This window comes from Nocardia sichangensis (assembly GCF_047200615.1).
Classification (GTDB): Bacteria; Actinomycetota; Actinomycetes; order Mycobacteriales; family Mycobacteriaceae; genus Nocardia; species Nocardia sichangensis.
On record NZ_JBJZOK010000011.1, the window covers coordinates 56300 to 169087 of the forward strand.

At 69.2% G+C, this 112788-nt stretch carries 108 protein-coding genes, 1 tRNA gene and 3 pseudogenes (2 of these 112 only partly in view); 38 read left to right on the plus strand and 74 right to left on the minus strand.

Translation table 11 applies throughout. The features are described from left to right. Positions 1 to 737 carry the 3' portion of a helix-turn-helix transcriptional regulator gene (locus tag ACL03I_RS17295; protein ID WP_355080669.1) on the plus strand. The gene continues 220 nt to the left of window position 1, outside the view, so only the last 737 of its 957 coding nucleotides appear in the window; the start codon falls outside the window, past its left edge; the stop codon is at positions 735 to 737. Positions 738 to 741: 4 nt separating this feature from the next. Here ACL03I_RS17295 and ACL03I_RS17300 read toward each other — a convergent pair whose 3' ends face one another. After that, positions 742 to 1842 (minus strand): FAD-dependent monooxygenase, encoded by a 1101-nt coding sequence (locus tag ACL03I_RS17300; RefSeq protein WP_397279358.1) that lies wholly within the window; start codon positions 1840 to 1842, stop codon positions 742 to 744. A 105-nt stretch (positions 1843 to 1947) separates the two neighbouring features. On the opposite strand from ACL03I_RS17300, the gene ACL03I_RS17305 reads away from it, so the two are divergent. After that, a complete protein-coding gene (locus ACL03I_RS17305) occupies positions 1948 to 2505 on the plus strand; it encodes a TetR/AcrR family transcriptional regulator (protein WP_412806479.1) in 558 nt (185 codons plus the stop codon). A 36-nt stretch (positions 2506 to 2541) separates the two neighbouring features. Here the strand turns inward: ACL03I_RS17305 and ACL03I_RS17310 are convergent, their stop codons facing one another. From ACL03I_RS17310 to ACL03I_RS17340, 7 genes are all read right to left on the minus strand, one after another. Next, positions 2542 to 3840: a type III PLP-dependent enzyme domain-containing protein gene (locus ACL03I_RS17310; RefSeq protein ID WP_459561384.1), complete on the minus strand. Its 1299-nt coding sequence runs from the start codon at positions 3838 to 3840 to the stop codon at positions 2542 to 2544. Between the two features lie 41 nt (positions 3841 to 3881). Next, complete coding sequence (gene ppc / locus ACL03I_RS17315) at positions 3882 to 6653, minus strand: phosphoenolpyruvate carboxylase (RefSeq protein WP_412806481.1); 2772 nt, start codon at positions 6651 to 6653, stop codon at positions 3882 to 3884. A 66-nt stretch (positions 6654 to 6719) separates the two neighbouring features. Then, positions 6720 to 7139: a VOC family protein gene (locus ACL03I_RS17320; protein WP_364430307.1), complete on the minus strand. Its 420-nt coding sequence runs from the start codon at positions 7137 to 7139 to the stop codon at positions 6720 to 6722. A 94-nt stretch (positions 7140 to 7233) separates the two neighbouring features. Next, entirely contained in the window at positions 7234 to 7803 is a 570-nt protein-coding gene (locus tag ACL03I_RS17325; protein WP_452495231.1) for a GTP-binding protein, read from the minus strand. 16 nt (positions 7804 to 7819) lie between these two features. Then, positions 7820 to 8164: a DUF742 domain-containing protein gene (locus tag ACL03I_RS17330; RefSeq protein WP_355080657.1), complete on the minus strand. Its 345-nt coding sequence runs from the start codon at positions 8162 to 8164 to the stop codon at positions 7820 to 7822. Continuing rightward, complete coding sequence (locus ACL03I_RS17335) at positions 8161 to 8589, minus strand: roadblock/LC7 domain-containing protein (protein WP_452495219.1); 429 nt, start codon at positions 8587 to 8589, stop codon at positions 8161 to 8163. The genes ACL03I_RS17330 and ACL03I_RS17335 overlap by 4 nt, the downstream gene beginning before the upstream one ends. After that, positions 8586 to 11003 (minus strand): sensor histidine kinase, encoded by a 2418-nt coding sequence (locus ACL03I_RS17340; protein WP_355080655.1) that lies wholly within the window; start codon positions 11001 to 11003, stop codon positions 8586 to 8588. The genes ACL03I_RS17335 and ACL03I_RS17340 overlap by 4 nt, the downstream gene beginning before the upstream one ends. Positions 11004 to 11397: 394 nt before the next feature. Between ACL03I_RS17340 and ACL03I_RS17345 the strand changes: the two genes are divergently transcribed. Then, positions 11398 to 11907 carry a DUF3558 domain-containing protein gene (locus ACL03I_RS17345; protein ID WP_355080653.1) on the plus strand — a complete coding sequence of 170 codons (510 nt, stop codon included), beginning with the start codon at positions 11398 to 11400 and terminating at the stop codon, positions 11905 to 11907. 304 nt (positions 11908 to 12211) lie between these two features. Here the strand turns inward: ACL03I_RS17345 and ACL03I_RS17350 are convergent, their stop codons facing one another. The 6 genes from ACL03I_RS17350 to ACL03I_RS17375 form a co-directional block, all read right to left on the minus strand. Further along, positions 12212 to 13231 (minus strand): hypothetical protein, encoded by a 1020-nt coding sequence (locus tag ACL03I_RS17350; protein ID WP_355080651.1) that lies wholly within the window; start codon positions 13229 to 13231, stop codon positions 12212 to 12214. 43 nt (positions 13232 to 13274) lie between these two features. After that, positions 13275 to 13793 (minus strand): PspA/IM30 family protein, encoded by a 519-nt coding sequence (locus ACL03I_RS17355; RefSeq protein WP_355080649.1) that lies wholly within the window; start codon positions 13791 to 13793, stop codon positions 13275 to 13277. 39 nt (positions 13794 to 13832) lie between these two features. Next, entirely contained in the window at positions 13833 to 14606 is a 774-nt protein-coding gene (locus ACL03I_RS17360) for an alpha/beta hydrolase (protein ID WP_355080647.1), read from the minus strand. A 161-nt stretch (positions 14607 to 14767) separates the two neighbouring features. Then, positions 14768 to 17275 (minus strand): phenylalanine--tRNA ligase subunit beta, encoded by a 2508-nt coding sequence (pheT, locus tag ACL03I_RS17365; protein ID WP_397279371.1) that lies wholly within the window; start codon positions 17273 to 17275, stop codon positions 14768 to 14770. Positions 17276 to 17308: 33 nt separating this feature from the next. Continuing rightward, a complete protein-coding gene (pheS, locus tag ACL03I_RS17370; RefSeq protein WP_355080644.1) occupies positions 17309 to 18370 on the minus strand; it encodes a phenylalanine--tRNA ligase subunit alpha in 1062 nt (353 codons plus the stop codon). Positions 18371 to 18698: 328 nt separating this feature from the next. Continuing rightward, positions 18699 to 20126, minus strand: a complete 1428-nt coding sequence (locus tag ACL03I_RS17375) for an MFS transporter (protein WP_355080642.1) — start codon at positions 20124 to 20126, stop codon at positions 18699 to 18701. Between the two features lie 103 nt (positions 20127 to 20229). Between ACL03I_RS17375 and ACL03I_RS17380 the strand changes: the two genes are divergently transcribed. Beyond that, complete coding sequence (locus tag ACL03I_RS17380) at positions 20230 to 20802, plus strand: TetR/AcrR family transcriptional regulator (protein ID WP_355080640.1); 573 nt, start codon at positions 20230 to 20232, stop codon at positions 20800 to 20802. Positions 20803 to 21084: 282 nt separating this feature from the next. On the opposite strand, the gene ACL03I_RS17385 is transcribed toward ACL03I_RS17380, so the two are convergent. From ACL03I_RS17385 to infC, 4 genes are all read right to left on the minus strand, one after another. After that, positions 21085 to 21876: a TrmH family RNA methyltransferase gene (locus ACL03I_RS17385; protein WP_356967886.1), complete on the minus strand. Its 792-nt coding sequence runs from the start codon at positions 21874 to 21876 to the stop codon at positions 21085 to 21087. Positions 21877 to 21916: 40 nt separating this feature from the next. Continuing rightward, entirely contained in the window at positions 21917 to 22297 is a 381-nt protein-coding gene (gene rplT, locus ACL03I_RS17390; protein WP_039797323.1) for a 50S ribosomal protein L20, read from the minus strand. Between the two features lie 110 nt (positions 22298 to 22407). Further along, entirely contained in the window at positions 22408 to 22602 is a 195-nt protein-coding gene (rpmI, locus tag ACL03I_RS17395) for a 50S ribosomal protein L35 (protein ID WP_355078204.1), read from the minus strand. 58 nt (positions 22603 to 22660) lie between these two features. Beyond that, on the minus strand, positions 22661 to 23326 hold the full coding sequence (infC, locus tag ACL03I_RS17400) for a translation initiation factor IF-3 (protein WP_379255697.1): 666 nt from the start codon (positions 23324 to 23326) through the stop codon (positions 22661 to 22663). A 336-nt stretch (positions 23327 to 23662) separates the two neighbouring features. On the opposite strand from infC, the gene ACL03I_RS17405 reads away from it, so the two are divergent. The 3 genes from ACL03I_RS17405 (at position 23663) to ACL03I_RS17415 (ending at position 25057) form a co-directional block, all read left to right on the plus strand. Next, positions 23663 to 23791, plus strand: coding sequence for a hypothetical protein (locus tag ACL03I_RS17405; RefSeq protein WP_355078205.1), 129 nt, complete (start codon positions 23663 to 23665; stop codon positions 23789 to 23791). A gap of 4 nt (positions 23792 to 23795) precedes the next feature. Then, positions 23796 to 24137, plus strand: coding sequence for a DUF1844 domain-containing protein (locus tag ACL03I_RS17410; protein ID WP_355078206.1), 342 nt, complete (start codon positions 23796 to 23798; stop codon positions 24135 to 24137). A 209-nt stretch (positions 24138 to 24346) separates the two neighbouring features. Beyond that, positions 24347 to 25057: an alpha/beta fold hydrolase gene (locus tag ACL03I_RS17415; RefSeq protein ID WP_355078207.1), complete on the plus strand. Its 711-nt coding sequence runs from the start codon at positions 24347 to 24349 to the stop codon at positions 25055 to 25057. 52 nt (positions 25058 to 25109) lie between these two features. On the opposite strand, the gene uvrA is transcribed toward ACL03I_RS17415, so the two are convergent. After that, entirely contained in the window at positions 25110 to 28061 is a 2952-nt protein-coding gene (gene uvrA / locus ACL03I_RS17420; RefSeq protein ID WP_412806482.1) for an excinuclease ABC subunit UvrA, read from the minus strand. Positions 28062 to 28568: 507 nt separating this feature from the next. Between uvrA and ACL03I_RS17425 the strand changes: the two genes are divergently transcribed. Beyond that, entirely contained in the window at positions 28569 to 30125 is a 1557-nt protein-coding gene (locus tag ACL03I_RS17425; RefSeq protein ID WP_364430349.1) for a sensor histidine kinase, read from the plus strand. A 3-nt stretch (positions 30126 to 30128) separates the two neighbouring features. On the opposite strand, the gene ACL03I_RS17430 is transcribed toward ACL03I_RS17425, so the two are convergent. Further along, positions 30129 to 30911, minus strand: coding sequence for a sigma 54 modulation/S30EA ribosomal C-terminal domain-containing protein (locus ACL03I_RS17430; RefSeq protein WP_397279384.1), 783 nt, complete (start codon positions 30909 to 30911; stop codon positions 30129 to 30131). A gap of 162 nt (positions 30912 to 31073) precedes the next feature. Then, positions 31074 to 32216, minus strand: coding sequence for a beta-ketoacyl synthase N-terminal-like domain-containing protein (locus tag ACL03I_RS17435; RefSeq protein WP_355078341.1), 1143 nt, complete (start codon positions 32214 to 32216; stop codon positions 31074 to 31076). A gap of 279 nt (positions 32217 to 32495) precedes the next feature. Between ACL03I_RS17435 and ACL03I_RS17440 the strand changes: the two genes are divergently transcribed. The 3 genes and pseudogenes from ACL03I_RS17440 (at position 32496) to ACL03I_RS17450 (ending at position 36609) form a co-directional block, all read left to right on the plus strand. Continuing rightward, entirely contained in the window at positions 32496 to 33845 is a 1350-nt protein-coding gene (locus tag ACL03I_RS17440) for a diguanylate cyclase domain-containing protein (protein WP_355078211.1), read from the plus strand. A gap of 10 nt (positions 33846 to 33855) precedes the next feature. After that, a pseudogene (locus tag ACL03I_RS17445) lies at positions 33856 to 34140 on the plus strand (antibiotic biosynthesis monooxygenase family protein); the annotation flags it as partial. 171 nt (positions 34141 to 34311) lie between these two features. Next, the gene (locus tag ACL03I_RS17450; RefSeq protein WP_412806483.1) at positions 34312 to 36609 is read left to right on the plus strand and encodes a HelD family protein; all 2298 of its coding nucleotides are present in this window, start codon (positions 34312 to 34314) and stop codon (positions 36607 to 36609) included. Positions 36610 to 36691: 82 nt separating this feature from the next. Here ACL03I_RS17450 and ACL03I_RS17455 read toward each other — a convergent pair whose 3' ends face one another. The 3 genes from ACL03I_RS17455 to ACL03I_RS17465 form a co-directional block, all read right to left on the minus strand. Continuing rightward, the gene (locus ACL03I_RS17455; protein ID WP_355078212.1) at positions 36692 to 37144 is read right to left on the minus strand and encodes a universal stress protein; all 453 of its coding nucleotides are present in this window, start codon (positions 37142 to 37144) and stop codon (positions 36692 to 36694) included. Positions 37145 to 37630: 486 nt separating this feature from the next. Beyond that, positions 37631 to 38044: a DoxX family protein gene (locus tag ACL03I_RS17460; RefSeq protein WP_355078213.1), complete on the minus strand. Its 414-nt coding sequence runs from the start codon at positions 38042 to 38044 to the stop codon at positions 37631 to 37633. A 28-nt stretch (positions 38045 to 38072) separates the two neighbouring features. Continuing rightward, positions 38073 to 38975 (minus strand): helix-turn-helix domain-containing protein, encoded by a 903-nt coding sequence (locus tag ACL03I_RS17465; RefSeq protein ID WP_355078214.1) that lies wholly within the window; start codon positions 38973 to 38975, stop codon positions 38073 to 38075. A gap of 52 nt (positions 38976 to 39027) precedes the next feature. On the opposite strand from ACL03I_RS17465, the gene ACL03I_RS17470 reads away from it, so the two are divergent. Further along, the gene (locus ACL03I_RS17470; RefSeq protein WP_355078215.1) at positions 39028 to 39498 is read left to right on the plus strand and encodes a VOC family protein; all 471 of its coding nucleotides are present in this window, start codon (positions 39028 to 39030) and stop codon (positions 39496 to 39498) included. A gap of 65 nt (positions 39499 to 39563) precedes the next feature. Here ACL03I_RS17470 and uvrB read toward each other — a convergent pair whose 3' ends face one another. After that, positions 39564 to 41753 carry an excinuclease ABC subunit UvrB gene (gene uvrB / locus ACL03I_RS17475; protein WP_356967868.1) on the minus strand — a complete coding sequence of 730 codons (2190 nt, stop codon included), beginning with the start codon at positions 41751 to 41753 and terminating at the stop codon, positions 39564 to 39566. A 500-nt stretch (positions 41754 to 42253) separates the two neighbouring features. On the opposite strand from uvrB, the gene ACL03I_RS17480 reads away from it, so the two are divergent. Together ACL03I_RS17480 and ACL03I_RS17485 are read left to right on the plus strand one after the other, a co-directional pair. After that, positions 42254 to 42904 carry a ribonuclease FAU-1 family protein gene (locus ACL03I_RS17480; RefSeq protein WP_412806484.1) on the plus strand — a complete coding sequence of 217 codons (651 nt, stop codon included), beginning with the start codon at positions 42254 to 42256 and terminating at the stop codon, positions 42902 to 42904. A 57-nt stretch (positions 42905 to 42961) separates the two neighbouring features. Beyond that, positions 42962 to 43486, plus strand: coding sequence for a ribonuclease FAU-1 family protein (locus ACL03I_RS17485; protein ID WP_355078218.1), 525 nt, complete (start codon positions 42962 to 42964; stop codon positions 43484 to 43486). A 58-nt stretch (positions 43487 to 43544) separates the two neighbouring features. Here ACL03I_RS17485 and coaE read toward each other — a convergent pair whose 3' ends face one another. Together coaE and ACL03I_RS17495 are read right to left on the minus strand one after the other, a co-directional pair. Beyond that, positions 43545 to 44756: a dephospho-CoA kinase gene (gene coaE / locus ACL03I_RS17490; RefSeq protein WP_364430365.1), complete on the minus strand. Its 1212-nt coding sequence runs from the start codon at positions 44754 to 44756 to the stop codon at positions 43545 to 43547. A gap of 1090 nt (positions 44757 to 45846) precedes the next feature. Beyond that, complete coding sequence (locus ACL03I_RS17495) at positions 45847 to 46269, minus strand: MarR family winged helix-turn-helix transcriptional regulator (RefSeq protein WP_356967860.1); 423 nt, start codon at positions 46267 to 46269, stop codon at positions 45847 to 45849. A gap of 100 nt (positions 46270 to 46369) precedes the next feature. Between ACL03I_RS17495 and ACL03I_RS17500 the strand changes: the two genes are divergently transcribed. Continuing rightward, positions 46370 to 47806: an MFS transporter gene (locus ACL03I_RS17500; RefSeq protein ID WP_364430369.1), complete on the plus strand. Its 1437-nt coding sequence runs from the start codon at positions 46370 to 46372 to the stop codon at positions 47804 to 47806. Between the two features lie 72 nt (positions 47807 to 47878). Here ACL03I_RS17500 and ACL03I_RS17505 read toward each other — a convergent pair whose 3' ends face one another. Continuing rightward, positions 47879 to 48214 carry a hypothetical protein gene (locus tag ACL03I_RS17505; protein ID WP_412806485.1) on the minus strand — a complete coding sequence of 112 codons (336 nt, stop codon included), beginning with the start codon at positions 48212 to 48214 and terminating at the stop codon, positions 47879 to 47881. A gap of 91 nt (positions 48215 to 48305) precedes the next feature. Between ACL03I_RS17505 and ACL03I_RS17510 the strand changes: the two genes are divergently transcribed. Then, a complete protein-coding gene (locus ACL03I_RS17510) occupies positions 48306 to 48902 on the plus strand; it encodes a TetR/AcrR family transcriptional regulator (protein ID WP_364430374.1) in 597 nt (198 codons plus the stop codon). Positions 48903 to 48953: 51 nt separating this feature from the next. Here ACL03I_RS17510 and ACL03I_RS17515 read toward each other — a convergent pair whose 3' ends face one another. Further along, positions 48954 to 49655, minus strand: coding sequence for a TetR/AcrR family transcriptional regulator (locus ACL03I_RS17515; protein WP_356967854.1), 702 nt, complete (start codon positions 49653 to 49655; stop codon positions 48954 to 48956). An 81-nt stretch (positions 49656 to 49736) separates the two neighbouring features. Between ACL03I_RS17515 and ACL03I_RS17520 the strand changes: the two genes are divergently transcribed. After that, positions 49737 to 50417: an NAD(P)-dependent oxidoreductase gene (locus tag ACL03I_RS17520; RefSeq protein ID WP_379255563.1), complete on the plus strand. Its 681-nt coding sequence runs from the start codon at positions 49737 to 49739 to the stop codon at positions 50415 to 50417. Between the two features lie 155 nt (positions 50418 to 50572). Then, the gene (locus ACL03I_RS17525) at positions 50573 to 51112 is read left to right on the plus strand and encodes a hypothetical protein (protein ID WP_355078226.1); all 540 of its coding nucleotides are present in this window, start codon (positions 50573 to 50575) and stop codon (positions 51110 to 51112) included. A gap of 71 nt (positions 51113 to 51183) precedes the next feature. On the opposite strand, the gene rpsA is transcribed toward ACL03I_RS17525, so the two are convergent. After that, positions 51184 to 52650, minus strand: coding sequence for a 30S ribosomal protein S1 (gene rpsA, locus ACL03I_RS17530; protein ID WP_039797295.1), 1467 nt, complete (start codon positions 52648 to 52650; stop codon positions 51184 to 51186). A gap of 240 nt (positions 52651 to 52890) precedes the next feature. Here rpsA and ACL03I_RS17535 point away from each other — a divergent pair, with 240 nt between their 5' ends. After that, the gene (locus ACL03I_RS17535) at positions 52891 to 53742 is read left to right on the plus strand and encodes a class I SAM-dependent methyltransferase (protein WP_355078227.1); all 852 of its coding nucleotides are present in this window, start codon (positions 52891 to 52893) and stop codon (positions 53740 to 53742) included. Here the strand turns inward: ACL03I_RS17535 and ACL03I_RS17540 are convergent. The 4 genes from ACL03I_RS17540 to ACL03I_RS17555 all read right to left on the minus strand — a co-directional run bounded on the left by ACL03I_RS17540 (position 53720) and on the right by ACL03I_RS17555 (position 56627). Next, positions 53720 to 54028, minus strand: a complete 309-nt coding sequence (locus tag ACL03I_RS17540; protein ID WP_355078228.1) for a hypothetical protein — start codon at positions 54026 to 54028, stop codon at positions 53720 to 53722. The two genes, ACL03I_RS17535 and ACL03I_RS17540, sit on opposite strands and share 23 nt — an antisense overlap. A gap of 101 nt (positions 54029 to 54129) precedes the next feature. Continuing rightward, positions 54130 to 54288, minus strand: a complete 159-nt coding sequence (locus ACL03I_RS17545; protein WP_168434213.1) for a type II toxin-antitoxin system antitoxin — start codon at positions 54286 to 54288, stop codon at positions 54130 to 54132. Positions 54289 to 54300: 12 nt separating this feature from the next. Further along, positions 54301 to 55185, minus strand: coding sequence for an SPFH domain-containing protein (locus tag ACL03I_RS17550; protein WP_355078229.1), 885 nt, complete (start codon positions 55183 to 55185; stop codon positions 54301 to 54303). A gap of 80 nt (positions 55186 to 55265) precedes the next feature. Further along, positions 55266 to 56627, minus strand: coding sequence for an FAD-binding oxidoreductase (locus tag ACL03I_RS17555; protein WP_412806486.1), 1362 nt, complete (start codon positions 56625 to 56627; stop codon positions 55266 to 55268). A 71-nt stretch (positions 56628 to 56698) separates the two neighbouring features. On the opposite strand from ACL03I_RS17555, the gene ACL03I_RS17560 reads away from it, so the two are divergent. Then, positions 56699 to 57598 carry a LysR family transcriptional regulator gene (locus tag ACL03I_RS17560; protein ID WP_412806487.1) on the plus strand — a complete coding sequence of 300 codons (900 nt, stop codon included), beginning with the start codon at positions 56699 to 56701 and terminating at the stop codon, positions 57596 to 57598. Positions 57599 to 57603: 5 nt separating this feature from the next. On the opposite strand, the gene ACL03I_RS17565 is transcribed toward ACL03I_RS17560, so the two are convergent. Genes ACL03I_RS17565 through ACL03I_RS17575 form a run of 3 tightly spaced genes read right to left on the minus strand, consistent with a single transcriptional unit; the run spans position 57604 to position 60275 of the window. After that, a complete protein-coding gene (locus tag ACL03I_RS17565; RefSeq protein ID WP_355078343.1) occupies positions 57604 to 58356 on the minus strand; it encodes an amino acid ABC transporter ATP-binding protein in 753 nt (250 codons plus the stop codon). A 32-nt stretch (positions 58357 to 58388) separates the two neighbouring features. Further along, positions 58389 to 59348 carry an amino acid ABC transporter permease gene (locus ACL03I_RS17570; RefSeq protein WP_355078232.1) on the minus strand — a complete coding sequence of 320 codons (960 nt, stop codon included), beginning with the start codon at positions 59346 to 59348 and terminating at the stop codon, positions 58389 to 58391. Between the two features lie 3 nt (positions 59349 to 59351). After that, on the minus strand, positions 59352 to 60275 hold the full coding sequence (locus ACL03I_RS17575) for an ABC transporter substrate-binding protein (RefSeq protein ID WP_364430393.1): 924 nt from the start codon (positions 60273 to 60275) through the stop codon (positions 59352 to 59354). 714 nt (positions 60276 to 60989) lie between these two features. On the opposite strand from ACL03I_RS17575, the gene ACL03I_RS17580 reads away from it, so the two are divergent. After that, positions 60990 to 61451 (plus strand): SHOCT domain-containing protein, encoded by a 462-nt coding sequence (locus ACL03I_RS17580; RefSeq protein WP_355078234.1) that lies wholly within the window; start codon positions 60990 to 60992, stop codon positions 61449 to 61451. 18 nt (positions 61452 to 61469) lie between these two features. On the opposite strand, the gene ACL03I_RS17585 is transcribed toward ACL03I_RS17580, so the two are convergent. Further along, positions 61470 to 61796, minus strand: coding sequence for an SHOCT domain-containing protein (locus tag ACL03I_RS17585; RefSeq protein WP_355078235.1), 327 nt, complete (start codon positions 61794 to 61796; stop codon positions 61470 to 61472). 9 nt (positions 61797 to 61805) lie between these two features. Beyond that, entirely contained in the window at positions 61806 to 62258 is a 453-nt protein-coding gene (locus ACL03I_RS17590) for a DUF6325 family protein (RefSeq protein ID WP_364430402.1), read from the minus strand. Between the two features lie 295 nt (positions 62259 to 62553). On the opposite strand from ACL03I_RS17590, the gene ACL03I_RS17595 reads away from it, so the two are divergent. The 3 genes and pseudogenes from ACL03I_RS17595 to ACL03I_RS17605 all read left to right on the plus strand — a co-directional run bounded on the left by ACL03I_RS17595 (position 62554) and on the right by ACL03I_RS17605 (position 65834). After that, positions 62554 to 63033 (plus strand): DUF7144 family membrane protein, encoded by a 480-nt coding sequence (locus tag ACL03I_RS17595; RefSeq protein ID WP_356967835.1) that lies wholly within the window; start codon positions 62554 to 62556, stop codon positions 63031 to 63033. A gap of 58 nt (positions 63034 to 63091) precedes the next feature. Further along, a complete protein-coding gene (locus ACL03I_RS17600) occupies positions 63092 to 64504 on the plus strand; it encodes a hypothetical protein (protein WP_412806488.1) in 1413 nt (470 codons plus the stop codon). Further along, positions 64504 to 65834 (plus strand): annotated as a pseudogene (locus ACL03I_RS17605) (diacylglycerol/lipid kinase family protein). Before ACL03I_RS17600 ends, ACL03I_RS17605 begins: the two are co-directional and overlap by 1 nt. 3 nt (positions 65835 to 65837) lie before the next feature. Here ACL03I_RS17605 and ACL03I_RS17610 read toward each other — a convergent pair. Next, positions 65838 to 66932, minus strand: coding sequence for an isocitrate/isopropylmalate dehydrogenase family protein (locus ACL03I_RS17610; protein WP_412806489.1), 1095 nt, complete (start codon positions 66930 to 66932; stop codon positions 65838 to 65840). 79 nt (positions 66933 to 67011) lie between these two features. Here ACL03I_RS17610 and ACL03I_RS17615 point away from each other — a divergent pair, with 79 nt between their 5' ends. Together ACL03I_RS17615 and trxA are read left to right on the plus strand one after the other, a co-directional pair. After that, entirely contained in the window at positions 67012 to 67542 is a 531-nt protein-coding gene (locus ACL03I_RS17615; protein WP_355078240.1) for a 2'-5' RNA ligase family protein, read from the plus strand. A gap of 47 nt (positions 67543 to 67589) precedes the next feature. Beyond that, the gene (gene trxA, locus ACL03I_RS17620) at positions 67590 to 67961 is read left to right on the plus strand and encodes a thioredoxin (RefSeq protein WP_355078241.1); all 372 of its coding nucleotides are present in this window, start codon (positions 67590 to 67592) and stop codon (positions 67959 to 67961) included. Between the two features lie 160 nt (positions 67962 to 68121). On the opposite strand, the gene ACL03I_RS17625 is transcribed toward trxA, so the two are convergent. Beyond that, positions 68122 to 68559, minus strand: coding sequence for a 2-isopropylmalate synthase (locus tag ACL03I_RS17625; RefSeq protein ID WP_355078242.1), 438 nt, complete (start codon positions 68557 to 68559; stop codon positions 68122 to 68124). 426 nt (positions 68560 to 68985) lie between these two features. Between ACL03I_RS17625 and ACL03I_RS17630 the strand changes: the two genes are divergently transcribed. Continuing rightward, the gene (locus tag ACL03I_RS17630) at positions 68986 to 69300 is read left to right on the plus strand and encodes a DUF6191 domain-containing protein (protein WP_412806490.1); all 315 of its coding nucleotides are present in this window, start codon (positions 68986 to 68988) and stop codon (positions 69298 to 69300) included. A 70-nt stretch (positions 69301 to 69370) separates the two neighbouring features. Here the strand turns inward: ACL03I_RS17630 and ACL03I_RS17635 are convergent, their stop codons facing one another. The 9 genes and pseudogenes from ACL03I_RS17635 to ACL03I_RS17675 all read right to left on the minus strand — a co-directional run bounded on the left by ACL03I_RS17635 (position 69371) and on the right by ACL03I_RS17675 (position 81229). Beyond that, positions 69371 to 69865: a beta-class carbonic anhydrase gene (locus ACL03I_RS17635; protein WP_355078244.1), complete on the minus strand. Its 495-nt coding sequence runs from the start codon at positions 69863 to 69865 to the stop codon at positions 69371 to 69373. A gap of 200 nt (positions 69866 to 70065) precedes the next feature. Further along, a complete protein-coding gene (gene polA / locus ACL03I_RS17640) occupies positions 70066 to 72810 on the minus strand; it encodes a DNA polymerase I (protein WP_364430418.1) in 2745 nt (914 codons plus the stop codon). A gap of 115 nt (positions 72811 to 72925) precedes the next feature. Further along, complete coding sequence (locus tag ACL03I_RS17645) at positions 72926 to 74602, minus strand: DUF885 domain-containing protein (RefSeq protein ID WP_356967823.1); 1677 nt, start codon at positions 74600 to 74602, stop codon at positions 72926 to 72928. A 224-nt stretch (positions 74603 to 74826) separates the two neighbouring features. Next, complete coding sequence (locus tag ACL03I_RS17650) at positions 74827 to 75522, minus strand: ABC transporter ATP-binding protein (RefSeq protein ID WP_245562527.1); 696 nt, start codon at positions 75520 to 75522, stop codon at positions 74827 to 74829. A gap of 162 nt (positions 75523 to 75684) precedes the next feature. After that, positions 75685 to 76641 (minus strand): annotated as a pseudogene (locus ACL03I_RS17655) (ABC transporter ATP-binding protein); the annotation flags it as partial. Further along, positions 76638 to 78056, minus strand: a complete 1419-nt coding sequence (locus ACL03I_RS17660) for a branched-chain amino acid ABC transporter permease (protein WP_412806491.1) — start codon at positions 78054 to 78056, stop codon at positions 76638 to 76640. The pseudogene ACL03I_RS17655 and the gene ACL03I_RS17660, both read right to left, overlap by 4 nt. After that, complete coding sequence (locus ACL03I_RS17665; RefSeq protein ID WP_355078248.1) at positions 78053 to 79090, minus strand: branched-chain amino acid ABC transporter permease; 1038 nt, start codon at positions 79088 to 79090, stop codon at positions 78053 to 78055. Before ACL03I_RS17665 ends, ACL03I_RS17660 begins: the two co-directional genes overlap by 4 nt. A 93-nt stretch (positions 79091 to 79183) precedes the next feature. Then, a complete protein-coding gene (locus ACL03I_RS17670; RefSeq protein ID WP_379255589.1) occupies positions 79184 to 80425 on the minus strand; it encodes a branched-chain amino acid ABC transporter substrate-binding protein in 1242 nt (413 codons plus the stop codon). A gap of 186 nt (positions 80426 to 80611) precedes the next feature. Further along, positions 80612 to 81229, minus strand: a complete 618-nt coding sequence (locus tag ACL03I_RS17675) for an ANTAR domain-containing response regulator (RefSeq protein WP_039797267.1) — start codon at positions 81227 to 81229, stop codon at positions 80612 to 80614. Between the two features lie 224 nt (positions 81230 to 81453). Between ACL03I_RS17675 and ACL03I_RS17680 the strand changes: the two genes are divergently transcribed. Further along, positions 81454 to 81540: transfer RNA gene (locus ACL03I_RS17680), tRNA-Leu, on the plus strand. 106 nt (positions 81541 to 81646) lie between these two features. Here ACL03I_RS17680 and ACL03I_RS17685 read toward each other — a convergent pair. After that, positions 81647 to 82048: a MerR family transcriptional regulator gene (locus ACL03I_RS17685; RefSeq protein WP_355078249.1), complete on the minus strand. Its 402-nt coding sequence runs from the start codon at positions 82046 to 82048 to the stop codon at positions 81647 to 81649. Positions 82049 to 82141: 93 nt separating this feature from the next. Here ACL03I_RS17685 and ACL03I_RS17690 point away from each other — a divergent pair, with 93 nt between their 5' ends. From ACL03I_RS17690 to ACL03I_RS17705, 4 genes are all read left to right on the plus strand, one after another. Further along, entirely contained in the window at positions 82142 to 82927 is a 786-nt protein-coding gene (locus ACL03I_RS17690) for an amidohydrolase family protein (RefSeq protein WP_412806492.1), read from the plus strand. A 224-nt stretch (positions 82928 to 83151) separates the two neighbouring features. After that, positions 83152 to 83664, plus strand: a complete 513-nt coding sequence (locus ACL03I_RS17695; RefSeq protein WP_364430433.1) for a monooxygenase family protein — start codon at positions 83152 to 83154, stop codon at positions 83662 to 83664. A gap of 245 nt (positions 83665 to 83909) precedes the next feature. Further along, entirely contained in the window at positions 83910 to 84530 is a 621-nt protein-coding gene (locus ACL03I_RS17700; RefSeq protein WP_355078252.1) for an arsenate reductase/protein-tyrosine-phosphatase family protein, read from the plus strand. A 153-nt stretch (positions 84531 to 84683) separates the two neighbouring features. Next, positions 84684 to 85109 (plus strand): hypothetical protein, encoded by a 426-nt coding sequence (locus ACL03I_RS17705; RefSeq protein ID WP_412806493.1) that lies wholly within the window; start codon positions 84684 to 84686, stop codon positions 85107 to 85109. A gap of 9 nt (positions 85110 to 85118) precedes the next feature. Here the strand turns inward: ACL03I_RS17705 and ACL03I_RS17710 are convergent, their stop codons facing one another. From ACL03I_RS17710 to ACL03I_RS17760, 11 genes are all read right to left on the minus strand, one after another. Further along, positions 85119 to 85931 carry an acyl-CoA thioesterase gene (locus tag ACL03I_RS17710; RefSeq protein WP_412806527.1) on the minus strand — a complete coding sequence of 271 codons (813 nt, stop codon included), beginning with the start codon at positions 85929 to 85931 and terminating at the stop codon, positions 85119 to 85121. A gap of 92 nt (positions 85932 to 86023) precedes the next feature. Next, positions 86024 to 87442: a pyruvate kinase gene (gene pyk, locus ACL03I_RS17715; protein WP_355078254.1), complete on the minus strand. Its 1419-nt coding sequence runs from the start codon at positions 87440 to 87442 to the stop codon at positions 86024 to 86026. 103 nt (positions 87443 to 87545) lie between these two features. Continuing rightward, positions 87546 to 88214, minus strand: coding sequence for an amino acid ABC transporter permease (locus ACL03I_RS17720; RefSeq protein WP_355078255.1), 669 nt, complete (start codon positions 88212 to 88214; stop codon positions 87546 to 87548). Between the two features lie 12 nt (positions 88215 to 88226). Beyond that, positions 88227 to 88952, minus strand: a complete 726-nt coding sequence (locus ACL03I_RS17725) for an amino acid ABC transporter substrate-binding protein (RefSeq protein ID WP_356967892.1) — start codon at positions 88950 to 88952, stop codon at positions 88227 to 88229. A 207-nt stretch (positions 88953 to 89159) separates the two neighbouring features. Beyond that, a complete protein-coding gene (locus ACL03I_RS17730) occupies positions 89160 to 89660 on the minus strand; it encodes a TM2 domain-containing protein (protein ID WP_412806494.1) in 501 nt (166 codons plus the stop codon). A 231-nt stretch (positions 89661 to 89891) separates the two neighbouring features. Further along, on the minus strand, positions 89892 to 91016 hold the full coding sequence (lgt, locus tag ACL03I_RS17735) for a prolipoprotein diacylglyceryl transferase (RefSeq protein ID WP_412806495.1): 1125 nt from the start codon (positions 91014 to 91016) through the stop codon (positions 89892 to 89894). A 203-nt stretch (positions 91017 to 91219) separates the two neighbouring features. Further along, a complete protein-coding gene (trpA, locus tag ACL03I_RS17740) occupies positions 91220 to 92020 on the minus strand; it encodes a tryptophan synthase subunit alpha (protein ID WP_355078258.1) in 801 nt (266 codons plus the stop codon). Beyond that, complete coding sequence (gene trpB, locus ACL03I_RS17745) at positions 92017 to 93282, minus strand: tryptophan synthase subunit beta (protein ID WP_356967806.1); 1266 nt, start codon at positions 93280 to 93282, stop codon at positions 92017 to 92019. Before trpB ends, trpA begins: the two co-directional genes overlap by 4 nt. Further along, on the minus strand, positions 93279 to 94097 hold the full coding sequence (gene trpC / locus ACL03I_RS17750) for an indole-3-glycerol phosphate synthase TrpC (RefSeq protein WP_039797261.1): 819 nt from the start codon (positions 94095 to 94097) through the stop codon (positions 93279 to 93281). The genes trpB and trpC overlap by 4 nt, the downstream gene beginning before the upstream one ends. 183 nt (positions 94098 to 94280) lie before the next feature. After that, a complete protein-coding gene (locus tag ACL03I_RS17755) occupies positions 94281 to 95096 on the minus strand; it encodes a TIGR02234 family membrane protein (RefSeq protein WP_355078260.1) in 816 nt (271 codons plus the stop codon). After that, the gene (locus tag ACL03I_RS17760) at positions 95093 to 96652 is read right to left on the minus strand and encodes an anthranilate synthase component I (RefSeq protein WP_355078261.1); all 1560 of its coding nucleotides are present in this window, start codon (positions 96650 to 96652) and stop codon (positions 95093 to 95095) included. The genes ACL03I_RS17755 and ACL03I_RS17760 overlap by 4 nt, the downstream gene beginning before the upstream one ends. A 189-nt stretch (positions 96653 to 96841) precedes the next feature. Between ACL03I_RS17760 and ACL03I_RS17765 the strand changes: the two genes are divergently transcribed. The 4 genes from ACL03I_RS17765 (at position 96842) to ACL03I_RS17780 (ending at position 99246) form a co-directional block, all read left to right on the plus strand. Continuing rightward, positions 96842 to 97153 (plus strand): hypothetical protein, encoded by a 312-nt coding sequence (locus tag ACL03I_RS17765; RefSeq protein WP_355078262.1) that lies wholly within the window; start codon positions 96842 to 96844, stop codon positions 97151 to 97153. A 135-nt stretch (positions 97154 to 97288) separates the two neighbouring features. Next, a complete protein-coding gene (locus ACL03I_RS17770) occupies positions 97289 to 97744 on the plus strand; it encodes a peroxiredoxin (protein WP_412806496.1) in 456 nt (151 codons plus the stop codon). A 293-nt stretch (positions 97745 to 98037) separates the two neighbouring features. Beyond that, entirely contained in the window at positions 98038 to 98592 is a 555-nt protein-coding gene (locus ACL03I_RS17775; protein ID WP_355078264.1) for a permease, read from the plus strand. A 201-nt stretch (positions 98593 to 98793) separates the two neighbouring features. Next, entirely contained in the window at positions 98794 to 99246 is a 453-nt protein-coding gene (locus ACL03I_RS17780; protein ID WP_355078348.1) for a MarR family winged helix-turn-helix transcriptional regulator, read from the plus strand. A 65-nt stretch (positions 99247 to 99311) separates the two neighbouring features. Here ACL03I_RS17780 and hisI read toward each other — a convergent pair whose 3' ends face one another. From hisI to priA, 5 genes are read right to left on the minus strand one after another with little or no spacing between them, the layout of a single operon-like run. Continuing rightward, entirely contained in the window at positions 99312 to 99659 is a 348-nt protein-coding gene (gene hisI, locus ACL03I_RS17785) for a phosphoribosyl-AMP cyclohydrolase (RefSeq protein WP_195082714.1), read from the minus strand. Positions 99660 to 99710: 51 nt separating this feature from the next. Beyond that, positions 99711 to 100664: a TIGR03564 family F420-dependent LLM class oxidoreductase gene (locus ACL03I_RS17790; RefSeq protein ID WP_412806497.1), complete on the minus strand. Its 954-nt coding sequence runs from the start codon at positions 100662 to 100664 to the stop codon at positions 99711 to 99713. A 59-nt stretch (positions 100665 to 100723) separates the two neighbouring features. Next, the gene (gene hisF, locus ACL03I_RS17795) at positions 100724 to 101497 is read right to left on the minus strand and encodes an imidazole glycerol phosphate synthase subunit HisF (RefSeq protein ID WP_355078267.1); all 774 of its coding nucleotides are present in this window, start codon (positions 101495 to 101497) and stop codon (positions 100724 to 100726) included. Positions 101498 to 101501: 4 nt separating this feature from the next. Further along, positions 101502 to 102317 carry an inositol monophosphatase family protein gene (locus tag ACL03I_RS17800; protein ID WP_412806498.1) on the minus strand — a complete coding sequence of 272 codons (816 nt, stop codon included), beginning with the start codon at positions 102315 to 102317 and terminating at the stop codon, positions 101502 to 101504. Then, positions 102314 to 103045 (minus strand): bifunctional 1-(5-phosphoribosyl)-5-((5-phosphoribosylamino)methylideneamino)imidazole-4-carboxamide isomerase/phosphoribosylanthranilate isomerase PriA, encoded by a 732-nt coding sequence (gene priA, locus ACL03I_RS17805; protein WP_355078269.1) that lies wholly within the window; start codon positions 103043 to 103045, stop codon positions 102314 to 102316. The genes ACL03I_RS17800 and priA overlap by 4 nt, the downstream gene beginning before the upstream one ends. A 256-nt stretch (positions 103046 to 103301) precedes the next feature. Between priA and ACL03I_RS17810 the strand changes: the two genes are divergently transcribed. Together ACL03I_RS17810 and ACL03I_RS17815 are read left to right on the plus strand one after the other, a co-directional pair. Then, complete coding sequence (locus tag ACL03I_RS17810; RefSeq protein WP_412806499.1) at positions 103302 to 103820, plus strand: nuclear transport factor 2 family protein; 519 nt, start codon at positions 103302 to 103304, stop codon at positions 103818 to 103820. A gap of 432 nt (positions 103821 to 104252) precedes the next feature. Then, entirely contained in the window at positions 104253 to 104714 is a 462-nt protein-coding gene (locus ACL03I_RS17815; RefSeq protein WP_355078271.1) for a hypothetical protein, read from the plus strand. A 40-nt stretch (positions 104715 to 104754) separates the two neighbouring features. Here ACL03I_RS17815 and hisH read toward each other — a convergent pair whose 3' ends face one another. From hisH to ACL03I_RS17850, 7 genes are all read right to left on the minus strand, one after another. Continuing rightward, the gene (gene hisH / locus ACL03I_RS17820) at positions 104755 to 105390 is read right to left on the minus strand and encodes an imidazole glycerol phosphate synthase subunit HisH (RefSeq protein WP_355078272.1); all 636 of its coding nucleotides are present in this window, start codon (positions 105388 to 105390) and stop codon (positions 104755 to 104757) included. Continuing rightward, a complete protein-coding gene (hisB, locus tag ACL03I_RS17825) occupies positions 105387 to 106001 on the minus strand; it encodes an imidazoleglycerol-phosphate dehydratase HisB (RefSeq protein WP_412806500.1) in 615 nt (204 codons plus the stop codon). The genes hisH and hisB overlap by 4 nt, the downstream gene beginning before the upstream one ends. A 45-nt stretch (positions 106002 to 106046) precedes the next feature. Next, on the minus strand, positions 106047 to 107180 hold the full coding sequence (locus tag ACL03I_RS17830; RefSeq protein ID WP_355078273.1) for a histidinol-phosphate transaminase: 1134 nt from the start codon (positions 107178 to 107180) through the stop codon (positions 106047 to 106049). Then, the gene (gene hisD / locus ACL03I_RS17835; protein ID WP_355078274.1) at positions 107177 to 108514 is read right to left on the minus strand and encodes a histidinol dehydrogenase; all 1338 of its coding nucleotides are present in this window, start codon (positions 108512 to 108514) and stop codon (positions 107177 to 107179) included. Before hisD ends, ACL03I_RS17830 begins: the two co-directional genes overlap by 4 nt. A 211-nt stretch (positions 108515 to 108725) precedes the next feature. Further along, a complete protein-coding gene (locus ACL03I_RS17840) occupies positions 108726 to 110357 on the minus strand; it encodes a serine/threonine-protein kinase (RefSeq protein ID WP_412806501.1) in 1632 nt (543 codons plus the stop codon). 99 nt (positions 110358 to 110456) lie between these two features. Then, positions 110457 to 112238, minus strand: coding sequence for a penicillin-binding transpeptidase domain-containing protein (locus ACL03I_RS17845; RefSeq protein ID WP_412806502.1), 1782 nt, complete (start codon positions 112236 to 112238; stop codon positions 110457 to 110459). A 26-nt stretch (positions 112239 to 112264) separates the two neighbouring features. Continuing rightward, on the minus strand, positions 112265 to 112788 hold the 3' portion of the coding sequence (locus tag ACL03I_RS17850) for an arylamine N-acetyltransferase family protein (RefSeq protein WP_412806503.1). The gene runs 337 nt beyond the window's last position; 524 of the gene's 861 nt are visible here — the last part of the coding sequence; its start codon lies beyond the right edge, outside the window; it ends in the stop codon at positions 112265 to 112267.

Below are 112788 nucleotides of genomic sequence, written 5' to 3' on the forward strand. Positions count from 1 at the left end.
ACGACGACGAAGCGGTCGCGGTGGCGGTCGGGCTGCGCGGCGGTACCGTGACCGGGCTCGAAGAGGCATCGCTGCGCGCGCTGACCAAACTGGAGCAGGTGCTCCCGCCGCGCTTGCGGCACCGGATCCGCACCCTGCGCGGCGCCACCTTGCGCGTCGGCGCACCGGCGCCGCAGGTCGATCCGGACACGCTCATGGCCATCGCCGAAACGTGCCAGCGCCACGAACGGCTCCGGTTCGACTACCGCGCGCACAACGGCGCGCTCGGCCCGCGCACCGTCGAGCCGCACACCCTCGTGCACTTCAGCAGGCATTGGTACCTGGTCGCCTGGGATGTCGACCGCACCGACTGGCGCACCTTCCGGGTGGACCGGATGACCCCGCGGATTCCGACCGGGCCGCGCTTCACGCCCCGGGAGCCGCCGGAAGGCGATGTCGTGGCATATCTTTCGATGCGGCTGTCGGCCCACTCGTGGCCGTATCAGGCGACGGTGCTGCTGCACCGATCGGCCGACGACGCCGCCGGACGCGTCTGGCCCGGTGCGGGCGTCGTGGAAGCCGTCGACGAGCACAGCTGCCGCCTGCATGTCGGCAGCGAGACGCCCGAACAGCTGGTCTGGATGATCACCTCGGTCGATCTCGACTTCACCGTGCTCACCGGCCCACCGGAACTCCTCGACGCGCTCCGCGCCCAGGCCGCCCGCTGCGAGCGCGCGGTACGCGACTTCGCGCCGTAGCGAGCTAGCAGCGCCAATCCAGGACCGGCGCGAACGACCTGAGTTGCACCGAGCCGGGGATCGCCCGCAGCAAGGCGTCCCGCAGCGCGACGCCGGGCGGGAACGACAGTTGCGCCACCGCGCCGATCCGGCGCGAGCGAGCCGCGATCATCCGGGTACGCGGCCCGCGTTCCCGGTCGTAGGCGGTCAGGTCACCGTCGCGGGTCACGACCCGGGCCAGCACCACGGCGTCCTCCAGCGCCTGGCAGGCGCCTTGTCCGAGGTTGGGCATCATCGCGTGCGCGGCGTCGCCGACGAGTGCGATCCGCCCTGCCACAAAAGTTTTCAGCGCGGGCAGGTCGTAGAGATCGTGCCGCAGTACCTCGGCGTTCCCGGCCGCGGCGAGCAGGGCGGGAATCGGCTCGTGCCAGCCGCCGAACCGGGCGCGCAACTCGGCGAGCCCGCCGCTCGCCGTGCCCGCGGGCATGTTCGCGGTGGCGAAGCAGTAGACCCGGCCGTCCGCGAGCGGCGCGTACCCGAAACGCTCACCGCGCCCCCAGCTTTCGCCCATATCGGTGACCGGCTGGTGCGGCGTGACGACCAGACGCCATGCGGTGTATCCGCCGTAGCGGGGCCGAATCTCGCCGCAGACGGCGCGGCGCACCACACTGCGGATGCCGTCGGCGCCGACGACGAAGTCTCCGCTGGACGTCCCGGCCGAGTGCACCACCGTGCCGTCCACCCTCGCCTCGGCCACGGTGACACCGGTGCGCAGCGCCTCCGCCGGGATGGCCGACCGCAGAATGTCCACCAGATCGGCGCGGTGCAGCATGATCGGGCTGCCGTACGCCGCCCGGAGCTTCTCGGCGTCGATCCTGGTCAGCCACCGCCCGGTGCGGTCGCGAATACCCGCAGCGCCCTCCTCGACGGCCCGTGCCCGCACCGCGTCGCCCAGGCCGAGTACATCGAGAGCACGCAGGGCGTTGGGCCACAAGGACAACCCCGCTCCGACCTCGGTGATCTCGGCACTCCGCTCGAGCACTTCGACGCGCAGGCCCTGCCGGAGGAAGGCGACCGCGGTCGCCAGACCACCGATGCCACCGCCCACGATGACCACCTCGGGCATCGTTGCCCCTTTCTCCGGACCACTCGGGTTCCCCGAACGTTACAACGTATGTAGTGCCGCCGCGCCGGACTGTAACCGGTATCACTACCGCTGTAGTATCGAGGTATGTCGGGTAAGCGCGAACTCGTCTTGGACGCGGCGATCGAGCTGCTCGGGTCCCGCGGGATCCGAGCCCTCACCCACCGCGCGGTGGACGAGGTCGCGGGCATGCCCGCCGGATCGGCGTCCAACTACTTCCGCACCCGCGCTGCGCTGCTGACCGGCATCGCCGAGCGACTCGAAGCTCGCGACTACGCGGATTGGGAGGCGCTCAACCGGCGACCCGCCCCCGCCACCATCGAGGACCTCGTCGACGGCACGGCCGCCCTCGTCGTCCACGCGGTGCGAACCGACCCCACACGGACATTGGCGCGCTACGCGCTGTTCCAAGAAGCGCGGACCTCGCCCGTGCTGCGTGAGACCGTGCGGAGCGGCCACCGCAGGCTGACCGAATGGGCCGCGAGCCTGCTGGCGAACGTCGGCGGGGACCGGGCGACGACGCAGATCCTGGTCGGCCAGCTCGAGGGCATCATCCTGCACCAATTGGTCGATCCGACACCGGATTTCGATCCGCGTCCGGTGCTGGACCGGTTGGTGCGCGCGCTGATCGCTTCGAACGACTAGTGCCGGGCGTCGCGGCCGAGAGCCCGGCGCCACCCGTCAGAAGAACGTGTGCAGGAGATCCACCACTCGCGGCGAGGGCGCGTCGGCGTCATCGATCACCGGGATCAGCCGCCATTTGTCGAAAGCCGTGCACGGGTGTGACAGACCGAGCCGAACGACCGCCCCGATGGGCAACTCGGTGGCGGCGCCGCCCGGTAACCGGAGGAAGGCGTGCTGGTCGTTGAGCGCGGAGACCGTCGCGTCCGAGTCGAGCGCACTGCCCCGCGGTCCCGCGACGCGCTGCGGAACCGGCATCCCCTCGTCGAAAGGCAGATCACGTTTGCCCGCGTCGAGCAACGCGAGGCCGGGCTCCGGGCGCGAGAGTGCGCGTGCCCAGCCGTGCATCGCCGAGCGCAGCGGCCGCGCGCACTCGGGAGCCGCCAGTGGCGACATGCTCGCGTAGAAGCCGTCATCGTGGATGACATACGCGCCCGAGCGCAGCACGACCGTCGTCGCGACACCTTGCCTGCCCTGCTCGTCGGACAGCGGGGCGAGGTACTCGAGCGCCAGCTCGGGATAGGCGCTCCCACCGGCGGTGACGACGGCCGGACCGCGATATCGCCCCGCCGCGTCGAGTTCCCGGTGCAGCCGGGCGAGTTCCCCGAGGTAGTCGCGCACCGCGCGGATGCCGGTCGCGGTGCGGTCGTGTGCGAGCGCGCCCTCGTAACCGCCCACCCCGGCGAGCGTCAGCCGGGACGCGCCGGCGATCGCCCGAGCTACGGCGTGCGCCTGTTCCACCGTGCGTGCGCCGGTTCTGCCGTGCGGGCCGCCGAGTTCCACCAGCACCCGGATCCGCGCCGACTCGGGGGCGGTGCGCAGGTGCGCGTCCATCAAAGCGACCGTTTCGGCGCTGTCGGCCCAGCAGTAGAACTCGAAAGACGGATCGCGCACCGATTCCGCCGCGACCCACCGCAATCCGACCGGGTCAACCAGCGCGTTGGCCAGCAGCACCCGCGCGACGCCGAAGGACCGCGCCACCTGCGTCTGCCAGATGGTGGCAAGGGTGATGCCCCATGAGCCCGCGGCCAGCTGATCGGCCCACACCTGCGGCGCCATCGTCGTCTTGCCGTGCGGCGCCAGCCGAACGCCTGCCGCCCGCACCCACTCGGCCATGACCGCGATGTTCTCCGCGAGGGCCGCGCGATCGACCGTGAGCACCGGCGTCTCCAGCTGATCGAGCGCCGGTGCGGCAGCGCGGAGTTCGCGCACGGTCCGCCCCCAGAACGCGGGTGGCATGCCCTTGTGCTCGGGACCGATCCGGCGGTCCGCCAGCGCCGCCACGGCTGCTTCGTCGATCGACACGACGTCCTTCCTACCGGACGCGGGCCCTTCGGCGGCTAACCCGAGTTGCGCAGGGCGGTGGCCAGGCCGTTCATCGTCAGCAGGATGCCGCGTTTCACCAGTTCGGAGTCGTCCCCGGCCCGGAGGCGGCGCAGCAGCTGCACCTGCATCTGGTTCAGTGGTTCCAGGTAGGGGAAGCGGTTGTGGATCGACTCGGCCAGCGACGGGTTGTCGGCCAGCAGGTGATCGTTGCCGGTGATCGCGGCGTGCATGCGGACGGTCCGGGCGTGTTCGTCGCGGATCATGCCGAAGATCTGCTCCCGCAACGCCACGTCGTCCACGAGTTCCGCGTAGCGGGCGGCGATGTCCAGATCGCTCTTGGCCATCACCTGCGCCAGATTGGACAGCACCGTGCGGAAGAACGGCCAGCGGCGATACAGATCCGCCAAGGTCGCCAGACGTTCCGGGTCGCCGCCGATCCATTCCTCCAGCGCGGCACCGGTGCCGTACCACCCTGGCAGCATCACCCGCGCCTGACTCCACGACATCACCCACGGGATGGCGCGCAGGTCCGCGACCGAATTCGTCGGCTTGCGCGAGGCAGGCCTGCTGCCGATGTTCAGATCGCCCACCTCGGCGACCGGCGTGGACTGCCGGAAGTACTCGACGAATCCGGGTGTCTCGTGCACGAGCCGCGCGTACGCGGCTCGGGCGCGGGCCGCCAGGTCGTCCATGATGCCGTAGGACGGCTCGGCGTCGGCGCCGAGACCCTCCACGTCCAGCAGCGTCGACTCCAGGGTGCCCGCGATCAGCGACTCCAGATTGCGATGCGCCGCACCGGGTTCGGCGTATTTCGCGGCGATCACCTCGCCCTGCTCGGTGAGCCGCAGCGAGCCGCGCACCGCTCCGGCCGGCTGGGCGAGGATCGCGTCGTAGCTGCGGCCGCCGCCGCGACCGACCGTGCCGCCGCGGCCGTGGAACAGCCGCAACCGGATGCCGGTCTTGCGGGCGACCTCGACCAGATCCAGCTCCGCCCGGTACAGCGCCCAGTTGGCGGCCAGATACCCGCCGTCCTTGTTGGAGTCGGAGTAGCCGAGCATCACTTCTTGACGCATGCCCTGCGCGGCCACCAGCTCGCGATAGACCGGCACCTCCAGCGCCGCCGACAGCGTGGCCGCACCCGCGCCGAGGTCCTCGATGGTCTCGAACAGCGGGACGATGCCCACCGGGCAACTCGGCGGCCCGTCCGGCTCCCCCGGGTCGAGCAGACCGCCCTCCTTCAGCAGCAGGGCGGCTTCGAGCAGATCACTGACCGACGTGCACATGCTGATGATGTAGTTCGGCACCGCCGCCGCGCCGAGCGTGTCCACCACGTCCCGGGCGGCGCGGACGATGCCGAGTTCCTTGACGGCCAGTTCGCTCAGCCGGGCGTGCGGACCGAGCAGCGGGCGGCGAGTGCGCAGCTCGGCGGCGAGCAGTTCCACCCGGCGCGACTCCGGCAGGCTCGCGTAGTCGGAGTGCACCCCGGCCCAGGCCAGCAGTTCGGCGACGACCTGCTCGTGCACCTCCGAGTTCTGGCGCATGTCCAGGCTCTGCAAATGGAAGCCGAACGTCTCCAGGGCGTGGCGCAACGTGGCGAGGCGATCGTCGGCGAGCAGGCCGTCGCCACTGCGCCGCAGCGAGGCGTCGATCGCGTCCAAGTCGTCCAGGACGGCCTGCGGAGTCGGGTAGGGCCGCGCCCCGGCATCGAGGCCGTTCGGCGGCACCTGCTCGAGCGCCGCCAGCGCGGTGGCGGTCAGCCGGGCCCGGACGTGGTGCAGCGCACGGCGATACGGCTCGTCGGCGTGCGTCGCCGGATCGGGGTACCCGGTCTCGGCGAGCGCGGCGACCTCGGGCGTCACGGCGACCAACCGGGCCGACAACGACAGCGTCTTCTCCAGTTCCACCAGATCGCGCAGGTAGCGCTCGAACGCGACGCCCGCGGCGCGGGAGGCGGCCTGCCGCACCACCTCGGCGGTGACGTACGGGTTGCCGTCGCGGTCGCCGCCGATCCACGAACCCGGACGCAGCATCGGGCGCGGCAGCAGCTCGACGCCGGGCCAGCGCGAGCGCAGCGCGGCGCGTACCTCCGCGTTGATCGCCGGGATCACGTCGAACAGGGTCAGGTCGTAGTAGCGCAGACCCACCGAGATCTCGTCCTGGATGCGCAAGCGCGCCAAGCGGATCAGCGCGGTGCGCCACAGGCTCAGCACCTGGCGGCGGATTCGCCGCTCGAGGTCGGCGCGCTCGCGCTCGTTCTCGGCGTAGCGCTGGCGCAGGCGCATCAGCTCGGTGATCCGGGCCTGCGCGTCGAAGACGGTGCGGCGGCGCGTCTCGGTCGGGTGCGCGGTGATCACCGGCGACACCAGCGCGTCGGCCAGCAGATCCGCGACCCGGGTTCCGTCCAGCGCCGCCGCGTCCAGCTTGCGGTAGGTGGCCGCCAGTGACGAGTCCTGCGGCGGTTCGCCCGCCGTCTCGTGCGCGGCGCGGCGGCGGTCGCGCTGGATGTCCTCGGCCAGATTGGCCAGCAGCACGAAGTAGCTGAACGCGCGGATGAGCGGAAGGGCCACCGTGATGTCCACTCCGTCGAGCATCTCCGCGACGGCGCTGCGCCCGACCTCCTCGCGGCGCACCCGGAACGCTTCGATGCGCACGCGCTCTATGAGGTCGAAGACCTCCGGCCCCTCGTGGTCGCGAATGGTGTCGCCGAGCACGCCACCGAGGAACCGGATGTCGTCGCGCAGCGGCCGGATGGCGTCCTGTTGGGTCTCGCTCGTCGTTTCACCCATGATCAGACAGTATTGTCCTCCGGCCCGCCGGGAAATGCGACGCGGCCCACACCGGCCGCGCCCGGCTCAGCCGAGGAGTTCGGAGAAGCGCAGGTGGTTGCCCCACGGGTCACGGAACCCGCAGTCGCGGACGCCGTACGGCTGCGAGATCGGCTCCTGCGTCACCTCCACCCCGGCGTCGCGCAGCCGGGCGAACGTGGCGTCCACGGCGTCGGTGGTGAAGATCAACGTGCCCTGCGCCCCGTTGGCCAGCCGGGCCCGCGCCGCCGCGGCGGCCGCCTCGTCCGGCACCATCTCGGGCGTCTCCAGAATGAACTCGATGCCCGGCTGCTTCGCCGGCCCGACGGTCAGCCAGCGCCCACCGGCGAACGGCAGGTCCGCACGCACTTCCAGACCGATCACGTCGCGATAGAACTCCAAGGCCTTGTCCTGGTCACCGACCAGCACGCCGATGTGGGTGAGGCCGAGGTCCGCGCCGTTGCTCATGATGATGCTCCTTCTGTTCGTCAGGGCCGGGCAACAGTACGGACGACGCACGCGCGGCGAATTCATCGGTCGCGGCGCAATCTCGCGGCGATTCTCAGCCCGCGTCCCTTGCGGTCAGGTGATCCGTCCGGTGCAACAGGACCTGTTCGAGTAGCGAGACCAGCACCTCCTTGACCGAATCGCGCTGCCTGGCATCGCATTCCAGCACCGGGATCCAATCCTCCAGTTCGAGCGCCTCGCGGACCTCGTCGAGGTCGAAACGCGTGCTGCCGTCGAAGCGGTTGACCGCGATGACGAACGGCGTGCCGCGTGCCTCGAAATAGTCCAGTACCGGATAGCAGTCGTCGACGCGGCCGGTGTCCACCACGATCACCGCGCCGAGCGCACCGTCGACCAGGTCGTCCCACAGGAAGACGAAACGGTCCTGGCCCGGCGTGCCGAACAGGTACAGCAGCAGTGAGCTGTCCAGGGTGATGCGCCCGAAGTCGAGGGCGACCGTGGTCTGCGTCTTGTCGGCACGATGCCCCGCGTCGTCCACGCCGACGGCCATCTCGGTCATCGCCGCCTCGGTCACCAGCGGCTCGATTTCGGAGATGGCTCCGATGAATGTCGTCTTCCCGACGCCGAAACCACCGCTGACCACGATTTTCACCGAAGACGGCATGGTTGGCGTTCGCATGTCAGAGTGCCCGGACAAGGTCCCTGATCCTCTCGATGGCGGCGGCGGTGAGCTGGTCGGCCGAGCGCACGGTCACGTGTCCGGTGGCGGCCAGGTCGCTGACCACGACCTTGGCGACCCCGACCGGCACGCCAAGCGCGGCGCCGATCTCGGCGATGGAGTGCGGCCGCTGGCACAGCCGCACGAGGGTGCGCTGCTCGAAACGCAGCGGCGCGGACAGCGCTGCGGGCTCGGCCCGCACCAACGTCTCGATGCGCAGTCCGTCCAGCAGCGGCCTGGTGCGTCCCGCGGTGACCACGAAGGGCCGCACGAATCGGTCCTCGCCGGAGGCGAATTCGTGTCTCATCGCCGCAGCGACTCACGCAGTTCGGCGATGAGCGCGGGATCGAGCAGCGCACCAGCGCGGTCGGCGAGCACCGCCATCTCGTAGCCGACCAGACCGACGTCGCAACCGCTGTCGGCGATCACGCCGAGACAGCTGCCGTCGCCCATGGCGGAGACGAGCAGGAACCCGCGCCTCATCTCGATCATGATCAGTTTCAGGCCGTCGAAGGAGTAGCTGCGCGAGGCGCTGCGGGCCAGCCCGACCAGCCCGGACACCATGGCGGCGAGCCGGTCGGCGGAGGCGCGGTCCAATCCTTCGGACATGGCGATGAGCAGGCCGTCCGAGGACACCGCGACCGCCTCGCGCACACCGTCGGTCTCGCGAACGAAGTTGGCCAGCATCCAATTGAACGTGTGCGGGTCGGCGCTCGATATGTGGGTGGTCACCGGATCTCCTCTGCCATGGTCGCGGCGGGCTGGAATTCGGGCGCCGCGTCGGCGGCGCGGACGCGGTCGTCCCGCGCGGCGGCGTGCCGTGCGGGCGCGCCACGCTGATGTCCCGTCCGGAAGGAGGACAGCATGCTGCGGATCTCCTCGGGTGAGCGCTCGACCGCGGGGGCGGGCTCCATGCGGGGCGGCGCGTCGGGCCGCGCGCCGGTGGCGGCAGCGCGGGCCTTCTTGTTTCGTTTCACCAAGCCGTTCTTGGTGTGCCGCGCCCCGGGGTCGCTCGGCGCCGGGCCGAACGGCTCTTCTGAGCGGCGGGATTCGGTGCGGCCGACGTTCGCTGTCGGCTCGGTCGGCGCGGAAACGAACTGCGTGTAGGGCGACGACCCGGCGTTCACCGCGTGCGCCGGTGGGCGGTCGGCGGTCGTAGCGGTAGCGGTACCGCGCGATTGTGGCCTCGAACCGGTGGCAGACCCAGCGGTATCGCCCACCGTGGCGGTGTGGGAGGTGGCGGGATCGTCGCGCCGATCCGGCTCGGTCTCGACCATGCCGGGCGGCAGCGTCAGGCGCGCGACGATGCCGCTCACCGGCGAGACGCTCAGTTCGACCGTGATGCCGAGCCGTTCGGCGAGCCTGCCGACCACGTAGTGGCCGAGGTGGCGGGTCGGTGCGACGACGAAGTCCTGTTCGCCGCGCAATCGTGCGTTGGCCTGGGCCAATTGGTCGGCGGGCATGCCCACGCCGTGGTCGACCACCGCGAGCAGGTACCCGTTGGGCCCGGCGCGCCCGTAGATCTCCACCTCGACATCCGGTGGGGAGAACGCCAGCCCGTTCTCGATCAGCTCCGCGAGTATGTGCGCGAGTTCGCTGGCCGCCGCGCCGGCGATGAGCACGTCGTCCATCCGGCGCAGCACCACCCTGCGGTAGTCGTCGACCTCGGACAGGCCCGCGCGGATCACGTCGCTGAGCGGGATCGGTTCGGCCCAGCGGCGCGGGCTCGCCTCGCCGACCAGCACGAGCAGGCTTTCGGCGTTGCGGCGCATGCGGGTGGCGAGATGGTCGAGCTCGAACAGATTCGACAGCGCCTTGGGATCGAGCTCCTCGCGTTCGAATTCGCTGATCAGGCCGAGCTGGCGGCGCACGAGGTTCTGGTTGCGGCGGGCCAGGCTGACCATCGACTCGGTGGTGTTGCGGCGCACCAGCGCCTGTTCCGACGCGAGGTCGAAGGCGGTGGACTGCACCCGATCCAGCGCTCGGGCCACGGCGACGATCTCGACGCCCGCCCCCGGCGGCGGTCGCACCGGGGCGGGCGGGTCCGGCGGCCGGGTGTCGTCGCCGGTGCGCCAGGCCGAGATCACGTCGGGCAGCCGCCGACCGGATACGTCGTCGGCGTCCGCGGCCAGCGTGGCCAGCGGCCGGACGATCGCGCGCACCGCCGCGACGACCAGCGCCACCTCCAGCGCGATCGCCGCCAGCGCGGCGAGCACGAACGCGCCGAGGGCCAGCGCGGCGTCGCCGCGCAACACCTCTGCCCGCTGCCGCACGTCGGCGCCGACCGTCTGCTGCACGGTGCGCTGCGCGTCGATGACCGCGGTCATCCTGGCCCACCAGGCGATCGGATCGACCGGGCGCGCCAGCGGTCCGCCGCCCGCGGCGATCGCGACGTTCTCCGACTCCGCGGCCGCGGCCGCGTCCGCGCCGTCCAGCACGGCGTCCAAGCGCGCCTGCTGCGCGCCGGTCGCGTCGCGGGCGAACGCGGCCAGTCCGGCCAGTTTGGCCGCGCGGATGTCGAGGAATTGCACGTACTCGCCCGGCCCGAAGGCATCCGCGGCGAAGACGCCGTTGAGGAAGCCGCGCTCGCGAGCCGTCTGCTCCTTCGCCTCACCCAGCGCGTACAGCGCTTGCAGCCCGTGCCGGACCACCGGGTCGGCAGCCTGATCCAGACCGAGGGACAGGTGGTTCAGGGCGTCGATCGCGTCGGTGTAGTACTGGAACGCCGCCTGCCGGGGTTCTCGCCGCTGGTCGATCGTGGATCGGGTCGCGTCCAAATCGGCCAGCGGCCGGGCGGCCTCCCGCACGCGCTCCGCGCCGGGCGGGCCGTCCGCCGCCGCCTGCCGCAGGGCACGCAAGGCGCGGTCGACCGCACCGCGCTGGTCGTCGACCGGCTGGCGCAAGCGCTGGTCGCCGCCGAGCAGGCCATTGGTCAGGCCGCGCTCGCGCTGCGTCTCGTGCACCAGGTCCTGCACCGCCAGCGCGAGCGTCACCGCGGCGACTGTGTCCCGGCTCTTCCGGTACGCGTCCACTTCGCGCGCCACCAGCGTGCCCAACAGCGCGAGCACCAGCACGAGCGACACCACGAGGATGCGGGCCAGCTGCCCGCGGATGGTTCGCGGGCGCACAATTCCGCTGCCGGACACCTGGCGTTCACCATCGGAAATGCGGAGGGGGACAACCGGTGTGCCGCCGGAATTCTCCGGTCGTCCAGGTGACCGCACCACCCTCTGCTCCTCCGATCAGCCGCCGCGCCTGCTCCACAGCGAGCACGCGGAAATCAAGGGGAAACTGTCACACGGCCTACCCGTCGTCAACGCGAGAATCGGGCAAAACGGACACTGTGCGGACTTCTAAACACACTGGCAACGAAGAGTTACGAGCGCGACAAAACCGGCATCCGCGAACGAATGCCGAGACTCGTTGTGTCCTACCCACCTTCGCCCGCCGCGAAACCTCGCGGCCCGACTCTGATACAGTCCGGCGCGACAAACCGGATGGCAAGAGGGCTGGATGGCGCACCGAATTACGTTGGTTCCCTTGGCGATCGCACTCGCGTTAGGACTGGCCGCCTGCGGCGACGAGTCCGGCGGGTCCCCCGCGACGACCAGCACGCAGACCGCGAGCGCCGCGGGCACGGCCACCCAGCTGTTCGATCCCTGCACCGGCATCCCCGACGCCGCGCTGACGAGCGCCGGACTCGACCCGGCGAGCAAGCAGGTCGGCGTCGGCGGGGTGAAGCAGCCCGGTTGGGAGATCTGCGGATGGAAGGGCGCCGACTTCACCCTCGGCGTGTTCTCCAACAACATGTCCGTTGCCGAGTTCGAGCGGAAGCCGGGCAATGTCGACTTCCAGGACGTCACCATCGCCGGACGCACCGGACGCCAGTTCCGCGTGGACGACGCCGCCAAAGACCAAATGTGCGACGTGCTCTTCCCTGCCCGGCAGGGCCTGCTGCAACTGACCCTGGTCAACAAGACCGCGGACCAGAACCCCTGCGATCGCCTCGCGACCATCGGCGAAGCGATCGTCCCGGCGCTGCCGAAATAGCACCGCCCCCAGCCGGCGCAGGACCGGATAAGGATTCCGGCGGACCCGACAACCACGACCATCGCGGCGGCATCGGCGGAGTTCAGCCGCCGGTTACCTCGCACGCAACCACACCAAGCTCAACCACCGGTTTCGAGCGAAGCGAGACCGAGCATGCGCCGTTCGCGGCCCGGCTCGCGTCCGAGTGGCCGTCGCGTCCGCGACGAAGGAGCAAGCGGCGGTCGCTCGGACGCGAGCCATAAGGGGGCCGCGAACACCCAGCGCCGCAGGCGCTGGAAGAACGAACACAGCCCGGCGCTGGAAATCAGACAGAGAGGATGGCGAGTACCTCGTCGGAGGTATAGAAGGGGGCGAGGCGCTCGCGGATCAACCCGGCGAGAACCCCTTCGCGCTTCGCGCCCTCGATGACCGCCGGTCCGTACCGGAGGATCTCCTGGACGATGTCGTCACCGGTCAGACCGAGTTCGGGCAGCATGGCCGCCAAGGTGTAGTCGCCGTACTTGGTGAAGAACACCTCCACGCACTCGTCCAGGAGCAGGCCGAAGTACTCCTTCTCGCGGGTGGTGACGGCGATCTCGTAGCACAGCAGTACCAGCTCGTTGAGATCCTTCCGGCTGAGGTATTCGCGCAGACCGCTGACCGGCTCGTCGGCATGCAGATCCCAGAACTCCATCGCGGCGGCGTGCACCGGGGCATCGCGCAGCATCTCGCGGATGGCGTTGTTGGTCCGCTTGAGGGCGAACAGCGCGCCCTTGCCCGCGAGGTCGCCGACGAAGGTGCCGTCGGCGGCCTTCTTGGCGCGATTGGCCGCGGACTGGCCCAGCGACATCAGCGAGGACACACCCGGGATCTTCTCCGCGCGTTCCCGGTTGGCCTGCATGAAGTCGTTGATCAGCTTGTCCACGAACTTCGACGCGACCGTGGCCACCAGCGGGCTCTCGGTGAGCCGGTCCAGGATGCGCTCCTGCGCCTGGTGCATGCCGAAGATCTTTTCCAGCAGCGCCTCCACCGGCTCGCGCTCGACCACCTCGCCGAGCGTGTAGTCGTGGTTGGCGGCGATGTGGTCGTAGATGGAGTCGGCGAACACCCCGACCATATCGGCGAGAACCGGACTGCCGCCGATCAGCTCGACGACCGTGCGGACGGTCTGCTTGGCCTGGTCGATCTCCACCACGTCCCGGAAGACGAGCGTGTCGGCGACTCCGAGCACCGCCTCGGTGTCGCGCGCGACCACCTCCGCGAAACGCTCGCCGGTCACCTCGGCGAGCAGGAATGCCACCTGGGCCTCCAGTAGCCGTTCGGCGATCTCACGCGGCTCGCTCATCGAATTCCACCCATCACACCTCGTGCGGCGCGCCCGGCACGGTTCACGGCTGGTGCGGGTCGGCGTCGTTGCCGTGCAACGATTTCCGGATCCGGTCCAGGCGCTCACGCGCGGCCTGCTCACGTGCCTGCCATTGTTCGTCCACGCCGCGGCCCGCTGGAGTCTGCCGGTCGAGTTCACCCATCCCCTGCGCGGTGCCGTAGCGATGCTCGACCTTATCGCGAACTGACTCGAAAGTAGGAACACCGGAGGCCGAATATCCGCCACTCGCGGCGGACTCCGGCATACCCGGCGGCGGTACCGGTACCGCCGGTACCGCGGAACCGCCGCCGACCTGGCCCGACACATCGGGCGTGTGCTGCGGGAACCCAGGCCCGCCGGCCGGGGTGGCAGGAGTCACATCTCCGGCCGCAGCCGCATCACCGGTTTCCAACAGCCCGACCAGCGCGGCGTGGACCGCCGCGAACCCGGGACGCGCCGCCGTTGCGGCCAGCAGTACACCTGCCAGCTCCGCGTCCGGCAGCCCGGCCAACCGGCTCGCGATTTCGCTGTTGTCACTCATACCGCCAGGCTACGCACGCGCGACCGCACCGAAGGCCGTTCACGACCGCACGCGCGCACCCGCCCAGTCGCGCACCAGGTCGTACCAGGCCGAGCCGCCCACGACGATCAGATCGTTGTGCCCGGCTCCGGGGAAGACCACCAGCCGTTTCGGCTCCGGCGCCGCGGCGTAGAGCCGTTGCGCGTGCCGCAGCGGCAGCAGTTCGTCCTGGTCGCCGTGCATGATCAGCACCGGGGCGCGCAGCGCGCGGATGCGGCGTTCGTTCGGATAGGCGTTCGGCACCAAGGCCGCGGGCAGGAACGGATACACCGAGCGAGCCGCGTCGCGCAGGCCGCTGAAGGTGGACATCAGCATCACTCCGGCCGGGGGATGGTGCTGTGCCAGCTCGAGCACGACACCGCCCCCGAGGGACTTGCCCAGGTACAACACGCGATTCGGATCGACGCCGGGTTGTTCCAGCAGCGCCCTGCGCGCGGCGCGCGCGTCCAGGTAGGTGCCGTGCTCGGTCGGTTTCCCGGTGCTGCGCCCGTAGCCGCGGTAGTCGAAAGCCAGCACGTCGAAACCGGCCTCGGTGAGCAACGCGAAGATCGGCACCCGGTCGCCGAGATTGCCCGCGTTCCCGTGCGCGAACAGGATGTGCCCGATCGAATCGCGGGCAGGCATCCACCACGCGTGCACGGTCTGCCCGTCCGCCGTGGGCAGGGACAGGTCCGTGTACTCCATGCCGAGCAGCGCCGGAGTTTGCAGCACCGTCCGCTCCGGCAGATAAGTCAGCGCGTTGAGGATCGGACGGGCCGGGTGTCGCATGCCCATGTTCTTACTCCTGAACAGGCAAGGCCGGGTCGGGCGGGTGCCGCGACACGAGCGCTCGAAACCGCGGCCCACCGCCGCAGGGCCGGTGCGGACGCCGGTCGCCGCCCGACCCGCGGAGACGATCGAACTCGGCCGGTAGCCGGTTGCGGTGACCGCGTGCGTCAGCCGCGCAGCACCGCGCCCACGGCGTCGGCCGCCGCCGCGACGGCCGCGTCGCGTGCCGCACTTGCCTCGTCCTCGGTGAGGGTGCGGTCGGTGGCACGGAAACGCAGGGCGTAGGTGAGCGACTTACGTCCCTCACCCGCCTGAGCGCCCTCGTACACGTCGAACAGCGCGATGTCCTCCAGCAGCTCGCCGCCGCCGGTGCGCAGTGCGGACTCGACGGACGCCGCCGGGACGGTCTTCTCGACGCTCACCGAGACGTCCTGGAGCACCGCGGGGAACGGCGACACCGTCGGGACCGGCCGGGACTCGCGCAGCGGCAGCGCGTCCAAGTCGAGTTCGACGGCGCAGGTGCGCGGCGGCAGGCCGGAACGTTCCAGCACGGCGGGATGCAGCTCACCCGCGTAGCCGACAACCGTTCCGTCGACCACCAGCTCGGCGCAGCGCCCGGGATGCCAGGGCAGCTGAGCCGCCGCACGGCGCTCGATGGTCACACCGGCCGCGTCGCCGACGGCGTCGGCGAGGGCGAACGCGTCGGCGGCTTCGACCGGACGGCCCGGCCCCCACGGCCCGCGCGGCTCCCTGCGGCCGGTCAGGACAGCGGCCACGTGCACCGGCTGTTCCGGCAGCGAGTCCAGCAACTCGGCGATCTCTTCGTCGGTGGGGCGCCGGTCCACCGGCAGCGGATCGACCGCTCTGGTGTTCGCGCCCGGCAGCACGACTTGCGCGATGCCGTAGATCGCCAGGTCACGCGCGCCCCGCGAGATATTGCGGACCGCCACCTCGAGCAAACCGGGGAGCAGGGTGGTGGCCAGCTCGGCGCGCTCCACGTCGAGCGGATTCAGCACCCTGGTGGTGGCGCGGCGCGGGTCGTCGGCGTCCAGGCCCCAGGTGTCGAACACTCCGGCGGGCAGGAACACCGGCGGCGGCACCTCCACGGCGCCCGCGAACGCCAGCGCGCGGCTGACGGCGCGCCTGCGGCGCTGGGTCGGCGTGAGCCCACGCCCGGCCGGTGCGGCCGGCAGCACGGACGGGATCCGCTCCAGGCCCTCCAGCCGCAGCACCTCCTCCACCAGGTCGGCGGGCTGAGCCAGGTCGGGCCGCCAGCTCGGCGGGGTCACCACCAGCTGACCGTGCCCGGCCTCGCTGACGCCGACCTCGACCGTGCAGCCGATCTGGGCCAGGCGGCGCGCCGAGGTGCCGGTCGCGTACGTGACGCCCGCGACGCGGTCGGCCAGGTCGATGTCCATCCGGATCGGCTCGGGCGCCGGGACGGGGGTCCGGACGTCGGTCAGCACGGGTTCGATGGTGCCGCCGGCGATTTCGGCCAGCAGCGTGGCCGCTCGATCGAGCGCGGCCACGTTGATCTCCGGGTCGACGACCCGTTCGTACCGCTTGCCCGCCTCGGACACCAGCTTGTGCCTGCGCGCGGTCCGGTAGATCAGCAGCGGGTTCCAGGTGGCCGCCTCGAGCAGGATGTCGGTGCTCTCCGCGCCGACCTCGGTGCTCGCGCCGCCCATCACACCGGCCAAGGAGATGACGCCGGAATCGTCGGCGATCACCACGTCCTCGACGTCGAGGGCGCGCTCGACGTCGTCCAAGGTGCGCAACTTCTCGCCCTTGTGCGCGGAACGGACCACCAATCCGCCCGACACCTTGTTCGCGTCGAAGGCGTGCAGCGGCTGCCCCAACTCCAGCATCACGTAATTGGTGACGTCCACGGCGGGCGAGATCGGGCGTACGCCCGACAACAGCAGCCTGCGCTGCAACCACCACGGGCTCACCGCCTCCGGGTCGACGCCGGTGACCCGGCGGGCCGCGAAGCGCGTGCACCGGGAGTCCGGCTCGACCCGGATCGGCCAGGCTTCCTGCTCATGGTCGGGCAGGGTGCGCACCGCCGGATCGGCGTACTCGAGATCGAAACCGCAGGCCAGCTCGCGCGCCAGGCCCCGAACGGAGAAGCAGTAACCGCGGTCGGGAGTGATGTTCAGCTCGATGACGGTGTCGTCCAGACCGAGCAGCGCGTTGGCGTCGGCGCCGGGCTCGGCGGTGCCCGGTTCCAGCACCAGGATGCCGGAATGGTCCTTGCCGATCCCCAGTTCGGCGACCGAGCAGATCATCCCGTTGGACACGTGACCGTAGGTCTTGCGCGAGGTGATCTCGAACCCGCCGGGCAGCACGCCGCCGGGCAGCACCACGACCACCAGATCACCGACCTGGAAATTCCGTGCGCCGCAGATGATCTCCTGCAACTCGGGCTTACCGATGTCCACCTTGCAGAAGCGGATCGGCTTCTTGAACTCGGTCAGTTCGGTGATCTCGGCGACGCGGCCGACCACCAGCGGCTCGCCGCCCTCCTCCGAACCCGCGATTCGCTCGAGCTGGTCGAGCTCTTCGACTTCCAGCCCGACCCGGACGAATCCCGCGTCGAGCTCCTCCGGCGTCACCGACCACTCCGGGTTGGTGCGCTGGATGATGTCGGTCAGCCAGGACTGCGCTACTCGCACTTGACGTTTCGCTCTCTCGATCGAAGGGTGGGGTCAGGACCGGATACCGAAGGGCAGCGTGAAACGCACGTCGCCCTCGACGATGTCGCGCATGTCCGGGATGCCGTTGCGGAACTGCAGCGTGCGCTCCAGGCCCATGCCGAAGGCGAACCCGCTGTACACCTCGGGGTCGATCCCGCTGGCGATCAGCACCTTCGGGTTCACCATGCCGCAGCCGCCCCATTCGACCCAGCCCGCACCGCCCTTCTTGTCCGGGAACCACACGTCGACCTCGGCGGAGGGCTCGGTGAACGGAAAGTAGTTGGGCCGCATGCGCGTGCGGGTCTGTGGTCCGAACAGCGCGCGAGCGAACGCGTCCAGCGTGCCGCGCAGATGCGCCATGGTCAGGCCCTTGTCCACCGCCAGGCCTTCGACCTGGGAGAACACCGGTGTGTGCGTGGCGTCCAGTTCGTCGGTGCGGAAGGTGCGGCCCGGGCAGACCACGTAGATCGGCAGCTCGCGTTCCAGCATCGAACGCACCTGCACCGGCGAGGTGTGCGTGCGCAGCACTTGGCGCGAGCCCTCCGGCGCGATGTGGAAGGTGTCCTGCATGGTGCGGGCCGGATGGTCGGGCAGGAAGTTCAACGCGTCGAAGTTGAAGTGCTCGGTCTCCACCTCGGGACCTTCGGCGACCTCCCAGCCCATCGCGACGAACACGTCGGCGATCTGCTCGGAGATGACGGTGATCGGATGCCGCGCGCCGACGGCCGCCCGGCGTGCGGGCAGCGTCACGTCGATGGTCTCGGCGACCAGCACGGCGGCGTCGCGCTCGGCCAGCAACGCGGCGCGGCGGGACTCGAATGCCTCCGACACCCTGGACCTGGCGACGTTGACCCGTTTGCCCGCGTCCGCCTTCTCCGTCTTGGGCAGGCCGCCCAGCGCGCGTTGGGCCAGCGCCAGCGGCGCCTTACCGCCGAGGTGCTCGGTTTTCGCGACCGCGAGCGCATCCAGGTCGGCGGCAGCGGCGAACGCCTTCTCGGCGGCCGCCGCGGCCGCGGCCAGTGCCTCCTCGGTCAGCGCCGCGTTCTGCTCGCCTGCGTCGATGTCGTCGGCCACGATGCTCCGTCTCTCCCCTGGGGATCAATTCGCGGGCACCGCTGCACGCCTGCCCGCATTGCTGCTGGTCGCAATCGTATTCGATGGGCCTCGGCGGATTCACGCGGATTACCCGCCACGCCGCGCGAGCCGTGTGGTACCCGCGAGCCGGACGGGCGCGCGCCGGCCCCGCTCCACTACCCGTCCGGAACGGCGCGACTCATCACAGGCTCGCAGGCGGTGACCGGTCAGGGCAGCGAAAGACCAGCTCCGACAGCCGCCGCGAAACGCCCGGCCCTGGCCGATACCCAGTGACCGGGCGCTCCGCGATCAGCGCGCGACAGTGCGGTCAGCGCGCGGCGGTGATGTGGCGGGGCAGCAACCGCGACCCCAGCGCGCCGACCGCCACGATCGCGGCACCCACCCACACCGCGGGCACCAGTCCGTCGACGTAGCTCTGCGGATCCAGGTACGAGCCCCGCGCCGCGAACACCGACGCCAGCACCGCGACGCCCATGGCGACACCGACTTCCCGCAGGGTGTTGTTGGTTCCAGACGCCATCGCGCGATCCTCCTCCGCCGCGGCGGCCATCACCACGGTCGCGCCGGGCGCGAAAGTCAGGCCCATGCCGATCCCGCCGAGCAGGAACGGACCGACGAACGACAGGTAACTCGCGTCGACGGAAGTGACCAACGCCATCCAGCCCAGCGCGACGGCGAGCAATGTCTGCCCGGTGGTGAGCAGCGCACGGGCGCCGACCTTGTCGACGATCAAACCCGCCAGCGGAGCGACCACCATCGGCGCCATCGTCCACGGCATGGTGCGGATGCCGGATTGCAGCGGTCCGTAGCCCTGCACGACCTGGAAGTACTGGGCCAGCAGGAAGATCGAGCCGAAGACGCCCATCGAGAAGGTGAAGCCGGTCATGTTGCTCACCCGGAACGCGCGGGAGCGGAACAGACGCAGCGGCAGCATCGGCTCCCGCGTGCGCAGCTCCCAGGCGATCAGGCAACCGAGCAGCAACACGCCACCGACCAGCGCGGACAGCACGCCACGAGACGTCCAGCCATCATCGGCGCCGTGGATGACGCCCCACACCACCGCCAGCACGCCGCCCGCCGACAGCAGCAGTCCCAGCAGGTCGACTCGTCGGCTGCCGCCGTGCGACTCCGCCAGCACCCGCAGCGCGAACGGCAGCACGACCAGGCCGATCGGCACGTTCACCCAGAAGATCCACTGCCAGCTCAGCCCTTCGACGACCGCGCCGCCGATGAGCGGCCCCAGCGCGACGCCGAGGCCGGCGATCCCGCCCCAGATGCCGATGGCGGCGCTGCGCATCTTCTCCGGCACCGCCGCCGACAACAGTGTCAGCGACAGTGGCATCACCCCCGCCGCGCCGAATCCCTGTACCGCCCGCGCCGCGATGAGCATGCCCGGTCCGGTCGCCAGCGCGCAGACCGCGGACGCCAGTGTGAACAGCGCGATGCCGAGCAGGAAGATCCGCCGCCTGCCCAGTCGGTCACCGACCGCGGACGCGGTGAGCAACAGCGAGGCGAACGACAGCGTGTAGGCGTTGACGAACCATTGCAGGTCGGCCAGCGAGGCGCCCAGCTCGGTGCGGATCACCGGCAGCGCGTTCGTCACGACCAGGTTGTCCAGCGTGACCATGAACATCGGGATACCGACCGCGGCGAGGACGGCGGCGAGCCTGCGACCGCCGATCGTCGCCTCGGGCGCGGCGACGGTCGCCGTGGCGGATGGAAGGGTCTCGGTCATGTCCAGTCCTTGTTGTAATCGACTGATAACTAATGCTCGAAACGGTATGCATCGACTGATAACATGTCAAGAGCAAGGCCGGTACCAGCGAAAACGGAGAACGATGGCGACCAGAACCAGGATGACGGCGTCCGAACGGGGCGAGCAGGTGCTGCGCGCGGCGGTCTCCGCGTTCGCCGAATGCGGTTACGCCGCTACCAGGACCGACGAGATCGCCCGGCGAGCGGGCGTGTCACAGCCCTACGTGATCCGGCTGTTCGGCACCAAGCAGAACCTGTTCCGCGCCGCCCAGCACCGCGTCTGCGACCGGATCGAGGAGATCTTCCGCGCCGCGCGCGCCGAGGCATCGCCCGAGGCGGCCCCCGACGAAGCCCTCGCCGCCCTCGCCACCGGCTATTCGGTCTTCCTCGCCGAACGCGAACTGCTCCAACTTCTGCTGCACGGCTTCGCGGCCAGCGCGGACCCGGAGATCGGCGACCAGGTCCGGGCCAGGTTCGGCGGTATCTACCACCTGATCCGCGAACTGACCGGAGCACCGGAAACCGAGGCGCGCCGCTTCCTCTCCACCGGAATGCTGCTCACCGTCATGAGCGCCATGCGAGTAGCGGGGCCGGACGCGGTACCCGCGACGTGGGCGACGGAGATCTTGGAGAACTTGAGCACCGAAGGCGACTGAATTCCATTCGCGGCCCGGCTCGCGCTCGGGCCTGCGCGCCCCGGGACACCCTCAGCACCGGTCAGGCACCCGAGCTACATGCGAATGTCCCGAGCTCGAACGCCAACGCGGCCGGCGCACCGTCACTCCAGGTTTCGAGCGAAGCGAGACCGAGCCTGTTCCGTTGGCAGTCTGGCTCGCGTTTGCGCGGCCGCCGCGCACGCGACGAAGGAGCAAGCGGCGGCCGCGCAAACGCGAGCCACAAGGGGGCCGCGAACACCCAGCGCCGCAGGCGCTGGAGATCTAATACCGCACGCGCGAGTTCGCGTACAGGCAGATCGCGGCGGCCGTCGCCAGATTCAGGCTCTCGGCGCGGCCGCGAATGGGAATGCGGACGCGGTGGTCGGCGCGGCGCGCGACGGCTGGGTCGAGGCCGTGCGCCTCGTTGCCGAACAGCCAGGCCACCGGTTCGGTGAACAATTCGTCGGCGTCGTCGAGGTCGACCTCGCCGTTCGCCGCCGTAGCGAGGATCGTGATGCCCGCCGCGGCGATCGCATCCAGCGTCTCGGCGACATCGCGGTGCCGGGCGATCGGCACATGGAAGATGCTGCCCGCGCTGGCTCGCACGCATTTGCCGTTGTGCGGGTCGACCGTGTCGCCCGCCAGCACCACGCCGTCGGCGCCGACCGCATCGGCGACTCGGATGACCGTGCCGGCGTTTCCCGGCTCGGCCATCTCGACCGGGACGGCGAGCATCCGGGGTCCGGCGTCGAGGATCGTGGCCAAGGGCACGTCGAGCAGATCGCAGACCGCCACCAAGCCCGGCGCCGTGACCGTTTCCGCGAGATGCTCCGCCGCGCGGTCGCTGACCAGCGTGGTGCGGACGCCCGCCGCGGACGCCCCCGCGATAAGCGCGTGGTCGCGTTCGGCGGCCGCCTGCGAATAGAACAGCTCGTGGACGCGCGCGGTCTCCAAGGCCGCGGCGACGGCATTGGCTCCTTCGGCGAGGAATCGGCCCGCTTTGCGGCGCTGCGCTCCGCGTTGCAGCTTGACAGCGGAAACGACCCGCGGATTGCGCTCACTGAGCGCTTCCACGGGTCGTTCCGAAAGTCGTCCGGGTGTCAACGAACGCGACTCAGGCGGCCGGCGCGTTGACATCCTGCGGCAGGGCGGCCTTGGCGACCGCGACGAGGCCGGCGAACGCCTCGGCGTCCGACACCGCGAGCTCGGCGAGGATCTTGCGGTCCACCTCCACACCGGCGGCCTTCAGGCCCTGGATGAAGCGGTTGTAGGTGATGTCGTTGATCCGCGCGGCGGCGTTGATGCGCGCGATCCACAGCTTGCGGAAGTCACCCTTGCGCGCCCGGCGGTCCCGGTAGGCGTAGGTGAGCGAGTGCAGCTGCTGCTCCTTGGCCTTGCGGTACAGCCGCGAGCGCTGGCCGCGGTAGCCCTTGGAGGCCTCGAGGATGGAACGGCGCTTCTTCTGAGCGTTGACGGCCCTTTTGACGCGTGCCACTGGTCAGTCCTGTTCGATCTGGGGGCGCGGGGCGGCGCCCGGAAATGGGTCGGGGTGGCGACGGAGGTAACTCCGGTCGCGAGTGCGTGCCGGTCTGCGCGCGGGCGCGATCAGAGACCGAGCAGCTTCTTCACGCGACGGACGTCGGCGGAGGCGACGACTTCCACACCGTCCAGACGACGAGTCCGGCGGCTGGGCTTGTGCTCGAACAGGTGGCGACGGTTCGCCTGCTGGCGCAGCAGCTTGCCTTTGCCGGTCACCTTGAATCGCTTCGAGGCGCCGCTGTGCGTCTTCATCTTCGGCATGGATTCCTCTATCTGTCGTCCCGGCGGTCGGGGCGGACCGCCGGTGTTCTGATCGGTGTTACTGCGGGCCGGCCGTCTCGGCCTGCTCCGGGGCGGGCTGACCGGCCGGGGCGGCGCTGGGCGCCGGGCGCGAAGCCGACTCCTGCTGCGCCTTCACCCGGGTCTTCGCGCCCTTGTGGGGGGCGAGGACCATGGTCATGTTGCGACCGTCCTGCTTGGCCGAGGTTTCCACGAAACCGAGATCGGCGACGTCGGACGCCAGCCGCTGCAGCAGCCGGAAACCGAGTTCGGGGCGGGACTGCTCGCGTCCCCGGAACATGATCGTCACCTTGACCTTGGACCCGGCCTCGAGGAAGCGCACGACGTTGCGCTTCTTGGTCTCGTAGTCGTGGTCGTCGATCTTCGGGCGGAGCTTCTGCTCCTTGATCACCGTCTGCTGCTGGTTCTTCCGAGACTCGCGCGCCTTCTGCGCCGTCTCGTACTTGAACTTGCCGTAGTCCATGATCTTGCAGACCGGCGGACGGGCATCCGGTGCCACCTCGACCAGATCGAGGTCGGCTTCGAGGGCGACGCGTAGTGCATCTTCAACACGCACGATCCCAACCTGCTCGCCGCCCGGTCCGATGAGCCGGACCTCGGGAACACGGATGCGATCGTTGATGCGGGTCTCAGTGCTGATGGGGCCTCCTAGGTCAAGCGGTGTCGTCAGACGACCGCGCGCAATAACTGCAACCCCTGTTCAACACGAAGGCCCCGGTGCGGTATTCCGCGCACGGGGCCCGATGTCGACCGATCACCGACCACGAGCGAACTCGGGTCGACTCTCGCGCGGCAGGGTTCTCCATGAGAACCCCGGCACGAGAAACCCACCCTCGCGGGTGAGTGACCGGACCGCTGGACCGTACGATGACTCGTCGGCAACGGTGGGAGTCGGGCTCCACTTATCAGCCCCGGGGCAGCCCGGGGCGGTCGTCAGCGGAAAGTCTAACATTCCGTTCGGCTATCGCCGAATCGGCCGCGAATCATTGCCCGGCCGCGTCCGGCATGCCACGCTCCCCCGGTGCCCACACCACCCCGCGACCTGCTGCGATGGCAGTTCGACCTGACCTGGTCACTCGCCGGGATCCACCTCGCCGACATCACCGAGATCGGCCACCTCCGGATGCTCCGGGCGGCGTCGCTAGCCTGAAGGCATGACTGACGAGCTCGACGCCTCCGTACGCGAACTGGCCGACATCCCCGCGGTCGAGGTGATCAGCCGCGCCGCCGTGATGCTGATGAGTTCGGCGGCCGAGAAGCTCGGGCTGGCGGACGAGGACCCCGAGACCAGCCCGCGCCGCGACCTGGACGAGGCACGCCGCGTGATCACCGCGCTGGCCGGACTCGTGACGGCGTCGGTGGAGTACCTGGGGCCCCACGCCGGACCCATGCGCGAGGGATTGCAGTCGCTGCAACGTGCGTTCCGTGAGTCCTCCGCGCATCCCGATGAGCCGGGCAAAGGCCCGGGCGAGAAGTACACCGGCCCGGTCTACTGACCTCGTTCGGTTCCGAGCCGATGGGAGTAGACACCGCGCCGCGCCGACCATCGACCGGCCGCAGCGGGTCAGGCACCCGCCCCGATCGATCCTCCGCGTTCCGCCCGGTCGAGAAGAGAATTCCGAAGTAAGGGCGGCATTATGAGCGAAATACCGGTGGGTACAACGATGTTTAGGAAATATCCCAACGGGTAGGGCACAGTGAGCCCATGGCTACTCGGATTCTTCTCGCTCCCGGATTCTGGCTCGGTGCATGGGCGTGGGACGAGGTGGCACCCGACCTGCGGCGGCGTGGCAACGAGGTGGTGGCGCTCACGCTGCCCGGCCTGGACGAAGCCGACCCCGACCGGTTGTCGGCCACCCTGGAATGCCAGGCGCAGGCCGTCATCGACGCGGTGCCCGCGGGCGAGACCGTCGTGCTCGTCGCGCACTCCGGCGGCGCTGCGCCCGCCTACCTGGCCATCGACCGCGCGCCCGAGCTGTTCCGCCGGGCGATCTACGTCGACAGCGCGCCGCTACCGAACGGCTTCGTCATCAACTCGGCGCTGGATGTCGCCGCGCGAGAATGGGTCCTGCCGGAATGGCCGGAGCTGGAGTCCGCGGGCAACAGCTTGGCGGGCCTGGACGAGGCCGTCTTGGCGCGCTTTCGCGAGCGCGCCGTGCCGGAGCCCGCTTCCGTCGCGGCCGCGCCGCTGCGGCTGAGCGATTCCACCGCCCGGTTGACGATCCCGACCACCGTGATCTGCAGCAGCATGACCGCCGACGTGGTCAAGAAGCTGCGCGACAACGGTGACGCCGCCCTCTTCGCCGAGCTGGCGCGCATCGACGCCGAATACGTCGACCTGCCCACCGGGCACTGGCCGATGTGGTCCAAGCCTAAGGAACTCGCCGAACTGATCCACACCATCGCCAACCGCTGAGCCGAAGCGGGCGCGGTCCGAGTCCCCGACCGCGCCCGCTTCGGACGAGAGGTCAGCCGACCGCCGCGGCCTTCTTCGCCGGACGCTTGGTGGGCTTGGCCGCGGTCTTCTTCGCCGGAGCCTTCTTCGCGACGCTCTGCGGCGCGGGTGGCTGGTCCAGCACTTCCTTCAGGAACTGACCGGTGTAGCTGTCCGCGACGCCCGCGACCTCCTCCGGCGTGCCCTCCGCCACCACGGCGCCGCCGCCGGAGCCGCCCTCGGGACCCATGTCGATCACCCAGTCGGAGGTCTTGATGACGTCCAGGTTGTGCTCGATGACGATCACCGTGTTGCCCTTGTCCACCAGGCCGTTGATGACGTTCAGCAGCTTGCGGATGTCCTCGAAGTGCAGGCCCGTGGTCGGCTCGTCGAGGATGTACACCGTGCGGCCGGTGGACCGCTTCTGCAACTCGGCGGCGAGTTTCACTCGCTGGGCCTCACCACCGGAGAGGGTGGGAGCGCTCTGGCCGAGACGTACGTAGCCGAGCCCGACGTCCACCAGGGTCTTGAGGTAGCGGTGGATCGAGGTGACCGGTTCGAAGAACTCGGCGGCTTCCTCGATGGACATGTCCAGCACCTCGGCGATGGTCTTGCCCTTGTAGTGCACCTCGAGGGTTTCCCGGTTGTAGCGGGCGCCGTGGCACACCTCGCAGGGGACGTAGACGTCCGGCAGGAAGTTCATCTCGATCTTCAGCGTGCCGTCGCCGGAGCAGGCCTCGCAGCGACCGCCCTTGACGTTGAAGGAGAACCGGCCCGGCTGGTATCCGCGCACCTTCGCCTCGGTGGTGGCCGCGAACAGCGTGCGGATCTTGTCGAAGACGCCGGTGTAGGTGGCCGGGTTGGACCGTGGCGTCCGGCCGATCGGCGACTGGTCCACCTGCACCAGCTTGTCCAGGTGGTCGAGCCCGTTGACCCGGGTGTGCCTGCCCGGCACCTGCCGGGCGCCGTTGAGCCGGTTCGCCAGCACTGTGGCCAGGATGTCGTTCACCAAGGTCGACTTGCCCGACCCGGAGACGCCCGTCACCGAGGTGAGCACACCGAGCGGGAAGGCGACGTCGATGCCCTTCAGGTTGTGCTCGCTCGCCCCGACCACGGTGAGCTGCCGCTTCTTGGTGACCGGGCGGCGCACCAGCGGCACGTCGATGCGTTCCCGGCCCGACAGATATGCCCCGGTGAGCGAGTTCGGATCGGTGAGCAACTCTTCGTAGGGCCCGCTGTGCACCACCGTGCCGCCGTGCTCGCCGGCGAACGGGCCGATGTCGACCACCCAGTCCGACGCGCGGATGGTGTCCTCGTCGTGCTCGACCACGATCAACGTGTTGCCCAGATTGCGCAGCCGCGTGAGGGTTTCGATGAGCCTGCGGTTGTCCCGCTGGTGCAGGCCGATGGACGGCTCGTCGAGCACGTACAGCACACCGACCAAGCCGGAGCCGATCTGGGTGGCGAGCCGGATCCGCTGCGCCTCGCCGCCGGAGAGGGTGGCCGCCGCGCGGGACAGCGTGAGGTACTCCAGGCCGACATCGAGCAGGAAGCCCAGCCGCGCCTGCACCTCCTTGAGCACCTGCCCCGCGATCGCCGCCTCGCGCTCGCCCAGGGTGAGCGAGTTCAGGAACGCCGAGCACTCGCCGATGGACAGATCGCTGACGTCGGCGATGGACTTCTTGTCGCCGTTCGCGGCGATGGTGACGGCGAGGATCTCCGGGCGCAGCCTGGCGCCGTTGCACACCGGGCACGGGATGTCGCGCATGTACCCGTCGTAGTGCTCTTTCATCTGCTCGGACTCGGTGTTCTCCATGCGCCGCTGCAGGAACGGCATCACGCCCTCGAAGTCCGCGTAGTACGAGCGCTTGCGGCCGTAGCGGTTGGTGTAGGAGACGTGCACCTGGTCGGCGCTGCCCTCCAGCACGGCCTTGCGCGCCTTGGGCGGCAGATCCTGCCACGGGGTGTCCATGGAGAAGCCGATGGAATCGGCGAGGCCCGAGAGCAGCCGGGTGAAGTACTCGGCGGTCTGGCCGCGCGACCACGGCGCGATGGCGCCGTCGTTCAGGCTCAGCGCCGGGTCGGGCACCACCAGTTCCGGGTCGACCTCCTTGCGGATGCCGAGGCCGGTGCAGTCCGGGCAGGCGCCGTAGGGCGAGTTGAACGAGAAAGAGCGGGGCTCCAGGTCCTCGATGTCGAGCGGGTGGCCGTTCGGGCAGGCGAGGCGCTCGGAGAAGCGGCGCTCCCGGTCGTGCGCGTGCTCGTCGCGATCGACGAAGTCGAGCACCACGATGCCGTCGGCCAGGCGCAGCGCGGTCTCGATGGAATCCGTCAGGCGCTGCTTGGAACTCGGCTTCACCGCCAGGCGGTCGACGACGACCTCGACGTCGTGCTTCTCCTGCTTCTTCAGCTTCGGCGGATCGGTGAGCGGATACACCACGCCGTCCACCCGCACGCGGGAGTAGCCCTGGGTGTTGAGCTGGTCGAACAGGTCGACGAACTCGCCCTTGCGGGTGCGCACCACCGGCGCGAGCACCTGGAATCGGATGCCCTCCTCCATGGCCAGCACCTGGTCGACGATCTGTTGCGGCGTCTGCTTTGCGATCAGCTCGCCGCAGACGGGGCAGTGCGGCGTACCTGCTCGCGCGTAGAGCAGCCGCAGATAGTCGTAGACCTCGGTGATGGTGCCCACGGTCGAGCGCGGGTTGCGGTTGGTCGACTTCTGGTCGATGGACACCGCGGGCGAGAGGCCTTCGATGAAGTCGACATCGGGCTTGTCCATCTGACCGAGGAACTGCCGCGCGTACGCCGACAGCGACTCGACGTAGCGCCGCTGCCCCTCCGCGAAGATCGTGTCGAAGGCCAGGCTCGACTTGCCGGAGCCGGACAGACCGGTGAACACGATGAGGCTGTCGCGGGGCAGGTCGAGATCGACACCCTTGAGGTTGTGCTCCCGAGCTCCGCGCACAGTGAGGCGTTCCGCCACGGCCGTCCCTTCTCCTTCGTGTTCGGCGTCCAGACATACCCCCGGCCGCCATGCTAGGCATGGGCACCGACAAGTTTCGCGGACCGGCCGTCACCTGGGCGAATGACGGGACCCCTGTGGCCGGACGTTGCGGATGAGCCGGGAAACGGGCCAGGACGCCTCCGTAGCATCGCCCTCCCGGCACCACTGGTCAACAGCGCGACGTCATTCGGCATTCCCCTGGTCGACACAGTTACGGCAGGCAGCCCGACGCAGGGCGGCCGGCGACGCCCCCAACGGATGCGCGGTGCGCGAGATCACTCCGCGGTGGTGGGATGGAAAACCTCGAGCACGCGCGGCGAACGAACTGGTCAGCACGGTGCGAGCACCCACAGACACCCACAGAAGCGCGGCGCGGATGTCTCCGGCGAGACCGGTCACCACTCCGCACAACTGCGCCCCGCGCGCACCGGTCCCCGACTAAACTGAGCCCGCTGTGCGCCCCCCACCGGCCTCCCCCACTCATCCATGACGATCCTGACCCAGCATCTCCCGTCAACGGTGCTCGACACCCTGCGCGCCCTGCTGCGAACCGCCACCCGCTCGGTCGCGGCCCGCTACGGCGCGCTCGGCATCCGCGGCCACGACGACCGGCTGGTCGAGTTCATCTTCCACGGCGTCGACGACGCGACGGCCGCCCACATCGGCCGCTCCCCCGAGGGACACGGCGTACTGGGCTTGCTGCCGGCGCACCCGCACCCGATCCGGCTGGACGATCTGTCGGAACATCCGGCCGCTGTGGGCTTTCCGCCCGGCCATCCGCCGATGGGCAGTTTCCTCGGCGTCCCGGTGCGGGTCGGCGAGGAGATCTTCGGCAATCTCTACCTCACCGAAAAGGCCGGGGGACAGTCGTTCACCGAGGACGACGAGGCCATCGTGCTCGCCATGGCCGCCGCGTCGGGTATCGCCATCGAGAACGCGAAGCTGTACGAATCCGCGCGGACCAGGCAGGCGTGGATCGAGGCGACGCGCGACATCGCGACCGAGTTCCTCGCGGGCACGGCGCCGGATCTCGTGCTCGCGCAGGTGGTGGCGCGCGCCCGCGCGCTGACCGGTTCGCAGCAGGCGCTGCTGGCCGTGGTGGCGCCGGGGACGCCGCCCGATGAAGCCACCGAACTCGTTGTGGCGCAATGGTTCGGCCCCGGAGGGGGCCCGGAGCGGGTGCGCATCGCGGATACCGCCACCGGCACGGCGTTCACTCGTCGCGCGCCGGTGCGGTTAGCCGACGCCGAATCGGTCGATCTCGGGGCCGAGGTCGGCGCGGCGGGGCCCGCGCTGGTGCTGCCACTGCAGACCGCGGACCTCGCGCTCGGTGTGCTGATCGTGGTGCGGCCACCCGGGTGTCCCCCGTACCCCGGCGAACTGGTGGACCTGACCGCCGCGTTCACCGATCAGGCGGCGCTGGCCATGCAACTGGCCCAGACCCAGCGCAGAATGCGCGAACTCGACGTGCTCGCCGACCGCGACCGCATCGCACGCGACCTGCACGACCATGTGGTCCAGCGACTGTTCGCGGTCGGGCTCGGGTTGCGGGCCACCGCGGCCCGCACCGAGGATCCCGTGGTGCGGCAACGGCTTTCGGTGGAGATGGACGGTCTGCAGGAGGTCGTGCAGGAGATCCGCACGTCGATCTTCGACCTGCACGGCGGCGACCCACTGCGCCGTCGGCTCGAGGACGCCATCCGCCAGCAGACCGCCGACGGCGCGTTCCGGACCAGTGTGCGGTTCTCCGGGCCGCTGTCGGTGGTCGGCGACGAGCTCGCCGACCACGCGGAAGCCGTGGTGCGCGAATCGGTCAGCAACGCGGTGCGCCATTCCGGCGGGAACCGGCTCGCCGTCGAGATCACCGTCGGCGACGAACTGACCGTGCTCGTCGAGGACAACGGCGCGGGGATGCCCGCGCAGGTGACACCGAGCGGTCTGGCCAACCTCGCGCAGCGTGCGAGCATGTCCGACGGTCACTGCACGGTGCAGCGGACCGACAGCGGCGGCACCAGGGTGCACTGGTCCGCGCCGCTGGCCTGAGAGTCAGGCGGGCAGCACGATCGCCAGGTCGCCGTCGTGGCGCCGGTACAGCAACCCGCCACGCCCGCTACCAGGATCGGTACAGAACAGGAACGGCAATCCCTTGTGGCACAGGATGTTCGCTGCCTCGGCCGGGTCCAGGCAGGCGGCGGGAGCCGCGTCGGCCAGGATCGGCGGGGTGCCGCGCACCGGCTCCGTCGACCGGATCGGCGGATACGTCGCCCACTGGCGGACGAGTCGCACGCCCGCCTCCGCCCAGTGCACCACCGCGTCCGCACCGGTCTCGGCGTCGATGAACAGGTGGGCGTCGTAGTCCATGGCGTCCAGCACCGCGACCGCCTCGGCGGGCGTGCAGACGGACAGGACGCACCGCTTGCGGCGCACGATCGGACGCGGCGCACCCGCGCGGGCCAGCGGAGGGCGGGCCGGATCGGGCCAGGTCCGCGTCTCACCCGCGGCCGAGCGGGCCAGTCGGCGGTCGAGCCGCTCGGCGGCGAAGGTCACCGCGAACCCGCGCGGCCCGGTGACCTGCACCCGGGTGACCACATCCCGGTGGTGGACGTCGACTTGGACCACCGTCGGCGCCTCCGGATCGGGCGGCGCGCCGAGACGCACCCGGGCGGGCCCGTCGAGATGATGCCTGCGCAGAACCCGGGTGATGGCGCGCACCGCCCGCGTCACGTCCATGGCCGAGACCTCTCCACGCGTGTTCACCGCCACTTCCGGCCCCGCGGCCGTCGTCCACTGGTCCGACGCGAATCGCAGCCCCGATGAGACCATCTGCATTGCCCCGCCTTCCGGATCGATTCGTCCCACCCCATGCCAGCACCGCGGGGGATGCCGCGAACAGGGCCGAAAGTCCCCATCGAGCGAAAAAGACTGGCGCAGGCGGAATTCAGGCTCGGCCCGGGGCGAGTGCCCGCGTCGCGCCGCGCGTGGCGGCCACGATCACGCGGCGCCGAGCACCACGACGGAGTTGTTGCCGCCCATACCGAGGGAGAGCTTCACGGTGATGCCGCCCTCGAACGGTGTGGGGCCGTCCAGCAGCCGTGGATGCGCGGGCGCGACGATCGGGGCCGCGGGCACGATGCCCCGGTCGTAGCCGAGCGCGGCGGCCGCGACCTCGACGGCGGCCGCGGCGCCCTGGCAGTGGCCCGCAAGCGGTTTCACCGCGTAGATGTGCGGGCGGTCGGCGAACACGTCCGCTAGCAGATGGTGCTCGGCCACGTCACACTGCCGGGTCCCGGTGCCGTGCGCGTTGAAATAGCGCACGTCGGCGGCGGTGACGTGCGCGGCGGCGAGCGCGCCGCGAGCGCAGTCGAGGATCTGCTCGTGTGTCGGGTCGACCGAGACCACGTGATAGGCGTCGTTGGACATGGCGCCACCGAGCACCGCCGCATAGGGCCGATCCACCGAACGGGTCAGCACGAACGCCACCGAGGCCTCGCCCATGCTGAACCCGCGACTGCCCTCCTGGAAGGGACGGCAGGCGTCCAGCGGTTCGGCGTCGGCGACCGCGGCGCCGAGCCGCACGAAACTGTCCAGCATGTCCGGGGTTGCGGACAGGTCGGTCGCCACGAAGATCACGTCGTCGGCCATGCCCGCGTCCAGCCAGAGCTTCGCGGTGATGAGCGCGACGTTGGCGGAACTGCACGCGGCGGAGATGTTCATCGCCGGGCCGTGGAAGCCGAATTCCTGCATCAGCATCGAGACCGGCGTGGACGGCAACAGCCGCAGGTAGTCCCTCGACCGGCGGCGGCCGCCGTCGACGAGGTAGAAGTCGCGCCAGTTCACCACGTCGCCGAGCACGATGGCGTGCAGCAGGCCGACGGTGCGGCCTGGCCGCCAGCCCCGGTCGCGTGCGTCGGCGACGGCCTCCCGCGCCGCCTCGTGCACGGCCCGCCCGTACCGGCTCGTGCTCACCTCGGGGTCCCCGCCGTCGGGGACGAGCGCGACCCACGCGTCGTCGTCGCGGCCGGGCCCGTAGCCCGGTTGCAGAGCCGCCGCCGACTTGCCGCTGAGCAAGCCGTCCCACAGCTGTTCACGTCCCCATCCGTACCCGGTGATCGCGCCGATCCCGGCGATGGTCATGTTGTCTCGAGGCCCCCGCGGATCGGTGCGGAACCGCGTAGCGGCGTTCGGGTCGGCACCCGGCATGTATCGCTCCTTCACCGGCTCCCAGGGCGGGCCCAACCGTCTGCCCCGCCTCGACGCAGAAACCGGTTTCTGCCATGATCGCCGGATCCGGCCCGAGAACGTGCCAGTACTGTGATCGAAGCAATAGCGTGGAGGATGTGATCTTGTCCACGTCGATACCAGAATAATCCCGTGTTCCAATGGCCATAATGGGGTCGATGATCGGGGGTTCGAGTGGGTGACGACAAGCTGGCCGCGGCGGTCGACGCCGCCGAACAGCTGGCTGCGCGCTACCGCTCCCTGGTCGAGCACACCCCGGACGGGATCTGTGTGCACGAGCGTGGCCGGGTCGTCTACGTCAACCCGGCCACCGTCCGGTTGCTCGCCGCGGAGGACGCCGAGGAGATCATCGGCCGCCCGCTGACCGACTTCGTCCACCCCGCCTCCGTCCCCTCGATGCTCGACCGCATCAGCACACTCACCACCGCGGGCGCGGCCTCGATTCCCACCGAGATGACCTTGATGCGGGTGGACGGCGGCACCGTGCCCGTGGAGACGGTGTCCGTGCTGACCGCGTGGCACGATCACCTCGCCTATCAGGTGGTCATCCACGACCTCACCGCCCAGCGCCATGCCGAGGCCGCGCAGCGCAGGGCCGAGCACTACTTCACCACGGTCGTGTCCCAGTTGGAGGAGGGCGTCGTGGTGATCGATCCGGAGGGCCGGATCGAGTCGATGAACCCGGCGGCCAAGCGCATCTTCGGTACCGAGGGGCCCGACGGCATGGTCATCGGGCGCACCATCCAGTCGTTGCCGCTGGTGCTGCTGGACGCGAACGCCCAGCCGCTGCCGCCGAGCCGCCATCCGGTGGCGCGCACGCTGGCCACGGGCGAGACGATCACCGGCTATGTCTTCGGCGTCGACCGGGTGGACGGCCAGCGGCGCTGGCTGTCGGGCAGCAGCCGCCTGCTCAATCCAGGCGATCCGCGCTCGTCGGCGGTGTCCTCCTTCGCCGACATCACCGAATTCCGCGCCAGCAGAAGGCAATTGGAGTATCAGGCCACGCACGACTCGCTGACCGGGCTGGCCAATCGCTCGCTGATCCTGTCCCAGCTGGCCGCCGCGCTGGCCAGCACCGAGGAACTGCTGCCGGTGTCCACCGTGCTGTTCATCGATCTTGACGGGTTCAAGGCGATCAACGACACGCTCGGGCACGCCATCGGCGACACCGTGCTGCAGATCGTCGCCCAGCGCCTGCAGCGCGCACTGCGCGGCGACGACATCGTCGGCAGGCTCGGCGGCGACGAATTCCTGGTCCTGCTGTCCGGCCGCACCCGCCGCGTCGACATCGACGCGCTGGTGAGCAGGCTGCGCTCCACCATGGCCGAGCCGATCATCGCGCGCGGGCACCGGATCGAGGTGAACGCCTCGATCGGCGTCACCGAACTGGGGGTGGGCGACCGGCGCAGCCCGGAGGCGGTGCTGCACGACGCGGACTTGGCGATGTACCGCGCGAAGCCGCCTGGACGGCGGGAAGGCACCGTCACCAAAGGCCGCAGACCCAACAGCACCCACGCGTCCTGACGAGCTCGCCATGATCATCGAACACGCACTTCTGCCGGTTCGCCCCGAACTCGCCGCCGATTTCGAAGCCGCCTTCGCCGCGGCACGGCCGATCATCGCGAGCATGCCCGGCTTCCGGGCGCTGTCGCTGTCGCGCGGTGTCGAGTCGCCGGGCAGCTACCTGCTCCGGGTGGAATGGGACCGGCTCGACGATCACGTCGTCGGATTCCGCGGCTCGCCGGAATATCAGCGCTGGAAGGACCTGCTACACCACTTCTACGACCCGTTCCCGGTGGTCGAGCATTTCACGCCGGTGCAGCTCACACCGCCCGCCGACCTCGCCCCCGCCCCGGCGCCGGGGGCCTCACCTGCGGTTACGGCGAGCCCGCCGCAACCCCAGTAGACTCGACAACTCTGTTTTCCGTGCGTGCACCTGCCCGATCCCGGCGGCGTGCTCGCGCCTGTTCGCGGTGACAAGGAGTTCAGTTTGCCCGACCTCACTCAGGACCGTGCCGCAGGCGGCGGCGCGCCCGAGCGGACCCGCGAAACCGATCAGGAGCAGGCCTACCTGTCGGTGCTGTACGAGCGGCTCGACGAGATGCGCGACTACGCGCGCAATCGCCTGCGCACCGTGCTGCTGGAGACCGGCGGCACGCCGCAGGCCCGCAGCGAACGGGAGTCCTTCAGTCAGCTCTACACCGAGGACCTGGCGAAATACGACGCCGCCGAACACGGCCTGTGTTTCGGCCGCATCGACCTCGACGGTGAACAGGAGGAGTACCGCTACATCGGCAGGCTCGGCATTCTCGACGAGAAGGACGACTACGAGAGCCTGCTGCTGGACTGGCGCGCCCCGCTGGCGCGGCCGTTCTACCTGGCCACCACCGCGGCGCCGGACGGGGTGACCCGGCGCAGGCACATCCGCTCGCGCAACCGCAAGGTCACCGCGATCAACGACGAGTACCTCGATCTGACCGCCGCGCGCCGGGCCGGTGTCACGGCCGCGGACGGCGGTGTCGGCAGCGAGAGCGCGCTGCTGTCCGCGCTCAACGCCGCGCGCACCGGCCACATGAACGACATCGTCGAGACCATCCAGCACGAGCAGGACGCGATCATCCGCTCCGAGCACAAGAGCGTGCTCGTGGTGCAGGGCGGGCCCGGCACCGGCAAGACCGCAGTCGCGCTGCACCGGGCGGCGTATCTGCTCTACACCTATCGGCAGCAGCTGGCCAAGAGCGGCGTGCTGATCATCGGGCCGAACGCCACCTTCCTGGACTACATCGGGCAGGTGCTGCCGTCGCTCGGCGAAACCGGCGTGCTGCTGTCCACCATCGGCGATCTGTACCCCGGCGTCCGGGCCGCGCGCGAGGACTCGTTGCGCGCGGGCGAGATCAAGGGGTCGCTGACGATACTCGAGGTGCTCAAGCAGGCCGTGCGCGACCGTCAGGAGGTGCCCGCCGAACCGATCCGGTTGGGCTTCGACGGCTATCCGGTCACGCTGGATCGCAAGATCGCCACGAAGGCCCGTGGCCGCGCCCGTTCCTCGCGCCGCCCGCACAACCTGGCGCGGCCGATCTTCGCCGCCTCGGTGGTCGATGCGCTGACCGATCAGCTCGCCGCGACCATGGGCGCCGACCTCTCCGGTGGGCCCAGTCTGCTCAGCTCGGCCGATCTCACCGAGATCCGCGACGAGATGCGCGCCGACCCGCAGATCCAGGCGGCGATCGCGAAATTGTGGCCGATCCTGTCCCCGCAGGATGTCCTGGCCGACCTGCTCGCCGACCCGAAGCGACTGGACCGGGCCGCCAGCTCGCTGGACCCGGCCGACCGCGCCGAACTGCTCCGGCCGGACGACGGGCGGTTCAGTCCGGCGGACGCACCGCTGCTGGACGAGCTGGCCGAACTGCTCGGCGTGGACGACACCGAGGAACGCGAACGCGCCCGCCGCCGCTGGCGCGCCCAGCTCGCCGAGGCGCAGGACGCCCTCGACATCCTCACCGGCTCCGCGCCCCAGGATCTGGAGGACGACCTCGATCCCGAGATTCTGATGGCCTACGACCTGATCGATGCCGGCCAGCTGGCCGAACGTCAGGACTTCCGCACCCGGCAGACGACCGCGGAGCGCGCTGCGGGCGACCGCACCTGGACCTACGGCCACGTGATCGTGGACGAGGCGCAGGAGCTGTCGGAGATGGCCTGGCGCATGGTGATGCGGCGCATCCCGAACCGGTGGGTGACGGTGGTCGGCGACGTCGCGCAGACCGGCGACCCGGCGGGCACGTCGTCGTGGCAGCGGATGCTGGAGCCCTACGTCGCGGCCCGGTGGAAGCTGACCGAACTCACCGTCAACTACCGCACCCCCGCGGAGATCATGGACGTAGCCGCCGACGTCCTCGCCGCCATCGATCCGACGGCGACCGCGCCGCGCTCGGTCCGCGAGACCGGCGTCGCGCCGCGCGCGTACCGGGTCGAGCCCGGCGACGTGCACGCGGAGGTCGCCCGGCTGGTCGCCACCGAGACGGGGCCGGGGACCACGGCGGTGATCGCGCCGCAGGCGCTGGTGGCACCGCTGGCCGACCTCGCGGGCGAATCGGTGCGCGTGCTGACCGTGCACGAGGTGAAGGGTTTGGAGTTCGACGCGGTCTATCTGGTGGAACCGCGGGACATCCTCGACGAATCGCCGCGTGGCCTCAACGATCTGTACGTCGCGCTGACCCGCGCCACCCAGCGGCTCGGCGTGGTGCACAGCGCGGACCTGCCCGCCGTGCTCGACCGGCTGCGCTGATCACCGACGCACCGGAAGACGAAAGGCTCCGTGCCACAACGCTGTTCGCGGTGGGCACGGAGCCTTTCGGCCGAGGCGGGACTCAGCGCACGGTGTGCACGATCAGGACGTCGGAGCGCGATTTGCGCGCCACATCGGAGGGCACCGAGCCGAGCAGCCGTCCGGCCAGGGTGTTCAGGCCCCGGTTACCGACGACCAGCAGATCGGCGTCGACCTCCTTGACCAGCGCCAGCAGCGATTCCACCGGCTCGCCGACGATGGCGCGCTCGACGATGTCGGCCGCACCCGCCGCGATCGCCTTGTCCCTGGCGACGCGCAGGATCTCATTGGTCGGCGCGGAACCGCGTACCTGGTAAGCCTCCTCCTTGAGCACGTCGGCCGCGGCGGCGACATCGCGGTCGTCGGTCGGGTAGTACGCGCAGGCCACGACCAGGGTCGCGCCGGACACACCGGCCAGCGCCCCTGCCTTCTCGACGGCGACATACGACGAGTCCGAGCCATCGGTACCGACGACAATGGTCCGGTAGGCGGTCATTTCTCCTCCAACTATGCGGTGTGTCGGGTGCTGCGCACGGGTTCGCCTCTGGTTCGACGGCGCGCCGGCGCGGCGACTGGGGTCGACCATAGCGGCAATCGGTGCGGAAATTTCAGAAATCGCAAGACATCACACCGGGGCCGTCCGGCCATTCCCGCCGCGTATTCGCCAGGGAATACCGGAAGGGCCGGACCAACCAGGGCAGACGCAATTTCGGAGAACTAAACTTGTGATGTGCCACAACGGCCTTCAACGCCGTTGCGGGCCTGGGATATTCATCACAGAGCCAGGTCCGTCACACGAAGATCGGTCCGCCCCGCACGTTGATCACGTGCCGGGAACGGACCGATCGGGCCCGGACTACCGTGCGGCTACGGCCACTGCCGATAGTTTGCCCAGAATATGCCGAGAATCGCTCCGATGATGTCCATGGCTTCTTCTTCCTGCGGTGAAAAGGACGCGCAATATTAGCGCGCGGAGCGCGGACTAGAGGTCGAAAAGCGGACCGGTGATGGTCAATCCGAGTTCGTCGACGTGCGCGAAGAACGCGAACAGCATCAGGGCGGCGCCCGCCAGGGCGACGTCCTTGTTGAAATGGATCATCTCGCCCTGTCTGGTCTGCGGATCGGACTCCTGCCAGAACCGGTGCATCACGGCCGCCGTCGGCAGCAGCGCGACTACCAACAGCAGCGAACCGAGGTCGGCCCAGATGCCCAACAGCACGCTGAGGCCGCCCAGCAGGAACAGCGCCCCCGAGCCGAACACTGCGGCCTTCGCCATCGGGACGCCCTTACTCCGCGCGTACCCCGCCATCGCCTCGGTCTGAGTGAAATGCCCGAGGGCGGAGGCCAGGAACAGCAGCGCGAACAACACTCGTCCGATCAACACCACGACATCCATGTCCAGCTCCTCGTCGGCTGTCCGGCAACTAAGCCCTCGCCGGGATGACCTTGGCGGTGACCTCGTTCCGGAGACGTAGGGAATTCTTGGCGTATTCCAGGGGTGCCATACCCACTTCCGCGGTGAACTCACGCGAGAAATGGGCCTGGTCGAAATAGCCCAGTTCCGCGGCCAACGCGGCGAGATCCTCGGTACGGCCTTTCGCGAGCAGATCGGCGCCGTCCTGCAATCGATAGCGCCGCAGCACCCATTTCGGCCCCGCGCCGACGTAGCGGCGGAACATGCGCTGCAGCGTGCGGGCGGGCACATCGAACCGCTCGGCGATCTGATCGACCCTGGTGAGCTCCTGGTCGGTGGCCATGGCGTCGATGATGCGCAGCACCGACCGATAGGTCGGGTCCTCGACCGCGGGGTGGTCGGCGAGGTATTCCTCGACGATGTGGCGACGCCGCTCGACAGTCGGCGCGTCCAGCACGCGTTCGGTCAAGTTCGCGGCGTCGGGCAGCACGTCGGCGAGTGGCACGGCGCGATCGCGGAACGAGCCGACATCCAGGCCGGTGAACGCGCCGAATCCGCCCGCACGGAAGCGGATGCCGAACGTCTCCCCGAGCCCGCTGAGTTCGCGGATGAATTTCGTGGTGGTCACGCCGTTGACGAATCCGCCGGTGCGCGTTTCGGATCGCTCGAAGGTGACGTTCACGCTCGGATAGGACAGGACCTCCGCCCGGTACGGCGGCCTGCCCCGCAGATCCCAGCTCACCGCCCAGTACCACTCGATGTAGCGGTCGACCGCGGGACCCGGCGGCAAGCGAACCAGAGAGCGATGCTTCGCCTGCTCGTCCGGATGCAGAATGCCCTTCGTGTCCTCGGGCGCGAAGGGATTGCGGGGCTGCGGCGGCTCGGCGGCGGATGATTCGGCGCTACGCGGCACGGTGTCGCTTTCTTACAAGACCCGGGGGCCCGGACCGGCGAAAGTAGTGGTCATGACGAACACAGTGAATCCCATTGCCGATGGCTACCACTCGATCACCTGTTTCCTCGCGGTCGGCGACGGCAACAAAGCGATCGATTTCTACACCGCCGTCTTCGAGGCCGAGGTCGTCACTCGCAACGACATGCCCGACGGGCAGCCCGCGCACGCCGAACTGAAGATCGGCGACTCGACCCTGCAGATGGGGCTGCCCATCCCGGACAACGGCGTGCTGGCGCCGAACGGCGAGTGGGTGCACACCTCGATCGTGCACTACTGCCCCGATGTCGACGCCGTAGTGCGGCGCGCCGTCGAACACGGCGCCCGCAAGGTCGAGGAGCCGCAGACCTTCGTGACCGGCGACCGGTTCGGCGTGGTGATCGATCCCTTCGGGCACCGCTGGGTGGTGCTCACCAAGGTCGAGGACGTCTCGCGCGAAGAGGCCGAGCGCCGGGTGAACGAATGGATGGCCACCCAGGCCTGACGGCTCGGCTGCCTCCGCGGTCGTTCCGGGAACGGACCGCGGAGGCAGCGCCGCTGCGCCCCGGATCAACTCAACCCGGCGGCGTCCATGCCGCGCAATTCCTTCTTCAGATCCGCGATCTCGTCGCGTAACCGCCCGGCGAGTTCGAACTGCAACTCCCGAGCCGCGTTCATCATCTGTGCGGTGAGTTCCTTCACGAGATCGGCCAGTTCGGCGCGCGGCATCGACTTGACGTCGCGGCCCTCGTACACGCCCGCGCTCACCGCCCGCCCCGGCTCGCCTTGCGCGCGTCTGCCCCGGCTGGCGTTGCGTCCGGAGCCGCCGACCTCCACCTCGGTCTCGTCGGCCTCGCGGTACACCTGATCGAGGATGTCGGCGATCTTCTTGCGCAGCGGCTTCGGATCGATGCCCATTTCCTCGTTGTAGGCGATCTGTTTCGCGCGGCGGCGTTCGGTCTCGTCGATGGCGAACTGCATCGAGTCGGTGATCTTGTCCGCGTACATGTGCACTTCGCCGGAGACGTTGCGCGCCGCGCGCCCGATCGTCTGGATCAGCGCGGTCGTGCTGCGGAGAAATCCTTCCTTGTCCGCGTCGAGGATCGCCACCAGCGACACCTCGGGCAGGTCGAGGCCCTCGCGCAGCAGGTTGATGCCCACCAGCACGTCGTATTCGCCGAGCCGCAGCTGCCGCAGCAGCTCGACGCGGCGCAAGGTGTCGATCTCGGAGTGCAGATAGCGCACCCGGACCCCCAGCCCGAGCAGGTAGTCGGTGAGGTCCTCGGCCATCTTCTTCGTGAGTGTGGTGACCAGGACCCGTTCGTCACGCTCGGTGCGCTGCCTGATCTCGTGGATCAGATCGTCGATCTGCCCCTTCGTCGGCTTCACCACGACCTGCGGATCGACCAGGCCGGTCGGCCGGATGACCTGCTCGACCACCTCGCCACCGGTCTGCCCGAGTTCGTACGGACCGGGAGTCGCCGACAGATACACCGTCTGCCCGATCCGATCGGCGAATTCCTCCCAGGTCAGCGGCCGGTTGTCCACCGCGGACGGCAACCGGAAGCCGTACTCCACCAGGTTGCGCTTGCGGGACATGTCGCCCTCGTACATACCGCCGATCTGCGGGACGGTGTTGTGCGACTCGTCGATGACGAGCAGGAAGTCCTCCGGGAAGTAATCCAGCAGCGTCGCGGGCGCCGAACCGGCCGGGCGGCCGTCGATGTGGCGGGAGTAGTTCTCGATGCCGGAGCAGAAGCCGACCTGCCGGATCATCTCCAGGTCGTATTGAGTGCGCATGCGCAGCCGTTGCGCCTCGAGCAGCTTGCCCTGACGTTCCAGCTCGGCGAGCCGGTCCTCCAGCTCGGCCTCGATGTCGTGCACCGCGCGCTCCATCCGCTCCGGGCCCGCCACGTAGTGGGTGGCGGGGAAGATCCGCAGCATGTCGACCTGACGGACGACGTCGCCGGTGAGCGGGTGCAGGTAGTACAGCGCCTCGATCTCGTCGCCGAAGAACTCGATGCGAACGGCGAGTTCCTCGTAGGACGGGATGATCTCCACGGTGTCGCCGCGCACCCGGAACGAGCCGCGGGTGAACGCCATGTCGTTGCGGGTGTACTGCACGTCGACCAGCAGCCGCAGCAGCGCGTCCCGATCGATCTCGGTGCCGACCTGCAGCTGCACCGACCGGTCGAGATACGACTGGGGCGTGCCGAGGCCGTAGATGCACGACACCGAGGCGACCACCACCACATCGCGCCGGGACAGCAGGCTCGAGGTCGCCGAATGGCGCAGCCGCTCGACGTCGTCGTTGATCGAGCTGTCCTTCTCGATGTAGGTGTCGGTCTGCGCGATGTACGCCTCGGGTTGGTAGTAGTCGTAGTAGGAGACGAAGTACTCGACGGCGTTGTTCGGCAGCATCTCGCGCAGTTCGTTGGCCAGCTGGGCGGCGAGCGTCTTGTTCGGCGCCATCACCAGCGTCGGCCGCTGCAACCGCTCGATCAGCCAGGCCGTGGTGGCCGACTTGCCCGTACCGGTGGCGCCGAGCAGCACCACGTCGCGTTCCCCCGCGGTGATCCTGCGCTCCAGTTCGGCGATCGCGGCAGGCTGGTCGCCCGCGGGCTGGTGCTCGCTGACCACCTCGAACCGGCCGCCGACGCGCTCGATCTCGCCGACCGGGCGGAACTCCGAGTGCGCGAGCGGCTGCTCGGCGGCCCTGTCCTCGAAGCCCTCCGCCGGAATCTCGGTTGCGAATGCCATGCTCACCAGCCTAGGCCCACCCACCGACAGGTTCCCGTGGACAACGGACGGTCACGAGCCGGGTGATGCCCCACGCTTCGGCGCTGTGAAACCGATCACACCGAAAGCGGTCGCCGGCCGGTCGTTCGCCGAAAGTTCCCGAGTTCGCGTGCCACCGATACGCACGGACGCGATCGAGCCGCCTGTCGGCCATCGAGAAGAAGGGGATAAGCGACACCGCGCGGTGGGTACACCGAAAGCGAATGATTTCAACGACTTTCGATGAAGCGGTGCGAGCCCGCTCCTATCATCCTCGCCGGTACGGAGTTCGCCGTGCGGCCTGCGCTCGACCGCATCCTCACAGCCCACGTACCCGCGCTCGGCGCGAACGGTTACATGTCCGAAATGTCCGTTGCGGCAACAGGTTTCGTGTGGAAGAACACCTTATCGCGAACCGCGCGAGCACCCCGACCCAGGTGTAACCTGATCTGGTTGTTCGGACGTGGTGAAGGACAAAAGCCATGAGCGGTCTGATTCCATTGCTCGTCGCCGTGCCGGCTGTGACCGGCATCGCCGGGTACGTCGCCAGAGACATCCGCGCGGTGGTTCCCTCCGTCGCCGGCGCCGTCATGGCCGCCCCACCAGGGCCGATCGCTCCCGTCAGACCGGCGCCGCACCGGCCGCGGGTGGAGTTCTTCAATCTGGCCGAACTCAGCAACACCGACGCCAAGGGCTTCGTCCGCCAGGTCGACCGCTTCCACGTCGAGCCGTGGGGCCTGTACATGGCCCGCCGGGTCGGCGGACCGGATTCGCACTACCTCGAATCCTGGTTGCTGCCGGGACTCTCGTTGCGCGCGACGCTGGCGCGGACCAACCCGGCACACCACCGGGAACCGGTCTACCGCCTCGACGTCGGCGAGTTCAGCCGGGTCGGCCAGAAACGCTGGAAGGCGGTGGACCAGTACTTGTCCATCGCCGTGCGCCGCGGCGGCACCGCCGAACTGCTCGGCGTCGACGAACTGCTCGCCGCGCATGCCGCGGGACTGGTCGAGACGGCGCAGGCGCACCGGGCGTTCGAGCGGGCCACGGCCGTGCTGGACGGGCTGGCCGCGCACGATCACCGCGTGGAGGGCTGGCTCGCCACCCACGGCATCACCCTCACCTGGATGTAGCCCGCGGATTACTGCCTCCGGCTCGACGCGCCGGGAACGGCGGTAGATTCTTGATGCATGACGCAGGCACCCATCGTCGACGTGCACCGGCCCAAAGTCGAGTACTTCAACCTCGCGGACCTGACGAACACGGATCCGAAAGGCTTCGTGCGCCCGGTCGAGAAGTACCACGTCGAGCCGTGGGGCCTGTACATGGCGCGCACCTCGGATCACCCGCAGTTCCACTACATCGAGTCCTGGTTGCTGCCGAAGCTGCACCTGCGCGCGACCATCTTCCACTACCTGCCCGCGCATCGGCGCGACCAGGACTATTACCTCGACATCGGTGAATTCACGCCGGTCGCCCCGAAGAAGTGGAAGTCCGTCGATCACTACCTCGACATCGTCGTGCGCTCCGCACGCGAGACGCAGCTGCTCGACGTCGACGAGCTGATCGCCGCGCACGCCGCGGGCCTGATCAGCCTCGCCGACGCCGAGGCGGCGGTGCAGCACGCCACCGCCGCCATCGACGGCATCGCCGCGAACGGTCACACCTTCGAGGGCTGGCTGGAGACCATGGACATCACCTTGACCTGGCTGTAGTACCGGACCTGCGCACACCCGACCCGATCGGCGCGGCGGACGGCCGGGGCCGGAGCGGCTAAGGCGCCGACGACTCCCGCCAAGCGAGCGCCCGCGGATACGCGGCGTCGAACCAGGGCTCTTTGACGTCGAGGTAGGCGGCGGTGGCCTCCGCACCCGTCAGCCCTGCCGCCTTGGCTTCACCCTCACGCTTGACGGCGAGATACTCCGCGCGAGCCCCGGCGTCGGCGCGCAGCCAATCCCGCAGCAGCAGCGCGTACTGCTGCCCCGGCGAACCCTCGACGCGCACGTGCACGTTGGCCAGCCGGCCGGGGTCGGCGCTCTGGTGGAAGCGCTTGCTCCACAGCGCGGTGTCGACGCCCGCCGGGTCCTGCGGCGTCGGCTTGGGATTGTCCTGGGTACTCTCCGGCCGCGCCGGGAATCCCGCGGCGGCGATGGCATCGCGCAGGCCGTCGGCGGCGGCCAGGTCGGCGACCGTGATCTGCAGATCGATGACGTCCTTGGCGGGCAGGCCCGGCACAGACGTGGAACCGACGTGGTCGATCCGGGAGGCGGCGCTGCCGCAGGCCACCCACAGCCGGGCGATCAGCCGCTGCGCCTGCGCGGGCCAGGCCGGATCGGCGGGCACCAGCCGGATGTCACCGCGTCGCGCGGGCGTCCCGGCGCGCAGGTTGCGCTCGAAGGGCACCAGGCGCTCCGCCCACAGCGCGCGTACCTCCGCCTCGACCTCACCCGGCGCGCCACTGTTGTCCAGCAATACATCGGCAACGGCTCGGCGCTGCTCGTCGGTGGCCTGCGCCGAAATACGCGCACGCGCATCGGATTCGGCGACACCACGGAATTCCACCAAACGGCGAATTCGCGTTTCCGCGTCGACGTCGACGATGAGCACGAGATTCATCAACGGCGCCAGGCCGTTTTCCACCAGAAGCGGAATATCCTGCACCACAACGGCGTCCGCGGGTGCGGCCGCGATCAATTCCGCGGTACGTTTTCCGACGAGCGGGTGCACAATCGAATTCAGTCTCGCGCGCGCCGCGTCGTCACCGAAGGCCGCGGCGGCCAGGGCGGGCCGGTCGAGACTGCCGTCCGCGGCGAGGATGCCTGCGCCGAACGCCTCCACCAGCGCGGCGAGTCCCTCGGTGCCCGGCTCGACCACCTCCCTGGCGATGAGGTCGGAATCGATGACCACCGCGCCGAGGTCGGCCAGTGCGCGAGCCACCGTCGACTTCCCCGCTCCCATGCCTCCGGTGAGGCCGATTCGTAACATTCGACCAGTCTCGCATCCGGGCCTGGCAGGAGCCTGTGCTGCCCCGAACGCGTCGGCGACGGTCCGCCTCGTAGGCCCGGCCCGTCGACGGGCGATCCGGCCGATTACCCGATGCGGTCGCGTATTCCACCGCCCGGGAAGCCATTTGCCCGATCCGTGACAGCGCCGAGACCGATTCGCAACAATTCCGGATGTTTACGGTTCGGCCGCGACGACTTTCCGACACGCCGAGGCAATTACTCGGGCAAAATACTCTGCCGATCAGTTTCGTTCCGCTAATCTTCGCCGTGGCGATCCAGGCCGACACCAGCGAAGCAAAGGAACACCATTGGGCACCAGAATCAACCGGGCGGGTCGCCACCGCCTGGGCATGGCGGGGCGAGTGCACTGCATTCAGATCCCCGCTGTCGCGGCGGCGCTCGCCGAGCACCGTCGCTCTTGGTTCACCGCGTTCATCAGTCCCGCGCGGCACAGTTTCGCTGCCATGCGGAACCGTCCGGCCGCACCCGCGGTCCGGTGGGTACCTGCTACCGCAAGCTGAACCCGAGCTCGAAGTGGCCCAGCCTCTCGCCAAGGCTGGGCCACTGTTTTGCGTGCCAACGGTGAGCGCGGTTCCCGGTGCGCGACATCGGCCGGACAGAATGTAAGTACAGATGCAAGATCGATCGCGGGCCGCGACAGTGAACTCGCTTCCGGCGGAACTCCGCGCCGACCGTCCCCGAATAAGCCGTGCCTCCCCGAGCGCGAACTCCGAGCGGCCCGGATGCCCGGGCGACATCGTAAATAATTACGAAAGTTCTCCTCCGATTCGGTGACGAAGCCGTGCGCCGCCACGGCATGCACTCGGTTTCGATTCGTGACCGTCACCGGAACGAGAGAAAAACATCTCCGAAACCGCCGCCGTTTCCACCGCTTCTCGCGCAACTCGACCCACTGAACGGTCCCAAAAGCGCCGACAACCGAATTCCCGGCATTATCGCCAGCGGGATATCGCCTTTCACCAGCGGCCGAAGCCTTTCGGATTCTCGATGTGGTGCGTCTCCTGGCAAACCATCCGCAGCGAGCCGGGCTAGCGGGTCTCTCGCGGCGCTCAGCCCGACGTCACGCGGCGCAGCAGCCCGTACAGTTGCCTGCGCTCCGGTTCGTCGAGCACGGCCAGTGCGGGCACGTTGTCGAACACCTCTCGATCGAGAGTTCTCCGGAGTTCCTCTCCCCGCTCGGTGAGAGTCAGCAGGCGCGCGCGGCGATCGGTGGGGTGCACCTCCTTGCGCACCAAGCCCAGCGCCTCCAAGCGGTCCACCATGGTCGCGGTATTCGACAGGTCGGCACCCAACTGACGGGAGAGATCCTTCGGCGTCATGGGCGTAGCCAGTCGCCCCAGCGCCTTGGCCTGCGCCGGGGTCACGCCCAAACGCGCTGTGGCAGCGGCGAAATGCGCACGCACCAGCCCGACCGCGCGCTGCAGCACGTCGACCAACTCCGCCATGCTCGGCACCTCTTGCGGTTCGCTCACCGGCACAGCCTACCCACGGCACACTAATTAGTGGTTGACCACCATTAAATCGGATGTCACCATAGCTCGGTAATAGTGGTACACCACCAATGAAGGAACCATGACTACTTCGACGATCGCACCGCGCCCCGGCCTGAGGTCCGGCTATCTGGCGTTGACGCTGTTGTGCTCGGTGCAGATGATGCTGAATCTCGACGACACCGTGGTCAACGTCGCACTGCCCACCATCCAGCGCTCGCTGCACATGTCCGAAAGCGACCTGACCTGGATCGTCAACGCCTACCTCCTGCTGTTCGGCGGGTTCCTGATCTTCGGCGGACGTTGCGCCGACCTGTTCGGCGGCAAGCGCGTCTTCCTGGTGGGCGTCACCGTGTTCGCGGTCGCGTCACTGACCACCGGCCTCGCGCAGAACGGTTTGATGGTGGTGGCGAGCCGCGCGGGTCAGGGCATCGGCGGCGCTCTCGCCAGTCCGGCCGCGCTGAGCATCGTCGCGGGATTGTTCACCGACCCACGGGCACGAAGTCGCGCCTTGGGCATCTGGGCCGGCCTCGGCGGCTTGGCTGCCACGCTCGGCGTGGTGCTTTCCGGCGTCATCACTCAGTACGCGAGCTGGCGATGGTGCTTCTTCATCAACGTGCCGGTGGCGCTGATCGCCCTGGTCGCCATCCCACGACTGGTCGAGACGGGAACCCGGAGCGAGGCCGTGCGGCCGCGCATCGACGGGCTCGGCGCAGCCCTGATCACCGCGGCGGTCGCGGCGTTCGACTACGGGCTGATCGACAGCGGCCGAGCATCCTTCGCCGCGACGGCGTTCCGGCTGGGTGCGGGTCTCGCGCTGCTGCTCGCGTTCCTCGTTCGCGAACGGCGCCACGCGTCCCCCCTGATTCCCTTGTCGTTCTTCCGCGATCGGGATCGGGCGGTCGCCAACGCGGCCAACGTCCTGTTCTGCTCGGCGATCCTGTCGATGTTGTTCTTCCTCACCCTCCACCTGCAGCAGGTCATGCACTACAGCCCGGCCCGAACCGGAGCGGCCTGGCTGCCGTTCTGCGCGTTGGTGATCGCGGGCTTCGCGACTTCGGCGGCCCTCACTCCACGTTTGGGCGTCCGCTGGGTTCTGACCACCGCGATGGTCGCCTGCGGTCTCGGCATGCTCGCGCTGTCGCGGCTGTCACCCACGGGAGGCTATCTCGAGCTGTTGCCGGGCATGCTGGCCGCCGGGTTCGGAATGGGCTTGGCGTTCGTGTCGATCACCATCGCGGCGGTCGGTGAAACCCACGAGGACATCACCGGACTGGCCTCCGGACTGGTGACGACGACGCAACAGCTCGGCGGCGCGTTCGGGCTCGGCGTGCTCAGCACCGTCGCGATCAGCCGCAGCACCGCGTTGCTCGAGTCCGGGATCTCCACCGAATCCGCACTCACCCAGGGATTCCGGCTCGCATTCGAAATCAGCTCGGCGATTCTCGCGGTGGCGGCGATCCTCGCGGCACTCGGCATCACAGCGAAAGCCGGCACCGCTCCGGCACCGGCTCGCTGAATTCATGGACCGGCGACGGCGAGACACCTCATCGGATGCCTCGCCGAAGCCGCACCAGCCCGGAACGCGGGGTCAGGCAGTCGTACCCGCGTGCATCTGCCGAGGCGGATTCGGCAGCCCGAGTGCGGTATTGAGGCGGTAAGCCCCACCCAGACCGTGGAAGACCGCCATGCTCAGGCCTCCGATGCCGATGCTCACCGCACCGACCCATGGATGACTCGCCAAGTCGGCCCAGTACACCAGCAGCGCCGTCAGCAGCAGTCCGAGGAATCCGGCCACGGAGTTGCGCACGGGCGCGTTACCCGTGACGTTCGGGAACTCCTCCCCCATCATCCCTTTCACGAAATGCGGAACGGCGTTCACTCCCAGGACCCCGGCACCGAGGGCCAGGGCGACAGTGGACCACATCGCTACCACCTCACTCTCCAATTCGGTCAACAGTTGTAGACCGAAAGCTACCCCTGCGCGGCCTTTGAGTCAACGCACGTAGACTGAATTCATGGATGCCACTCCCACCCGAGCCCAGCAGCGCCGCAACACAGAGGAACGGATCCTGGCGGCGGCGGGCCGGTTGTTCGCGGAGATCGGCTACGACCGGACGACCATCCGGGCCGTCGCGACGGAGGCGGACACCGATCCGAGCCTGGTGATGCGCTATTTCGGATCGAAAGAGAATTTGTTCGCGCGGGTCGCGGTCTTCGCCGACGACCACCCGATCACCGGGACGCCGGAGCAGGTCGCCGAACTCCTGCTCGACGCGCTCGCCATCAAGCTCGCCGACCAGCCGGTCAACACGCTGGCGGCGATCCGCTCGATGCTCACCCACCCGGACGCCGCCGACGAGGTACGCGCGGCCATGACCGCGCGACAGCGGGAAGCGGCCGGGCAGTTGCGCGACGACGAGGCGGACCTGCGCGCCGGATTGCTGGGAGCCCTCACCATCGGCGTGGTGATCGGCCGTCATCTGCTCGAACTCGATGGTCTGCGCGACGCGCCGCCGCAGCGCATCATCGCCTTGCTGCGCAACGCCTTTCACGACATCGCGCACGGCCCCGCCGAACCAGGATCGCACGAGGGAACACGACCGGCACGCTAGACCGTCCGAGCTCCGCGACGCCGCTGCGGAACCGCCGCCGAACCCGACGGGCTAGAAGCCGAGCGAACGAACCAGGTCGCGCATCTCGGCGCGGAACAGTTTCCCCGGGTCCTGCGACTGTGGACGCAGGTGGCCGTACACCTCCAGTGCGATCGGGCCGTGCATCCGGCCCCACAGACGCAGGGCGAGGGCGAGCGCGTCGGGAGGTAGATCCGGGAAGTCGGACCGGACATGGTCGACCAAGCTCGCGTCGAAGTCGGACCACGTGCAGTCACCCGCGGACTGGGTAGCCGCGGCCCGTGGCCACGCGGCGGCCGCGAGACCGACCAGGCCGGTACAGGCGCGTAATTCGGCCGCGCCGGCGGGTCCGCCCGGCGGCGGCCGATAACCGGGCACCGGATCGCCGTAGATGAGCCGGAATTCGGCGGGCCGTTCGATTGCCCAGGCGCGCACGGCCTCGGCCCAGGCCATGATGCGTCCGGCCGGATCCGCCGCCGGAACGGCGTCGCGCGCCGCTTCCAGCCGGTCGACCAAGGCGGTGTAGACGTCCGAGATGAGGGTGGAGATCAGGTCGTCGCGGGTGGCGAAGTAGCCGTAGATCGCGCCCGCCGTCATGCCCATTTCGCGAGCGATGGCGCGCAGCGAGATCGCGTCGGGACCGCCCTCGGCGAGCAGCCGCATCGCGATCGTCGTGATGTCCTCCAGCGTCTGGGCGCGCAGGCGCTCCCGGCGACTTCTCACGATCTCGGCCACGGTTGACACCCTACAGCGTTTGGGTACTATCTGCCGTGTTGTTACTGAACGGCGTGTAGTAAATGAACATTGCTAAGGAGAATGGTGGACATCGGAGTTTTCGGGGCGACCGGCGTCATCGGGTCGCGCGTGGTCACCGAAGCGCTGCGGCGGGGGCACCGGGTCACCGCGTTCACTCGCGACGCGGCGCGTGTCCCGACCCGCGGGGGGAGCGCGACGTGGGCGGTGGCCGACTGGCTGGATACCGACAGCATCGCCGAGGCCATAGCCGGGCTCGACGTCGTCGTGAGCGCGGTGAACGCCGGGCACGGCATCGCCGACACCATCGCCAGAGCGGACGACTTCGTGGCGGGCGCGCGGGCGATGGTCGCCGCGCTCGACCGGCAGCCGCGCGTCCGGCTGATCGCGGTGGGCGGGGCGGGCAGCCTGGAAGTCGCGCCCGGCATCCAATTACTGGACACCGGAGACGATTTCACTCGCACCCTCACCGAAGTGCTCGACGTTCCCGCGGACTACGCGCGGGTGGTGCGCGCATTGCGCGACGCGTTGAACATCTATCGGCTGTCCAACCGCAATTGGACCTACCTGAGCCCCTCCTCGGGGCGGATCGCTCCGGGCGAGCGCACCGGTCGCTTCCGGATCGGCGGCGATCAACTCTTGGTCGGCGGCGGAGACCTCTCCGCCGAAGACGTGGCGGTCGCCCTCATCGACGAGGCCGAGCAGCCGCGTTTCGTTCAGCGCCGCTTCACCGTGGGCTACTGAGGCGGGAGTCGCCTGCCGAACAATCCGGAGCCTACGGGCGAACAGCCGGGCGCCGCGCACGGTTTCTGTCGGACCCCTCCGGCACAATAAGGGATGTCGGACGTCGATCAGGTTGCCACACAAAGTAATCCGCAACCCGAGAGATAGGGGTCACCATGCCCGACGTCCTTGCTTCGACGCCCGACCGTCTCACCGTGGACCACGAAGAGCTCGTGGCCTTCGCGGCGGAGATCGAGCGGCACCGTGCCCTGCTGCGCCCCGCCGCGGAGGATTACCGGTACCGCGTGGCCCAGCGGATCGAGCATCTGGACCCGTCGGACCAAGAGCCGTTCCTGCGGCAGGCGGAGCAATTCGTCGAGTCGCTGCTGATCGACCCGATCCGGCACAACACACTGGATCTGGCCGCTTACCGGGCGATCCGGGACGGTGTTCCCGTGCGGTTCGACGCCGAACGTCGAGCCTACGTTCTGCGTCGATCGGAGCGGGAACCGCTGGTGATTCGCCCCGGCTTGCCGGAACATCGGCTGGGCGTCATCGCCCGGCTGGCCTCGCTCGGGTTGCGGCTCGAGCAGATTCAGGTCGTCGCGCTCACCACGGCCCAGATGGTGGCGCCACATGAGGCGCTACGGCCGCCCGCTCACGCGCCACGAGTGCAACGCGGCACGACGAAAGCCTCACGGCACGAGAACGACTGAAAAACTCACCGAAAAACGACTGTGCCCCAACCGAATCCCGGTTGGGGCACAGTCGTTCAGCCTATTGCCGATCAGGCGTTGCCGGACAGCTTCTCACGCAGAGCCGCCAGCTGGGCGTCGCTGGCCAGCGAACCGCCGGCGGGCTCGGCCTGGCCCGCGGAGGACTGCGAACCGCTCTCGGAGGAGTAGTTCGACGCGCCGCCGCCGTTCGCGGCCTCGGCCGCGGCGTCGGCCGCCATCTTCTCCATCTGCGCGGTGTGCATCTTGTGGCGACGCTCCGCCTCGGCGTAGCGGCCCTCCCACTCCTCGCGCTGCTTGTCGAAGCCCTCGAGCCACTCGTTGGTGTCGGGGTCGAAGCCCTCGGGGAAGATGTAGTTGCCCTGCTCGTCGTAGCTGTCGGCCATGCCGTACTTCGACGGGTCGAACTCGGCGTGGTAGTCCTCGTTGGCCTGCTTGAGGCTCAGCGAGATCCGGCGACGCTCCAGGTCGATGTCGATGACCTTGACCATCGCGTCGTCGCCGACGGCCACGACCTGGTCCGGCACCTCCACGTGGCGCTCGGCCAGCTCGGAGATGTGCACCAGGCCCTCGATGCCCTCCTCGACGCGGACGAACGCGCCGAACGGAACGAGCTTGGTGACCTTGCCCGGCACGATCTGGCCGATCGCGTGGGTGCGGGCGAACTGACGCCACGGGTCTTCCTGGGTCGCCTTGAGCGACAGCGAGACGCGCTCGCGGTCCAGATCGACGTCGAGCACCTCGACGGTGACCTCGTTGCCGACCTCGACGACCTCGGACGGGTGGTCGATGTGCTTCCAGGACAGCTCGGAGACGTGCACCAGACCGTCCACGCCGCCCAGGTCGACGAAGGCGCCGAAGTTGACGATCGAGGAGACCACACCCTTGCGGACCTGGCCCTTCTGCAGCTGGTGCAGGAACTCGCTGCGCACCTCGGACTGGGTCTGCTCCAGCCAGGCGCGGCGGGAGAGCACGACGTTGTTGCGGTTCTTGTCCAGCTCGATGATCTTGGCCTCGATCTCCTTGCCGACGTACGGCTGGAGATCGCGGACGCGCCGCATCTCGACCAGCGACGCGGGCAGGAAGCCGCGCAGGCCGATGTCGAGGATCAGGCCGCCCTTGACGACCTCGATGACGGTGCCCTTGACGGCCTCGTCCTTCTCCTTGAGCTCCTCGATGGTGCCCCACGCACGCTCGTACTGCGCCCGCTTCTTCGACAGGATCAGGCGGCCTTCCTTGTCCTCCTTGGTGAGAACAAGGGCCTCGACCTCATCGCCCACGGAAACGACCTCGTTGGGGTCGACGTCGTGCTTGATGGAGAGTTCACGAGAGGGGATGACGCCTTCGGTCTTGTAACCGATGTCGAGCAGGACCTCGTCGCGATCGACCTTGACGATGGTTCCTTCGACGATGTCGCCGTCGTTGAAGTACTTGATCGTGGCGTCGATGGCGGCGAGGAAATCCTCGGCGGAGCCGATGTCGTTGACGGCTACCTGCGGCGAGGTGACGGTGGTGGGCATATGTCGGTTTGCTCCGGACGGATTGTGGTCGGTTGCGGACATTGGAACTTTCGGTACGCTGCGATCTCACCGCGAGGTGTGAAGACGGACACTAGGAACGTACCGCACGCGACGCGCGTGAAACTCAGCACGGGTTGAACTTCGGTACGGCTGTACGGAAGACACTCGCGCGTTCAGCGTACGCGACCTCGGTCCGGGCGGGCAAACCGGTCGGGTCGCCACGCCGATAGTCTGATCGGCGTGTCGGAAGATCGCCATGCGCAAGCAAACGCACTGCTCGGAACGACGGGCACGGTGCGGACCCGGATCGGATCGGCGGCCAGCAGACTGGCCAGCAGGCGATGGTGGGACGCCGACGCCGCGCAGTACCACGAGACGCACGCGGAGTTCCTCGGCGTGGACTCCCCCGGCGGCGAGTTCGTGTGGTGCCCGGAGGGCCTGCACGAAGGCGACATGAGATTCCTCGGCGACGTCACCGGCAAAGCAGTGCTGGAGATCGGCTGCGGCTCCGCTCCGTGCTCGCGCTGGCTGGCGGGGCAGGGCGCGCGTCCCGTCGGGCTCGACCTGTCGCGCGGGATGCTCGAGCGGGGCCTCGCGGTGATGGCGCGCGGCGGCCCGCGAGTGCCGCTGGTGCAGGCGGACGCCGAGGCCCTTCCGTTCGCGGACGCGTCGTTCGATCTGGCCTGCTCGGCGTTCGGCGCGGTGCCGTTCGTCGCCGATTCGGCGCAGGTGATGCGCGAGGTCGCGCGAGTGCTGCGCCCCGGTGGGCGCTGGGTGTTCTCGGTGAACCACCCGATGCGCTGGATCTTCCCGGACGATCCCGGCCCGGCGGGCCTGACCGCCACCATCCCGTACTTCGACCGCACCCCTTACGTCGAGGTCGACGGCGACGACGTGCCCACCTACGTCGAGCACCACCGGACCATCGGCGACCGGGTCAGGGAGATCGTCGCGGCGGGCCTGGTGCTGGAGGACATCGTCGAACCGGAGTGGCCGGAATGGCTCGACCGCGAATGGGGGCAGTGGAGCCCGCTGCGCGGTGAGCTTTTCCCCGGTACGGCCATCTTCGTCACGAGGAAGCCCGGGCCGTGAGGCGGCGGTCATCGACCAGCTCGAGGATGGAGACCTCGTGGCTGACCAGTAGCATCTGCGTCCGCGGCAGGTCGATCAGCTTGTGCAGACCGTCCCGGAAGGCTTCGGCCTCCGCCATGGTGTCGAAGTCCAGCTCGATGAGCACCCGGTTGGGGTTGTGCGTGAACCGCGCCACCCGGCAGTTGCGGGCTCCCGCCTCGGTGTAGTACTGCACCAGACCGTCGAAGGCGGGCTTCCACGTCTCGTAATCGCGGACGGTGTCATCGATGTGCACGACCGTGGTCATCATTTCCCCTTTCGGTTCCGATGGCCGGACATTTGCTGACACCTTGCAAGTCTTCGCGCCCTCGGGCCGGGGCACCATCTCTGATCGGTATCGAGGTCGTGTCACTGCGACTTCGGTTTGCGTCCGGCCTGCTCCAGCGCCAGGCGCAGCGCGTACTCGATCTGGGCGTTGATGCTGCGCAGGTCGTCGGCCGCCCACTTCGCGATGGCGTCGTGGACGGCCGGGTCCAGGCGTAGCAGCAGTTTCTTGCGCTCGGCCATGGGCAGCCCGCCTCAGGAGTAGAGCGAACCGGCGTTGACGACGGGCTGGGTGGGACGGTCACCGCACAACACGACGAGCAGGTTCGACACCATCGCCGCCTTGCGCTCCTCGTCCAATTCCACCATGCCCTCCTGAGCGAGCCGCTCCAGCGCCAAGCCGACCATGCCGACCGCGCCCTCGACGATCCGGGTCCGCGCGGCGACCACCTGGGCGGCCTGCTGGCGGACCAGCATGGCCTGGGCGATCTCGGGCGCGTAGGCGAGGTGGGTGATCCGCGCCTCCAGCACCTCGATACCCGCCATTTCGGTGCGTTCACGCAGTTCGACGGTCAGTTCCCCGGCCACCTCCGCGCCGTCGCGCAGGCTGGTGCGGTCGGCCTCGTGCGCGTCATACGGGTGCGTCGTGGCCAGGTGCCGGACGGCCGCCTCGGACTGGGTCTCGACGTACTCCTCGTAGTCGTCGACGGCGAAGGCCGCCTTGAAGCTGTCCACCACCCGGTAGACGACCACCGCGGCGATCTCCACCGGGTTGCCGTCGGCGTCGTTGACCTTGAGCTTCTGGGTCTCGAAGTTCCGCACGCGCAGCGAGATGCTCTTGCGGTCGGTCAGCGGGAGCACGGAATAGAAGCCGGGCTCGCTCACCGAGCCGACGTAGCGGCCGAAGAACTGCACCACCTTGGCCTCGTTCGGGTTCACCACGGTCAGCCCGGTCGCGAGCAGCAGCAGGACGACGACCACGACGACCGCCGCCACCGCACCGGCCACCGCGAAGCCGTTGCCGTCCCTGGCGCCCACGGCGAAACCGAGCGCCGCGCCGCCGCCGAACAAGACCGTGAGCACGAACCACCCGAGCAGCACCAGAAAGCCGTCGACGTGGAACGCGGATCGAAACTGCATGACATTCTCCCAATATCAGAGTGATATCACGAAGATAGCATGACGCCGCCGCGCCACACCAGGGCGCGGCGGCGGTGCGATCAGCGGCCTTCCGGCCGGATGTTGCGGTTGAAGCGGAACAGATTGCGCGGATCGTGCTCGGCCTTGAGCGCGGCCAGCCGGGCGTAGGTGTCGGGCCGGTAACCCGCGCGGGTCTGCGCCTCGTCCGCTTCGGCGCCCGCGCCGTAGAGGAAATTGAGGCTGTGCCCGAGCGTCCACGGCGTCAGCGCGGCGCGGATCGCGGCGCGAGTCGCGGCATCCTCGGGGCCGGTGATGATTCGCACGACATACGCGGCCTCGCGATGATCCACGGCGATGCCGGCATCGCTCGGGCGGGCCAGTGCCCCGCCGAGATGACGGACGTCGACGACCGCGCCCGCCCCGGAATCCGGGCCCGCGGCGGCGAGCAGGGCAGCGGCCGTCTCCTCGGTGAATTCGCCGAGTAGCGCGTTGGTAGCGGCATAGGCGTGTGGATGATCAGGGTCGCTGTGAATGGTGTGCGACTCCGGGTACGGCATTTCGCGCAGATCGTCCTTCAGTCGTTCCCCCACCGCCCGCAGCGGCGCGACCAGCCGTTCCCCTTCTTCCGCGGGCCCGTTGTAAGCGATCCGTGCGGAGGCGATGTACCGTCCGCGCAGCGGCTCGGGCACCTGGGGGATATCCGGGAAGGCGAGCATGGTGACCGTCGAGGTGAGGTCCTCCGGCACGGTCGCGGTCCACCGTCGCCACGCGTCCAGCGCCCGCTCGACCAGCGGCGTGTCGAACACCAACTGTCCGCCGTACACCGTGGTGACCGGGACCAGGCCGACTTCCAGCGCGGTCACGACGCCGAAGTTGCCCCCGCTGCCGAGTACGGCGCCGAACAACTCGTCGTCCGGCGTCAGCGTGCGCACCCGGCCGTCGGCGGTGACCAGCTCGATCGATCGCACGTGCTCGGCCGCGTACCCGAACCGGCGCGCGAGCAGACCGACGCCGCCGCCGAGCAGATAGCCGACCACGCCCACCGACGGCGACGAACCGTTCAGCGGCGCCAGTCCGTGCTCGGCCGCCGCGTCGACCAGCGCGCCCGCCCGCACTCCCGCGCGGACATGCGCGGTCCGGCGCACCGGATCGATCCGGATGTCGGTCATGCGCCCGGTGCTGATCAGCACACCGCCGTCCGCGGCGACCGACAGTCCGTGGCCGGTGGCCTGCACGGCGATCGGCAGATCGTGGCGCGCGGCGTATTCCACGGCCGCGCGCACGTCCTCGGTGTGCACCGCGCCCACGATCAGCGCGGGCCGATGGGTGTAGGCGGTCTGGAACCCGGCGATCTCCGCGTCGTAACCGTCGTCGCCAGGGCGGAAGACCGGGCCGGTGAAGATGTCGCTGTTTTCTTCGATCTGTGCGGCGTTGTTTCCCATGGCTTCGACCCTGCCCGGCCAGGGTGAAGAAGTAAAACAGATAGTTCTTCTAGTTCCTATAATGATCGATTATGGAGCTGCGTCAGCTACGGTACTTCGTCACGGTCGCCCAGGAAGCGAGCTTCACCCGCGCGGCGGCTCGGCTGCATCTGGCCCAACCCGGCCTGAGCGCCCAGATCCGGCAGCTGGAGCGCGAACTCGGCCAACCGCTGCTCGACCGTGGGGGGCGTACGGTGACCCTGACCGAAGTGGGCGCCGCCGTTCTGCGGCACGCGCAGGCGGCGCTGGCCGCCGCCGAGCGGATCACCCATACGGTGGACGAGTTCAGCGGGTTGCTGCGGGGTCAGGTCCGAGTCGGCCTGATCTCGGGAGCGGCGGTCGAGGAGTTCGACGTCGCCGCCGTGCTCGCCGAATTCCACGGGGACCACCCCGAGGTCGGCATCAGCCTCACCGAGGACACCTCCGAGCGGATGCTCGCCGCCCTCGGCCGGGGTGATCTCGACATCGCCCTGATCGGGATGACCGGCGCGGACCTCGAACCGGGCATCGGCATCGAAGTGGTGCTGGAGACCGCGGTGGTCGCCGCCGTCGCGGTGGCGGACCTCGACTACGGCGCGGAGATCCCGCTGACCGCGCTGCGGGATCGTCCGCTGATCTGTCTCACCCCCGGCACCGGAATCCGCGGCGTCTTCGAGCGGGCATGCGCCGCGGCGGGATTCGAGCCCGCGATCGCCTACGAGGCGGCGGCGCCCGCGCTGCTGCTGCGCTTGGCCGCGCGCGGTCTCGGTGTCGCGGTCGTGCCCGCGCTCAGCACCGAGGAGGCCGCGGCCTTCGGGGTGCGGACCGTCCGGATCGTCGAACCGGAACCGCGCGGGCGCCTCGCATTGGTCTGGCGCACCGACCGTCCCGCGAGTCCGGCAGCCAAAGTGCTGCTCGGACAGCTGCGCATCGCGCTGCGCGCCGGGACGTAACCCCCTCAGAGCAGTCGCGAGAGGAACGCCTTGGTGCGCTCGTGCTGCGGATCCGCCAGCAGTTGTCTGGGCGGCCCCGACTCGACGACCACGCCGCCGTCCATGAACGCCAGCTGGTCGGCGACCTCGCGGGCGAATCCCATCTCATGGGTCACCACGACCATCGTCATGCCCGAGCGGGCCAGTTCCCGCATGACCGTGAGGACCTCACCGACCAGCTCCGGATCCAGCGCCGAGGTCGGCTCGTCGAACAGCATGAGCTTGGGGTCCATGGCCAGGGCACGGGCGATCGCGACGCGCTGCTGCTGCCCGCCGGACAGCTGCGCCGGGTAGGCGTTCGCCTTGTCCGCCAGCCCGACCCGGTCCAGCAGCTCACGCGCCCTGGTCACCGCCTCCGCTTTACGCACCTTCTTGACCTGGGTGGGCGCCTCGATGATGTTGTCCAGCGCGGTCCGGTGCGGGAACAGATTGAAATGCTGGAACACCATGCCGATCTCGCGGCGCTGCTTTGCCGCATCACGCGGGTGCATCTCGTAGAGCTTGTCGTTCTTCTCCCGGTAGCCCACGATCTCGCCGTCGACGTACAGCCTGCCCGCGTTCACCTGCTCCAGGTGATTGATGCAGCGCAGGAAGGTGGACTTACCCGAGCCGGACGGCCCGATCAGGCACAGCACTTCGCCGCGGCCCACCTCGAGGGAGACGCCCTTGAGCACCTGCAGTGCGCCGAAGTTCTTGCAGACCCGGTCCGCCAGGACCATCGGAGGGGCCGTGGTCTTCTCGACCTCCACGCTCATTTGGCCTTCTCCCCCTGCTGGGCGTCGGCCAGCTCCTGCAGCTGCTTGGTGGTCAGCGTGCGGGAGACGCCGCGCGAGTAGTAGCGCTCCAAGTAGTACTGCCCGACCATGAGCACACTCGTGATCGCCAGATACCAGGTGGCGGCGACCAACAGCAGCGGAATGGGCTGGAAGTTCACGCCGTAGATGTCCCGCGCCCGGCCGAACAGATCGGTGCTCAGCGGGATGCCGGTGACCAGCGAGGTGGTCTTCAGCATGCCGATGAGCTCGTTGCCGGTCGGCGGGATGATCACGCGCATGGCCTGCGGCAGCACCGTGCGGCGCATGGTCTGGCTCCAGGACATGCCGAGCGCCAGCGACGCTTCCCGCTGCCCTTCACCGACGGAATTGATCCCGGCCCGCACGATCTCGGCCATGTACGCCGCTTCGTTGAGCCCGAGGCCGAGGACGGCGAAGGCGAACGCGGCCTGGAGTTGCTGCACGTCGAGGTGGAAGAACTCCGGCCCGAACGGAACGCCGAGCTGGATCCGGCTGTACAGCGAGGGGACCAGCCCCCAGAACACCAGCTGCACGAACACCGGGGTGCCACGGAAGATCCAGAGGTACACCCATGCCGAGCTGCGCAATACCGGGTTCGGCGACAGCCGCATCACGGCCAGCACCGTTCCGAGCACGACCGCGATCGCCATCGCGCACACGGTGAGTTCCAGCGTGACGATCGCGCCTGCCGTGATCCTGGTGTCGAACAGGTACTTCCCATAGGTATCCCAGCGATAGGCCGGGTTCGTGGCGGCGCCGTAGACGAACAGCCCCACCAGGACGAGGATGACCGCCGCCGCTATCCAGCGCCCCGGCCTGCGCAGCGGAACCGCTTTGATCGGCTCCGGCTCCCGCGTCGAATCCGCTCCGCCGGGCCCGGGATCGCCGGGCGCCGGCCGAGTGTCGTTGTCCGTCATCGATCAGCTCACGGCGCCGTTGACGACGGACTTCGTGATCGCGCCTTCCTGCACGCCCCAGTTCTTCGTGATCTCGGCGTATTTGCCCGTGTCGATCAGGTGCTGGACCGCCTTCTGCAGCACGGCGGCCAGCGGCGCGCCCTTGGGCACCGCCCAGCCGTAGGGCGCGGAGTCGAACACCGGCCCCGCGTTCTCGATCTTGCCGCCGCTCTGCTTGATCGCGTACGCCGTCACCGGCGAATCGGCCGACATGGCGTCGACCTGACCGAGCACCAGCGCGTTGGTCGCGGCGCTCTGCTCGTCGAACGACTTGATATCGATGGCGGGTTTGCCCGCGGCGACGCACTTGGCGCTCTTGGCGGGCACCTCGTCGGTGTGCTCCACGGTGGTGGCCTGCACGGCGACCTTCTTGCCGCAGGCGTTCTCCGGATCGACCGGCTTGCCCTTCTGCTGGGCCCACTGGATGCCCGCGTTGAAGTAGGTGGTGAAGTCGACCTGCTGCTCACGTTCCTTGGAGTCGGTGATCGACGACATGCCCACGTCGTAGGTGCCCGCCTGGATCGAGGGGATGATCTTCTCGAAGGCCGACTCGAGGTACTCGGCCTTGACGCCGAGCACGGAGGCGATCGCGTCCATCAGGTCCACATCGAAGCCGACGATCCGGCCACTGGCGTCCTTGTACTCGTTCGGCTGGTAGGGGATGTTCACGCCGACGACGAGCCGGCCGGATTGCTTGATCTTGTCGGGGAGTTGTGCGGCGATCTCGTCGACCTTGTCCACCTGCACCTTGGCCACCGAGGGTCCGGTGTCCTCGGTGTTGGTGGTACATCCGGTCAGCACCAGTGCGCCCGCGGCGAGCGCGCCCGTGGCGGCTCGCAGGGCGCGCCTGCCGAGAAACGAACGATCAGACACAGCAGCCCTCCACATTTTGACTCCACGCTACCCGGGCGTCATCACCCGTTTGGCAATTTAAGCGACCGGGCCGCTCCGCGCTGGACAGTAATGCAACAGCAACACGATCTGCTCGCGCGCCCCGTGCCGGGGCGCCGGCGGGGAGACCCTACTCCGCCGGGTGCCGCTCCGCGGATCGAATGAACGACGTCGGCTCGGGCTCTGCGTCGGCCCGGTTCCGCCGCCGTACGCCGCGGCTCTTCCCACGCGTGCTGTCCGGGGCGTGGCGGTGGACACGGCGCTCACATCCGCGCACGCGGTCCATCGGACACCGGCTCCGTTCGCGCGACGACGCCGTTGCGGCACCGGCGCCGAATTCCCCGGCAATCTTGACGACGCCTCCGCCAGCGCCGATGATTATTTGCCGGTCTTTTCGGGCCGGACGAGTTTCTCCGGATCGACGGATGAACCGAACGACTGTCCGGACACTCGAAAATTGATGTGCCCTCGAATATTCGAGCGACACGGCGACGGTGAAACGTTCCCTCTTTCGGACGCTTCGCACCGACGCCCGCCCCGAGCACCGATGCGGGCTGCCCTACCGAACAAAGAGATATACGGCAGGCAGAGCCCGGCAAGCGCACAGAGAAAGGTTTTTTCCGGCCACCGGGCCGTCCGACGGTCCGATCCAGGACATGGTGAGCCGCGGATTTCGAATACGCCGCGGGCTCGTCAGAGGAGGTTCACATCATGGATTCGTTCTGGGACTACGTGTGGTACACGATCCTCGTATTCGCTTTCGTGGCATACCTGATCGTGCTGTTCCAGATTCTGGTCGATCTGTTCCGGGATCACTCCGTCTCGGGCTTCGCCAAAGCCGTGTGGGTGATCGCCTTGGTGGTCTTCCCTTACCTCGCGGCATTGGTCTACCTCGTCGTCCGGGGCCGGGGCATGGCCCTGCGCGCCCAACATGCCCAGGCAGAAGCGAAACAAGCCACCGACCAGTACATCCGGGAGGTGGCGGGCAGGTCTCCCGCGGAGAGCATCGCCGACGCCAAAGCCCTCCTCGACTCCGGCGCGATCACCGTGGCCGAATTCGAGCAACTCAAGGCCCAGGCACTGGCAGGACAGCAGCCCGGTGCGGCGCCGCAAGCAAGCGCGGCGCCGACGCCGCAACCGAGCGGGGCGCCCACCCGGCCTGCGGGTCGGTGACCAGCGCCGGTTTCGCGCTCAAGAAGCGAGGATGCGGGCCTTCTCGGCCTCGAATTCGGGTTCCGTGAGTACGCCCTGAGCTTTGAGTTCGGCGAGTTCCTTCAACGCGGTGATCCGGTCCATGCCCGCACCGCCGCCACTCGGCGGTGCGGGCGCGGGCTGCGGCGCGGCGGGTTGCTGCGCATACTGCTGCTGCGCGTACTGCTGTTGCGCGTACGGGTCGTACTGCGACTGTTCCTGCGCCGCCCAGCGTTCCCCCTGACGTCGGGAGACCCGATTGGAGACGGCGGTCGCGGTGCCCGCGACGACGGCGGTGCGGGCGACTCCGCGAAGCAAACCTGGCATGACTGTCTCCTATCGACTCTGTGCCTCGAGGGCATCCAACGACGACAAAAGGCTTTGCACCGGGATGCGCCCGGAGGCCACGAGCTGAGCGCCGTTGCGGCGCAACGCGGACGCGAAAGGCGCCGCCCACCTGTTCTCGTAGACCAGGATCGCGGCCGAACATCCCGGTTCGAGCGCCGCCCCGGCTTCCCTGCGGTCGGCTTCGTCGAGCAGGCCCGAGCCCGCCTCCGCGAACAGGGTGATGTCGAAGTCCCCTTCGAGTCCCATGTCGGCGATGTCGATTCCGGTGAGGGAACCGTCGGTGTCCTTGCGGACGAACGCCAGATCGAGGACCCGGACTATGCCGCGCTCGACGAGGTCGGCCAGCATGGGCAGCGCCGAACCGTCCGGGGGTCGATCCGGGGGAAATTCGATAACGAGATAGTCAATAGGGCCTATCGCGTCGATATCGGTATCGGTCACCGGAAGCCTCTTTTCCGTTGCGAAATGGAGAAATTCGTTCGAATCGGGCCGCCGTGCCGATCGGCCTCCCACAGGTCTCCCGGAATACGCACCGGCATCCCGGATCCGAGAAATGACAACTTCGAACTCGGCTGCCATCCCGATGCTAATCTCAGTCATAGCGTACGCCGCCGACCGCCACCCGGTCGCGAAACCTTCAGCCCGGCCCGGACCCTCAGGTTCGAAGCCCGTCCCGACATGGCGTGCATGCGCACATCCCATGCCGATACGAAATTGTCGCGAAAGGGAACCGCAAATGTCGCAACACACGCCTGTGGGCCAGGAAAACCACCGCGTCCGGCAAGGCATCGCCGCGGGCACATCGATTGCGGCCGCGATCATACTGACCACCGTCGGGTTCCTTCAGCTGTTCCAAGGAATCTCGGCGGTCGCCGAGGACGAGTTGTTCGTCCAGGGTCAGCAGTACACCTTCAAATTCGACTTCACCGCCTGGGGATGGACGCACATCGTGCTCGGCGTGGTGATGATCGTCGTCGGCATCGCGTTGATGACCGGCGCGACCTGGGCGCGGGTGTCGGCGATCGTCATCGCGGCGCTGTCGATCATCGCCAACTTCCTGTGGCTGCCGTACTACCCGGGTTGGTCCATCCTGATCATCGCGCTGGACGTGGTGGTGATCTGGGCCGTCACGACGTGGAACCCGGAGACCACGTTCCAGGGGCCGGGTTCCGCCGCCGGCCCCGGAGCGCCGCCCTCCGGCTCGGCGACGGCCTGAGCAGCGCGGCTGCCGGTCGCGTCCCGCAGCCCGAATCCGTTCCTGGAGTGAGGAACCCATGGATTCCAACGCGAGTGACAATGCGCCCGAACGTCGGCTGAGCGCGGACGAACGCGCCGAGCTCGAGCGCCTGCGCGCCGAGGTCGCCGCGCTGCGGACGGAGGCGCGCGGTGCGCCGCCGCGGGTGTCGCGGCCACCGCGGCATGCGTGGCGGTGGACCGCGGTGGTGATATTGACGGTGCTGGTCGCCGTCCTGGCGATCACCACGGTGCTGGCGCGCTTCGTGCGCGGCGAGATCCTCGACACCGACCGGTACCTGAGCACGGTGGCGCCGCTGGGGTCGGATCCGGCGCTGCAGACGGAGGTGGCCGACACGGTCACCGACGAGATCTTCGCTCGCGTCGACATCGAGGGCCTGACCGCGGACGCCCTGGCCGCGCTGACCGACGCCGTTCCGGCGACCGCGAACCGGCCTCGGGTGGACCGGGCGGTCGAGGGTCTGGCGCCGGTGATCACGCAGCAGGCCCGCGGCTTCGTCAACGACACCGTGCTGTCGTTCGTGCGCAGCGACCAATTCGAGGATCTGTGGGTGCAAGCCAACCGCGCCGCCCACACCGCGCTGGTGGGGGTGCTGACCGGCCACGTCGGCCCGCAGTCGGTGACCGTCGACGAGAACGGCACGGTGAGCCTCTCGCTGCGCACCGTGATCGAGAACGTCAAGGCGCGGCTGATCGATCGCGGCTTCACGTTCGCCGAGAAGATCCCCGCGGTCGACAAACAGTTCGTGTTGTTCCGGTCGCCGGAACTGGTACGGGCGCAACGGGCGGTCGACAATCTCGACAAAGCTTCGGCAGTGCTGCCGTGGGTGACGATCGCGGCCGCTGTGGCCGCGATCGCCGCAGCACCCGTCGGCCGTCGCCGCCGCGCCCTGGCCTTCGTGGGTCTCGCGCTTGCGGTGGGCATGCTGATCTTGGCGATCGCGCTGATGATCGCGCGAGCGGTGTATTTGGACAGAATGCCGCCCGATGTGCTGTCCCCGGACGCGGCCACCGTTCTCATCGACACGGTGCTGGTTCCGCTGCGGACCGCGCTGCGCGGGGTCGCCGTGCTCGGTCTCGTGATCGCGGTGGGCGCTTACCTCACCGGAGGCTCGGCCTCGGCCACCGTGGTGCGCCGCGATTTCGGGCGTGCCATGGACGCGGTACAGCGACTGCGGCGATCGCGTCCGCCGAACCCCGTGGAGACCTGGGCTTTCCGGGCGCGCACCGCGCTGCGCTGCGCGATCATCGGCATCGCCGCGCTGCTGCTGGTGTTCTGGCGCTACCCCACCGGTCTCGTGGTGGTGTGGATCGTCCTGGGCGCGCTGCTGACGCTGCTCCTGCTGGAGCTGTTGATTCGTCCCGCTCGGGCCTGGCAACAACCAGCCGAGCCCGAAACGAAGGACGGGGCCACGGCCGGGACCGGTACGTGATGGCGGGAGCGGAATGCCGCTCGGCGCAGCCGCCGATGGCTGGGCAGTGGTGGGCCAGGGCGGCATTCGCCGCCGTGATCGCCGCGGCCGTGCTGCCACTCGCGGTGGCCGGGCTGCTCGGTCTGCTCACCTTGCTGATCGCCGTGACGGGCGGCGTCGCGGTCGGCGTCGCCGGAATCTACTGGTCCTTGGTCAACCGTGGCGCGGTGCGGGTCGCTTCGGCGGCTCTGGCGATCCTGGCGCCGGTCGCGGTGGCGCTTCTCTTCGTCCGGGAGCGTCAGCTGTGGGTGGTGCTGGTCTCCGGAGCCCTGGTCGCGGTGGCCGTGGCGTGCGCACGCCGGGCATTGCGGAACGATCCCGGCGAGTCACGACTGCCCGAGTTCCCCGCCGCCCCGGCACAACACCCGTTCCTGGTGATGAATCCCCGCTCCGGCGGGGGCAAGGTGGTCGAGTTCGAGCTGCCACGCAAGGCCAGGGAACTCGGCGCCGAAGTGGCGCTGCTGTCCGGGTCGCATCCGATCGATGTCGCCGCGCTGGCCCGGCGAGCGGTTCAGCGGGGCGCCGACCTCCTCGGCGTGGCAGGCGGCGACGGAACGCAGGCCTCGGTCGCGGCGGTCGCCGCGGAACACCGGCTACCGTTCGTGGTGATCGGCGCCGGTACACGAAACCATTTCGCGCGTGATCTCGGACTGGATACGAAGAACCCGGCCGCGGGCTTGGCTGCGCTGCGCGACGGTGTCGAGATCCTAATCGACCTCGGCACCGTCAACGGGCGCACGTTCGTCAACAACGCCTCCTTCGGCGTCTACGCGGAGGTGGTGCGGAGTCCGCAGATCGCGACGACAAGACCGGGACCGTGTTGCGCCTGCTACCCGACCTGCTCGGACGTGGCTCCGACACCGGGTTGCGAGCGCGCATCGGCAACGTGTCCGTGGACGGGCCCCAGGCGGTCCTGGTCAGCAACGGCCCTTACGCCACCGGCGATCTCGCGGGCCTCGGCCGCCGCGCCCGGTTGGACGCGGGCCTGCTCGGCGTGGTGACGGTCACGGTGGCGAGCACGCGCCAAGCGGTGGGCCTGCTGCGGAGGGCGCACGATCGCGGTCTGGTGCGGCTCACCGCCACCGAGGTGGTCGTCGACGCGGACCGGGCCGAGATCCCGGCCGGTGTGGACGGCGAATCCCTCCGCCTCGAAACGCCGGTGCGCTGCGCGATCTCGCCGGGCGCGCTGCGGGTGCGGGTGCCGCGGACCCGGCCGGGCACGCGGGTGCCGCCACCGACGCTGAACTGGGCGCGGTTGCGAGAACTGGCCGGGCCGCGCAAATTTCGCTGACCGCTACCTGCGATGCACCCTGGCGCAAACCTGCTCGGTGAATTCGCTGGTGGATGCCAGTCCGCCGAGGTCGGCGGTGGCGATGCCCGCCTCGAAGGTCGCGGCGACGGCGCGTTCGATCCGCTCGCCCGCCCGCGCCAGGGTCATCTCGGCGTCCCGGGTCGCCAGCCAGCGCAAGAGCATCGCCGCCGACAGTTGCAGCGCCACCGGGTTCGCCCGGTTGTGCCCGGCCAGCGACGGGGCCGCGCCGTGCACCGCCTGCGCCATGGCCGCGGTGGCCGAACAGTTGAGCGACGCGGCCAGCCCGAGCGATCCGCTCAACTCACCGGCCAGGTCGGACAGGATGTCGCCGAACAGGTTCTCGGTGACCAGGACGTCGTAGTCGGAGGCGGCGCGGACCAAGTGCGCGGCCGCCGCGTCGACGTGTTCCTCATCGACCTCGATTCCCGGGTAGTCCTGGCCGACCGCACGGCAGACGTCGCGGAACAGGCCCATGGTCAGGGGCAGGACGTTGGCCTTGTGCACGATCGTCACCCGTTTGCGCCGGGTCGCGGCCAGCCGGAACGCCTGATGCGCGATCCGCTCGCAGGCGGCCCGGGTCACCAGTCCGACCGACATCGCGATGTCCGGCGTCGGCCGGAATTCCCCCGACCCGGCGAACATGTTGCGGTCGGCATAGAACCCCTCGCTGTTCTCCCGCACGATCACCAGGTCGATATCCGGGGCCGCCGCGTGCACACCCGCGAAGGCCCGCGCGGGACGGATGTTGGCGTAGAGGTCGAAATGCTTGCGGATCACCCCGCCCGGCGCGACGCGATGTTCGGCCGGATAGGACGCGTTGTCGTGCGGGCCGAGAATCCACGCGTCCACACCGGCCAGCTGCTCGAGCGTCTGCTCGGGCAGCGGAGTGCCGAACTCGGCGATGGCCTGGTGTCCCATGGCCAGTGGCACCCACTCGACCGGGGCGGCGCCCGCCGCGGACAGCGCCTCGTCGACGACCTGCCTAGCGGATCGCACCACCTCGGGGCCGATGCCGTCGCCGTCGATCAGGCCGAGTCGCAGTGCCCGGTGCGCCCGGGGTCGCTTCACGTCGTTCACCGGGACATCCTCCCGCCGGCGCGCCCGGCCGCCGGAACCGGCCCGCGGACACGCCGGTTGCGGCTACCTTCGGGAGACCATGGTGCAGTCGGTCGAACTACTCCTCGACGAGGCCGCCGACACGGAGATCCGCCGCCAGTGGCAACTGCTGGCGGAAGCAGGCGTGCCGAGCCTCGCCGCGCGCACCGACGAGTCCAACCGCCCGCACATCACCGCAGGGGTGGCCAGGCAGATCTGGCCGCGCATCGAGCAGGCGCTGGACGAGCAGGCCTTCGCGCCGATCCCCGTGCGGCTCGGCGGGCTGGTGGTCTTCGGCGCCCGCCGCTCCATCCTGGTGCGGATGGTGGTCCCGTCCGAGGCACTGCTCGCCCTGCACCGCCGGATCTTCCACACGATCTCCCCGTGCCCCGGCGTTCCGGCCAACCTGCATCCGGACGCGTGGACCCCGCACATCACCCTCGCCAGACGGGTGCCCCCGCACCAGCTCGGCGAGGCCATCCACGCCGTCGCGCGGGACCGGGATTTCCCCGCGACGGTGCTGGGTATCCGTCGATGGGACGGGGATCAGCGGCGCGAGTGGCCGGTCGGCCGGATCCGTCGTGGAAGATAACCGAGGCAGCCCGCGTTGTAGCAGGCACACCGAAACGAGAGGACGTCATGGCCACCCAGACGCTGACCCAGCACAATTTCGATGAGGTAGTCACCGGAAACGACGTGGTACTCGTCGATTTCTGGGCCGATTGGTGCGGCCCGTGCAAGAGTTTCGCACCGACTTTCGAGGCCTCCTCCACCAAGCACCCCGACGTGGTGCACGGAAAGGTCGACACCGAATCCGAGCAGGGCCTCGCGGCGGCTGCCAACATCCGCTCCATCCCGACCATCATGGCTTTCCGGGAGGGCGTGCTGGTGTTCGCGCAGCCCGGCGCGCTGCCGCCCGCGGCGCTCGAGGACCTGGTGACCCAGGTCAAGGCGCTGGACATGGACGAGGTGCGCAAGCAGCTCGCCGAGCAGCAGAAGGCCGAACAGTAGTTCGCGTGGCGCGGTGCGGCACTGCGCCACAACGGAATTCACTCGGGCCCGGGGACGGACACGCGAAAGCGGCAGTCCGTGTCCGGGCCTGTCGCACGTCAGTGGCCGGGCGCGAACCTCGGGGCGGCAGGCCGCCGCCCCGAGGCCGAATGACCCGATGTCAGGACACGCCGAGCAGGTTGACGCCCGCGATCATGGCGCGGACCGTCGACTCGGCGCCGTCGTCGGCGATCGCCGCGCCCCAGCCGCGCCTGCCGTTGCATTCGCACTGCACGAAGGTGGCGGTGCCCTCGGCGGTGCGCCGCTGGTGGAATTGCAGGATCTCGACGGGGTAGCCCTCCTCGTAGAGGGCCGAGGTCATCGCCGCGACGGGGCTGCCGGTGGCGACGACGGTCCGCAGATGCCCGGCGAACTCCAGCGTGGCGGTGAACTCCGCGGTTCTGGCGCCCGCGGGCGACCACTCGCCGAGCCGGATCGGACCGCCGTGCGCACAGTAACGGCTGTGGAACTGCGCCGAGGTCAGCCCGGTGGCTTCGGCCCGTAGGCCCTTGGGCGCGGCGGCCTGGAACATGTCTGTATCAAGAGTCAGGATGGTCATTGAAAGTAGGTCTTCCCGAAGAATGTCGTGGCTCAGTTGACAGAGGGGACCAGCACTAACAAGTGGAAATGCCCGCAGCGAGGGGGCCGGCCCGAATCAGACCCCGCTACGGCGGGCTACTACGAGAACTCGGGGAAGCGGCGCCACCATCGCGGTGAGCGGAAGTAGCTCGGCGCGATCCTCGGACACGGAGGCGGTAGCCTGCGTTGCCACGGAGGGCCCGATGAGCGACGCCGAAAGCAAAGCGCTGTCGCGGTCTGCGACATGGAGCGCTGCGCTGCGGCGGTCGGCGGGTTTCGGCACGGCATCGAGGATAGGGACATCGCGGCGCAATAGCAACCACATTCGATGCCCGAATTGTCTACTGGCGAGTATCAAACGTGCAGTTCAGCGCGGTGCGGCCAGGGCGAGGGTAGCGTCGGTGACATGGGTCTCCTCGTGGCGATGACCATTCCCGGTCTGGCCGTCCTGCTCATCCTGTTCGCCTTCGCCGAAGTCGCCTGGAACAAACTCACCGGCGGCCGCGCGCTGCCCTGGACCCGCAAGCGGTCGGCGCTTCCGGTCGCGGCGGCGGGGTTCGAAGAGGTCACGGCGGTTTTCCAAGGCGGCAAGCACCACGAGTTCGAGCAGCGGATGACGACGCTGATGCATCGGAAGGACGCATCCGACGGCGCGCCACCCCGCGACGAGGTGGATCTCGGCGCCGGATCGGCGCGCCTGATCGTGCGACAGCCCTCGTGAAATACGCCACAACGCAGTGCGATCCGGGTGACTTCACCCGGATCCCACTGGCGCAGTGTGAAATTCGTCCCTATCGGGGCAGAACCTCGTTCAGCTTTCCGGTGGCGACGTCGAAGACGAAGCCGCGGATGGAGTCCTTGTGCGGCACGAACGGGCTCGCGACGATGCGCGCGATCGATTGGCGCACATCGGTTTCCAGGTCCGAGAAAGCCTCAGCCGACCACTCGGGCTTGATGCCGGTCTCCTCCTGGATGCTCGCCTTGAAGTCGTCGTCGGTGAAGGTGAGCATGCCGCAGTCGGTGTGGTGGATCAGGATGATCTCCCTGGTTCCCAGCAGCCGCTGGCTGATGGCCAGCGAGCGGATCTCGTCGGCTGTGACGACGCCGCCGGCGTTGCGGATGACGTGCGCCTCGCCCTCGGCGAGGCCGAGCGCGCCGTAGACATTGAGCCGCGCGTCCATACACGCGACCACGGCCACGCCCTTCGCGGGCGGCAGCGGCAGCGGGCCTTGGAAGGTGCTCGCGTACGCCGCGTTGTTCTCCAGGTACTCATCGGTGACAGTCATGGGCCATCCCCTGCGCTCGGTATGCGTGAATCCCTATGTATGACCAGCCCCACGGTAGGTGGCCGCGCGGCACGGGACATGGATCCCGTTCACCGTGATTCGTTTACTTGCGCGCGGTGGCCCGATGATAGCTCTCGGGATGCCCGATGCCGGGCCCGTGCGGTGGGGCCCGGCATGTCGGTGCGGTGTGCCCGCGCCGGTCAGTGCGCGGCCGAGTCCCAGCTGCGGCCGACGCCGACGGAGACCTCCAGCGGCACCGAGAGGGCGATCGCGGCGGACATCTGCTCACACGCCAGCGCCTCGAGCGTCTCTCGTTCCCCGTCGGCGACCTCGAACAGCAGTTCGTCGTGGATCTGCAACAGCATCCTGGAGCGCAAACCCGCCTCGCGCATCGCCCGGTGCACGTTGATCATCGCCACCTTGATGATGTCGGCCGCGGTGCCCTGGATGGGGGCGTTGAGCGCCATCCGTTCGGCGGCCTCCCGGCGCTGCCGGTTGCTGGAATCCAGATCGGGCAGGTACCGGCGGCGGCCGAACAGCGTCTCGGTGTAGCCGACCTTGCGTGCCTGCTCCACCACCTCGTACAGATAGTCGCGGATGCGGCCGAAGCGGGCGAAGTAGACCTCCATCTGCTCCTTCGCCTCGGTGGTGCTGATCTTCAGCTGCGCGGACAGACCGTAGGAGCTCAACCCGTAGGCCAGGCCGTAGGACATCGCCTTGATCCGGCGGCGCAGTTCCGGGCTCACCTCGGAGATCGGGATGTCGAAGGCCTTCGACGCCACGAAGCTGTGCAGGTCCTCCCCCGAGTTGAACGCCTCGATCAGGCCCTCGTCCCCGGACAGGTGCGCCATGATCCGCATCTCGATCTGGCTGTAGTCGGCGGTCATCAGCGACTGGTACCCGGAGCCGACCACGAAGGTGTCGCGGATCTGCCTGCCGGTATCGGTGCGGATCGGGATGTTCTGCAAATTCGGTTCGGTGGAGGACAGCCGCCCGGTGGCCGCGATCGTCTGGTTGAACGTGGTGTGGATGCGACCGTCCTCGGCGACGCACTTGAGCAGGCCGTCGACGGTGACCTTCAAGCGCGTGGCGTCGCGGTGCGTGAGCAGATGCTCCAGGAAGGGGTGCTGGGTCTTCTCGTAGAGCGATTCCAACGCGTCCGCGTCGGTGGTGTAGCCGGTCTTGGTGCGCTTGGTCTTCGGCATGTCCAGCTCGTCGAACAACACCACCTGCAATTGCTTGGGCGAGCCCAGGTTGATCTGCTTGCCGATCACCTCGTAGGCCGCCTCGGCCGCCTCGGCCACCCGGTCGGCGAACTGCCGCTGCAGCGTCGCCAACTGGTCGGTGTCCACCGCGATGCCCGCTTCCTCCAAGGTGGACAGCACACCCAGCAGCGGCAGCTCCATGTCCGCCAGCAGCGGGGTGGACTCGATCTGGGCCAGTTCCCCGTCGAGCGCGTCGGCCAGGTCGGCGACGGCACGCGCGCGCAGCATCTGCGCCCGCGCGAGCTCGGCGTCGACGGCGTCCTCGTCGTCGAGGAGCGACAACTGCGCGGTCTCGCCGGTCTCGGCGCGCAACTCGCGGTGCAGGTAGCGCAGTGACAGGTCGTCGAGGTTGAACGTGCGCTGGCCCGGGCGGACCAGATACGCCGCCAGCGCGGTGTCGCTGGTCAGCCCGCCCAGTGCCCAGCCGCGGCCGCGCAGGGCGTGCAGGGCGGCCTTGGCCTCGTGCAGCGCCTTCGGCACGGCCGGGTCGGCCAGCCAGGCGCCCAGCGCCGCCTCGTCCTCGGGGGTGAGCACCGTGACGTCGATGTAGCCGCTCTCGCCGTCACCTGCGGCGATGGCGAGCGCACGAACGTCACCGCCGGCCGGGGAGCCGGTGCCGAGGATCGAGACACCGTGGCGCACACCGGCTTTCGCGTGCTCGGCGAGCCAGTCCGCGACCGCGCCGATCTCCAGCGCGCCGCCGCTGATCTCGAAACCGGCCTCCGCCTCCGGCTCCGGCGGAGCCAGCGTCTCGAACAGCCGGTCGCGCAGCACGCGGAACTCGAGATCGTCGAACAGCTGATGGATCTTCTCGCGATCCCACGGCCCCTGCGCCAGCTGATCGGGGGTGTACGGCAGCGGCACCTCCCGCATCAGCTCGGTGAGCTGCCGGTTGAGCACCACGCTGCTCAGATTGGCCCGCAGCGCGTCGCCGACCTTGCCTTTCACCTGGTCGACCTTCTCGACCAGCGTGTTCAGGTCGCCGTACTCGCGGATCCACTTGGCCGCGGTCTTCTCCCCCACGCCGGGAATGCCGGGCAGGTTGTCACTCGGATCGCCGCGCAGCGCCGCGTAGTCGGGGTACTGGTTGGGCGTGAGGCCGTATTTGGCCATCACTTCGTCAGGGGTGAACCGGGTGAGGTCGGACACGCCCTTGCGCGGGTACAGCACCGTGACGTTCTCGTTCACCAACTGGATGGAGTCCCGGTCGCCGGTGACGATGAGCACGCGGAAACCCGCGGCCGTCGCCTGCGTGGTGAGCGTGGCGATGATGTCGTCGGCCTCGAAGCCCTCGATCGCCATCACCGGAATGCCCAGCGCGCCCAATACGTCCTTGGTGAGTTCCACCTGCCCGCGGAACTCGTCCGGCGTGGTGGTGCGGTTGGCTTTGTACTCCGGATACGCCTCGGCGCGGAAGGTCTGGCGCGACACGTCGAACGCCGCGGCCACGTGCGTCGGCTTCTCGTCGCGCAGCAGGTTGATCAGCATCGCGGTGAAGCCGTAGACCGCGTTGGTGGTCTGCCCGGTGACCGTCTTGAAATTCTCCGCCGGTAGCGCGAAGAACGCGCGATAGGCGATCGAATGCCCGTCCAGCAACAGCAGCGTCGGCCGGTCTCCCGAGCCGGGATCGCCGGAGCCGGACGCGGGGGCAGGACGCGGAGCGGTCGTGGGTGAACTCACGCCCCAGAGTCTAGGGACCGGCACCGACAAGGCGATACGCCGACACCCGGCAGCCGGAGCCGCCGGGACCGGATTCCGGTCCGCGGGGCGCGAGTACCGGTCGCGCCCCGCGCCGTCAGAGTGTGCCCGCCAGTTCCCGCAGCACCGGCAGACTCACCGATCCGGAGCCGAGCACCACGTCGTGGAAGGCCTTGATGTCGAAGTCCGCGCCGAGCCGCTCGGTGGCCGCCACCCGCTGGCGCAGGATTTCCAGCTGCCCGATCTTGTAGCCGACCGCCTGCCCCGGCATCGCGATGTAGCGGTCCACCTCCACGGTGATCTCGGCCAGCCCAACCGGCGCGTTGGCCACCATGAAGTCGATCGCCTGCTGCCTGCTCCAACCTTTCGCGTGCAGGCCGGTGTCGACCACCAACCGGCAGGAGCGCCAGGAATCGCCCGCCAGCATGCCCAGGCGGCCGAGATCGTCCTCGTACAAACCCATCTCGTCGGCAAGCCGCTCGGTGTAGAGCGCCCAGCCCTCGACGAACGCGGTGTTGGCGAAGGACTGGCGCTGGAAACGCGGCAGGTGATCGAGTTCGTTGGCGATGGTGAGTTGCAGATGATGACCGGGGATCGCCTCGTGGTAGGCCACCGACGCGGTCTCGAAGCGCCCACGGCCGGTGGGATGGTGCTGGTTGACGAAGTACGTGCCCGGCCTGGACCCGTCGGCGGCCGGCGGGAAGTAATACGCCGCAGGCGAATCCGCGGCCAGGAACTCCGGCACCGGGACGATGTCGCAGGACTCCTTCGGCAGGCGCCCGAACCAGTTCCCCATTTCGGCGGTCGCCACGGCCAGGGCGCGGCGGGCGTCGAACATGATCTGCTCGGCGTCGTCGTAGCGCAGCGCGGGATCGTCGCGCAGCCGACCGAAGATCGCACCGAGATCGCCGGTGCCGAACAGGCGCGCGCCCACCGTCGCGTATTCCTCGCGCAGCTTCGCCAGCTCGGCGAGGCCGAGTTCGTGGATCTCGTCGGCGCCGAGATCGGGCAGCGTGGTGTGGTGGCGCAGCAGCCGCCGGTAGATGTCCTCGCCGTCGGCGCCGAGCCAGCACAGGCCCGGCTGGTCGTCGGGACGCGCGGCGGGCAGCAGTTCGTCGTACAGCGCGTCGCGGTAGACCTGGAACGCAGGCCGGATGACATCCCGCGTCACCTCGGTCAATTCGGAGCGCCACGCGGCCTCGCCGTCCCAGCCCTCCGGACCGGCGAAGGTGACGAACGGATCGGCGGCCACGTCGGAATCCAGGTAGCCGTCCAGCTGATTGAGCGAGCGCTCGATGGCGATCCGGGCGGGCGTGCGGCCCGCGGCCAGTCCCGCGCGGAACCGCTCCACGGCCTGGCCGAGCATGTCCCCGAACTGGCGGTAGCGGCGTACCAGCGCCAGCGCGTGCTCCGGCCGCGGCGCGTTCGTCTGCGGCGCCACCATCAGCACGCCCGCGTGCACGCCGTTCATCTGGTCGGAGGCCAGTTCCAGCGGCCGCCACTCCAGATGCTCGACCGCACCGTTCAATTCGGTGCGCAGCAAGCTGCGGGTGATGCGGTCGCCCTGGCTCAACCCCTCGGCGTCGAGCGCGTCGACCGCGCGCAGCAGATCGCGCCAGGTCGACAGCAACCGCTGTTCGGCGTCGACGGACAGATCCTCGATCCGATCGTCGAAGCGGCGGTCGCCGAGCAGGGTCGCCTCGCTCGGCGCCGCCTCGAGGACGCTGTCCCAGTACCGCTCGGCCAAGCTCATCAGCTCGTCGTGACCATCCATGGTCACGATCATGCCTCGAGCCAGGCCGCGCGGCACCGGAGTCTGCGGCGAGCCAGGCGAAGCCGCCCCAGCGAAGGCGGAGGTACGCCTCAACGGCGCAGCCGGACGAAGTCCGTCCTCAGCCCGCGCATGGCCGCAGCGAAGGCGGAGGTACGCCTCAACGGCGCAGCCGGACGAAGTCCGTCCTCAGCCCGCGCATGGCCGCAGCGAAGGCGGAGGTACGCCTAGCCCACGCCGAGATACGCCGATTTCACCGCGGGATCGGTGAGCAATTCCGCGCCGCGGCCGGTCTTGGTGACCTCACCGGTCTCCATGATGTAGGCGCGGTCGCTGCGGGCCAGCGCCTGCTGCGCGTTCTGCTCCACCAGCAGCACCGTGGTGCCCTGCTGGTTGATCTCGCCGATGATCCGGAAGATCTGCTGGATCACCATGGGCGCCAACCCCATCGACGGTTCGTCGAGCAGCAGCAGCCGCGGCCGCGCCATCAGCGCGCGGGCGATGGCCAGCATCTGCTGCTCACCGCCGGAGAGCGTGCCGCCGACCTGCTTGCGCCGCTCCAGCAACCGGGGAAAGAGCTCGAACACCCACTCCAAGGTCCGGTCGTACTCGGCCTTCTGCTTGAAACCTCGTCCGTAGCAACCCATGTCGAGGTTTTCCTGCACCGTCATGCCGGGGAAGACGCCCCGGCCCTCCGGCGCTTGGATCAACCCGTGCAGCACCCGCTCGTGCGCCTTCATCTGGGTGATGTCGCGACCCTCGAACAGGATCCGGCCACGCGTCAACGGCAGCAGTCCCGACATCGCGCGCATCGTGGTCGTCTTGCCCGCGCCGTTGGCGCCGAGCAGGGTGACCAGCTCGCCCTCCGCGACGGTCAACGAGATCCCGTGCAGCGCTTGGATCCTGCCGTAGTTGACGACCATGCCCTCGACTTCGAGCAGCGGTGTGCCCGCTGCGGTCTCGCGTGCCGTCTCCGCCACCGGCTCGGTGGCCGCCGCCTTGGCGAGCGGCACCGCATCCGGCTCGGGCCCGGACGGCGCGACATCCCCGGACGCGCCGTCTTCGCCTGTGGCGGAGCCGGTTTCGACCGCTTCGGCGTCCGGCACGCCGAGATACGCGGCGATCACGGCGGGGTCGTCCTTGATGTCCCCGGGGAGCCCGTCGGCGATCTTGCGGCCGAACTCCAGCACCACGATCCGGTCGGTCACGCCCATCACCAGCCGCATGTCGTGCTCGATGAGCAGCACGGTGAACCCGTCGTCGCGGATCTTGCGGATCAGGTCCATGAGCGCGGACTTCTCGCTCGGATTGAACCCGGCCGCCGGCTCGTCCAGGCACAGCAGCTTCGGCTCGGTGGCCAGCGCGCGGGCGATCTCCAGGCGACGCTGGTCGCCGTAGGACAGGTTGCGCGCCTTCTCCACCGCGCGCGGAGCGATCCCGACGAACTCCAGCAGCGCCATACCGCGCTCGATGGCGTCGCGTTCCTCGCGCCGATGCCGCGGCGTCCGGAACACCGCGCCCGGCACCGAGGTCTTGTGCCGCGCGTCGGTGCCGACCACGACGTTCTCCAGCGCGGTCATCTCACCGAACAGGCGCACGTTCTGGAACGTGCGGGCGATGCCGAGGCGAGTGATCGCGTTGCGTTTGGTCTTGGTCAGCGGTTTGCCGTCGAAGTAGACCAGTCCGGAGGCGGGTTGGTAGACGCCGGTGATCGCGTTGAAGCACGTGGTCTTGCCGGCGCCGTTGGGTCCGATGAGACCGAGGATCTCGCCGCGGCGGATCTCGAAGCTCACCTGGTCCAGCGCGGTGAGCCCGCCGAACTGCACCGTGAGGCCCTCGGTCCGCAGCAGCGGCGCACCCACCGCGGTCTCGATCTCGCGGCGCGGGGCGACCACTTCCGCCACGGTCTCCGCGTCGGCGAGTTCCGGGATCACCTGGGTGACGTCGACCGTGCCCGCGGACTCGGCCTGTGGCTCGGCAGCGTAGCCCGCGGCCATGTCCTCGTTGTCGAACAGCGCGTCGCCCGCACCCGGCCCGGTCATCGGCCCGCTCCGATCGGCTCGACGGGGGCCGGTCTGCGCACGGCCTGGTACACCTGCCTGCCGTAGGTGAGCAGCTTCTGCCGCACCGGGAACAGACCCTGCGGACGCAGAATCATCATCACCACCAACGCGATGCCGAAGTACAGATATTTGAGGTCGCCCAGCGACTGCGCGCCGCCCTTGCGGAACAGCAGCACACTGCCGAGCAGCAGCAATGCCAGCACGCCGGTCACCACCATCGCGGTGATCACGCCGCGCCGCGGCCATACGCTCAGCCGGCCCGACCACAGCCGCCACGCGACGATCAGCGCGACGAACACCGCGACATCGATCGCCAGCAGGACGTACCCGGTCGACTCGTTGCTCACCAGGTTCACCGACTGCAACCTTGCGGGCAGATAGGCGATCACGAACGCGCCGAAGATCACCCCGAGCTTGTTGCCCTGCCCGCCGATGACCACCGCGCACAGGAACAGCATCGAGTTGATGATGTTGAACCCGGTGGGATTGATGAACTGCACCTGTCCGGCGTAGATCGCGCCGGACATGCCGCCCACCGCGGCGCCGATCATGAACGCCCACAGCTTGAACTTGAACGTCGGCACGCCCATGATCTCGGCCGCGTCCTCGTCCTCGCGGATGGCGACCCAAGCGCGGCCGACGCGGCTGCGCTCCAGGTTCCCGACCAAGAGCAGCACGAGCACCACCAGCACCATGCCGAGCCAGTACCAATAGGTGCCGTAGCCGGCGCGGTCGAGCAGGTCGGCGCTGTCCGGGTTGCCGCTGTTGCCGCCGGAGAACACGCCTTCCGGTCTGCTCGCGGACTCGCCGACGTGCGGGTACGCGACACCCGACAGGCCGAGGCTGCCGTTGGTGATCTCGGTGAGGTTCTCCGCGAGCAACCGGACGATCTCACCGAAGCCGAGCGTCACGATCGCCAGGTAGTCGCCGCGCAGGCGCAGCGTCGGCGAACCGAGGATCAGACCGGACACCGCGGTCACCGCGACCGCGATCGGCAGGCACGCCAGCCAGGCCCATTTCGGATCGAGCCAGCCGCCGTCGGTCTGGTTCCACGGGCTGTTGGGGCTGGTGAGCAGGCCGACGGTGTAGGCGCCGACCGCGTAGAAGCCGACGTAGCCGAGATCGAGCAGGCCCGCCTGCCCGACCACGACATTGAGGCCGATGGCCAGCAGCGCGTACATCGCGACCTGCGCCATCACCAGGCCGAAATTGTAGGAAGGGGTGTTCAGCAGCGGCGGCGGGAACAGCGGGAGCAAGGCGAGCAGGAGCAGGATCGGGACGCCGACGCCCCACTGCGCGGGCCTGCTCAAGCCGTCCCACCAGGTCCGGATCGCGTCCCCGAGGCCGCGGCGCGCGGGGTCCGGCGTGGACGCCGTCGTAGTCGTGTCGGTCATGCGCGCGCCCTTCCGAGACTCTCGCCGAGGATGCCCGTCGGGCGAACCATCAGCACCAGAACGAGCACCACGAACGCGACCACGTCACGCCACTCGGTGCCGAACAGCATCTGGCCGTACTGCTCCACCACGCCGAGCACCAGACCGCCCAGCAGCGCGCCGCGCAGGTTGCCGATGCCGCCGAGCACCGCGGCGCTGAACGCCTTGATACCGAGGATGAATCCGCCGGAGTAGATGATCCCGTTCGGGATCTTCAGCGTGTACAGCATCGCCGCCGCGCCCGCGAGCACGCCGCCGATGAGGAAGGTCAGCATGATGACCCGCTCCCGCGAAACGCCCATCAACGTCGCGGTGTCGGGATCCTGCGCCACGGCGCGGATACCGCGCCCGAACTTGGTCCGGTTGATCAGGACCTCGGTGACGATCGCCAGCGCCACGGCCGCGATCACGATGAGCAGCATGATGTTGGTGACGTCCGCGCCGCCGAAACTGAACTGCACGGTGGGCTCGACGAGCCGGATGGCCTGCTGCGCGTTGGTGCCGCCGAGATCGGGGCGGATCTTCGGCAGCACGAAGTGCACCAGTTCCTGGAGGACGAACGACATGCCGATCGCGGTGATCAGGAAGGCCAGCGGCTTGGCGCCGCGCTTGCGCAGCGGACGATAGGCCACCCGCTCCAATCCGACGGCCGCGCCGCCGGATACGAGCATGCCCACCACCATCGCCAAGCCCAGGTACACGACCGTGAGCGCCACGCCCTGGGTGTAGGCGTCGGGGCCTGCCGTGAATCCGAAGATCATCAATCCGATCAACTGGCCGAACAACCCGAGCATGAAAATTTCCGAATGGGCGAAATTGATCAGCCGCAATACGCCGTACACCAAGGTGTAGCCCACGGCGACCAAGGCATAGATGGCGCCATAGGTCACGCCGTCGACGGTCAGCCGCCAGAAATTATCGATCAGCCCCTCGTAGTTGAAGTCGACCGAGCCGGCCGCGAGTTGTACCCCGGCGGCCAATGCCGTTTGTTTCATTTATTTCTGCCCTCATCCATTCGCCCACCGAACAACGGCACGTACGGGGATTCGTCCGAATCCCCGTACGTGCCGTGCGCCCGGGATCCGGGGCTACTTGACCTCGTACACCCAGATCAGCGCGTTCGACAGTTCACCGTTCGGGTTCCACTTGTACTGACGCGCGAGGCCGGCACCGTCGTACGTCCGCACATAGTCGAGCAGGTCCGGGCGGGTGACCTTCCCGCCGTCGATGCCCTTGGCCAGGATCGTGGTCAGGTCATAGGCCTCGACCGAGTAGACGCCCGGCGCCTGACCGTTGAGCGCCTCGTAGTCCTTGGCGAACTTCTCCGGGGCCGGACCGCACGGGCACGACAGCTTCGCGCCCTTGGCCGCGCTGCCCGCCTGGGCGACGAACTGCGGGTCGTTGGTGCCGTCGGCGGAGACGAAGACCGCCTTCACGCCACCGGACTTCAACTGCTGGGCCAGCGGCGCGGCCTCGGAGTAGTAGCCGGAGTAGAAGATGGCGTCCGGATTCGCCGCCGCCACCTTGGTGACCGTCGCGGAGAAGTCCTTGTCGCCCTTCTTGATGCTGGCCGCGCACGCCGGGTCGGCGGCGGCGCCGAGGCCTTCGGTGATGGACTTCGCCAGGCCGGTGCCGTAGTCGGTGTTGTCCTGGATGACGCAGACCTTCTTGTAGCCGGCACTGTTGACCAGGTACTTCGCCACCGAGGGACCCTGCACGTCGTCGTTGGCCAGACCGCGGAAGAAGGTGGTCCAGCCGTTCTGGGTCAGCGTCGCGTTGGTCGCCGACGAAGTGACCGACACCAGGCCCGCGTCGCTGAGGATCTTGCCGGTCGCCTTCGTCTCACCGGAGAAGGCGGGACCGACCAGGCCGATGATCGAGCGGTCGTTGACGATCTGCGGGATCACCTGGGTGGCCTTCTGCGGGTCGCCCTCGGTGTCGAACTGCTTGAGCTCGATCTTGCAGCCGGGGTTGGCCTTGTTGTGCTTGTCCAGGGCCAGCTTGACGCCGTTGACGATGTTGATGCCGAGCGCGGCGTCGGGGCCGGTCAGCGCGCCCGCCATCGCGATGGCCGTGCCCGGCGCGCAGGTCGCCTTGCCGTCGCCCGCGGGATCGGCCGCCGTTGCCGCGTCGGCCTTCGGCACTTCCTTGCCCTGCTGGTCGACCTGCAGAACCGGCTGGATGGAGAGGCCGCCCGCCCCGCTGGTACCCGAGGAATCCGAACCGCTGCTGGTGGATTTGTCGCTACAACCCGTCAGCACCAGCGCGGCGGCGGCGCCGACGGCCAGAACAGCTCGCGTCGAGCGACTGCGCCATGTCGAACTAAGCACGTTTCACCTCATCTAAGTTCTGTGCTCCCCCGGGATCGCCGAGGAGGCCGACTCACATCAGCCCGGTCAGAACATAGCGTCGGTACGTTAGTTCCGCATCACATTCGGATCATGCGCGCGACATCGTTTCGAATTCTTGTTCACGACTACGTTTCGTTCGCGTAAATTTTCCCGCGAACGGCGCCGTCACTTCGGTGTCAGGTTCTCCAGCACTACCTCGGCGACCGCCTTCATCGTCGTGCGGCGGTCCATTGCGGTGCGCTGAATCCACTTGAACGCCTGCGGCTCCGAAAGGCCCTGCGTCTGCATCAGCACACCCTTGGCACGCTCCACCAGTTTGCGCGTCTCGAGTCGCTCGGCGAGATTCGCGACCTCGCTCTCCAGCGCGGTGATCTCGTGGAAGCGACTGGCGGCCAATTCGATGGCGGGCACCAGATCCGATTTCGTGAACGGCTTCACCAGGTAGGCCATCGCACCCGCGTCACGGGCCCGCTCCACCAGATCGCGCTGGCTGAACGCGGTCAGGATGACCACCGGGGCAACGCGTTTCGACGCGATCTCCGCCGCCGCGTCGATCCCGTCACGGCGCGGCATCTTCACGTCCATGATGACCAGATCGGGCCGGTGCTCGACGGCGAGGTCCACCGCCTGCTGGCCGTCACCCGCCTCGCCGACCACCTGATAGCCCTCTTCGGTCAGCATCTCGACCAGATCCATGCGAATGAGCGCCTCGTCCTCGGCGACGACGACCCGCTTCGCCCCGGCGTCCTTCTTGGTGCCGGCGCCCCCAGCTGCTGTGCTCATAGGTAGACCCCTCTGGTTCCGATGCCCTGTACCCGACCCAACCAAAGGAAAGCCGCGCTCGCACGGGGCGAGCTCCGGCCATCCTTCGGGCTGTCGAGTGATGTAAAGAGTACCTTTCACTTCGGCATAGAACGCATATACCCTGCGCAAACCGCGCCTCCGCGCCGTTCGGGCCAACCCATTTCCGTCCACGCCACCCGACCCGCTATAGTTCCACCCGGTGCGCCGAGTTGGCGGAACTGGCAGACGCGACGGTCTCAAAAACCGTTGTCCGAAAGGACGTGTGGGTTCGAGTCCCACACTCGGCACCAAGGTGGAACGCGATCTCTGCGATTGCCACTCCCTGATTCCGTCACGCGGCCCCCGCCGAGCGCAAGCGCGGTGCCACACCACGTGATGCCACGGCCACGCCTCCGCCTAAACGTCCGGCGTCGTCGGCTGCCGCAGCTTCGGCCGTGGTTGCCGTGCTTCGGCGTCTTCGGCGGTTCTGATCACCTCGCGAAGGGTTTCCCGGGCCTGCGCCAGGTCGGTCGCACGGTGATCGAGCCGGACCAGCTGGGTGCGTAGCTTCTCCAGCACCCCGGGGCAAGGGCGCAGGGAGCCCTCGTCCAGAGCGCAGGGCAGCACTTGTCGAACCAAGCGCGTCGACAGGCCCGCGGCCAGTAAGGCCCGGATCTGCCGGACGGTCTGTTCCGCGGTGCGGTCGTAGTCGCGGTAGCCATTGGCCTGCCGCTGCGGTGTGAGCAAACCGGCGTGCTCGTAGTAGCGCAGCTGACGTTCGCTGGCGCCGGTGCGTTCGGCCAATTCTCCGATCAACATGCGACGTCACTCCCGATCTCTTGACCTTGCACTGCGTCAACCTTCAACACTGCACCCGCGGCCCTATTCCTCGAACGCCACGGGAGGCATCCCTTGATCATCGACGCGCACAGCCATGTTCACGACCCGGTGCGGACTCATATCGAACTCATGGACGAAGCGGGAGTGGACCGGGCGGTGCTGTTCGCCACACGTCCGCATCCGGAACGGGCGACCGATCTCGTGTCGCTCCGAAACGAGATGAGCGCTTTGACCGCCGCCCTCGACGGGCGCAGGAAAGACGCCGACAACTACCGCCTGGCGTGGCAGGAACTCGACGCGGCGCTCGCGGCATATCCCGATCGTTTCATCGGCTTCGGCACGGTGCGGCTCGATCTGCCCGCGTCGGAGATCGCCGAGTACGTGTACCGCGAGGTGGTCGGCCGAGGCCTGCGCGGCATCGGCGAACTGACACCACAGCCCGACAACGCGGCGCGGATCGAACCGGTCCTGCGAGCCGCCGCCGACCACGGGGGCCTTCCGGTGGTGGTCCATGGATTCGCCCCGACCACGGCCCGGGACTTGAGAACTCTGGCGGACCTCGCACGTCGGCATTCGACCGTTCCACTGATCATCAGCCAGATGGGCGGGCTCAACTGGCTGTCGGCCATCGAATTGGTCCGTGAAATTCCGAACATGTACCTCGAACTGTCCACCGCCAACGTCATATTCGCTGTTCGGCTCGCGATCGACGAAATTCCCGACCGTACTCTGTTCGGCTCGGACGCCCCCTACGGCGACCCCTTCCTTGCTCGCGCCACGGTGGAACGCGTCACCGCTTCGGGCGAAGTGCGGGAACGTGTCCTCGGCGAAACCATCGCCCGGCTACTGCAACTCTGACGCCGACCGGTCACTGCGATGGCTACCGCCGACACCCGCCGAAGCCGTGATCGACACGCCCCGGCCACTGTCGCAGCCAACCGTGTACCAGCGGATGGCGATGGGTACTCGACGGCCGGGGCGATATCGCGGATGGCGAGCATGCGTCCTCATCGAACCGATCCGAGTGTCGAATCGTTGTCCCTGTGGCGGCATTCGACATCCGGGGCCAGCGGAGGTATGCGATGCGAGTGAACAGGACCACCGTGGATCTGTCGGAGTATCCGGATCTGGTGGTCATCTATATCGGCATGCGGGTGCGGCGGCCTCGGGGGATGCTGCGGTTGCTCGGGCTGGGGCCGAAACTCTATCGCTCGCATAAGGATCGTCCGGACGGGTTGCTGCTGCACGAAGATCTCGTGTGGGCGCTGTTCCCGCCGCATTGGGGCGCACGGCAGTACTGGCGTGATCTCGAGAGCCTCGAAGCCTGGACCCGGACGGCGCCACATCGGGACTGGTGGCGGGAGTTCCTGCGCGACTCCGGCGGCACCGGCTTCTGGCACGAGGCGTACTTCGCTCGTGGCGGCATCGATGCCATGTACGACGACATGGACCCCGCGACAGGACTCGCGCGGTTCGCGCCCGTGGTCGCCTCGCGCGGTCAGCGCTTCTCCACTCGCGGTCGGGTCCAGGGCAGACCGGCCGGGGTCGAGCCCGTGGTGAGCGAAAACGTTTACTACGGCAGCGAATCCGAGTAGCCTGCGCGCGCTGTCATATCACGAAGCAATCACAATGCAGCGTTTGAATGCCTGCGTGCCGGGGTACAGCAAGAAGGAGAATCGAACAGCACCACTCCTCGAAGTGACGTACGTCGCAGGCCAGAGGCCGGAAGCGGCGCGCTACGTGTACGGCGCGCTACGAGCAGATGAATATGTTGTTCCCACATGTGGGACTAACGACTCATGCCCTTCTGATAGCCTCTGCGCCGTTTATCGTTATCGGTATGCACGTCTTGTTCGTCTGCAACGGCAACGTTTGCCGTTCGGTGATCGCCGAGCGGCTCACGCGCGCCCTCGCGGTCGAACACGATCTCCCCTACCTCACCGCCGAAAGCGCGGGAACCCGTGCGCTGGTGGGATTTCCCGTCGAGCCACTGGCCGCGCAGACCATCACCGGGCTGGGCGCCGACGCGAGCAACTTCCGGGCACGTCGCCTGAAGCCGGAGCTGGTCGACAAGGCCGACCTGGTGCTCACGATGACCGAGCAGATCCGCGACCAGGTGGTCGACCTGGCCTTCGGCGCCGGAGCGCGCACCTTCACGCTGCTGGAGGCCCATCGCATCGCGCACGTCACCGGCGCGCGCACGGTCGCCGAATTGCACCGGGCGCGCAACGATCTGTCGCTGGTCGGCCGGGAGAACATCGCCGACCCGGTCGGGCTGTCCCCCCAGGCGTTCTGCGAGGTCGGCGACCGCATCGCCGAGGCGCTGGTGCCGCTGCTGCTCGCGCTCGCCCCGCACGAGCAGCCGCGCTGGCCGCACGACGAGCGCCGTGGACTGGTGATCCGCCCCGGCGGCGCACCGGCGCCGCTGGCGACATTCCTCGCCGCCCAACGCACCCGGTGACCGCGGGCGAAAACCGCACGCGACAGCGCACGCAGCCGTCGCGTATCGAACCTGTTATCAACGGGCTGTGTTCATTTCCGCATCGGACGCACTAAACTCCCGCCGGACAACACTCTCCGCCGTTGCTGGTTCGACACAGGACAGGAATCAGACATGCCGAAACGCATTTCGGATGTTTCGCTCCATGTTTATGTGACACCGGAAACTCTCGAACGCGTCGTCGACACCGTGCGCGAGGTGGTCGACGACCATCTCACCGACCGGGACGTGTTCGCCTGGCGCTTCACCCTGCCGGTCGACGCCGACGACCCGGCCCACGCGGCTCTCGAGAGCCGCTGCCCCGCGGATCCGCCCGGCGACCGCTCGGACCGTCGCGGCACCTACGAGATCGCGCTCAGTCTGGTCGGCGCACCCGACCAGCTGACCGACGACCATATGGCCGCACTGGAACGCCAACTGCTGCAGCGCATCTCAGGGCTGGCGCGAACCGAGCCGGGATCGGATATCCCGATCTCGATCCGCGCATCGCAACGCACCGACGTCGATCTCGACATCGATCGCGATCTCGAACTGCTGTAACTCCGGACCTCAGCGCCGCGAGGGGAAGTGGCGGATGAGTCCCTCTTGCACCGTGGTGGCCAGCAGATCGCCGCTGCGGGAGTAGAAGCGGCCGGTCGCCAGGCCACGGGAGCCCGCGGCCACCGGCGATTCGGTGCAGTACAGCGCCCACTCGTCGAAACGGAACGGGCGGTGGAACCAGATCGAATGGTTGACCGTGGCCGCGACGATGCGGTCCAGACCCCACGACAGCCCGTGGGTGGTGATGATCGAGTCCAGCACCGTGGTGTCGGACGAGTAGCCCAGCGTCGCCACATGGATCAGCGGATCGTCGGGCAGTCTGCCGTCCGCGCGCATCCACACCCGGTTGTGGTTGAGCCGCTCCCCCGTGCCCTTCAGGATCCACGCCGGATCGTTGGTGTAGCGCATGTCGATCGGATGCGGCGCCTTGACGAACATCTCCAGCTTGTCCTCCAAGCCTTCGAAGCTCTCCTCGACCCGCGGCAGTGTCTCCGGGTCCGGCACCTCCGGCTGGGCGTGCGCGTGCTCGAGTCCCCTGCCCCAGTCCTGGAACGCGGCGAGCATGACGAACAGCTCCTGGCCGTCCTGGCTGGCGGTGACCGTGCGGTTGGCGAACGCCCGGCCGTCGCGATGACGGTCCACCCGGTACTCGATCGGCTTCTTCACATCGCCGCCGCGCACGAAGTGCGCGTTGACCGCGTGCACCGGCCGGTCGCCGACCGTGCGGCCCGCGGCGACGATCGCCTGCGAGACGAGCTGACCGCCGAAGGTACGGCTCCACACCTTCTCCGGGTGCTGGCCGACGAACACGTCCTCGTCCATCTGCTCGAGATCGAGCAGGGCAAGCAGCACATCCAGGTCGGAACGCTGCGTGCCGTCCGCGACGTCGACGGGGCTGCTCAGGGAAGCACTCACTAATGGTCCTCCTCACCGATTCGGTGAACGTGGATCAGGTTGGTGGAACCGACGGTACCGGGCGGCGACCCGGCGACGATGACCACCAGGTCACCCTTCTGGTATCGGTCCATCGACAAAAGTGCTACATCCACCTGGTGGATCATCGCGTCGGTGCTGCTCACGGTCGGCACGATGAAGGTCTCGGTGCCCCAGGTGAGCGCCAGCTGGCTGCGGACCTCCGGCAGCGGCGTGAACGCCAGCAGCGGCAGCGGGGTGTGCAGGCGGGCCAGGCGGCGCACCGTGTCGCCCGACTGGGTGAACGCGACCAGCGCCTTGGCGTTGAGCCGCTCGCCGATGTCGCGGGCGGCGTAGGAGATCACGCCGCGCTTGGTGCGCGGCACGTGGGTCAGCGGCGGCACCCGGGTCGACTCGGTCTCCACCGCGTGCACGATGCGCGCCATCGTGCGCACCGTCTCGATCGGGTACTTGCCCACCGAGGTCTCGCCCGACAGCATCACCGCGTCGGCGCCGTCGAGCACCGCGTTCGCGACGTCGGAGGCCTCGGCGCGGGTGGGGCGGGAGTTCTCGATCATCGATTCCAGCATCTGCGTGGCGACGATGACCGGCTTGGCATTCTCGCGGGCCATCTGGATGGCGCGCTTCTGCACGATCGGAACCTGCTCCAGGGGCAGCTCGACACCGAGGTCGCCGCGCGCGACCATGACCGCGTCGAAGGCCAGGACGACGGCCTCCAGGTTGTCGATCGCCTCCGGCTTCTCCAGCTTGCCGATCACCGGCACCCGGCGGCCCACCCGGTCCATCACGTCGTGCACGAGCTCGACATCGGACGGGGACCGCACGAACGACAGCGCGATGAAGTCCACGCCGAGCTTCAGCGCGAATTCCAGGTCCTCGATGTCCTTCTCCGAGAGCGCGGGGACCGACACGTCCATGCCCGGCAGCGAGACGCCCTTGTTGTTGGAGACCGGCCCACCCTCGGTGACCCGGCAGACCACGTCGTTGCCATCGACGCGGGTGACGATGAGGCCGACCTTGCCGTCGTCGACCAGCAGGCGATCGCCGGGCTTGGCGTCCTGCGCGAGTTCCTTGTAGGTGGTGGACACGCGGTCGTGGGTCCCGTCGATGTCGTCGACGGTGATGCGGACCTCTTCACCCGTCGCCCAGACGGTCTTGCCTTCCAGGAAGCGGCCGAGGCGGATCTTGGGACCCTGCAGGTCGGCGAGAATGCCGACCGCCCGGCCGAGGTGGTCGGAGGCCTGACGCACCTTCTTGTAGTTCTCGGCATGGTCCGCGTGCTCGCCATGGCTGAAGTTCAGCCGAGCCACGTCCATGCCGCTCTCGACGAGTTCGCGGATACGGTCCTCGGTGGCAGTGGCCGGTCCGAGCGTGCACACAATCTTCGTCCGTCGCATCACGGGTAGAGCCTAGTCCCGCTCGGTGGGCAGGTCCCGCCGTGGCCATGGTGAATCCTTGGTGAAAAAAATGAACGACAGCTCCATAGCAGGTACAAACGGATATTCAGCGAGCGACATGACGGGCCAACCTCGTTTCCAGCCGGGTCTGCCCGAACCCGAGGATCAGGCAGATCACCCAGTAGTACAGCGCCGCGACTCCGTAGAGCGCGAAGAAGTCGAAAGTGGGGGCGGCGGCGAGCTGGGCGACGCGCAGCAGTTCGGTCACCAGGATGGTGGAGGCCAGTGAGGTGTCCTTCACCAAGGAGATCAAGGTGTTCGACAGCGGCGGCACGGCGATGCGCGCGGCCTGCGGCAGGATGACCAGCCGCAGCATCATCGGGTACGACATGCCGAGCGCCTGCGCCGCCTCCCATTGCCCCGTGGCGACGCTCAGGATGGCGGCGCGCACCACCTCGGCCGCGTACCCGCCGACATTGAGGCTGAACGCGATCACCGCGGCGGGAAAGGGGTCGATCACGATGTCGAACTGCGGCAGCGCGTAGAACACGATGAACAGCTGCACCAGCAGCGGTGTGCCGCGAATGAGGGAAATGTAGAAGCGGGCCGCCGCCGACAACGGCCGCACCGGCGACATCCTGGCCAGCGCGACGAACAACGCGAGCGCAAGGCCGATGGCGAAGCTGATGGCGGTGAGCGGAAGGGTCTTGGTGACGGTGGCCTGCAGCATCGGCCACAGGTTGTGCCAGATGAGGTCCCGGGTGGCGGCGTCCATGAACGATGTCGGCTACTGGCTGACGTCTGTCCCGAAATACTTCTCGGAGATCTTCGCCAAGGTGCCGTCGGCGCGCAGCTGGTTCAGCGCGTTGTCCACATCGGTGATCAGCGCGTCGCCCTTGCGCGCGGCGAACGCCTGCTTGCTCACCGATCCGGTCCGGCCCGCGATCTTCACGCTGGTGTCGCCGGTCTTCTTGGTGTATTCGGCGACGGCGAGATTGTCGTTGACGGTGGCGTCCACGCGGCCGTTCTTCAGCAGCTGGATGGCCTGCACGAAACCTTCGACGGCCTCGACCTTCGCACCCGCGTCGGTGGCGACCTTGCTCCAGTTGCTGGTGGCCGACTGCGCGCAGGTCTTCCCGTTGAGATCGGCGAGACCGGTGACGGCGTTGTTGTCGGCGCGGGTGACGATCACGCCCGCCGATGTGGTGTAGGGCGCCGACAGCGCGTACTTGACCGTGCGCTCGTCGTTCACGGTCACCTGGTTGGCCACCAGGTCGAAGCGCTTGGATTCCAGGCCCGCGAAGATGGCGTCCCACGGAGTCTGCACGAACTCGACCTTCTTGCCGAGCTTGGCACCGACCGCCTGGATCACCTCGACGTCGTAGCCGGTGAGCTTGCCGTCGGAGCCCTGGAAACTGAACGGGGAGTAGGTGCCCTCGGTGCCAACCTTCAGCACATTCGGGTCGCTGTCACCGCACGCGCTCAGTCCGGTGGCGGCGACGATGGCGAGCATGACGGCGGCGAACAGCTTGCGACGCACGGAACCCCTCTCTTCGGTGCGTGGAGCTCCACACACGGCACGCGAGTCCGGTCATGCTACGCCAGGATTTTCGCCGGCGACAGTATCGCGATCACGATGCGCGGAACGGTTGTGCTCGGCGCACTACACCGCGGAGGCGGGGCTGCCCGCGCCCGCCTCCGCGGTCTGCCGATGCCGCGATCAGTCGCGCAGCGGGCGACCGTCGCTGTCCGGTACCTTGCCGGTGAGCATCAGGATTCCGTCGACGACGCCCCAGATCCAGCCGACGGTGAAGCAGGTGAGGACGCTCACCACCAGCTGGGCGATGCCGAGGCCGGTGTACCCCAGGTAGAAGCGGCCGACACCGAAACTGCCGAGGAAGATCTGCAGCAGGCCCGCGACCAGTTTCTGCTTGTCCGACAGCGGAACACCGAACGGGTCGCGGCCCCAGGGCGCCTCCGGGTCGTTCGGGTTGTAGCCCTGCGGGCCGACCGGGTACGGCGCGGCCGGGTAGCCACCGGGCTGCTGGCCGTAGGCTCCGACGGGCTGGCCGTACTGGGGCTGCTGGCCGTAAGGGTCCGGCGGCAGGCTGTACTGCGGCTGGCTCTGTTCCTCCAGCGGCTTGGTCAGGTCAGGGCCGGTGCCCGGCGGGCCGTACTGCGGGCCTCCGGCGCCCGGATTCTGCTGGTAAGGGTCGGTCACTCATGTCCTCCTCATTAGTGCGGGCACCCTCTTGTCGGCCCCCGGCCTCACTGGATCACCGAACCGCGGCTCGTCACGATCACGAGTCATTGTCACCGGGAACGACCGGGTTGTCGCCCCCGGAGCGTTCGGCGCTACCAGTGGTTATCGCGGCGGATCGCCCGATCGTTGCCGCGGAGGAGAGTCGAGGCCGCCCGCGACGGATCGGGCCGTCGCGGCGACCGGCGGCGATCAGCCCTTGTCCGACGCGGCCGTGCCGGAATTCGTTTTCGCCGAACCGTTTTCGGAGCCATCGGGATGTCCGCCCAGCTCGGCAGCGGACGTCCCGGTCTCGGCTGCGTCGGCGGCGGACCCAGCCTTCTCGAATTCGCCGGTACCCGAGGACTTCTCGGTCGGCGCCGCTGCTGCGGCACGCAGCGCGCGGAGCTGCCACGGCCACGGCCGGGGGCTCGCGCCGGGTTGCAACTGCTCGGGCGTCTCGCGTCCCTTGGTGGCGAACACGAAGTAGGCGATCGCGGCCAGGAACACGAGGGCGGAGGTGAACGAGTTGATCCGGATGCCCGCGATCCTCGTCGCCTCGTCGGCGCGCATCAGTTCGACGAAGAACCGTCCGAAGCAGTAGCCGGCGACGTACAGCGCGAACAGCCGTCCGTGACCGATCCGGAAACGCCGGTCCACGTACACCAGCAGCACGACGACCAGCAGGTTCCACAGCAGCTCGTACAGGAAGGTGGGGTGCACGATCTTTTCGACCACGCCGGTGGAGCCGCCGTTCATCATGTCGAGCTGACCGTCGTCGCCCACCCGCCGGTAGATCTCCAGGCCCCACGGCAGGTCGGTCTCGCGCCCGTAGAGCTCTTGGTTGAAGTAGTTTCCGAGCCTGCCGATGGCCTGCGCCAGCAGGATCGGCGGCGCGACCGCGTCACCCAGAGCGGGCAACGGGATCTTGTATACCCGGCAGCCGATCCACGCTCCGATGCCGCCCAGCAGCACCGCACCCCAGATGCCGAGCCCGCCTTGGTAGATCTTCAGCGCGTCGACCGGGTGGCCGCCCGCGCCGAAGTATTTCTGCCAGTCGGTGGCCACGTGGTAGAGCCTGCCGCCGACCAGGCCGAACGGCACCGCGAACATCGCGACGTCGAGGATCGCGCCGGGCTGGCCGCCGCGAGCGCGCCAGCGCCGTTCGCCCCACCAGATCGCGACGATGATGCCGAGGATGATGCACAGGGCATACGCCCGCAGCGGGAACGGACCGAGCTGCCAGACGCCGCGCGCGGGGCTGGGGAGGTAGGCCAGCACGGCGCCGCTGACGCCGCCGTCGGCCAGGACACTGTCTGCGAGGACTCGTAACGTCACGGGGCCACCGTAGCGGAGATGCTCGACCGGCCCGCCACCACCGCACCGCCCTCGCCGCGTCGGGGTTCGCCGAAGACGCCCAGAGCACGCCCGTGCCGAGCCCGGATCATGGCGATTCGGCGGCTACCGGGTCCGAAGTCCGGAAGTCGGAGCCCGTCGGACGGGCTTCGAAACCGTGCGCTGCGCCGGACTGCGACCGGTTGCTAGGACGCGACGGTCGCCGACCGCACGCCTTCGGCCAGCTCCGCGGTGAGTGCTCGCACCGCGTCCAGCCCTCGGCCCGCCGCGCTCACCAGCGCCGAGCCGACGATGACGCCGTCGGAGTAGGACGCGATCTCGGCGGCCTGCTCGCCCGAGCGGACGCCGAGGCCGACGCCGATCGGGATGTCGGAGTGGGCCCGGATCCGCGCGCACAGGGCGGGTGCGGCCGAGGACACCACGTCCCGCGCGCCGGTCACGCCCATGGTCGAGGCCGCGTAGACGAAGCCGCGACTGGCCTCCAGCGTCTTCACCAGGCGTTCCTCGGTGGACGACGGCGCGACCAGGAAGATGCGGTCCAAGTTGTGCGTGGACGAGGCGATGAACCAGTCGTCGGCCTCTTCCGGAATCAGGTTCGGGGTGATGATGCCCGCGCCGCCCGCGGCGGCCAGATCCCGCGCGAAGCGATCCACGCCGTACTGGAGCACGGGATTCCAGTAGCTCATCACGACGGCCTTGCCCCCGGCTTCGGTGATCGCCTCGACCACCGCGAACACGTCGCGCACCCGCACACCGCCGCGCAGCGCCTGTTCGGCGGCGGCCTGGATGGTCGGGCCGTCCATCACGGGATCGGAGTAGGCGACGCCGACCTCGACGATGTCGCATCCGGCTTCGACCATCGCGCGCACGACCTCGATCGAACCGGCCAGGTCGGGGTAGCCCGCGGGCAGGTAGCCGATCAGTGCCGCGCGGCCCTCGGCTCGGCAGGCGGCGAAGGTGTTCGCCAAGCGGGACTGCTGGCTCACCGGCCCTCCTCCTTCGGCTCGTCGAACAGCCCGAACCACCGCGCTGCCGTGTCCATGTCCTTGTCGCCCCGGCCGGAGAGGTTTACCAGGATGATCGCGCCCTCGCCGAGTTCCTTGCCCAGTTGCAGGGCGCCTGCCACCGCGTGCGCCGACTCGATCGCGGGGATGATGCCCTCCTTGCGACTGAGCAGCAGCAGGGCGTCCATCGCCTCGGTGTCGGTGATCGGCCGGTATTCGGCGCGGCCGACGTCCTTGAGGTAGGCGTGCTCGGGTCCGACACCCGGATAGTCCAGGCCCGCCGAGATCGAATGCGACTCGATGGTCTGGCCGTCCTCGTCCTGCAGCAGGTACGAGTAGGCGCCCTGGAACGCTCCCGGCGTCCCGCCGGTGAATGTGGCCGCGTGCCTGCCGGTGTCGACGCCGTCACCGGCCGCTTCGTAACCGATCAGCCGGACGTCGGGGTCGTCGAGGAATGCGTGGAAGATGCCGATGGCGTTGGATCCGCCGCCGACGCAGGCGACGACCGCGTCGGGCAACCGACCGGTGGTGGCTTGCACCTGGGCGCGGGCCTCCAGGCCGATGATGCGCTGGAAATCGCGCACCAGCATCGGGAACGGGTGCGGGCCCGCGGCGGTGCCGAAGCAGTAGTAGGTGTCGTCGGCGTTGGTCACCCAGTCGCGCAGCGCCTCGTTGATGGCGTCCTTGAGCGTCTGCGAACCGGAGGTCACCGAGATCACCTCGGCGCCGAGCAGGCGCATCCTGGCCACGTTGAGCGCCTGGCGCGCGGTGTCGACCGCGCCCATGTAGACGACGCAGTCCAGGCCCAGCAGCGCGCAGGCGGTCGCCGTGGCGACGCCGTGCTGGCCCGCGCCGGTCTCCGCGATCACCCTGGTCTTGCCCATCCGCTTGGCGAGCAGCGCCTGGCCGAGCACATTGTTGATCTTGTGCGAGCCGGTGTGGTTGAGGTCTTCGCGCTTGAGCAGGATGCGGGCGCCGCCCGCCTGCTCGGACAGCCGCTTGCACTCGAACACCGGCGACGGGCGGCCGGTGTAGTCGCGCTGCAGCCGATCGAGTTCGTTGAGGAAGGAGTCGTCGAGCCGGGACTTCTCGTACTCGGCGGTGACCTCCTCGATGACGGCCATCAGCGCTTCCGGCACGTGCCTGCCGCCGTAGACGCCGAAGTGCCCGCCCACGTCGGGCTCGTGGCCGCTGCGCTGGGCGACGCCGTCGCTGGCCTGAGGTACCGCCGCCACGCCGGTCACCGACCCCGCCGTGCCGGCTTCGGGCAGGACGGGTGGGTGCCCGCGGTCACCAGCTCGGAGACCGCCGCGCGGGGGTCGCCACTGGTCACCAGCCCCTCGCCGACGAGCACGGCGTCCGCGCCCGCGCCCGCGTAGGCCAGCAGGTCGGCGGTGCCGCGGATGCCGGACTCGGCGATCCGGATGACCTCGGTGGGCAATCCGGGCGCGATCCGCGCGAACACGTCGCGGTCGACCTCGAGTGTCTTGAGGTTGCGGGCGTTGACGCCGATCACCGACGCGCCCGCCTCCAGCGCGCGGTCGGCCTCCTCCTCGGTGTGCACCTCGACCAGCGCGGTCATGCCAAGCGACTCGGTGCGGTCGATCAGGGAGGACAGCACGTCCTGTTCCAGCGCCGCGACGATCAGCAGGATGACGTCCGCGCCGTGCGCGCGCGCCTCGTGGATCTGGTACGGGCCGACGACGAAGTCCTTGCGCAGGATCGGGATGCTCACCGTGGCGCGGACCGCGTCCAGGTCGTCCAGCGACCCGTTGAAGCGGCGGCCCTCGGTGAGCACGCTGATGATCCGCGCGCCACCGTCCTCGTAGGCCTTGGCCAGACTCGCCGGGTCCGGGATGTCCGCCAGCTCGCCCTTGGACGGACTTGCTCGCTTGACCTCGGCGATCACGCCGATGCCGTCCTCGAGCAGCGCCGCGCGGGCGTCCAGCGGCGCGGGAGCCGCCGCGGCGGCCGCCTTGACCGCCTGGAAGTCCAGCAGGGCTTCCCGAGCGGCCACATCCGCGCGGACCCCGTCGAGAATCGAGTCGAGTACCGTCATCTGGCTCGAATCCTTTCTGGGGAGACGGACTTGCTACCTGAGAATCCCCCCAGGCGCTGTCTCACCGATGCTGTCAAAGAATAAATGGACCTACCGGGCGCGTTCGCGCCGGGGCTGGGGTTGAACCATGCGGAAGGGCTCCGCGCAAGGTGGCACCCGCCACACCCGCCGCGCGGAGACAGCTCAGCGGCCACGTCGGCCCGCCTCGCCCGGGTCGGAATCTTCTGGGGACGCCTGCCCGGCCTGCGGTTCGTCGGTCGGGTCGGTGCCCGCGTCCAGCGCGTCCCACAGCACGCGCTCGGACAGCTGAGGTGCCGACCGGTCGTCCGGAGACTGCGCGCGCCGCTGCGTGACCTCGGCCGTGGCGGCGGCGCGCCGGAAGACAGGGTTGTCGTACTTGCCGGACAGCCGCGCCGTCTCGGCGGGCATGCGGGCCAGCAGGGCGCCGGCGCCGAACGCGGCGATCGCGCCGAGCAGCGCGAGCACGGCGGGGAACGCCGAGGTGGTCGCCGTCTCGACCTGCGCGCGCGCCGGGAGCTCCGCGAGCTTCGCGGCCCGCTCGGCGGTCTTGCCGGAATCGGTCAGCAACGCGAACGCGGGTACCGCGGCCACCGCGGCGACCAACGCGATCAGCACGCCGACCACGCGACGCAACCAGCCCTTGGTGGCCAGCACGGCCGCGATCGAGGCGAGCAGGACCAGCGCCAGCGGTGTCAGCGCGCCGAACCACACGCCGCCGTTCAGATGATCGGTGCGGGGCTGGGTCAGACCGTCCGACGAGGTGACCGTCACCCAGGTCATCCGGGACGACGCCCACAGCGCGGCGGCGGCGAGGGCGAGCAACGCCACTGGAGCGACGGGGTAGTTGCGGCGCGAATGGCCTTCCGCGCTCGCCGATCCGGCCGAGCCGTCGGCCGCTGGAACGGCTTGTGGCCCCGCGGTGTCCGGGGTCGGTTCTCGCGCTCGGTCCGGTTCGTCTCCGGGATGGGCAGCCGTCATCGCGTGCCGCCGTCCGCCGCGCCGGGTTCCGTGCCGTAGGCCCGCACCGTTCCGGCCGCCGCGATCGCCTTGAGCACCGCCATCGCCTTGTTGCGGGACTCCACGTCCTCGTACTCCGGGTCAGAGTCCGCGACGATGCCCGCGCCCGCCTGCACGTAGGCCGTGCCGTCCTTCAGCAGCGCGGTGCGGATGGCGATGGCGGTGTCGGCGTCACCGGCGAAGTCCAGGTATCCGACGACGCCGCCGTAGACGCCGCGCCGGGTCGGCTCGAGTTCCTCGATCAGTTCCATCGCGCGCACCTTGGGAGCGCCGGACAGGGTGCCCGCCGGGAAGCACGCCCGCACCGCGTCCAGCGCGATCCGTCCGGGCGCCAACCGGCCCGACACCGTCGACACGAGGTGCATGACATGGCTGTAGCGCTCGATGTGCCGGTACTCGGTGACCCGCACGGTGCCCGGCTCGCACACCCGGCCCAGGTCGTTGCGGCCGAGGTCGACGAGCATGAGGTGCTCGGCGTTCTCCTTCTCGTCGGCGAGCAGGCCCTTCTCCAGCAGCAGGTCCTCCTCCTCGGTGCCGCCGCGCCAGCGGGTGCCCGCGATCGGATGTGTCGTCGCCACACCGTCTTTCACGGTCACCAGTGATTCCGGACTGGAGCCGACGATGGAGAACGCGGTGCCGCCAGCGCCGTCCGGGATGTGCAGCAGGTACATGTAGGGGCTCGGATTCGACGCGCGCAGCATCCGGTACAGATCGATCGGCGCACCGTCGTAATCCATCTCGAAACGCTGGGACAGCACCACCTGGAACGCTTCGCCCGCCTCGATCTCCTTGACCAGGCGGCGCACGCCCGCGCCGAACTCCTCGGTGGTGCGCTTGCGCCGGTATCGCGGCTCGGGCCGGTCGAACACCGACACGGTGGAGTCGGCGGGCGCGCCGAGCGCGGCGGTCATCCGGTCCAGGCGGGCCACCGCGTCGTCGTAGGCCTCGTCGACGCGCTCGGCGGTGCCGTTCCAGTTCACCGCGTTGGCGATCAGCGTGATCGCGCCCTCGTGGTGGTCGAACGCGGCCAGGTCGGTGGCGAGCAGCAGCACCATCTCCGGCAGTCGCAGATCGTCCAGCGCCAGGGCGGGCAGCCGCTCGATCCGGCGCACCGCGTCGTAGCCGAGGTAGCCGACCATGCCGCCGGTCAGCGGCGGCAGCCCGGGCAGCCGCTCGGTGCGCAGCAGCTCCAGCGTCTCGCGCAACGCGACCAGCGGATCGCCGCCGGAGGGCGCGTCGGCCGGGACATTGCCCAGCCAGGCCGCCTCGCCGTCCACGACGGTCAGCGCCGAGGGGCTGCCCGCGCCGATGAACGACCAGCGCGACCACGACCGGCCGTTCTCCGCGGACTCGAACAGGAAGGTGCCCGCCCGGTCGGCCGCGAGTTTGCGGTAGGCCGACAGCGGAGTCTCCGAGTCCGCCAGTACCTTTCGGGTGACCGGGACCACCCGGTGCTCCGCGGCCAGCTGATGGAACTGCTCGCGGGTCGTGGTGGTGGGAGTGGACGCGCCTGCCATGTACTCATCATCCCAGGCCGGACCGACCGGCGATTGAGCGGTGCCGCCGACGCGGCGACCCGGCGCGACAAACCCGACAAATCAGGTCGACCGTCCGGTTCCCACGCGGTCGCCGAAGGTGTGGCGAGGCTCACTACACTCGCGGCGTTCCACGTCGCATGCGGTATCCATCTCGAGAGGAGACAACTGATGTACCCCTCGCAATCGGTAGCGCCCGAGGGTTCTCGGCACATCCCGAACCACAGCGTCCCGCGCCCGCACGCCCCGCGCACCGGGGGCACGAGTCATCCGGCCTACCAGCAAAGCGCCCCGGCCAACGCGCTCGCGTCCTTCGTCACCTACGTCAAAGCACTGGAGTCCCTCGACAAGAACCGCTTCCCCGACGAATACGCCGTCCACAGCGACCGCATCAAAGAGCTGAGGCCGTTCCTGCGGGCCCACGGCATCCTCGATGTGATGGCGATCAAGAACCCTGAGGTGGCGGCGCTCATCGGCGCGTAGCCGCCCTGCCCCTCGGCTCGTGCCCGATGACCGGCGCCGCGATCGGATCGCGGACAGCGCACGGCGGGCACGAGCACCAGGTCCGGCGCGCACGAAATACCCGATTCGACCGACCGCGCGGTAGTGTTCCCGGGTATGCAGCAAGGACAGCTCGCCCCTGATTTCGAGCTTCCCGATCAATCCGGCACTCGCCGCTCGCTCGACGCGCTGCTGGCGGACGGCCCTCTGGTCCTCTTCTTCTATCCCGCGGCGAACACGCCCGTCTGCACGGCCGAGGCCTGTCACTTCCGTGACCTCTCCGCCGAATTCGCCGCACTCGGCGCCACCTGTGTCGGCATCAGCACCGACAACGTGGACACCCAGGCCGGGTTCGCCGAGAAACAGCGCCTCGGCTACCCGTTGCTCTCCGACGCCGACGGCGCCGTCGCCGCGAAGTTCGGTGTCAAGCGCGGGCTGCTGGGCAAACTCGCACCGGTGAAGCGGCAAACGTTCGTCATCGACACCGACCGCACCATCCGCAAGATCATCACCGGCGAGCTGCGCGCCGCCGTCCACGCCGACGAAGCGCTGAACTACCTGCGCAACCGGTAGACGAGCGCTGTCGGGCAAGCCCTTCGCATGGCCACAGACAGCGAAGGCCGGAGGTACGTAAAGAGCGCACGGCCGCAGCGAACGCGGAGGTACGCACAAAGCGCACGGCCGCAGCGAACGCGGAGGTACGTAAAGAGCGCACGGCCGCAGCGAACGCGGAGGTACGTAAAGAGCGCACGGCCGCAGCGAACGCGGAGGTACGTAAAGAGCGCACGGCCGCAGCGAAGGCGGAGGTACGCACAGAGCGCGCGCCGTGACCGCTTCCCGATGACGGCGCGGCCTAGGCTGGACGCATGACTTCGACCGACGTGCAGCCGGGCGAGCGCAAACCCGCGGCAGCCGTCTGGCGCACGCGGATTATCGTCGGCGCGGCGATTCTCGCGGTGCTGGTCGTCTCGTACTTCGTCCTGTCCGCGTTCGTCCCGCGCTGGTGGGCGCAGCGGGTCGGGTCGATGGTGCACGGAAGCTTCGCCAAGGGCATCGGCTGGGGGCTGTTCTACGGCGGATTCTGCACCGTCGTCACGCTTTTCCTGCTGCTGTTCGCCGTGCTGGTGTGGCGGCGTAAGGCAGGCAGGTTCCTGGCCGGAGCGGCCGCGGTGGTCGCGATCCTGTGCGCCATCCCCAACCTGATGACGCTGACCATCGTGCTGGGCAGCAGCAGTGCCGCCCACGCGGGTCAGCGGATCTTGGATGTCGACGCGCCCGCCTTCCGTGGCGCCGCGCTCACGGGCGCCGTCATCGCGACGCTGTTGTTCCTCGTCGCCGTGGCGCTGTTGCTGCTGCGCAGGTGGCGGCGCACCCACCCGGCGAAACCGAAGGCCGAGGACACGCCGCCGCGCCACGTGTGAGTGAACTCACGTCATGCGGCATCTTTATGACGGTCGAGCGAAGTCGTGGCAAACTCAATGTCGCGGGTGACTGTGCACAAGATTTTCGACAATCACTAGGACAACGAACAAAACCACGTCACTTGGCTTGAAAGAAGGCACACAGTGACGAAGTGGCTCGACCCGGTCGAACAACGCGCGTGGCGTGCGATCGTGGCGCTGATGACGCGGCTGCCAGGAGCCCTGGACACCCAGCTGCAGCGCGAGTCCGGCGTGACGCATTTCGAGTACTGGGTACTGACGCTGTTGTCGGAGGAACCGGGCCATCGCCTGCAGATGAGTGAGCTTGCCCACAAGGCAAATGCATCGCTATCGCGATTGTCGCATGTGGTGTCCAAATTGGAGCGCATGGGCTGGGCACAGCGTTCGGCGACGGCGGGGCGGCGCGGCGTGCACGCGGTACTCACCGACGACGGGTACCTGAAGGTCGTCGAGGCCGCACCCGGATATCTGGAAGCCGTGCGGCACTTGGTCTTCGACGGCTTGGACGAGGCGCAGAAGGCACAGGTCGCCGAACTCGGCGAACTGCTGGCCGAGCGGCTGACCGACGCACTCGACCGGCTCGGCGAACTCACGCCCGCGAGCCGGGACGACCAGCAACCGAACGGCTCCTGAACGTACCTCCGCCTTCACTGCGACCATGCGCGGGCTGAGGACGAACGACGTCCGACAGCGCCGATTCAGGATCGCGCGGCCAGGAGCACGTCCGAGTCGAAGCAGGTGTGCGTGCCGGTGTGGCAGGCCGCGCCTTCTTGGTCGACGATCAGCAGGATCGTGTCGCCGTCGCAGTCGAGTCGTACTTCGTGCACGTACTGGGTGTGGCCGGAAGTCTCCCCCTTGACCCAGTACTGCCGACGGGAACGCGAATAGTACGTGGCCTTACGGGTTTCCAGCGTGCGCGCCAGCGCCTCGTCGTCCATCCACGCGACCATCAGCACGTCACCGGTGGCGCGTTCCTGCGCGACGGCCGAGACCAATCCGGCGTCATTGCGCTTGAGACGGGCGGCGATGGCGGGGTCGAGACTCATAGCACCGTTATAACAGGGGCGCCCGCGACAGAGCGCGCCCGGAGTGCACGATCAGCCCACCTGGGAGCGCTGGAGTTCGCCGAGCACCGCCCAGGTGCGCCGCTGGTCCTCCGGGGTGGTCAGATCGGTCTGCGAGAACACGACCTCCGTCGCGCCCGCCGCGAAGTACTCCGCGACGCGGGCCGCGATCAGGTCCTCGTCGCCGATCACCACGAGTTCCGCCGCCCGCGAGGCACCGGACAGCTCGATCACCCGCGCATAGGAGGGGATGTCGTCGTAGAACGTCGTCTGGGCCGCGGCGGCCGCACGGGCGGCATCGAGGTCGGCGGTGATCACGCCGGGCACCAGGACGGTGATCCGGGGTGCGGGCCGCCCGGCCCGCTCGGCCGCGGCGGTGAGCGGTGCGACGATGTGCTCGGCCAGCGCCTTCGGGCCGACCAGGAAGGGCAGGGTGCCGTCGGCCAGCTCACCCGTGACGCGCAGGGCCTGCGGGCCCATGGCGGCCACCAGGATCGGCGCCGGCGGGTGTGCGCCGGCCACCGCGGCGGGCAGCGGCGTGGCGGCGGTGAGCGTCTCGCCGTGGAAATCCACCGTGCCGGTGTGCAACACGGTGCGCAGCGCGGTGAGGAACTCGCGCAGCCGGGTGATCGGCCGGTCGAAGGATCCGCCGAATCCGCCGAAGACCGGGTCGGCGAGGAATTTCGCGCCCAGGCCGAGCCCGAGGGTGAACCGGCCGCCGGTGGCCGCCTGCGCGGTCTGCGCCTGGCTGGAGATCAGCAGCGGATGACGCGCCGTGATCGGCACCGCGGACGTGCCGACCGTGAGTCCCGGCACGGCGCGGCCGACGATCCCGGCCAGCGCGATGGCGTCGTAGCTGAGCGTCTGGCCGAACCACACGGACGACACTCCGGCGGCGAGCGCCGACTCACCCAGCGACACCGCCGTGTCCACGGCGTTGCCGGGGGCGTCGAGGGCGAACGGCGACAGCGCGATTCCGATGGTCATGCCCGATGCAACCGCGCCGCTTCGACCCGCCTTGCTGGTCGGCGAATTTCCGCCAGTCGCTACCGGACGACGATCTTCTCCGCCCGCATCGAATCCTTGACCTGGCCGATGGTCAGATCGCCGAAGTGGAACACGCTGGCCGCGAGCACCGCGTCGGCGCCCGCGTGCACCGCAGGGGCGAAGTGCTCGACCGCGCCGGCGCCGCCGCTGGCGATCACCGGGACGGTGACCGCCGCCCGCACGGCACGGATCATCGACAGGTCGAAACCGGCCTTGGTGCCATCGGCGTCCATGGAATTGAGCAGGATCTCGCCGACACCGAGTTCGGCGCCGCGTACGGCCCATTCGACGGCGTCGATGCCGGTGCCGCGTTTGCCGCCGTGGGTGGTCACCTCCCACCCGGAGGGGGTGTCGGGTTGCCCCTGCGGCACGGTGCGCGCGTCCACCGAAAGCACGATGCACTGGGAGCCGAATCGCTCGGACATCTCGCGCAGCACCTCCGGCCGCGCGATCGCGGCGGTGTTCACCGAGACCTTGTCCGCGCCCGCGCGCAGCAGGCGGTCCACGTCCTCGACCGTGCGCACCCCGCCGCCCACGGTGAGCGGGATGAAGATCTGCTCGGCGGTGCGGGTCACCACGTCGATCATGGTGCCGCGGTCGCCGGTGGAGGCGGTCACGTCGAGGAAGGTCAGCTCGTCGGCGCCCTGCGCGTCGTAGAGCGCGGCCAGTTCGACGGGATCACCCGCGTCCCGCAGGTTCTCGAAGTTGACGCCCTTCACCACGCGTCCCGCGTCGACGTCCAGACACGGGATCACCCGTACGGCCAACGTCATTGCCTCACCCTTTCTCCGCGGCCGCCGGATCGGCGACCGTGCAGATCATGTCGAGCAGTTCCTCGTGCACGCCGGGCGCGGCCGCGAGCACGGAGCCGGAGGCGATGGTCCACGGCTGGCCCACCAGGTCGGTGACCACTCCGCCCGCCGCGCGCACCAGCGCGACGCCCGCCGCGTTGTCCCAGGGATGGTGCCCGAACACGATCGCGCCGCCGAGCACGCCCGAGGCGGTGAACGCCAGATCGATGCCGGTCGAGCCGTGCATGCGCACCCGGGAGGACAGCCTGCTCAGCGGGCCGAGCAGGTCGAAGCGGAACTGGCCGGGGATGCGGCCGTGCGAGTCGACGTTGAACGCGCCGAAACCGATCATCGCCTCGGCCAGCTTGCCGCGCGGCAGCGGCGGCAGCGGTCGCCCGTCCAGCAGCACTGGGCCTCCGGTCATGGCGGCGTAGCGGCGGTCGAGCAGCGGCAGCCAGGTCAGCCCGAGCACCGGCTCGCCGTCGCGAACCAGCGCGAGCAACATGCCGGAGAGCGGATGCCCGGACGAGTAGTTGAAGGTGCCGTCGATCGGGTCGAGCACCCATGCGGTGCCCGAGGTGAGTTGCGGTCCGCCGAACTCCTCACCATGCACCTCGATGCCGGTGCGTCTGCGCAGTTCGGCGGAGACGGTGCGTTCCAGTTCCAAGTCCAGCTCGGTGGCGAAGTCGTTGCGGCCCTTGGCGACCGCGCTCGGCGCGCCGATGCCCTCGATGAACCGCGGGCGCACCGAGTCCAGGATCTCGCTCGCCTCCGCGAGCAGTGCCGACAGCTCCTGGGTCATCTCACCGCGGCCAGCGCCTCGGGCAGGGTGAACCGGCCCGCGTAGAGCGCCTTGCCGACGATCGACCCCTCGACGCCTTCCGGCACCAGTTCGGCGATCGCGACCAGGTCCGCGATGGTGGAGACGCCGCCGGAGGCGATCACCGGGGCGTCGGTGGCCGCGCAGACCTCGCGCAGCAGGTCCAGGTTCGGGCCGGTGAGCGTGCCGTCCTTGGTCACGTCGGTCACCACATAGCGCGAGCAGCCGTCGCGCTCCAAGCGCTCGAGCACCTCCCACAGGTCGCCGCCGTCGCTCACCCAGCCGCGTCCCCGCAACCGGTGTTCGCCGTCGACGATGCGCACGTCGAGGCCGACGGCGATGCGCTCGCCGTGGCGGGCGATGGCCTTCGCGCACCAGACCGGGTCCTCCAACGCGGCGGTACCGAGGTTGACCCGGGCACAACCGGTGCTCAGGGCCGCTTCCAGGCTCTCGTCGTCGCGGATGCCTCCGGACAGTTCCACCTTGACGTCGAGTTCGCCGACGACGCCGGCGAGCAGTTCCCGGTTCGAGCCGCGCCCGAAGGCCGCGTCCAGGTCGACCAGGTGCACCCATTCCGCGCCGGCTTCCTGCCAGGCCAGCGCCGCCTCACGAGGCGAGCCGTAGCTGGTTTCGCTTCCGGCTTCTCCTTGCACGAGGCGCACGGCCTCTCCGTTGGCGACATCGACGGCGGGTAGCAGCACAAGACTCACGAGAGCAGCCTAGTGGTTACCCGGCCGCGTCCGAGTGCAGGGCCTGGGCGGATGGGAGCTCGATCACGGATTCAGGCCGATCGACGCGAGCGGGTGGCCGCCGGTGTGCGACCCAGCCTGGCGGGTACCCCGCGGACCTTCACCTGCGCGACGCCCACGCGGCCACCTCTCCAAAATTTGTTGGCTGCGCCCACAATCTGTTAAGTTGGCGTAGCCAATGTTGGAATCACCAACGTTATCCTGAAAGGTGCGTTCGATGCGCAAAGTCCGGCTCGCCCTCCCCCTGCTGACCCTCCCGCTTGCCGCACTCACCGCCGCCTGCGCCTCGGCCACCGCGACGCCGACGGCGGAGGTGCGCGAACTGCTGGACCGCGGGCAGATCACCGCGTTGGTCGACCGGCTCGGTCGCGCCCTGGACGAGGGACGATTCGACGACCTGCGGACGATCTACACCCCCGACGCGACCGCGAAGACACCCGGCGGCACGGCCGAGGGCCGCGACGCGCTGATCGCCCAGGCGAGCCGCAACCATGGCGAACATCTGCGCATCCAGCACGTCATCGGCAATGTGCTGATCGACCTGCGCGGCGACACGGCGGAGGTGCGGGCCAATCTGATCGCCACCTTCGCGCTCGCCGCCTCCGACAGCACACCTCCGCAGCCGGTCTACACCCTCGGCGAGGTCTACCGCTTCGACGCGATCCGCACCGGCGAAGGGTGGCGTCTGTCCCGGGTGCAGACGACCCCGATCTGGTCCACCGGCACGCGCCCGTGATCAGGGGCGCGTCGAACACGCGAGAGCGGTTCCGGGCCGCAGCGGCGAGCACGGCCGTCACCACGGCCGCCGCGATCCGCGCACCCCGGTCGACCTGGACCTCCCTTCGCCGTCCGTTCGATCTCGGTGAGCGTGCGCGTGCTCCGGCGGTCGAACGGGATCCAGCCCCGCGGTCACGAATAGCGCCGAGTTACTGCCGCCCGGTCCGGTGGCGCGGACGACACCGTGCCCGCGATCAGGGCGCAGCCTCGGCGCTGCGCCGAGGTGAGGTCCCCGCCGGGGACGGTGCTCGCGAATCGCTCGATGGTTTCAGGGGAGCCGGGATGTCGTGATCCGCCGCGACATCGCCGCGATCCCCGGTGGCGCGGGCGGTATCGTCTCCGCTCGGCGATCACCCCCGGTCGCCGCTTCCATTTCGCACCGAGGAAGTGCATGTCACGATCCAAAATCGCTGCCGCCCTGTCTCTTTCGGCAGCTGCCTGCTCCGCGGCCTTCGTCGCCGCTCCCGCCGCCACCGCCGCCCCGCCCGAGGAGGCGCGGCTGGCGGGATGCGAATTCGGTTCCGCCGCGGCGACCTACGACTACGCGCGGTTCGGCGACCACGCGCGGCGGATGCTCGACCTCAGCACCGGGGAATTCCGGACCGAGTTCGAGAACTTCCGCGCCAACATCCAGTCGAGCGCGGAGGCCGCGCACATCCGCGCCGAGGCCAACTCGGCCGATTGCCGCATCGTCTCGGGTGACGACAACCGGGCCGAGGTGGACGTCGACGTGGTACGGACGGTGACCAGCGACGAGACCGACGGTCTCCCGCAGACCAGCCGCATGTCGATGACCGTGACGGTGGACCGGGTCGACGGGCGCTGGCTGGTCAGCAAGGTCAGGAAGCACTGACCGGACGGCTGGTCTCGCGCGCTCCGTGCGCGGGACCGGCCTACAGCGCGTTCACCCAGTTGCGCAGCAGGTGTGCACCCGCGTCACCGGACTTCTCCGGGTGGAACTGGGTCGCCGACAGCGCACCGTTCTCCACCGCCGCCAGGAACGGCACTCCGTGCTCGGCCCAGGTCAGCTTGGGTGCGGCGAAGTGCTCGCTGGGCGGCAGATCCCACGTCTGGGCGGCGTAGGAGTGCACGAAGTAGAACCGGGTGTCGGCGTCGAGGCCCGCGAACAGCACGCTGTCGGACGGGGCGGAGACGGTGTTCCACCCCATGTGCGGCAGCACCGGCGCGGACAGCCGTTCGACCGTGCCGGGCCATTCGGCGCACCCGTCGGTCTCCTCGCCGAACTCGACGCCGCGCTCGAACAGGATCTGCATGCCGACGCAGATGCCGAGCACCGGCCGCCCGCCGGCCAGCCGCTGACCGATCAGGCGCTCGCCCCGCACCCCGCGCAGTCCCGCCATGCACGCGGCGAACGCTCCGACGCCGGGCACGACCAGGCCGTCGGCCGCCAGCACCGCTTCGGGGTCGGCGGTCACCTCCACCCGCGCGCCCGCCCTCGCCAGCGCCCGTTCGGCGGAGTGCAGGTTTCCGGAGCCGTAGTCGAGCAGGGCCACGGACTTGCCGCTCACAGGGTTCCCTTCGTCGACGGAATCCCGCTCACCCGGGGATCGAGTTCCGCCGCGGTGCGCAGCGCACGCGCCACCGCCTTGAACTCGGCCTCGGTGACGTGGTGCTGGTCGCGGCCGTAGAGCACCCGCACGTGCAGCGCGATGCGCGCGTTCAGCGCGATCGACTCGAAGACGTGGCGGTTGAGCACCGTTGAGTACGGCGCGCCGGGCCCGGAACCGGGAATCACCGTGTGCAGCAGGTGATCCGGCTCCCCGGTGTGCACGCAGTAGGGGCGGCCGGACACGTCGACCGCGGCGTGCGCCAGCGTCTCGTCCATCGGGATGTAGGCGTCGCCGAACCGGCGGATGCCCGCCTTGTCGCCCAGCGCCTTGCCCAGTGCCTGACCGAACACGATCGCGGTGTCCTCGACCGTGTGATGCGCCTCGATCTCGATGTCGCCCTCCGCGCGCACGGTCAGGTCGAAGCTCGCGTGCGCGCCGAGCGCGGTCAGCATGTGGTCGTAGAAGGGGACGCCGGTGGCGATCTCGGTCTTGCCGGTGCCGTCGAGATCCAGCTCGACCACGATGCTGGATTCCTTGGTGACCCGCTCCACCCGGGCGGTCCTACTCATGCTCACGTCCAATCGAATTGTCGCCTAGGGATGTCCGGCGCTGGTTCATCGCGGTGCCAGGTCGGTGCCCGCCAGCAGTCCGCTGACCCGCAACAGTTCGTCGTTCTCGGCGGCTAGGCCGATCGTTGTGCGCAGGTAGCCGGGCAGGCCGACGTCACGGATCAGCACGCCGTGATCGAGGTAGCGCTGCCAGCTGCGCGCCGCGTCGGTGAAGCGGCCGAACAGCAAGAAGTTGGCGTCGCTGGGGATCACGTCGTAGCCGAGTTCTCGCAGCGCCGCCGCCACCCGGTCGCGCTGCGCGGCCAGTTCGGCGACGCTGCCGAGGGTCTCCTCGGCGTGCCGCAGGGCGGCGCGCGCGGCGGCCTGGGTGACCACCGACAGGTGGTAGGGCAGCCGCACCAACAGCATCGCGTCGATCACCGCGGGTGCGGCGACCAGATAGCCCAGACGCCCACCGGCGAACGCGAAGGCCTTGCTCATCGTCCTGGTCACCACGAGCTTCGCGGGGAAACGGTCGATCAGCCCGATGGCGCTCGGCTGCGCGGAGAATTCGCCGTAGGCCTCGTCGACCACCACGATGCCGGGGGCGGCCGCGAGGATGCGCGCGAGGTCGTCCTGCGGGATGCTGTGCCCGGTGGGATTGTTCGGGCTGGTCACGAACACCACATCCGGCCTGCGCTCGGCGATGGCGGCCAGCGCGTGCTCGATGTCGAGGGAGAAGTCGGCGTTGCGCTTGGCCTCGATCCACTCGGTGTCGATGCCCTCGGAGATGATCGGGTGCATCGAGTACGAGGGCACGAAACCCAGTGCGCTGCGGCCCGGTCCGCCGAAGGCCTGCAGCAGCTGCTGCAGGATCTCGTTGGAGCCGTTGGCCGCCCAGACGTTGCCGGTCTGCACCGCGACACCGGTCTGCGCGGTCAGATACCGCGCCAGGTCGGTGCGCAGCGCGACGGCGTCGCGGTCCGGATAGCGGTGCAGGTCCGCGGCGGCCGCCCGGATCGATTCGGCGACATCGTCGATCAGCGCCCGGCTCGGCGGATGCGGGTTCTCGTTCGTGTTCAACTGCACGGGGACCGTCAATTGCGGTGCGCCGTAGGGTTTCTTGCCACGCAGGTTCTCCCGCAGCGGCAGATCTTCCAGGGTCAGGTCCGCGCCGGGCGCGCTCACCGCGCGCGTCACGACAGGGCCTCGAAACGCGCCTGCACGGCCTGGCCGTGTGCGGGCAGGTCCTCGGCGTTCGCCAGCGCCACCACGTGGCCTGCCACGTCCTTCAGCGCCGCTTCGGTGTACTCCACGACGTGGATGCCGCGCAGGAAGGTCTGCACGCTCAGGCCGGAGGAGTGCCGCGCGCAGCCCGCGGTGGGCAGCACGTGGTTGGAGCCCGCGCAGTAGTCACCGAGGCTGACCGGCGCGTACGCGCCGACGAACACCGCGCCCGCGCTGCGCACCCTGGCCGCGACCGCGGGCGCGTCGGCGGTCTGGATCTCCAGGTGCTCGGCGGCGTAGGCGTTCACCACGCGCAGGCCCTGCTCGATGTCGTCGACCAGGACGGTGCCGGACTGCTTGCCGCGCAGCGCCTCGGTCACCCGGTGGGCGTGCTTGACCACGGCCAGTTGCGTGGTGAGCGCCGCGTCCACCGCGTCGGCCAGCTGCTCGCTGTCGGTGACCAGCACGCTCGCGGCGAGGACATCGTGCTCGGCCTGGCTGATCAGGTCGGCGGCGACGTGCACCGGATCGGCGGTCGCGTCGGCGAGGATGGCGATCTCGGTGGGCCCCGCCTCGGCGTCGATGCCGACCAGGCCGCGGCACAGCCGCTTGGCCGCGGTGACGTAGATGTTGCCCGGCCCGGTGATCAGATCGACCGGTTCCAGCTGCGCGCCGTCGGTGTCGACGCCGCCGTAGGACAGCAGCGCGACGCCCTGGGCGCCGCCGACCGCCCACACCTCGTCGACGCCGAGCAGTTGCGCGGCGGCCAGGATGGTGGGGTGCGGCAGCCCGCCGAACTGGGCCTGCGGCGGCGAGGCCACCACCAGCGAGCCGACGCCCGCGGTCTGCGCGGGCACCACGTTCATCACGACGCTGGACGGGTAGACGGCGTTCCCGCCCGGCACGTACAGGCCGACCCGCTCGACGGGCACCCAGCGCTCGGTGACGGTGCCGCCCGGCACCACCTCGGTGGTCTTGTCGGCGCGCCGCTGGTCGGCGTGCACCTTGCGCGCCCTGGCGATGGATTCCTCCAGCGCGGCGCGGACCGCCGGATCCAGCCGCTCCAGCGCGGCTTCCAGCTCGGCCGCGGGCACCCGCACCGTCGCCGGGATGACCCCGTCGAAGCGCTCGCTGAACTCCAGCGCCGCCGACACACCGTGATCACGGATCGCCTCGACCACCGGGCGCACCTGATGCAGCACCGAGTCCACGTCGACTCCCCCGCGCGGCAGCGCGGCGCGCAGCTCGGCGACGGAGGGAGTACGACCGCGCAGATCGACGCGGGCGAGCTCGATGCGGGTTGTCATGTGGTGTCGGTCCTTGTCTCCAGCTGATTCCGCAACAGGAAAGTTGCCGTTACCAGCCTAATGGGCCGACGCCAGCCGTTATCCGCGTGGTCCGGGCGGCGGGGCCGCAGTGGACCCATGTGCGCAGGTCCGGGCGGCGGAGGTGTTCCCGCGGCGCGCCGAGTCCGGCACCGCTCTCGATCTATCGCGGGGGATGGGCCAGGCTCACGCGTCAGCGGGTGTCGCTGTCGATGAGCACGGACCCGTTTCCGGGATTGATCAACCGGAGCGTCACCGACTTGTTCCGGCTCCCGTAGGACACGCTGGCCACGTTGACGTCCACCGAACCGTCCGCGTTGACGCCCGAACCGCCGCCGGTGTCGACGGTGTTGAACGTCGACACCCGATTCTGCGTCCAATAGTCCTCGAAGGCTTGCTGGCTGCCGTATACCTGCTGGGCAGCGGGGGTCAGCTGTTTCCAAGCAGCGGAGAAGCTCGAGTACGTCAGATTGTTGTAGAAGTTCACCACTAGATCGATGGACTGCCGCGAGTCGGCCTTGCCGACGCTCTTCGTCTCCCCCACCGAGGCGGCGGCCGACGTCGTGTTCGCGCCTGGTCGCGTCGACGCGACCACGGAAGACGTGCTGCCCTGAGCCGTGCTGGTGCCCGAACCCGACGAACTCATCATGTTCACCACGATGGCCCCGACGACGGCGACCGCGCCGATCAGTGCGCCGATCAAGATCGCGCGGCGTTTGCCGCCCGAGCCCTGGCCGGACTGCGGCCGCGGCTGGGCCATGGTGCGGGGGTGCGTCGCGGTGTCCGGGTGGGCGGGTGGCGGCGGGGGGACCGGACGGGAGCGCGGCTGGCGCTCGGTCGGCGTGTAAGGCGTCGACGCCATCGCCGAAGGCCGCAGCTCGCGGGTCGCCGATTCGGACTGGCCCGCCCTCGGCCGGGCGAACGCCTCGCTGGCGGGCACGAATCCGGCGGCCACCGGGGCCGGACCCGCGTCGGCGAACGCGGCGAGGTGCTCGCGCGCCGCCCGCATGCTCGGACGCTCGCGCGGCTCGGGGCTGAGCAGGTCGAGCAGGAAGTCCGTGGCGGGGCCCGCGTTGCGCGGTTCGCTCAGCTGACCGTTCGCGGCCGCGTAGAGCACGGCGAGCGGATTGGAGCCCGCACCGTAGGGCGGTTCGCCCTCGAGCGCGTGGAACAGCGTGGCGCCCAGCGCGAACACATCGGAGGCGGGACTCGGATCGGAGCCACGGGCGACCTCGGGCGCGAGGTAGGCGGCGGTGCCGCAGATCAGCCCGGTCTCGGTGAGGGTGACGTCGCCGGTGGCGCGGGAGATGCCGAAGTCGGTGATCTTCACCGTGCCGTGATCATCGAGCAGGATGTTGCCCGGTTTCACGTCACGGTGCACGATGCCCGCCTGATGCGCCGCGATCAGCGCCGAGGCGACCTGCTCGCCGATCCGCGCGACCTGGGTCAGCGGCAAGGTGCCCTGCGCGGCGATCACCGCGGCGAGGCTCTTGGACTTCAAGTACTCCATCACCAGGCAGGGGTCGCCCTCGTGCTCGGTGATGTCGAACACGACGATCGCGTTCGGATGCTGGAAGCGGGCGGCGTTGCGGGCCTCCCGGATCGCGCGCTGGCGCACCACGTCGCGTTCGGCCTCGGGCAGGCTCGGCTGGATGTGGATCTGCTTGACGGCCACGGAGCGCTGGAGGCGTTCGTCGACGGCACGCCAGACCACGCCCGTGCCGCCGCTACCAATCCGCTCGACCAGGCGGTAATGCTCCGCGATCAACTGACCGGTATCGATGGCGCCTACTCCGAACCTTCTCGAAATCGTGACATCCCGCATATTGATTACTCACGCGGTCCGGGGATGAGTGTAGCGGGCGTAGGAATGCTCGCACGCGTCAGCCGGGCCTTCACACTGCCTCGAATCGCCCGAAAGGGACTAACCACGGGCACGCAGCATCCGGCCCGCCGCGTCCACCGCGGGAGCCGAACTGCCCGCGTCGCTGATGAACACGGAAAAGGCCAGGTCGCCGTCGATGCCGACGAACCAGCCGTGGGCGTGGGCGTCATCGATGTACTCCGCGGTGCCCGTTTTGCCGAGCAGGCCGGGAATGTCGCGCAATTGGGTCGCGGTGCCACCGGTGATGGTCTCGCGCATCATGGCTTTCAGCTGGTCGTCGACCTGCGGCGGCAGCGCGTCCGAGGTGCGGTCCGGGGTGCCCGGCTTGCCCGCGACCAGGGTGGGCGCGGGCACCGAGCCGCGAGCGATGGACGCGGCGACCAGGGCCATGCCGAACGGCGACGCTGTCACCTGCCCTTGACCGATCGCCGACTCCACACGTAACGCGGAGGTCTCGGCCGCGGGCACCTTCCCCGTGACCGTGGTCAGGCCCGGTGTGACGTAATCGATGCCGAGGCCGAGTTGTGTGGCCGCTTTCGTCAGCGCGTCGGCGGGCAATCGCACGGCGAGGGCGCCCATCGTGGTATTGCAAGAGCGGGCGAACGCGGTGTGCAGCGGAACCGCGCCGAGATCGAAATTGTTGTCGTTGGGGATGCGGCGACCCTCGATGTTCGCGGTGCCGGGGCAGGGCAGCACGGTGTCGGGTGTGACCGTCCCCGCCTGCAACGCGGCGGAGACGGTGACCGTCTTGAACGTCGAACCCGGCGGGTACAGCCCGGTCAGCGCGATCGGGCCCTGCGCGTCGGCGGGGGCGTTCTGCGCGATCGCGACGACCTCGCCGGTCGACGGACGCAGGGCGACGATCGCCGCGGGCTGTGCGATCGGGGCGAGCGCCGCCTCGGCCGCGCGCTGCAAGCCGAGATCGAGCGTGGTCGCGATGTCGGCGGTGGGCGTGGGATCCGTTCCCGCGACCCGCTCGGTGCCCTGCGGCGTCTGGGCGCGCACGGCCCACCCGGCGTGCGCGTCGGCGGACTGCTGCCACAACTCGGCCAGTCCGGACAGGGTCGGGGCGGCCAACGCCTTGTCGGTCGTCAGCAGACGGGTCTGCGGCGCGAGGGTGACACCGGGCAGCGCGGCCAGGCGGTCTCGGATCGGGGCGAGATCGGAATCGCGCAAGGTGATCGCGGTGATCGGCTTTCCTTGCGCCGCCGCCAGTTCCGTTTGCACCGACCCGGCGGTGAGGCCGGGCGCGAGCGGGCCGAGCAGATCCGCGACCGCGGGGATGTCGGCGCCGGGGCCGACGTCGACCAGCGTGACGACCTGTTCGGTCATCAGCTCGCCGCCTGCGGAATCGAGGATGCGGGCCGGTTGCGGATAAACCCTGCCGTAGCTCAATGGCCCCGCCGCGAGCCCGGGGGCGACCGTGGCGGGATCCCACTTCACCCGCCATCCGTTCCCGTCGTCGTGCGCGGCGCCGTTGGTGGTGTAGGTCCACTCCGACTTGCCGTCCGCGCCCAGCTTCCAGGTGGCGGCCAGTGCGAAGCGGTTGTCGTCGACCGAGCGGACGTCGAAGCGCACGTCCTTACCGAGTCCGTCGTACAGCGCGCCGAGGGTGTCGGCGGCTACGGCCGGATTGTCGGTGAGCGCGGCCGCGGCGGCGATATCGTCGCGGTTCAACGCCTCGGCGAACTGCCCTGCCACGGTATCGGGCTGGTCCGGCCCTGACGAGCAGGCGGCGACCACGAGCAGCGGTGCGGCGAACAGGACGAGGGCTTTCCGGTTGGTACGCACCCGACGACCATAATGGGCGCAGCCGGACATCACCGGTCAACAGCCCGCTCGCGGGGTCAGTCGCGTATCCACGGAGCATTCGCGAGTGCGGCGGCATCGGCCTCGGTGAGGTCGATGTCGAACACCTCCGCGAGGACCTTGGGCAGCTCGGTCGGCTCCAGTTCCCTTGTGTTGCCGGTGCCGTCGGGGTACTCGGTGACGAGCGTGGTGCCGTCCAGCACGTGGTGGGCCTCCGGGTGGAAACGCTGCACGAACGGCCGGGTGGTGAACGGGGAACGCGGCGAGGTAGACACGAAATGGTTGCCGACGGCGTAGTCGATGCCGTACTGCGGATTCAAGGTGAAACTGTACCGGTCGATCCACCCGTCCCGGCCGAATTGGTGCAGTACCCACAGGTCGGAATCCAGCTCGCCGCGCCTGCTCTCCAGCCGGAACTGCCAGTCGCCGCCGGTGAATTCGCCCGCGGACAACTCGAACGGCACCAGCGGTCCGGCGCCGAAGCCGACGTCGCACAGCCAGACGCGGTCGTCGTCGGCGGTCGTCACGCGCAGCAAGGCATGGGTGGCAGGCCGCAGCGCCG

Excerpts from the sequence above, each read along its gene's own strand:
- ACL03I_RS17675 (WP_039797267.1), bottom strand. The coding sequence starts at position 81,229 with ATGAGCACAGCAGCTGGGGGCGCCGGCACCAAGAAGGACGCCGGGGCG.
- ACL03I_RS17425 (WP_364430349.1), top strand. The coding sequence starts at position 28,569 with ATGACGATCCTGACCCAGCATCTCCCGTCAACGGTGCTCGACACCCTG.
- ACL03I_RS17500 (WP_364430369.1), top strand. The coding sequence starts at position 46,370 with ATGACTACTTCGACGATCGCACCGCGCCCCGGCCTGAGGTCCGGCTAT.
- ACL03I_RS17710 (WP_412806527.1), bottom strand. The coding sequence starts at position 85,931 with ATGGACGAGGACGTGTTCGTCGGCCAGCACCCGGAGAAGGTGTGGAGC.
- ACL03I_RS17510 (WP_364430374.1), top strand. The coding sequence starts at position 48,306 with ATGGATGCCACTCCCACCCGAGCCCAGCAGCGCCGCAACACAGAGGAA.
- ACL03I_RS17525 (WP_355078226.1), top strand. The coding sequence starts at position 50,573 with ATGCCCGACGTCCTTGCTTCGACGCCCGACCGTCTCACCGTGGACCAC.
- ACL03I_RS17375 (WP_355080642.1), bottom strand. The coding sequence starts at position 20,126 with ATGACCGAGACCCTTCCATCCGCCACGGCGACCGTCGCCGCGCCCGAG.
- ACL03I_RS17700 (WP_355078252.1), top strand. The coding sequence starts at position 83,910 with ATGCACGTCTTGTTCGTCTGCAACGGCAACGTTTGCCGTTCGGTGATC.
- ppc (WP_412806481.1), bottom strand. The coding sequence starts at position 6,653 with ATGGGTGAAACGACGAGCGAGACCCAACAGGACGCCATCCGGCCGCTG.
- ACL03I_RS17410 (WP_355078206.1), top strand. The coding sequence starts at position 23,796 with ATGACTGACGAGCTCGACGCCTCCGTACGCGAACTGGCCGACATCCCC.
- ACL03I_RS17810 (WP_412806499.1), top strand. The coding sequence starts at position 103,302 with ATGCGCAAAGTCCGGCTCGCCCTCCCCCTGCTGACCCTCCCGCTTGCC.
- ACL03I_RS17600 (WP_412806488.1), top strand. The coding sequence starts at position 63,092 with ATGGATTCCAACGCGAGTGACAATGCGCCCGAACGTCGGCTGAGCGCG.
- ACL03I_RS17705 (WP_412806493.1), top strand. The coding sequence starts at position 84,684 with ATGCCGAAACGCATTTCGGATGTTTCGCTCCATGTTTATGTGACACCG.
- ACL03I_RS17720 (WP_355078255.1), bottom strand. The coding sequence starts at position 88,214 with ATGGACGCCGCCACCCGGGACCTCATCTGGCACAACCTGTGGCCGATG.
- ACL03I_RS17305 (WP_412806479.1), top strand. The coding sequence starts at position 1,948 with ATGTCGGGTAAGCGCGAACTCGTCTTGGACGCGGCGATCGAGCTGCTC.
- ACL03I_RS17565 (WP_355078343.1), bottom strand. The coding sequence starts at position 58,356 with ATGGTCCTGGCGGACCGGGTCTGCAAGAACTTCGGCGCACTGCAGGTG.
- ACL03I_RS17790 (WP_412806497.1), bottom strand. The coding sequence starts at position 100,664 with ATGACCATCGGAATCGCGCTGTCGCCGTTCGCCCTCGACGCCCCCGGC.
- ACL03I_RS17350 (WP_355080651.1), bottom strand. The coding sequence starts at position 13,231 with ATGAGCGAGCCGCGTGAGATCGCCGAACGGCTACTGGAGGCCCAGGTG.
- ACL03I_RS17650 (WP_245562527.1), bottom strand. The coding sequence starts at position 75,522 with ATGGTCGTCAACTACGGCAGGATCCAAGCGCTGCACGGGATCTCGTTG.
- ACL03I_RS17615 (WP_355078240.1), top strand. The coding sequence starts at position 67,012 with ATGGTGCAGTCGGTCGAACTACTCCTCGACGAGGCCGCCGACACGGAG.
- ACL03I_RS17575 (WP_364430393.1), bottom strand. The coding sequence starts at position 60,275 with ATGTGGAGGGCTGCTGTGTCTGATCGTTCGTTTCTCGGCAGGCGCGCC.
- ACL03I_RS17355 (WP_355080649.1), bottom strand. The coding sequence starts at position 13,793 with ATGAGTGACAACAGCGAAATCGCGAGCCGGTTGGCCGGGCTGCCGGAC.
- ACL03I_RS17435 (WP_355078341.1), bottom strand. The coding sequence starts at position 32,216 with ATGACCATCGCCGGGATCGGCGCGATCACCGGGTACGGATGGGGACGT.
- ACL03I_RS17755 (WP_355078260.1), bottom strand. The coding sequence starts at position 95,096 with ATGACGGCTGCCCATCCCGGAGACGAACCGGACCGAGCGCGAGAACCG.
- ACL03I_RS17380 (WP_355080640.1), top strand. The coding sequence starts at position 20,230 with ATGGCGACCAGAACCAGGATGACGGCGTCCGAACGGGGCGAGCAGGTG.
- ACL03I_RS17775 (WP_355078264.1), top strand. The coding sequence starts at position 98,038 with ATGACTTCGACCGACGTGCAGCCGGGCGAGCGCAAACCCGCGGCAGCC.
- rpmI (WP_355078204.1), bottom strand. The coding sequence starts at position 22,602 with ATGCCGAAGATGAAGACGCACAGCGGCGCCTCGAAGCGATTCAAGGTG.
- ACL03I_RS17485 (WP_355078218.1), top strand. The coding sequence starts at position 42,962 with ATGACGCAGGCACCCATCGTCGACGTGCACCGGCCCAAAGTCGAGTAC.
- ACL03I_RS17460 (WP_355078213.1), bottom strand. The coding sequence starts at position 38,044 with ATGGATGTCGTGGTGTTGATCGGACGAGTGTTGTTCGCGCTGCTGTTC.
- hisB (WP_412806500.1), bottom strand. The coding sequence starts at position 106,001 with ATGAGTAGGACCGCCCGGGTGGAGCGGGTCACCAAGGAATCCAGCATC.
- hisI (WP_195082714.1), bottom strand. The coding sequence starts at position 99,659 with ATGAGTCTCGACCCCGCCATCGCCGCCCGTCTCAAGCGCAATGACGCC.
- ACL03I_RS17560 (WP_412806487.1), top strand. The coding sequence starts at position 56,699 with ATGGAGCTGCGTCAGCTACGGTACTTCGTCACGGTCGCCCAGGAAGCG.
- trpC (WP_039797261.1), bottom strand. The coding sequence starts at position 94,097 with ATGACGGTACTCGACTCGATTCTCGACGGGGTCCGCGCGGATGTGGCC.
- ACL03I_RS17300 (WP_397279358.1), bottom strand. The coding sequence starts at position 1,842 with ATGCCCGAGGTGGTCATCGTGGGCGGTGGCATCGGTGGTCTGGCGACC.
- ACL03I_RS17630 (WP_412806490.1), top strand. The coding sequence starts at position 68,986 with ATGGGTCTCCTCGTGGCGATGACCATTCCCGGTCTGGCCGTCCTGCTC.
- ACL03I_RS17470 (WP_355078215.1), top strand. The coding sequence starts at position 39,028 with ATGACGAACACAGTGAATCCCATTGCCGATGGCTACCACTCGATCACC.
- uvrB (WP_356967868.1), bottom strand. The coding sequence starts at position 41,753 with ATGGCATTCGCAACCGAGATTCCGGCGGAGGGCTTCGAGGACAGGGCC.
- ACL03I_RS17555 (WP_412806486.1), bottom strand. The coding sequence starts at position 56,627 with ATGGGAAACAACGCCGCACAGATCGAAGAAAACAGCGACATCTTCACC.
- ACL03I_RS17570 (WP_355078232.1), bottom strand. The coding sequence starts at position 59,348 with ATGACGGACAACGACACTCGGCCGGCGCCCGGCGATCCCGGGCCCGGC.
- hisF (WP_355078267.1), bottom strand. The coding sequence starts at position 101,497 with ATGACGTTGGCCGTACGGGTGATCCCGTGTCTGGACGTCGACGCGGGA.
- ACL03I_RS17595 (WP_356967835.1), top strand. The coding sequence starts at position 62,554 with ATGTCGCAACACACGCCTGTGGGCCAGGAAAACCACCGCGTCCGGCAA.
- coaE (WP_364430365.1), bottom strand. The coding sequence starts at position 44,756 with ATGTTACGAATCGGCCTCACCGGAGGCATGGGAGCGGGGAAGTCGACG.
- ACL03I_RS17545 (WP_168434213.1), bottom strand. The coding sequence starts at position 54,288 with ATGGCCGAGCGCAAGAAACTGCTGCTACGCCTGGACCCGGCCGTCCAC.
- ACL03I_RS17480 (WP_412806484.1), top strand. The coding sequence starts at position 42,254 with ATGAGCGGTCTGATTCCATTGCTCGTCGCCGTGCCGGCTGTGACCGGC.
- ACL03I_RS17625 (WP_355078242.1), bottom strand. The coding sequence starts at position 68,559 with ATGACCATCCTGACTCTTGATACAGACATGTTCCAGGCCGCCGCGCCC.
- ACL03I_RS17330 (WP_355080657.1), bottom strand. The coding sequence starts at position 8,164 with ATGAGACACGAATTCGCCTCCGGCGAGGACCGATTCGTGCGGCCCTTC.
- ACL03I_RS17520 (WP_379255563.1), top strand. The coding sequence starts at position 49,737 with ATGGTGGACATCGGAGTTTTCGGGGCGACCGGCGTCATCGGGTCGCGC.
- ACL03I_RS17360 (WP_355080647.1), bottom strand. The coding sequence starts at position 14,606 with ATGGGCATGCGACACCCGGCCCGTCCGATCCTCAACGCGCTGACTTAT.
- ACL03I_RS17840 (WP_412806501.1), bottom strand. The coding sequence starts at position 110,357 with ATGCGGGATGTCACGATTTCGAGAAGGTTCGGAGTAGGCGCCATCGAT.
- rpsA (WP_039797295.1), bottom strand. The coding sequence starts at position 52,650 with ATGCCCACCACCGTCACCTCGCCGCAGGTAGCCGTCAACGACATCGGC.
- ACL03I_RS17760 (WP_355078261.1), bottom strand. The coding sequence starts at position 96,652 with ATGGCAGGCGCGTCCACTCCCACCACCACGACCCGCGAGCAGTTCCAT.
- ACL03I_RS17505 (WP_412806485.1), bottom strand. The coding sequence starts at position 48,214 with ATGTGGTCCACTGTCGCCCTGGCCCTCGGTGCCGGGGTCCTGGGAGTG.
- ACL03I_RS17455 (WP_355078212.1), bottom strand. The coding sequence starts at position 37,144 with ATGACCGCCTACCGGACCATTGTCGTCGGTACCGATGGCTCGGACTCG.
- ACL03I_RS17660 (WP_412806491.1), bottom strand. The coding sequence starts at position 78,056 with ATGACCGACACGACTACGACGGCGTCCACGCCGGACCCCGCGCGCCGC.
- ACL03I_RS17635 (WP_355078244.1), bottom strand. The coding sequence starts at position 69,865 with ATGACTGTCACCGATGAGTACCTGGAGAACAACGCGGCGTACGCGAGC.
- ACL03I_RS17845 (WP_412806502.1), bottom strand. The coding sequence starts at position 112,238 with ATGTCCGGCTGCGCCCATTATGGTCGTCGGGTGCGTACCAACCGGAAA.
- ACL03I_RS17415 (WP_355078207.1), top strand. The coding sequence starts at position 24,347 with ATGGCTACTCGGATTCTTCTCGCTCCCGGATTCTGGCTCGGTGCATGG.
- ACL03I_RS17585 (WP_355078235.1), bottom strand. The coding sequence starts at position 61,796 with ATGCCAGGTTTGCTTCGCGGAGTCGCCCGCACCGCCGTCGTCGCGGGC.
- ACL03I_RS17770 (WP_412806496.1), top strand. The coding sequence starts at position 97,289 with ATGCAGCAAGGACAGCTCGCCCCTGATTTCGAGCTTCCCGATCAATCC.
- ACL03I_RS17815 (WP_355078271.1), top strand. The coding sequence starts at position 104,253 with ATGTCACGATCCAAAATCGCTGCCGCCCTGTCTCTTTCGGCAGCTGCC.
- ACL03I_RS17685 (WP_355078249.1), bottom strand. The coding sequence starts at position 82,048 with ATGTTGATCGGAGAATTGGCCGAACGCACCGGCGCCAGCGAACGTCAG.
- ACL03I_RS17665 (WP_355078248.1), bottom strand. The coding sequence starts at position 79,090 with ATGAAACAAACGGCATTGGCCGCCGGGGTACAACTCGCGGCCGGCTCG.
- ACL03I_RS17800 (WP_412806498.1), bottom strand. The coding sequence starts at position 102,317 with ATGACCCAGGAGCTGTCGGCACTGCTCGCGGAGGCGAGCGAGATCCTG.
- ACL03I_RS17325 (WP_452495231.1), bottom strand. The coding sequence starts at position 7,803 with ATGCCGTCTTCGGTGAAAATCGTGGTCAGCGGTGGTTTCGGCGTCGGG.
- ACL03I_RS17645 (WP_356967823.1), bottom strand. The coding sequence starts at position 74,602 with ATGGATGGTCACGACGAGCTGATGAGCTTGGCCGAGCGGTACTGGGAC.
- trxA (WP_355078241.1), top strand. The coding sequence starts at position 67,590 with ATGGCCACCCAGACGCTGACCCAGCACAATTTCGATGAGGTAGTCACC.
- ACL03I_RS17540 (WP_355078228.1), bottom strand. The coding sequence starts at position 54,028 with ATGACCACGGTCGTGCACATCGATGACACCGTCCGCGATTACGAGACG.
- ACL03I_RS17780 (WP_355078348.1), top strand. The coding sequence starts at position 98,794 with ATGACGCGGCTGCCAGGAGCCCTGGACACCCAGCTGCAGCGCGAGTCC.
- ACL03I_RS17320 (WP_364430307.1), bottom strand. The coding sequence starts at position 7,139 with ATGAGCAACGGCGCGGACCTCGGCCTCACCCACATCGGCGTGCTGGTC.
- ACL03I_RS17695 (WP_364430433.1), top strand. The coding sequence starts at position 83,152 with ATGCGAGTGAACAGGACCACCGTGGATCTGTCGGAGTATCCGGATCTG.
- ACL03I_RS17430 (WP_397279384.1), bottom strand. The coding sequence starts at position 30,911 with ATGCAGATGGTCTCATCGGGGCTGCGATTCGCGTCGGACCAGTGGACG.
- ACL03I_RS17550 (WP_355078229.1), bottom strand. The coding sequence starts at position 55,185 with ATGCAGTTTCGATCCGCGTTCCACGTCGACGGCTTTCTGGTGCTGCTC.
- ACL03I_RS17765 (WP_355078262.1), top strand. The coding sequence starts at position 96,842 with ATGTACCCCTCGCAATCGGTAGCGCCCGAGGGTTCTCGGCACATCCCG.
- ACL03I_RS17725 (WP_356967892.1), bottom strand. The coding sequence starts at position 88,952 with ATGCTCGCCATCGTCGCCGCCACCGGACTGAGCGCGTGCGGTGACAGC.
- ACL03I_RS17580 (WP_355078234.1), top strand. The coding sequence starts at position 60,990 with ATGGATTCGTTCTGGGACTACGTGTGGTACACGATCCTCGTATTCGCT.
- hisD (WP_355078274.1), bottom strand. The coding sequence starts at position 108,514 with ATGACAACCCGCATCGAGCTCGCCCGCGTCGATCTGCGCGGTCGTACT.